The 115343-nt window shown below is 29.9% G+C and carries 107 protein-coding genes, 1 tRNA gene and 4 other annotated features (2 of these 112 cut by a window edge); of the genes, 18 read left to right on the top strand and 90 right to left on the bottom strand.

The window, feature by feature from the left end:
• On the bottom strand, positions 1-556 hold the 5' portion of the coding sequence (gene hflX / locus ACUSRV_RS08085; RefSeq protein ID WP_490141433.1) for a GTPase HflX. It extends 737 nt beyond the left edge of the window; the window shows 556 of its 1293 coding nt (coding positions 1-556); its start codon is at positions 554-556; its stop codon lies off the left edge, out of view.
• Between the two features lie 131 nt (positions 557-687).
• Between hflX and ACUSRV_RS08090 the strand changes: the two genes are divergently transcribed.
• Positions 688-948: a cysteine-rich small domain-containing protein gene (locus ACUSRV_RS08090; protein WP_490141434.1), complete on the top strand. Its 261-nt coding sequence runs from the start codon at positions 688-690 to the stop codon at positions 946-948.
• A gap of 27 nt (positions 949-975) precedes the next feature.
• On the opposite strand, the gene ACUSRV_RS08095 is transcribed toward ACUSRV_RS08090, so the two are convergent.
• The 5 genes from ACUSRV_RS08095 to ACUSRV_RS08115 form a co-directional block, all read right to left on the bottom strand.
• Positions 976-1638 carry a TIGR01906 family membrane protein gene (locus tag ACUSRV_RS08095; RefSeq protein ID WP_490141435.1) on the bottom strand — a complete coding sequence of 221 codons (663 nt, stop codon included), beginning with the start codon at positions 1636-1638 and terminating at the stop codon, positions 976-978.
• 19 nt (positions 1639-1657) lie between these two features.
• The gene (locus tag ACUSRV_RS08100; RefSeq protein WP_490141436.1) at positions 1658-3208 is read right to left on the bottom strand and encodes an ABC-F family ATP-binding cassette domain-containing protein; all 1551 of its coding nucleotides are present in this window, start codon (positions 3206-3208) and stop codon (positions 1658-1660) included.
• Positions 3209-3420: 212 nt separating this feature from the next.
• Positions 3421-4125 (bottom strand): zinc dependent phospholipase C family protein, encoded by a 705-nt coding sequence (locus ACUSRV_RS08105; RefSeq protein WP_490141437.1) that lies wholly within the window; start codon positions 4123-4125, stop codon positions 3421-3423.
• A gap of 29 nt (positions 4126-4154) precedes the next feature.
• On the bottom strand, positions 4155-5291 hold the full coding sequence (locus tag ACUSRV_RS08110) for a GIY-YIG nuclease family protein (protein ID WP_490141597.1): 1137 nt from the start codon (positions 5289-5291) through the stop codon (positions 4155-4157).
• Entirely contained in the window at positions 5248-6024 is a 777-nt protein-coding gene (locus tag ACUSRV_RS08115) for an N-acetylmuramoyl-L-alanine amidase family protein (protein ID WP_490141438.1), read from the bottom strand. Before ACUSRV_RS08115 ends, ACUSRV_RS08110 begins: the two co-directional genes overlap by 44 nt.
• A 109-nt stretch (positions 6025-6133) precedes the next feature.
• Between ACUSRV_RS08115 and ACUSRV_RS08120 the strand changes: the two genes are divergently transcribed.
• Positions 6134-7057: an SMR family transporter gene (locus ACUSRV_RS08120; RefSeq protein WP_490141439.1), complete on the top strand. Its 924-nt coding sequence runs from the start codon at positions 6134-6136 to the stop codon at positions 7055-7057.
• A 25-nt stretch (positions 7058-7082) separates the two neighbouring features.
• Here ACUSRV_RS08120 and ACUSRV_RS08125 read toward each other — a convergent pair whose 3' ends face one another.
• On the bottom strand, positions 7083-7736 hold the full coding sequence (locus ACUSRV_RS08125; RefSeq protein WP_490141440.1) for an SdpI family protein: 654 nt from the start codon (positions 7734-7736) through the stop codon (positions 7083-7085).
• Complete coding sequence (locus ACUSRV_RS08130) at positions 7723-8004, bottom strand: autorepressor SdpR family transcription factor (RefSeq protein ID WP_490141441.1); 282 nt, start codon at positions 8002-8004, stop codon at positions 7723-7725. The genes ACUSRV_RS08125 and ACUSRV_RS08130 overlap by 14 nt, the downstream gene beginning before the upstream one ends.
• Positions 8005-8181: 177 nt before the next feature.
• Between ACUSRV_RS08130 and ACUSRV_RS08135 the strand changes: the two genes are divergently transcribed.
• The gene (locus ACUSRV_RS08135; RefSeq protein WP_490141442.1) at positions 8182-9096 is read left to right on the top strand and encodes a ribonuclease Z; all 915 of its coding nucleotides are present in this window, start codon (positions 8182-8184) and stop codon (positions 9094-9096) included.
• 62 nt (positions 9097-9158) lie between these two features.
• Positions 9159-9485, top strand: a complete 327-nt coding sequence (locus tag ACUSRV_RS08140) for a hypothetical protein (RefSeq protein ID WP_490141443.1) — start codon at positions 9159-9161, stop codon at positions 9483-9485.
• A gap of 18 nt (positions 9486-9503) precedes the next feature.
• Here the strand turns inward: ACUSRV_RS08140 and ACUSRV_RS08145 are convergent, their stop codons facing one another.
• Both ACUSRV_RS08145 and ACUSRV_RS08150 read right to left on the bottom strand, forming a co-directional pair.
• Complete coding sequence (locus ACUSRV_RS08145) at positions 9504-10244, bottom strand: SDR family oxidoreductase (RefSeq protein WP_490141444.1); 741 nt, start codon at positions 10242-10244, stop codon at positions 9504-9506.
• A gap of 52 nt (positions 10245-10296) precedes the next feature.
• Positions 10297-10770, bottom strand: a complete 474-nt coding sequence (locus ACUSRV_RS08150) for a fascin domain-containing protein (RefSeq protein ID WP_490141445.1) — start codon at positions 10768-10770, stop codon at positions 10297-10299.
• Positions 10771-10962: 192 nt separating this feature from the next.
• Here ACUSRV_RS08150 and ACUSRV_RS08155 point away from each other — a divergent pair, with 192 nt between their 5' ends.
• Positions 10963-12132: a double-cubane-cluster-containing anaerobic reductase gene (locus ACUSRV_RS08155; protein ID WP_490141446.1), complete on the top strand. Its 1170-nt coding sequence runs from the start codon at positions 10963-10965 to the stop codon at positions 12130-12132.
• A 25-nt stretch (positions 12133-12157) separates the two neighbouring features.
• Here ACUSRV_RS08155 and ACUSRV_RS08160 read toward each other — a convergent pair whose 3' ends face one another.
• Positions 12158-13003 carry a uroporphyrinogen decarboxylase family protein gene (locus ACUSRV_RS08160; RefSeq protein WP_490141447.1) on the bottom strand — a complete coding sequence of 282 codons (846 nt, stop codon included), beginning with the start codon at positions 13001-13003 and terminating at the stop codon, positions 12158-12160.
• A gap of 143 nt (positions 13004-13146) precedes the next feature.
• On the opposite strand from ACUSRV_RS08160, the gene ACUSRV_RS08165 reads away from it, so the two are divergent.
• Positions 13147-14118 carry a SpoIVB peptidase S55 domain-containing protein gene (locus ACUSRV_RS08165; protein ID WP_490141448.1) on the top strand — a complete coding sequence of 324 codons (972 nt, stop codon included), beginning with the start codon at positions 13147-13149 and terminating at the stop codon, positions 14116-14118.
• A gap of 14 nt (positions 14119-14132) precedes the next feature.
• Here the strand turns inward: ACUSRV_RS08165 and yunB are convergent, their stop codons facing one another.
• Together yunB and tyrS are read right to left on the bottom strand one after the other, a co-directional pair.
• Positions 14133-14819 (bottom strand): sporulation protein YunB, encoded by a 687-nt coding sequence (yunB, locus tag ACUSRV_RS08170; protein WP_490141449.1) that lies wholly within the window; start codon positions 14817-14819, stop codon positions 14133-14135.
• 45 nt (positions 14820-14864) lie between these two features.
• Entirely contained in the window at positions 14865-16085 is a 1221-nt protein-coding gene (gene tyrS / locus ACUSRV_RS08175) for a tyrosine--tRNA ligase (protein ID WP_490141450.1), read from the bottom strand.
• Positions 16086-16289: 204 nt separating this feature from the next.
• On the opposite strand from tyrS, the gene ACUSRV_RS08180 reads away from it, so the two are divergent.
• Positions 16290-18953: a transglycosylase domain-containing protein gene (locus tag ACUSRV_RS08180; RefSeq protein WP_490141451.1), complete on the top strand. Its 2664-nt coding sequence runs from the start codon at positions 16290-16292 to the stop codon at positions 18951-18953.
• 36 nt (positions 18954-18989) lie between these two features.
• Here the strand turns inward: ACUSRV_RS08180 and ACUSRV_RS08185 are convergent, their stop codons facing one another.
• The 10 genes from ACUSRV_RS08185 to ACUSRV_RS08230 form a co-directional block, all read right to left on the bottom strand.
• A complete protein-coding gene (locus ACUSRV_RS08185; protein ID WP_490141452.1) occupies positions 18990-19418 on the bottom strand; it encodes a spore germination protein in 429 nt (142 codons plus the stop codon).
• 8 nt (positions 19419-19426) lie between these two features.
• On the bottom strand, positions 19427-19789 hold the full coding sequence (gene spoVAE, locus ACUSRV_RS08190; protein ID WP_490141453.1) for a stage V sporulation protein AE: 363 nt from the start codon (positions 19787-19789) through the stop codon (positions 19427-19429).
• An 11-nt stretch (positions 19790-19800) separates the two neighbouring features.
• The gene (gene spoVAD, locus ACUSRV_RS08195; RefSeq protein ID WP_490141454.1) at positions 19801-20823 is read right to left on the bottom strand and encodes a stage V sporulation protein AD; all 1023 of its coding nucleotides are present in this window, start codon (positions 20821-20823) and stop codon (positions 19801-19803) included.
• Between the two features lie 15 nt (positions 20824-20838).
• Positions 20839-21300: a stage V sporulation protein AC gene (gene spoVAC / locus ACUSRV_RS08200; RefSeq protein ID WP_490141455.1), complete on the bottom strand. Its 462-nt coding sequence runs from the start codon at positions 21298-21300 to the stop codon at positions 20839-20841.
• Positions 21301-21304: 4 nt separating this feature from the next.
• On the bottom strand, positions 21305-21721 hold the full coding sequence (locus ACUSRV_RS08205; protein ID WP_490141456.1) for a stage V sporulation protein AB: 417 nt from the start codon (positions 21719-21721) through the stop codon (positions 21305-21307).
• Positions 21721-22320, bottom strand: coding sequence for a stage V sporulation protein AA (locus tag ACUSRV_RS08210; protein ID WP_490141457.1), 600 nt, complete (start codon positions 22318-22320; stop codon positions 21721-21723). The genes ACUSRV_RS08205 and ACUSRV_RS08210 overlap by 1 nt, the downstream gene beginning before the upstream one ends.
• 72 nt (positions 22321-22392) lie before the next feature.
• A complete protein-coding gene (gene sigF, locus ACUSRV_RS08215) occupies positions 22393-23163 on the bottom strand; it encodes an RNA polymerase sporulation sigma factor SigF (RefSeq protein ID WP_490141458.1) in 771 nt (256 codons plus the stop codon).
• A gap of 11 nt (positions 23164-23174) precedes the next feature.
• Positions 23175-23609, bottom strand: a complete 435-nt coding sequence (spoIIAB, locus tag ACUSRV_RS08220; protein ID WP_490141459.1) for an anti-sigma F factor — start codon at positions 23607-23609, stop codon at positions 23175-23177.
• Between the two features lie 15 nt (positions 23610-23624).
• Positions 23625-23960: an anti-sigma F factor antagonist gene (gene spoIIAA / locus ACUSRV_RS08225; protein ID WP_490141460.1), complete on the bottom strand. Its 336-nt coding sequence runs from the start codon at positions 23958-23960 to the stop codon at positions 23625-23627.
• A gap of 94 nt (positions 23961-24054) precedes the next feature.
• Complete coding sequence (locus tag ACUSRV_RS08230; RefSeq protein WP_490141461.1) at positions 24055-26019, bottom strand: molybdopterin-dependent oxidoreductase; 1965 nt, start codon at positions 26017-26019, stop codon at positions 24055-24057.
• A 101-nt stretch (positions 26020-26120) separates the two neighbouring features.
• Here ACUSRV_RS08230 and ACUSRV_RS08235 point away from each other — a divergent pair, with 101 nt between their 5' ends.
• Complete coding sequence (locus ACUSRV_RS08235; RefSeq protein ID WP_490141462.1) at positions 26121-27353, top strand: LL-diaminopimelate aminotransferase; 1233 nt, start codon at positions 26121-26123, stop codon at positions 27351-27353.
• A 51-nt stretch (positions 27354-27404) separates the two neighbouring features.
• Here ACUSRV_RS08235 and ACUSRV_RS08240 read toward each other — a convergent pair whose 3' ends face one another.
• Complete coding sequence (locus ACUSRV_RS08240; RefSeq protein ID WP_490141463.1) at positions 27405-28997, bottom strand: DEAD/DEAH box helicase; 1593 nt, start codon at positions 28995-28997, stop codon at positions 27405-27407.
• A 634-nt stretch (positions 28998-29631) separates the two neighbouring features.
• Here ACUSRV_RS08240 and pflB point away from each other — a divergent pair.
• On the top strand, positions 29632-31857 hold the full coding sequence (gene pflB, locus ACUSRV_RS08245) for a formate C-acetyltransferase (RefSeq protein ID WP_490141598.1): 2226 nt from the start codon (positions 29632-29634) through the stop codon (positions 31855-31857).
• 209 nt (positions 31858-32066) lie between these two features.
• Entirely contained in the window at positions 32067-32810 is a 744-nt protein-coding gene (gene pflA / locus ACUSRV_RS08250) for a pyruvate formate-lyase-activating protein (RefSeq protein ID WP_490141464.1), read from the top strand.
• A gap of 10 nt (positions 32811-32820) precedes the next feature.
• Here the strand turns inward: pflA and thiI are convergent, their stop codons facing one another.
• The 4 genes from thiI to ACUSRV_RS08270 form a co-directional block, all read right to left on the bottom strand.
• Positions 32821-33993: a tRNA uracil 4-sulfurtransferase ThiI gene (gene thiI / locus ACUSRV_RS08255; protein WP_490141465.1), complete on the bottom strand. Its 1173-nt coding sequence runs from the start codon at positions 33991-33993 to the stop codon at positions 32821-32823.
• Positions 33994-34011: 18 nt separating this feature from the next.
• Positions 34012-35163 (bottom strand): cysteine desulfurase family protein, encoded by a 1152-nt coding sequence (locus tag ACUSRV_RS08260; protein WP_490141466.1) that lies wholly within the window; start codon positions 35161-35163, stop codon positions 34012-34014.
• A gap of 194 nt (positions 35164-35357) precedes the next feature.
• A complete protein-coding gene (locus tag ACUSRV_RS08265; protein WP_490141467.1) occupies positions 35358-35960 on the bottom strand; it encodes a lactate utilization protein in 603 nt (200 codons plus the stop codon).
• Between the two features lie 436 nt (positions 35961-36396).
• On the bottom strand, positions 36397-37506 hold the full coding sequence (locus ACUSRV_RS08270) for an ABC transporter ATP-binding protein (RefSeq protein WP_490141468.1): 1110 nt from the start codon (positions 37504-37506) through the stop codon (positions 36397-36399).
• A 369-nt stretch (positions 37507-37875) separates the two neighbouring features.
• Here ACUSRV_RS08270 and ACUSRV_RS08275 point away from each other — a divergent pair, with 369 nt between their 5' ends.
• On the top strand, positions 37876-38871 hold the full coding sequence (locus ACUSRV_RS08275; protein ID WP_490141469.1) for an asparaginase: 996 nt from the start codon (positions 37876-37878) through the stop codon (positions 38869-38871).
• 105 nt (positions 38872-38976) lie between these two features.
• Here ACUSRV_RS08275 and ACUSRV_RS08280 read toward each other — a convergent pair whose 3' ends face one another.
• The 4 genes from ACUSRV_RS08280 to ACUSRV_RS08295 all read right to left on the bottom strand — a co-directional run bounded on the left by ACUSRV_RS08280 (position 38977) and on the right by ACUSRV_RS08295 (position 43856).
• Positions 38977-39699, bottom strand: coding sequence for an amino acid ABC transporter ATP-binding protein (locus tag ACUSRV_RS08280; protein WP_490141470.1), 723 nt, complete (start codon positions 39697-39699; stop codon positions 38977-38979).
• 11 nt (positions 39700-39710) lie between these two features.
• Positions 39711-40385: an amino acid ABC transporter permease gene (locus tag ACUSRV_RS08285; RefSeq protein ID WP_490141471.1), complete on the bottom strand. Its 675-nt coding sequence runs from the start codon at positions 40383-40385 to the stop codon at positions 39711-39713.
• Positions 40386-40404: 19 nt separating this feature from the next.
• Positions 40405-41208, bottom strand: a complete 804-nt coding sequence (locus ACUSRV_RS08290) for a transporter substrate-binding domain-containing protein (protein ID WP_490141472.1) — start codon at positions 41206-41208, stop codon at positions 40405-40407.
• Between the two features lie 267 nt (positions 41209-41475).
• Positions 41476-41689: a binding site (T-box leader), on the bottom strand.
• 76 nt (positions 41690-41765) lie between these two features.
• On the bottom strand, positions 41766-43856 hold the full coding sequence (locus tag ACUSRV_RS08295) for an ATP-dependent helicase (RefSeq protein WP_490141473.1): 2091 nt from the start codon (positions 43854-43856) through the stop codon (positions 41766-41768).
• Between the two features lie 73 nt (positions 43857-43929).
• On the opposite strand from ACUSRV_RS08295, the gene ACUSRV_RS08300 reads away from it, so the two are divergent.
• On the top strand, positions 43930-44841 hold the full coding sequence (locus tag ACUSRV_RS08300; protein ID WP_490141474.1) for a ribonuclease H-like domain-containing protein: 912 nt from the start codon (positions 43930-43932) through the stop codon (positions 44839-44841).
• Between the two features lie 33 nt (positions 44842-44874).
• Here the strand turns inward: ACUSRV_RS08300 and ACUSRV_RS08305 are convergent.
• Positions 44875-44965 (bottom strand) — tRNA-Ser (locus tag ACUSRV_RS08305).
• Between the two features lie 139 nt (positions 44966-45104).
• Between ACUSRV_RS08305 and ACUSRV_RS08310 the strand changes: the two genes are divergently transcribed.
• Positions 45105-45782 (top strand): DUF3786 domain-containing protein, encoded by a 678-nt coding sequence (locus tag ACUSRV_RS08310; protein WP_490141475.1) that lies wholly within the window; start codon positions 45105-45107, stop codon positions 45780-45782.
• A gap of 31 nt (positions 45783-45813) precedes the next feature.
• Here the strand turns inward: ACUSRV_RS08310 and ACUSRV_RS08315 are convergent, their stop codons facing one another.
• The 24 genes from ACUSRV_RS08315 to ACUSRV_RS08430 form a co-directional block, all read right to left on the bottom strand.
• Positions 45814-46104, bottom strand: a complete 291-nt coding sequence (locus tag ACUSRV_RS08315) for a DUF8180 domain-containing protein (RefSeq protein WP_490141476.1) — start codon at positions 46102-46104, stop codon at positions 45814-45816.
• 14 nt (positions 46105-46118) lie between these two features.
• Complete coding sequence (locus ACUSRV_RS08320; RefSeq protein WP_490141477.1) at positions 46119-46535, bottom strand: DUF3842 family protein; 417 nt, start codon at positions 46533-46535, stop codon at positions 46119-46121.
• Between the two features lie 20 nt (positions 46536-46555).
• Complete coding sequence (locus ACUSRV_RS08325; RefSeq protein WP_490141478.1) at positions 46556-46747, bottom strand: CooT family nickel-binding protein; 192 nt, start codon at positions 46745-46747, stop codon at positions 46556-46558.
• Between the two features lie 173 nt (positions 46748-46920).
• The gene (locus ACUSRV_RS08330; protein ID WP_490141479.1) at positions 46921-47736 is read right to left on the bottom strand and encodes a lipoate--protein ligase family protein; all 816 of its coding nucleotides are present in this window, start codon (positions 47734-47736) and stop codon (positions 46921-46923) included.
• Complete coding sequence (gene lipS2, locus ACUSRV_RS08335) at positions 47715-48695, bottom strand: LipS2 family lipoyl synthase (protein WP_490141480.1); 981 nt, start codon at positions 48693-48695, stop codon at positions 47715-47717. Before lipS2 ends, ACUSRV_RS08330 begins: the two co-directional genes overlap by 22 nt.
• Positions 48692-49558, bottom strand: a complete 867-nt coding sequence (gene lipS1, locus ACUSRV_RS08340) for a LipS1 family lipoyl synthase (RefSeq protein ID WP_490141481.1) — start codon at positions 49556-49558, stop codon at positions 48692-48694. Before lipS1 ends, lipS2 begins: the two co-directional genes overlap by 4 nt.
• Positions 49559-49562: 4 nt before the next feature.
• Positions 49563-51488 (bottom strand): corrinoid activation/regeneration protein AcsV, encoded by a 1926-nt coding sequence (gene acsV / locus ACUSRV_RS08345; protein WP_490141482.1) that lies wholly within the window; start codon positions 51486-51488, stop codon positions 49563-49565.
• Positions 51489-51543: 55 nt separating this feature from the next.
• Positions 51544-51918 carry a glycine cleavage system protein GcvH gene (gene gcvH / locus ACUSRV_RS08350; protein WP_490141483.1) on the bottom strand — a complete coding sequence of 125 codons (375 nt, stop codon included), beginning with the start codon at positions 51916-51918 and terminating at the stop codon, positions 51544-51546.
• 24 nt (positions 51919-51942) lie between these two features.
• A complete protein-coding gene (gene acsB, locus ACUSRV_RS08355) occupies positions 51943-54069 on the bottom strand; it encodes an acetyl-CoA decarbonylase/synthase complex subunit alpha/beta (RefSeq protein ID WP_490141484.1) in 2127 nt (708 codons plus the stop codon).
• A 23-nt stretch (positions 54070-54092) separates the two neighbouring features.
• The gene (gene acsE / locus ACUSRV_RS08360) at positions 54093-54905 is read right to left on the bottom strand and encodes a carbon monoxide dehydrogenase/acetyl-CoA synthase methytransferase subunit (protein WP_490141485.1); all 813 of its coding nucleotides are present in this window, start codon (positions 54903-54905) and stop codon (positions 54093-54095) included.
• 93 nt (positions 54906-54998) lie between these two features.
• A complete protein-coding gene (gene acsC / locus ACUSRV_RS08365) occupies positions 54999-56375 on the bottom strand; it encodes an acetyl-CoA decarbonylase/synthase complex subunit gamma (protein ID WP_490141486.1) in 1377 nt (458 codons plus the stop codon).
• Positions 56376-56400: 25 nt separating this feature from the next.
• Positions 56401-57345 carry an acetyl-CoA decarbonylase/synthase complex subunit delta gene (gene acsD, locus ACUSRV_RS08370; protein WP_490141487.1) on the bottom strand — a complete coding sequence of 315 codons (945 nt, stop codon included), beginning with the start codon at positions 57343-57345 and terminating at the stop codon, positions 56401-56403.
• A 23-nt stretch (positions 57346-57368) separates the two neighbouring features.
• The gene (locus ACUSRV_RS08375; RefSeq protein WP_490141488.1) at positions 57369-58136 is read right to left on the bottom strand and encodes an ATP-binding protein; all 768 of its coding nucleotides are present in this window, start codon (positions 58134-58136) and stop codon (positions 57369-57371) included.
• 55 nt (positions 58137-58191) lie between these two features.
• A complete protein-coding gene (gene lpdA, locus ACUSRV_RS08380; RefSeq protein WP_490141489.1) occupies positions 58192-59586 on the bottom strand; it encodes a dihydrolipoyl dehydrogenase in 1395 nt (464 codons plus the stop codon).
• 171 nt (positions 59587-59757) lie between these two features.
• The gene (locus ACUSRV_RS08385; RefSeq protein ID WP_490141490.1) at positions 59758-60639 is read right to left on the bottom strand and encodes a methylenetetrahydrofolate reductase; all 882 of its coding nucleotides are present in this window, start codon (positions 60637-60639) and stop codon (positions 59758-59760) included.
• Positions 60640-60665: 26 nt separating this feature from the next.
• On the bottom strand, positions 60666-61334 hold the full coding sequence (locus tag ACUSRV_RS08390; protein ID WP_490141491.1) for a methylenetetrahydrofolate reductase C-terminal domain-containing protein: 669 nt from the start codon (positions 61332-61334) through the stop codon (positions 60666-60668).
• Between the two features lie 17 nt (positions 61335-61351).
• Positions 61352-62209, bottom strand: a complete 858-nt coding sequence (locus ACUSRV_RS08395) for a bifunctional 5,10-methylenetetrahydrofolate dehydrogenase/5,10-methenyltetrahydrofolate cyclohydrolase (RefSeq protein ID WP_490141599.1) — start codon at positions 62207-62209, stop codon at positions 61352-61354.
• 91 nt (positions 62210-62300) lie between these two features.
• Positions 62301-62933 carry a cyclodeaminase/cyclohydrolase family protein gene (locus ACUSRV_RS08400; protein WP_490141492.1) on the bottom strand — a complete coding sequence of 211 codons (633 nt, stop codon included), beginning with the start codon at positions 62931-62933 and terminating at the stop codon, positions 62301-62303.
• A 48-nt stretch (positions 62934-62981) separates the two neighbouring features.
• Positions 62982-64661 (bottom strand): formate--tetrahydrofolate ligase, encoded by a 1680-nt coding sequence (locus ACUSRV_RS08405; protein WP_490141493.1) that lies wholly within the window; start codon positions 64659-64661, stop codon positions 62982-62984.
• Between the two features lies 1 nt (position 64662).
• Positions 64663-65439, bottom strand: coding sequence for an ATP-binding protein (locus tag ACUSRV_RS08410; protein ID WP_490141494.1), 777 nt, complete (start codon positions 65437-65439; stop codon positions 64663-64665).
• A 34-nt stretch (positions 65440-65473) separates the two neighbouring features.
• The gene (gene cooS / locus ACUSRV_RS08415; protein ID WP_490141495.1) at positions 65474-67426 is read right to left on the bottom strand and encodes an anaerobic carbon-monoxide dehydrogenase catalytic subunit; all 1953 of its coding nucleotides are present in this window, start codon (positions 67424-67426) and stop codon (positions 65474-65476) included.
• A gap of 278 nt (positions 67427-67704) precedes the next feature.
• A complete protein-coding gene (locus ACUSRV_RS08420; RefSeq protein WP_490141496.1) occupies positions 67705-68304 on the bottom strand; it encodes an indolepyruvate oxidoreductase subunit beta in 600 nt (199 codons plus the stop codon).
• 2 nt (positions 68305-68306) lie between these two features.
• Positions 68307-70085 (bottom strand): indolepyruvate ferredoxin oxidoreductase subunit alpha, encoded by a 1779-nt coding sequence (iorA, locus tag ACUSRV_RS08425; protein ID WP_490141497.1) that lies wholly within the window; start codon positions 70083-70085, stop codon positions 68307-68309.
• 41 nt (positions 70086-70126) lie between these two features.
• Positions 70127-71044, bottom strand: coding sequence for a bifunctional enoyl-CoA hydratase/phosphate acetyltransferase (locus tag ACUSRV_RS08430; protein WP_490141498.1), 918 nt, complete (start codon positions 71042-71044; stop codon positions 70127-70129).
• 187 nt (positions 71045-71231) lie between these two features.
• Between ACUSRV_RS08430 and ACUSRV_RS08435 the strand changes: the two genes are divergently transcribed.
• Positions 71232-72041: a ZIP family metal transporter gene (locus tag ACUSRV_RS08435; RefSeq protein ID WP_490141499.1), complete on the top strand. Its 810-nt coding sequence runs from the start codon at positions 71232-71234 to the stop codon at positions 72039-72041.
• A gap of 91 nt (positions 72042-72132) precedes the next feature.
• On the opposite strand, the gene ACUSRV_RS08440 is transcribed toward ACUSRV_RS08435, so the two are convergent.
• Together ACUSRV_RS08440 and ACUSRV_RS08445 are read right to left on the bottom strand one after the other, a co-directional pair.
• The gene (locus ACUSRV_RS08440; RefSeq protein WP_490141500.1) at positions 72133-73269 is read right to left on the bottom strand and encodes a tetratricopeptide repeat protein; all 1137 of its coding nucleotides are present in this window, start codon (positions 73267-73269) and stop codon (positions 72133-72135) included.
• An 11-nt stretch (positions 73270-73280) separates the two neighbouring features.
• Positions 73281-75038 carry a B12-binding domain-containing radical SAM protein gene (locus ACUSRV_RS08445; protein ID WP_490141501.1) on the bottom strand — a complete coding sequence of 586 codons (1758 nt, stop codon included), beginning with the start codon at positions 75036-75038 and terminating at the stop codon, positions 73281-73283.
• A gap of 214 nt (positions 75039-75252) precedes the next feature.
• Here ACUSRV_RS08445 and ACUSRV_RS08450 point away from each other — a divergent pair, with 214 nt between their 5' ends.
• On the top strand, positions 75253-75453 hold the full coding sequence (locus ACUSRV_RS08450) for a hypothetical protein (protein WP_490141502.1): 201 nt from the start codon (positions 75253-75255) through the stop codon (positions 75451-75453).
• On the opposite strand, the gene ACUSRV_RS08455 is transcribed toward ACUSRV_RS08450, so the two are convergent.
• The 4 genes from ACUSRV_RS08455 to ACUSRV_RS08470 all read right to left on the bottom strand — a co-directional run bounded on the left by ACUSRV_RS08455 (position 75450) and on the right by ACUSRV_RS08470 (position 81424).
• The gene (locus ACUSRV_RS08455; protein ID WP_490141503.1) at positions 75450-76382 is read right to left on the bottom strand and encodes a hypothetical protein; all 933 of its coding nucleotides are present in this window, start codon (positions 76380-76382) and stop codon (positions 75450-75452) included. The two genes, ACUSRV_RS08450 and ACUSRV_RS08455, sit on opposite strands and share 4 nt — an antisense overlap.
• 251 nt (positions 76383-76633) lie before the next feature.
• Positions 76634-78334 (bottom strand): arginine--tRNA ligase, encoded by a 1701-nt coding sequence (argS, locus tag ACUSRV_RS08460; protein ID WP_490141504.1) that lies wholly within the window; start codon positions 78332-78334, stop codon positions 76634-76636.
• A 258-nt stretch (positions 78335-78592) separates the two neighbouring features.
• Positions 78593-79036 carry a 2-thiouracil desulfurase family protein gene (locus tag ACUSRV_RS08465; RefSeq protein ID WP_490141505.1) on the bottom strand — a complete coding sequence of 148 codons (444 nt, stop codon included), beginning with the start codon at positions 79034-79036 and terminating at the stop codon, positions 78593-78595.
• Between the two features lie 9 nt (positions 79037-79045).
• Positions 79046-81424 carry an endonuclease MutS2 gene (locus ACUSRV_RS08470; protein WP_490141506.1) on the bottom strand — a complete coding sequence of 793 codons (2379 nt, stop codon included), beginning with the start codon at positions 81422-81424 and terminating at the stop codon, positions 79046-79048.
• Between the two features lie 161 nt (positions 81425-81585).
• On the opposite strand from ACUSRV_RS08470, the gene ACUSRV_RS08475 reads away from it, so the two are divergent.
• Positions 81586-83049 (top strand): aminoacyl-histidine dipeptidase, encoded by a 1464-nt coding sequence (locus ACUSRV_RS08475; protein ID WP_490141507.1) that lies wholly within the window; start codon positions 81586-81588, stop codon positions 83047-83049.
• A gap of 38 nt (positions 83050-83087) precedes the next feature.
• Here the strand turns inward: ACUSRV_RS08475 and ACUSRV_RS08480 are convergent, their stop codons facing one another.
• The 8 genes from ACUSRV_RS08480 to ACUSRV_RS08515 form a co-directional block, all read right to left on the bottom strand.
• Positions 83088-83654: an HD domain-containing protein gene (locus tag ACUSRV_RS08480; RefSeq protein ID WP_490141508.1), complete on the bottom strand. Its 567-nt coding sequence runs from the start codon at positions 83652-83654 to the stop codon at positions 83088-83090.
• Positions 83655-83672: 18 nt separating this feature from the next.
• Positions 83673-86078: a U32 family peptidase gene (locus tag ACUSRV_RS08485; RefSeq protein ID WP_490141509.1), complete on the bottom strand. Its 2406-nt coding sequence runs from the start codon at positions 86076-86078 to the stop codon at positions 83673-83675.
• Positions 86079-86148: 70 nt separating this feature from the next.
• A complete protein-coding gene (locus ACUSRV_RS08490; protein WP_490141510.1) occupies positions 86149-86712 on the bottom strand; it encodes a cell division protein ZapA in 564 nt (187 codons plus the stop codon).
• Between the two features lie 25 nt (positions 86713-86737).
• Positions 86738-89128, bottom strand: coding sequence for a phenylalanine--tRNA ligase subunit beta (gene pheT / locus ACUSRV_RS08495; protein ID WP_490141511.1), 2391 nt, complete (start codon positions 89126-89128; stop codon positions 86738-86740).
• A 15-nt stretch (positions 89129-89143) separates the two neighbouring features.
• Positions 89144-90163 carry a phenylalanine--tRNA ligase subunit alpha gene (pheS, locus tag ACUSRV_RS08500; protein ID WP_490141512.1) on the bottom strand — a complete coding sequence of 340 codons (1020 nt, stop codon included), beginning with the start codon at positions 90161-90163 and terminating at the stop codon, positions 89144-89146.
• A gap of 73 nt (positions 90164-90236) precedes the next feature.
• Positions 90237-90458, bottom strand: a binding site (T-box leader).
• Between the two features lie 56 nt (positions 90459-90514).
• Complete coding sequence (locus ACUSRV_RS08505; RefSeq protein WP_490141513.1) at positions 90515-91309, bottom strand: TrmH family RNA methyltransferase; 795 nt, start codon at positions 91307-91309, stop codon at positions 90515-90517.
• A 4-nt stretch (positions 91310-91313) separates the two neighbouring features.
• On the bottom strand, positions 91314-91979 hold the full coding sequence (locus ACUSRV_RS08510) for a potassium channel family protein (protein ID WP_490141514.1): 666 nt from the start codon (positions 91977-91979) through the stop codon (positions 91314-91316).
• 16 nt (positions 91980-91995) lie between these two features.
• Complete coding sequence (locus tag ACUSRV_RS08515) at positions 91996-93378, bottom strand: TrkH family potassium uptake protein (protein WP_490141515.1); 1383 nt, start codon at positions 93376-93378, stop codon at positions 91996-91998.
• A gap of 224 nt (positions 93379-93602) precedes the next feature.
• Here ACUSRV_RS08515 and ACUSRV_RS08520 point away from each other — a divergent pair, with 224 nt between their 5' ends.
• Positions 93603-94481, top strand: a complete 879-nt coding sequence (locus tag ACUSRV_RS08520) for a cation diffusion facilitator family transporter (protein WP_490141516.1) — start codon at positions 93603-93605, stop codon at positions 94479-94481.
• Between the two features lie 26 nt (positions 94482-94507).
• Here the strand turns inward: ACUSRV_RS08520 and rplT are convergent, their stop codons facing one another.
• The 3 genes from rplT to infC all read right to left on the bottom strand — a co-directional run bounded on the left by rplT (position 94508) and on the right by infC (position 95665).
• Entirely contained in the window at positions 94508-94867 is a 360-nt protein-coding gene (rplT, locus tag ACUSRV_RS08525; RefSeq protein ID WP_490141517.1) for a 50S ribosomal protein L20, read from the bottom strand.
• A gap of 64 nt (positions 94868-94931) precedes the next feature.
• On the bottom strand, positions 94932-95129 hold the full coding sequence (gene rpmI / locus ACUSRV_RS08530; protein WP_490141518.1) for a 50S ribosomal protein L35: 198 nt from the start codon (positions 95127-95129) through the stop codon (positions 94932-94934).
• A gap of 26 nt (positions 95130-95155) precedes the next feature.
• Positions 95156-95665: a translation initiation factor IF-3 gene (infC, locus tag ACUSRV_RS08535; RefSeq protein ID WP_490141600.1), complete on the bottom strand. Its 510-nt coding sequence runs from the start codon at positions 95663-95665 to the stop codon at positions 95156-95158.
• A gap of 23 nt (positions 95666-95688) precedes the next feature.
• Positions 95689-95819, bottom strand: a sequence feature (ribosomal protein L20 leader region).
• 206 nt (positions 95820-96025) lie between these two features.
• Between infC and ACUSRV_RS08540 the strand changes: the two genes are divergently transcribed.
• Entirely contained in the window at positions 96026-97426 is a 1401-nt protein-coding gene (locus ACUSRV_RS08540) for an ATP-dependent metallopeptidase FtsH/Yme1/Tma family protein (protein ID WP_490141519.1), read from the top strand.
• A 38-nt stretch (positions 97427-97464) separates the two neighbouring features.
• On the opposite strand, the gene thrS is transcribed toward ACUSRV_RS08540, so the two are convergent.
• The 16 genes from thrS to trxB all read right to left on the bottom strand — a co-directional run.
• Positions 97465-99384 (bottom strand): threonine--tRNA ligase, encoded by a 1920-nt coding sequence (gene thrS / locus ACUSRV_RS08545; protein WP_490141520.1) that lies wholly within the window; start codon positions 99382-99384, stop codon positions 97465-97467.
• A gap of 54 nt (positions 99385-99438) precedes the next feature.
• Positions 99439-99650: a binding site (T-box leader), on the bottom strand.
• Positions 99651-99720: 70 nt separating this feature from the next.
• On the bottom strand, positions 99721-100326 hold the full coding sequence (locus ACUSRV_RS08550) for a DUF445 domain-containing protein (RefSeq protein ID WP_490141521.1): 606 nt from the start codon (positions 100324-100326) through the stop codon (positions 99721-99723).
• Between the two features lie 100 nt (positions 100327-100426).
• Positions 100427-101230 (bottom strand): sporulation protein YtxC, encoded by an 804-nt coding sequence (gene ytxC / locus ACUSRV_RS08555; protein WP_490141522.1) that lies wholly within the window; start codon positions 101228-101230, stop codon positions 100427-100429.
• 3 nt (positions 101231-101233) lie between these two features.
• Positions 101234-101995 (bottom strand): DUF6873 family GME fold protein, encoded by a 762-nt coding sequence (locus ACUSRV_RS08560; RefSeq protein ID WP_490141523.1) that lies wholly within the window; start codon positions 101993-101995, stop codon positions 101234-101236.
• Positions 101996-102113: 118 nt separating this feature from the next.
• The gene (locus tag ACUSRV_RS08565; protein ID WP_490141524.1) at positions 102114-103049 is read right to left on the bottom strand and encodes an ABC transporter permease; all 936 of its coding nucleotides are present in this window, start codon (positions 103047-103049) and stop codon (positions 102114-102116) included.
• Positions 103049-104152: an ABC transporter permease gene (locus ACUSRV_RS08570; protein ID WP_490141525.1), complete on the bottom strand. Its 1104-nt coding sequence runs from the start codon at positions 104150-104152 to the stop codon at positions 103049-103051. The genes ACUSRV_RS08565 and ACUSRV_RS08570 overlap by 1 nt, the downstream gene beginning before the upstream one ends.
• Positions 104145-105719 (bottom strand): ABC transporter ATP-binding protein, encoded by a 1575-nt coding sequence (locus ACUSRV_RS08575; RefSeq protein WP_490141526.1) that lies wholly within the window; start codon positions 105717-105719, stop codon positions 104145-104147. The genes ACUSRV_RS08570 and ACUSRV_RS08575 overlap by 8 nt, the downstream gene beginning before the upstream one ends.
• A gap of 375 nt (positions 105720-106094) precedes the next feature.
• The gene (locus ACUSRV_RS08580) at positions 106095-107147 is read right to left on the bottom strand and encodes a BMP family lipoprotein (protein ID WP_490141527.1); all 1053 of its coding nucleotides are present in this window, start codon (positions 107145-107147) and stop codon (positions 106095-106097) included.
• A 138-nt stretch (positions 107148-107285) separates the two neighbouring features.
• Positions 107286-108326 carry a BMP family lipoprotein gene (locus tag ACUSRV_RS08585; protein ID WP_490141528.1) on the bottom strand — a complete coding sequence of 347 codons (1041 nt, stop codon included), beginning with the start codon at positions 108324-108326 and terminating at the stop codon, positions 107286-107288.
• A 168-nt stretch (positions 108327-108494) separates the two neighbouring features.
• Entirely contained in the window at positions 108495-109676 is a 1182-nt protein-coding gene (gene grdD / locus ACUSRV_RS08590) for a glycine/sarcosine/betaine reductase complex component C subunit alpha (RefSeq protein ID WP_490141529.1), read from the bottom strand.
• 12 nt (positions 109677-109688) lie between these two features.
• On the bottom strand, positions 109689-111221 hold the full coding sequence (gene grdC, locus ACUSRV_RS08595; RefSeq protein WP_490141530.1) for a glycine/sarcosine/betaine reductase complex component C subunit beta: 1533 nt from the start codon (positions 111219-111221) through the stop codon (positions 109689-109691).
• Between the two features lie 68 nt (positions 111222-111289).
• Positions 111290-112603, bottom strand: a complete 1314-nt coding sequence (grdB, locus tag ACUSRV_RS08600; RefSeq protein ID WP_490141531.1) for a glycine reductase complex selenoprotein B — start codon at positions 112601-112603, stop codon at positions 111290-111292.
• A gap of 25 nt (positions 112604-112628) precedes the next feature.
• The gene (gene grdA / locus ACUSRV_RS08605) at positions 112629-113108 is read right to left on the bottom strand and encodes a glycine/sarcosine/betaine reductase complex selenoprotein A (RefSeq protein ID WP_490141532.1); all 480 of its coding nucleotides are present in this window, start codon (positions 113106-113108) and stop codon (positions 112629-112631) included.
• 40 nt (positions 113109-113148) lie between these two features.
• Complete coding sequence (locus ACUSRV_RS08610; RefSeq protein WP_490141533.1) at positions 113149-114435, bottom strand: glycine/sarcosine/betaine reductase component B subunit; 1287 nt, start codon at positions 114433-114435, stop codon at positions 113149-113151.
• Between the two features lie 70 nt (positions 114436-114505).
• On the bottom strand, positions 114506-114823 hold the full coding sequence (gene trxA / locus ACUSRV_RS08615; RefSeq protein WP_490141534.1) for a thioredoxin TrxA: 318 nt from the start codon (positions 114821-114823) through the stop codon (positions 114506-114508).
• A gap of 21 nt (positions 114824-114844) precedes the next feature.
• Positions 114845-115343, bottom strand: partial view of a thioredoxin-disulfide reductase gene (gene trxB, locus ACUSRV_RS08620; protein ID WP_490141601.1) — the 3' portion only. 449 nt of this gene lie beyond the right edge of the window; the window shows 499 of its 948 coding nt (coding positions 450-948); its start codon lies beyond the right edge, outside the window; it ends in the stop codon at positions 114845-114847.

A 115343-nucleotide genomic window follows, 5' to 3' on the forward strand; every position in this document is an offset into this window, starting at 1 on the left:
TAAGTTCTGCTCTTATATCTGAAACCCTACTTAATATATGTCTTTTGTCTACCTCTAATTTTTGTTCCCCTGGTCCTCTAGTTCCTATACCTGCCCCTGTTCTAGACATCTCTCCTCCAAAGCCTTGAAGCCTAGGAAGTCTATATCTAAGTTGTGCAAGTTCTACTTGTAATTTCCCTTCTTTGTTTAAAGCTCTTTGAGCAAATATGTCTAATATTAAGGCAGTTCTATCTAGAACCTTTACTCCAGTCATTTCTTCTATGTTTCTTATTTGAGCACCTGATAATTCATCATTAAATACAATTAAATTTGCATCTAATGATTCGCAATAATTTTTTATTTCTTCTACTTTTCCCTTACCTATATAGTAAGCTGCATCTCTTGCTAGTTTATTTTGAACTAGAGTTCCAGCAACTTCTGCACCAGCAGCTTTAACAAGTTCTCCTAATTCTTCCATAGAATCTTCTATGTCTATATCGTCTACCTGTTTTGACATAGTCGTTATATTCAATCCTACAAGTACTGCTTTTTCTAACTTTTCTATCTTTTTATCCATATAAACACCTCATTATATGTATTTTCTCATAATATATTATTATACCATTATTATGAAATTTAATAATACTTTCTAAATATAGTTATTGTATAATATTACCATATAAATTAAATTTTAGGAGGATTATAATTATGACTGAAAATTATAAATTTAATCAAAATAATAAATGCGAATATTTTCCCTGCCATGAGACAAAAAATAAAGATGAATTTAATTGTTTGTTTTGTTACTGTCCCCTTTATATGCTAAAAAGTAAGTGTGGTGGAAATTTTAAATATAAAAATGGAATTAAAGATTGTTCACATTGCTTAGTTCCTCACAGTGTAGGAGGGTATGAACATATAATGGCCAAAATGAAAGAAGTTATACAAATTGGAAGTGAAATAGATTAGATAAAAAGCTAAGGCTGTTTATGAGCCTTAGCTTTTTTTTATTAACTTCTTGTATATATATCTAAATATAAAGCTTGTTCCAAATATTATTGTCAGCATTAACATCGCCTCATGAAAAAAGAATTCCTGAGGGAGAATATTTATAACGGGATCTAAAATAGGATCAAATATCCAATAATTATTACTAAATGCTAGTTTATGAAACAATATAAAACTTGCATCAAAATTAAGTATAAAAGGAAGTCCTAATATTATAGGAATAGATATTAAACTAATATAGGTATACTTTAAAAAATTAAAGTTCCTATTTTTTAAGTCTATAATAACACCTAATATACTTATACCTATGCATATATAAAGTAATTTATCTAAAGTTTGAAATATATCCCTAACTTCTTCAAAATGTATTTTACCATAAGTTGAAGATGGAAGAGTTGGAAGCTCAAAATCTTTTTCTTCACTACTTAGGTTATATTCTATTAAATAATCGTAATTAGATTTTATATCTTCTTCAGTCATATTAGTTATTGATGGTATATTTAAATAATTTATATCAAAGTAATAAATTTCTTTAAATGACAATGTAAGTTTAACAGAACATAATATAACAACTAAACTTAGCGCTATAGAAAATAAAATATCCAATACTTTACTATGCATACTATTGTGTTTTTTAATATAGGAACTCATATTTTTCCTCCACTAACAACTATACTATTTTAGTTGTAAAATCCTCTATATTCAATACATCGTCTACTATATCTAAATAAAACTCTGGCTCATGTGATACTAATAATACAGTTCCTTTAAATTCCTTTATTGCTTTTTTAAGTTCTTCCTTGGCTTCTGTATCTAAGTGGTTAGTAGGCTCATCTAATACTAAGAAATTTATTTTCTTTAACATAAGTTTACATATCCTAACCTTTGCAGCTTCTCCACCACTTAAAACCTTCATCTGGCTAGTTATATGGTCATTGCTTAAACCACATTTAGCTAAATGTTGTCTTACTTCAAAGTTACTAAGTGATGGGTATTCTGCCCATATTTCATCCATTGGAGTATTAGAATTATCTCTTGCACTTTCTTGTTCAAAATAACCTACTTCTAGATAATCACCTACATCCACTTGTCCATTAAAGGGCTTAATTATGCCTAATAGCGTTTTAAGAAGAGTAGACTTTCCTATACCATTCATACCTTTTAAAGCTACCTTTTTTCCTCTTTCTAATTGGAAATTAAGAGGTTTAGTAAGTGGCTCATTATATCCTAAAATTAGATTTTCTGTTTCAAATACTATCTTACTAGGTACCCTTGCTTCAGTAAAATGAAAAGTAGGTTTTATTTTTTCCTTTGGTCTTTCTAATATTTCCATTTTATCTAATTGCTTTTGTCTACTGTTTGCCATACCTCTAGTTGCAACTCTTGCCTTATTTCTAGCTATGAAATCTTCAAGTTTTTTTCTCTCATCTACTTGTCTTTCATATGCTTGGTTTTCTTGTTTTTTCTTTATTTCATGTAATCTTACGAATTCATCATAATTTCCTTTATATCTATTAAGTTCTCCATTTTCCATATGGTATATAACATTACATGTATCATTTATAAAAGGTATATCATGTGATACTAGGACGAAACTATTTTCATATTCTTGAAGATATCTAGTCAACCAATTTATGTGCTCTTCATCTAAATAGTTAGTAGGCTCATCTAGTATTAATATAGTAGGATTTTCAAGAAGAAGTTTAGTTAGAAGGACTTTTGTTCTTTGTCCACCACTTAAATCGGTAACATCTTTATCTAATCCTAAATCTCCAACCCCTAATCCATTAGCAACTTCTTGTATTTTTGCATCTATTGTATAAAAACCACTATGTTCTAGTATTGTTTGTATTTCTGATGTTTCTTCCATAAGCTTTTGCATTTCATCTTCATTTGCTTCAGCCATTTTGTCGTACATAACTAACATCTCTTGTTCTAAATCAAACATTCCTTTAAATGCATCTCTTAATATATCTCTTATGCTTTTTCCCTTTTCAAGTAATGTATGCTGGTCTAAGTACCCTACACTTACTCTATTAGACCATTTTATCATTCCTGCATCTGGCATAAGTTTTTTAGTTATTATATTTAAAAAAGTAGATTTTCCTTCTCCATTAGGTCCCACTAAAGCTATATGCTCTCCTTTTCTAAGCCTAAATGAAACATTTTCAAGTATGATTCTAGATCCAAATCCATGGTTTACATTTTCTACTACTAGCAATATATACACCTCTATCATTAATATTTTTAGTCATCTATATTATATTATCTAGATTCCAACAAAAAAGTCAAATAAAAAAATTCGCTTCACTCATGTCGCCAACGACCTTAATAAAGCAGGACCTTGATCAAACTCATATCGGTAAATTATTTCAATTAAAAAAGTGCTTATTAATAAGCACTTTTTTAATTGAAATTTTTGTTTTTCTATCTTTAACTAAATAAATCATTATAAAACATTAGCATACATCCAGCTGTACTCTTTTGAGATAAAGCTAAGCTTTTCATAGCTATTTTATAAAATCTAAGCTTTTCTTGTTCTATATCTTCATATCTTTCGTCTATTTTTAATGCCATTTTAGAATTAAAATCAACATACTCTTTAATAGATTTTAATTTTATAGGTCCTCTTTCAACTCTAAAGTTAGCAGTCATATTATAGTGTTTTTTTACAAAAGTTTCAAATTGTCTATGTTTATCTAACAGCTTTCCTCTTGCATGTTGTGGTATAGTCAAATCTTGTATTATATGACATGCTGCTCCAAAGTAAAACATAGATTTTTTATATTTTTTCAAAGCATAAAATTTTATAGCTTTATTATAATATCTTCTAGCTAAAATCAATGCATTGTCTTCATATCCATATTTTCCTTTTTGAGTTATTGGATTATAAAAATGGCTATAACTTTTAAAGTCTTGGTCTGCCCATACTAATCCTTTATTTATATCCTCTATATAACTCATAAATAATATATACTCTTTCATATGACCTTCATTTTTTAATATTTGAAGGGAATGCTGTTGTATAAACTTATGAACAAGACAATGGGTATTTATTATCTTTTTCTTAACTGGATTTACTGCCTTTAAAGTGTTATATAGTGCATTTCCATAGGCCTTTTCTACATGTTTTCTCATTTAATCACCTAATATTCATATTTTTTTATCTAAAGTTTATTATTTATAAAATTATATATATATGTTTCTAGTTTATCTTCATTATCTTTATTAAGTAAATCTTTTTTGACTTCTACATATTCTATATTATTGTTTTTTGACTTTAAATAGGAATATATAATAATTGCCTCGTCTATATCTTCTTTGTCTAAAATTATTTCAATGTCTTTATTGAAATAACTAACTATATAATATTTTAATTTTGCGCTTAATACCTTCATGTTGTATTTACATTTGTCAATAACTTCACTATACAATATGCTATTACCTTTAATTAAAAATATTTTAACTTTATTATTTTCTATTTTCTCACATGCTACTATATTTTTACCTTTATATGTTTCATTTATTACCTTTTGATTTATTGATAAATATTTTAATGTAGATATATAGTCTTTATATATTTGAGCTTCTTCAAAATTTAAATCTATAGAACACTGAATCATCTTTTTTTCTAAATCATCTATGTTTTTTTGGATATTTCCTTTTAAAAGACATATTATTTCATCTATAATATTTTTATACTCTTTATTGTCTATGTTATTTACACATAGACCTATACATTTTTTAAGATGATAATCTAGACATGGACTACCTTTAGATATTTTATATTTTGTACATTTTCTTATTTTAAATTTAAAATTAATATAATTTAATATATCTTGTGCGTAGTTTTTACTTACATAAGGCCCAAAATACAAACTTTCCTTATCATCCTTTTCAAAAGACAACTCTAAATAGGGATATTCTTCTTTTATAGCAACTTTAATATATGGATATTTATTGTGATTTTTAAGCATGCTATTGTACATAGGTTTTATTTTTTTTATATAATTACACTCTAATACTAGGGCATCTAGTTCTGTATCTGTAACTATATAATCAAAATCTCCTATATTACCTATCATTTTCTCTATTTTAGATGATCTATTTTTTAATTCATAAAAATAAGAAGTAACCCTATTTTTAAGACTCTTAGATTTTCCAACATATATTACATAATTATTTTTATCTTTCATTAAGTATATACCAGGAAGCTCTGGTAACTCTTTAGCCTTATTTATTAATATACTTTTATTTGGGTTATTCACCTTCAACTTGTTTATTTGATACATTTGATTTAACATATTCTTCAATTCCATCCCCTATTGCTTGCATCATTTTTCTTTGGTAATTAGGATCTGACATCATCCTATCTTCATTATAATTACTCATAAATCCCATTTCAACTAATATAACTGGAACTGTAGACCAGTTAAAGCCTGTTAAGTCTCCTCTTTCAAATATTCCGTTAACTTTTATACCTGATTGAGTCATTTTATCTTTAACTATTTGGCCACATTTATAACTTAAGTCGTATATGCCAGTTGTATATTTGCTACTTTTAGATGGAACTAATATAGAAGCTCCTGTTTTTCCTGAATTAGCTAAACTATCTGCGTGTATTCTTACAGTCATATCTGCTTTTACCTTATTTGCAACCATAGCTCTTTCTGCATTGCTTATATTTACATCCTGAGTAGTTCTAGTCATTATAACATTATATCCCTTTTGCTCTAAAATCTCCTTTAATATCATAGATGCCTCTAGGTTTAATATATATTCTGGTTTTTTAGTTGCAACTCCTGATGTTCCTGATGATACCCTAGCTTTTGTCTGACCTGACCCTGGTGCTACAGGTTCTTGTTTTGGGTCTCCTTTTGATTGATGTCCAGGGTCTATGCATATTACAATATCTTTATTTTCCTTATTATTCATAAATTTTAAGCCTGCACTTAAATTCATCATAGGATCAGATGTAGATATTAAAAATACTCCTAAAATTATAAGTGCACTAACTAGAATTCTGTACTTTTTCATTTTATCACTCCTTCTTTAGCTTTATAACTATAATGTGAGTCAAATCTTAATTTTTTATGTATCACCTAATAATAATTTCATATATAATACATAAAGAAGGAGTGGTTTTATGATTTATTTAATAATTGCTATTTTATGTAGTTCAGCTATGGCCATAATATTTAAAATAAGTGAAAATAATAAATTAAATAGATATGCTGTAACAACTTTTAATTATATAACAGCAGTTTTTATAAGCTTAATATTAATGCTTAGAGAAAACAGTAGAATTCCCAATATTGAAGTATCTAACTTCTTAGGTGAAGTAAACAATGTTATATCTAATAACAATATATTTTCTATTGAATATACATTAACTTGGTGTTTATTTCTCGGGGGGATCACTGGAGTATTATATCTAACATCTCTGTTAATGTACCAATTATGTGTGCATAAACAAGGGATGTCCCTTACAGGAACCTTTTCTAAACTTGGTATATTAGTTCCAACATTGTTATCTATAAGTCTATGGGGTGAATTCCCTAATAAATTTCAATGGATAGGTATAGCTTTATCAATATTATCTATACTTATAATAAACCTAGATTTTTCTAGTAATAAATTTAATTATAAATCTATTAAATGGAGTTTAATTCTTTTGTTTTTTATAAATGGGTTTACAGAATTTACTTCCAAAATATTTGAAAAGTATACTTTAGCACAATATAAGTCTCTATTTTTATTCTTTGTATTTTTCACTGCATTTTTACTTAGTTTAATTTTATTATATATATCTGTTAAAAAAGGTAATTCAATAACTAAATCCGATATAATTACAGGTATATGTGTAGGCATACCTAATCTCTTTTCAACATTTTTCTTAATAAATTCGCTTAAATATATCCAAGCATCTATAGCTTTTCCTACCTATTCTGTAGGAACCATATTAGTTATAAACGTCTTTGGAATAGTGGTATTTAAAGAAATACTTTCTAGAAAAGAATTATTAGGTATATTAACTACATTAATAGCGATATTCTTTTTAAACATATAAAAAGACTACAAATAATGTAGTCTTTTTATATGTTTTTAGTGTGTAATTTTTTGTATAATACATATGAATATATATTTATACCTATTGTCCATATAATTGCAATTGATACAAATACTACAAAACTTATTTCCGGTTTGTATATAGATATTAATCCTGATAATATACATATAACCCCTAATAACATAAATGTATGTCCGCCAACTCTGTGTGTTTTCTTCCAAACAGTGCTATCACTTAATGTCCATGGGTTTTTTATTCCCATAAAATAATTATCTCTAAGCTGAGTCATATAATTTCCCATTATTATAAACATTATCCCTATAGATAGAGATACTACTACGTTTATCCTTAAATTATATCCTAAAGATATAAATATTATTGCCCAGTTCATTATTATAAGAAATATAGTTGTAGATAATTTAATAGCAGAGTATGCCTTTTCATGCTTTTTATAAGATTCTTTTTTAGGATCTATTTTTCTAGTTATGTCCATAAAAAAATAAATACCAATAGGCATAATTCCCATTATAAACACCATGTATCTAGGCCCATATCTATCTACTTCTCCATTAGATCCAAAATGCTGAGGTATTACATCTGGCAAACTTGGATAAATAATAGCTGTTAAAATTAGAGATATAACCGCTAGTATTAATGTCAATCTATTAATTTTCTTCATTATCATTTTCCCCTTTCTTAGATAAATTAAATAAAAATTGTATTATCTCTTGAAAGACAGTGGTGTTTAATGAATAATATACATACTGTCCCTTTTTATCCGACATTACTAAATCTGCGTTTTTTAGTATGTTTAAATGATTACTTATAGATGGCTTAGTCATATTAAAATTATCTGCTATTTCACCTGCAGTTAAATCCTTTTCTCTCAACATGTTTAAAATTTTTCTTCTTGTTGGATCTCCTAATGCTTTAAATATATCGTTCACATATTCACCTACTTTCATTATGCTTAATACTAATTTAATTATTTAGATAAATATCTAATTAACTTATTATACCTATATTTTATAATATGCACAATGTTTAAAAAGTGAATATTTATTAGAATATAAATTTCGTTTTTTCAAAAAATAAAATTACTATATATTTAGAAAGGTGATTTTATGATAGATATTACTTTGCTTGGATGTGGAGGAAGCATGCCTACTCCAGATAGATATTTGACATCTCTTCTTATAAATTATAATGGATCTAAAATACTTGTAGATTGCGGAGAAGGAACTCAAGTGTCTATGAAAATATTAGGGTGTGGCTTTAAGTCTATAGATGTGATTTGTATAACACATTTTCATGCAGACCATACTGTAGGTATACCCGGACTTCTCCTTACTATTGCTAACTCACAAAAGACTACTCCCCTTACAATAATAGGACCTTCTGGAATTAAAGATATAATAGATGGACTTAGTGTTTTATGTCCATATCTTCCATACGATATAAATATAATAGAATCTGACGGCTATAATAATAATTTATTTAATATAAATAATATATCAATATCATCACTATCAGTTCATCATAGAGCTAATTGCAATGCTTATTCATTTTATTTAAGAAGGTCTCCTAAGTTTAATAAGGATAAAGCAATTTTCAACAAAGTTCCACAAAAGTTATGGAATGTTTTGCAAAACAAAGGCAAAGTCGAATACGATGGTATAATATATAACTCAGATATGGTTCTTGGAAAACCTAGAAAGGGGATTAAAATAACTTATTGCACCGATTCTAGACCTTTAGATGAAATTGTAGATTTTGCAAAGGAAAGTAGCCTGTTTATATGCGAAGGTATGTATGGAGATGATTTATATATACCTAAAATGATAGATAAAAAGCATATGGTTTTCAGTGAAGCTGCAACAATGGCCAAAGAAGCTAATGTAGATGAACTATGGCTTACACATTTTAGTCCAGCTATGAACAATCCTGAAGATTTTTTAGAAAATACAAAGAATATATTTAAAAATACAATTCTAGGTAAAGATAGACTTACTAAAACATTTACATTTGACAAGTTGTAATATTGTACAAGCTAATGTCCATATACTTAACTATAAGTTTTTTATTTATGGAGGATATTAGTATGGCTAAATCTAAGTTATGTCGTTTTGCCCCTAGAGATTATATAGCTTTGTCTTCAGCCGCATCTCTTGCAATTGCTGATGAATTAGACGACGATGAATTACGTGTACTTGCTGCTTTTTTTGCAGTTATTGCAGAACAATTAGTTCTTATTGGTGCTGCTAAGGGTCTTTGTACACCTGGTGCTGCAGAAAGTACAGCTACTGATGTAAATGAACCAATAGATCCGCTTGCTCAAGAAGCTGAAGCTGAAATTGCTGCTGACAAAGCCAAAGATATGTACCGTAAAAAAACTAAAAAGAAAAAACCAAAAGCACCTACACTTTAAGTATAGGTGCTTTTGGTTTTATTCACTATATATCATCTTTTTAGTCATACCACCATCTATAATTATGTTTTCTCCATTTATAAAGTCATTTTTATCATTTGTTAAAAATAAACAGGCTCTAGCTATATCCTCAGGCTTACCTACTCTGTTAGATGGATGTTGTATGTGATCTTCTTTTGTCAGATTGTCATAATCTATATTTTGTATCCATCCTGGACTTATACAATTTACCTTAATATTATATTTAGAAAAACTTATTGCTAAAGAATGAGTAAGTGCAACTATACCACCTTTAGATGCACTATATGCTAAAGTTCCTTCCTCAGACATAAAAGCTCTAGTAGATGCTATATTTACTATATTACCACCTTTATTTTTCATATTTTTAGCCATTTCTCTAGACGTTATAAATACACTTCTAAGATTTACATTTAATATATAATCCCAATCATCTATGCTTAGTTCTAGGGGATCTTGGAACTTAGATACCCCAACGTTATTTATTAATATATCCAGATTCTTATATTTATTTATTATAAAGTTCATCATATTTAGTATACTATCACTCTTTGAAAAATCTGTTTTATAAAATAACACTTTTTTATTTAGGTTTGTCCATTTTTCCTGTAATAAAACTCCCCTTTCTTCATCAATATCAGCTACTACAACTATAGCATTATTTTTTGCATATTCTTCTACTATAGCTTTTCCTATCCCATTTGCGCCTCCAGTTACAAGGACTACTTTATTTTCAAACATATATTACCTCCACTTTTATGTATTCCGCATTAAAACACCCTACCTAGGGTGCTTAAGCTAGTTCTATTATTTTAAATATACCTGATAATAATATTCTATCTTTATCAGATATTAGCACTCTCTCTTCATCGTCATTTATTCCTATATATTTACCATTATGAACTCTTATTATTATTTTACCATCACCTATAGGAAGTATTGTAAATGTCTCCCAGTTTCCTATGACTTCTCTGTTAGCTATAAGTTCATATCCTCCTCCTTGTTCTGCACATACAAATTTTTTATTATATGCCAATAATGCTATTTTATTGTGTGCTACCTTTATAAGTTTAAATATCTCTTTTTCTTCTATAAGATCTTTATTTGCAACTAGTCTATTTTCTTCATTTACAGAAACATACTGACCATTATTTGATAATATTGCTATGTTTTTTTCTGTTAATATATTGTTTGCTAGTTGTGGCACTACGTACAAATCATATAATTGAGGATAGCAGTACATATTTCCTATAAAAAATCCTAACATATCTATCCCACCCCTAAGTCCTATATTTAATTTTATATATAATATGAAATTAATATGGTTAATGTGATTTTATATATTAATAGATATAATCTATTTATATAAGTACGTGTATAGAAATTACAAATTAGACTACTTATAAATATAATCGTATACTTTAATCTATATAGACTATTATCTAAAAGGGGGATATTTATGAATAATCAACTTCCAAAGCAATTTGATGAGTTTAATGAAGCTAGAAGACAAGGTTTTATAACAGTTAAGAATTTAAAAGATGCAGGGAAAAATATTGTAGGAACTTACTGTACATATGCTCCATGGGAGATAATGTTAGCAGCTGATGCTGTACCTATATCATTATGTGCTATGAGTGAAGAGCCAATACCAGCTGCTGAAAAAGATCTTCCTAGAAATCTATGTCCGCTTGTTAAGGCTAGTTATGGATTTGCAAAATCTGATACATGTCCATATTTTTACTTCTCAGATTTAATAGTAGGTGAAACTACTTGCGATGGTAAAAAGAAAATGTTCGAGTTAATGAATGAAATAAAACCTGTACATGTTATGCGACTTCCAAATACTTCTATAGGAGAAACTTCTCTTAGAACTTGGAAAGAAGAAATGATAGTTCTTAAGGAAAGATTAGAAAAAGAATTTAATGTTGAAATAACTGAAGATAAGTTAAAAGATGCAATTAAAATTAGAAATGAAGAAAGAAAAGCCTTAAGAGAATTTTATGAATTAGGTCAACTTGATCCAGCTCCTATAACAGGACTTCAAATGTTACAAGTTTTATATGGCTCTACTTTTAAAATGGATAAAAATGAAAGTATAAATAGCTTAAGAGAGCTTGCTCAGAATATAAAGGCTGAATACAAAGAAGGAAAAAATGCTGGTGAAGGTAAAAAGAGAATTCTTATAACAGGATGTCCTATGGGTGGAGCTACTGAAAAAATAGTTAAAATCATAGAAGAAAATGATGCTGTAGTTGTTGGTTTTGAAAACTGTACTGGTATAAAAGCTACTCACGAATTAGTAGATGAAAATATAGACCCAATAGATGCATTAGCAAAGAAATATCTTAATATACCATGTTCTTGTATGAGTCCAAATAATAAAAGATTAGAATTACTTTCAGAACTAATTGATGAATATCAAGTTGATGGAGTTATAGATGTTATATTACAAGCATGTCATACATACAATGTTGAAAGCTTTAATGTTAAAAGATCTATGAGCTCAAAAAATGTTCCTTATATGGCAATAGAAACTGATTATTCTCAAAGTGATGTAGGACAATTAAAAACTCGTATGTCAGCCTTTATAGAAATGTTAGACAGCGGACTTCAAACTTCAATATAATTTATATATTAAATAAAGGATGCATCTAAGCATCCTTTATTTTTTTATTGAAATAGTCACCTGCATCAAATAAAGCCTTTATGTTTATATCAGGAGTGTTTTGGGGTAATATACATCCTGTACTAAATATATAGTTATTTATATTTTTTAAGTTGATATTTAGCTCTAGAGCACTATTATAAATTTCTTCATAAGTTGAGTTCAAAATAAACATAGGATCTATATTTCCCATTATAACAGTGTCATTAGGTACTTTACTTATAACATCTACTAAATTCACATTTTGATCTAAACTAATACATTGTGCTTTTGTGTTTACCATATCATCTATTATATTTGTAGTATCGCCACATATATGTAAAAATCCAAAAGTCTCTGTGCTTTTAAATATTTTTTTAAGATAATTTCCACTAAATTCATTAAACTTTTCTTTTGGAAGTAAATATGCCATAGGCTCTGCTATCCACAAAATTTGTGAATCTAAATCTTGTATAAGCTTTGCATAATCTATCATAAAACTAGTAATATCATTTATTATCTTGTGTGCATAGTCTGGATTATTATTTAATATATTTTTAGATTTATTTATATCCATAAAAATACATGCACATGTGAAAGGCCCAAAAAATCCACTTCCAACTAGTACATTACTTTCTTGTTTTTGTCTTATAAAATTGTTTATATACTTATATACTATCTCATCTTTTAAATAATTTTTATTTCTTAATATACTACATATTTCATCAAAATGAATGCAATCGTATGCTATATCATGTCCAAGGCTTTTATTTCCTCCAAGTGGAGATATAAGTCTTTTGTCTTTAGACTTTATATGTTCTATTAACTTGATTTTGGAATTTAATATTTCCATATTATTCCCCCATTTAAATTTATCAATGAATACATCATCTTTCCAGACATTAAAAAATAATTATTGTAAACAATAAACTTAACACCAACTTTTAAAAGAAACTTAAAGACAACTTGTTAAATCTGAAGAAAGAAGGTGGTTTAATGTACTATAAATATAAAAAAATAATAAAATGTTTTGTATTTACTTTCTTACTATATTTTCTCTCGATAAATAATATTTATGCAAATTCTTCAAAAAATAATGAAGAAATTTACCTAACACCTATTGGTAATGTAATCCAATTAGATGCTGAATTAGAAAATATCATTGTTAGAAATTCTTATCCAGGGTGTCCATTTCAAGTTGGTGACTATGTACTTGATATAAATGGAATTCCTGTAAAAAATCAAACTACATTATCAGATGTAATAAACAATTTAAGCAAAAATCAATCTGTAGAAGTAAAGATAAAAAGAAATAATAGAGATTCTATAGTACGTACAGATAAATCAGTACTTGAAAATATTAATTTTAATAATTTATTATCTGGTTTTGCTACATTAACTTATTTAAATCCAAAAAATAAAGAATTCGGTGCAGTAGCACATCCTATAAGTTTAGGAAATGCTAGAAAAATCTCTATAAAAAGTGGGGAAATATATTCAACATCAAATGTATATGTAGAAAAATCTTTTAGAGGTAATGTAGGTTCTATAAGTGCACAAAAAGAGAATATAATCGGTAATTTTAATAACAATACTGAATTTGGTATAGTTGGTCAAATAAACAATAACAATTTTAGTAATTTGCCTTCTTATAAAGTGGCACATTTGAATGAAGTTAAATTAGATAAAGCTTATGCTCTACTACAAAATAAAGATAATAAAATTGAAAAATACGAGATAGAAATCGTTAATATAGACAATCAAGACCATCCTCAATCTAAAACATTTAAAATAAAAATAACTGATAAAAGATTATTAAATTATACTGGCGGAGTTGTTCAAGGTATGAGTGGAACTCCTATAATTCAAAATAATAAAATAATAGGTGCTATATCTCATGCTATAGAAAATGATCCGTCTTATGGATATGCTGTATATATTGGATGGATGTTAAAAGGGGATAAATAATTTATCCCCTTTTTTTAATTTTGATTATCTTGCAATATATCTGGTACATTTTCTTTAGGAATATTAACATAATTTTCTGGAACATCTCCAATTATTATAGTTTCACATACAGGTACTTGTGACTTAACTTCTTGGGTAGATGTTGTTAAAGGTATAACTACTCTAACTTGAGTTTTAACTATTAAATATATTCTATGTCGAGTTTGATTTATACCTGAAGACTCAAAATTAGTTCCAAAATTTACACCTACATTCCCTATAGGTTCTATTGATACTTTTATCTGAGGCCCATATTTAGCAAGTAACGGACTTCCCAAAGCTGTACCTATTGGTATATTTGCAGATCTAGTTTTTATTTGTCTTAATTCATTTTGTATTTCTAGTGCTACATCGGAAGATATTTTATTCATAAGTATAGTATTTGCTTGAACCATAGTTATATTTCCATTTTCATCTGTTTTTATATTCATAAGTTCTTCATACTTTATATCATCTTTTACTATATCTGCAACAGCTGAATTTATTGACCTATTTGCAAGTTCTAATGCTTTTGCTTCTGCTACAACCATTATTGTAGGTCTTAATTTTCTATCAATATATATAAATGTTGATACAAGAATGAGTCCTGCTAATACAAACAAAGAAGTACCTATCATTTTTCGAATTTGGTTTTGTCTTTTAATTCTCCCTAAATTTCTCAAAAAACAACCCCCCCTTGCTAGTTTATGCAGAGAGGGGTTATTATGTTACTTACTAAATATTAATTTTGCAAACTTTCTCTTTCCTACTTGTATAATGTCTCCATCATTAATTAATATATTTTCTTTACTTATTTTTTCTCCGTTTATTTTTATTCCACCTTGTTTTATAAGTCTCCTAGCTTCACTTGTAGATGGAGATAGCTTTAATGTGGTTACCAATTTAGGAATAAAAAACACTCCATCTTCTGAATCATTTAGACTAATTTCTAAATCTTGTATATCATCTGGCATATCCTTTTTTTGAAAAACAGATTTAAAATATTCTTCAGCTTCAACAGCTTTTTCTTCACCGTGATATAATCTTACAATTTCTTTTGCAAGCGCCATTTTTAAATCTCTTGGATTTATTTTATCTTCTTTCATATCATTTTTCATTTTTTCTATATTATCTGGATGCTCATCTGTAACTAATTCAAAATATCTTATTATAAGTTCATCTGGTATTGACATTGTCTTACCATACATATCTTTTGGTTCTTCATTTATTCCTATGTAATTTCCTAAAGACTTACTCATTTTCTTAACTCCATCTGTACCTTCAAGTATAGGCATAAGTAAAGCTATCTGAGTTTCTTGATTATATTCCTTTTGAAGAGTTCTTCCCATTAATATATTGAATTTTTGGTCAGTTCCTCCCATTTCTACATCACTTTGTATAGCTACAGAATCGTATCCTTGCATTAAAGGATAAAAGAATTCATGTATAGAAATAGCTTGATTAGTAGCAAATCTCTTTTTGAAATCATCTCTTTCTAACATTCTAGCAACTGTATAATTAGAAGCTAAATTCCCAACTTCCATAAAATTCATTTTAGAGAACCATTCTCCATTAAATCTAACTTCTGTTTTACTAGAATCTAATATTTTAAATATTTGTTCTTGATAGGTGTTAGCATTCTCTAAAACTTGTTCTTGAGTTAATTGCTTTCTAGTTTCAGATTTTCCTGTTGGATCTCCTATCATTCCTGTATAATCACCTATTATTATGACTACCTTATGACCTAAATCTTGAAATGCCTTCATTTTTCTTAATACAACAGTATGCCCTAAGTGAATATCAGGAGCTGATGGATCTAATCCTAATTTAATTCTAAGTGGCTTATTTTCTTTAATAGATTTTTCTAGCTTTTTTATTAATTCTTCTTCTGGCATTATTTCAGCTACACCTTTATTAATGATTTTTAACTGTTCTTTTATATCTACCATTAAATACACCTCACATCTAATTTATATTATGAAAAATAATCAATATTTTACCATATACATATATTTTGTTCAAATAATGTAATTCATATAATTCTATTATCACTCATATTCTATTAAGTGTAAATTATCTTTTTGCGATATGAAATTCCAAAATATAATTATATATGATATAATTATACATTAAGATAAGGAGGTTTTGTTTTAATGAATGATATGAATAATAATAACAATAAAATCCGACGAAAAAAAGTAAGCAATTCCAAGCAAAGCCCTGAAAACAGCTCAAATTCTTATCAGAGGCGCAGCAATTCTAATAAAAACAAGAAATATATAAAGGTTATATCAATTGTATTTCTAGCATTAATGGTTTTAGGTTCTTCAATTGCAACAGCAGTAACATTTGCTGCATTAAGAGATGTTGAACCTATAACAAAAAAGGTTATAGCTGACAAACTAGAAACTACATCTTATATTCTAGATAGCAACGGTGAGGTAAGAAAAGAAATAAGAGAAGGCGAAAAGAAAGAAATTGTACCTATAGATCAAATTCCAAAAGATTTACAAAACGCAATTGTGGCTATAGAAGATGAAAGGTTTTTTGAACATAAGGGTGTAGATTGGAAAGGTCTTATAAGATCTACTTTGATTACTATGTTTACTGATACTACACAAGGTGGAAGTACCCTCGATATGCAGTTATCTAAAAACTTATTGACTTCTACAGAACAAAGTATAATCAGAAAAATAAAAGATATATACTACGCTATTGAAATAGATAAAGCTATGTCAAAAGAAGACATTCTAGGTGCATATTTAAACGATATGTCCGTTGGTAGAGGCACAAAAGGCGTTCAAGCTGGTTCTAAAACCTTTTTTGGAAAAGATGTTAGCGAACTTACGCTTGCTGAATCAGCTATGTTAGCTGGCTCAACTAAAAATCCATCTAGGTATTCACCTTATATAATGGATAAATTAAATGGTACAGAAACAAAAGAAGATTTAATAGATAAAATTGGTGTATACACTAAAACTGATGGATTTGATGCTGCCACTGATGTTGAAAAAAGTATGTTTTCAACGTTACATGACTGGGGACTTATAGATAGTAAACAATATTCTGAGCTTCAAAATGGAACGAAGGTTGTTAGAAAGGCAGTTCCAAGTCCTCATGCTAAAAAAAGGCAGGAATTAGTTTTATATAAAATGCAAGAATTAGGATATATAACAGAACAAGAATATAACGAAGCTAAATCATCGCCTATTGAAATAAAAGTTTCTAAAGACAATACTAATAACGATACATCATATATATATGATTTAGTTATAAAAGATGTTGAAAAAAAATTAATAGAAGAAGGATATGAAGAAGAAGAAGCATTAAACCTTATATATGGTAGTGGTATTAAGATATACTCTACTATGGACTATGATATGCAAAAAGAACTTGAAAAAGAGTTTGAAGATAGCACTAATTTTCCAGGGAATAAAACTAATGCGGAGGGTACAATTCAACCACAGGGCGCTATGGTAATAATGGATTATACTACTGGTCAAATTAGAGCTTTAATAGGTGGAAGAGAAACTACAGGAAGTAAGTTGTTTAATAGAGCTACTAACCCAAGACAGCCTGGTTCTTCTATAAAGCCATTATCTGTATATACTGCTGCAATAGACAACGGTATGACTCAAGCAGATGTTATGAGCAATAGTACTTCAGGATATAAGTTCAAACAAAATCAAGATTGGGATCCTGCAAACTCTCATAGTATGTCAAGCCAAATGACATTAAGAGAAGCTTTAGCAGAATCATCAAATAAAATAGCTGTAAAAACTGGTGAAAAATTGGAAAGTACCCATGATGAAGCTGTAGATGTTATGAAGGATTATCTCAAAAATTTTGGTATAACTTCACTAAAAGAAAATGGCAATGAGACTGATAATAATTTCAGCGCTCTTACTTTAGGTGGTATGTCACAAGGTATATCTCCACTTGAAATGACAGCAGCTTATGGTGCTTTAGCAAATGGTGGAACTTATGTAGAACCTATTACATTTACAAAAGTTGAAACTTCTGATGGTCAAATTTTAATACAAAATGAACCTGAAAAGCATAAAGTTGTAGATCCAGAAGTTGCATATGTAGTAACAGATATGATGACAGCAGTCGTTAAAAATGGTACAGGTGGAAGAGCAAGACTTTCTCATGGCATACCTGTAGCTGGTAAAACAGGTACTACTAATGACAATAAAGATGCTTGGTTTGTAGGATATACACCTCATTATGTTGCTGCAACATGGATAGGTGATGATAAAAATAAATCTTTAAGTCATGGTAGTTCTATGGCAGCTGGTCTTTGGAAAAAAGTTATGAATGATGTTCATAAAAACTTAGGGGACGTTGACTTTAAGAGACCTTCTAATATAGAATTTGCTAAAATAAATTTATACGACGGCGGCTTATCTAGTTCTGGATATAATGCAGCTGATGCGGCATTTATAAAGGGTACAGTTCCTTCAAGAGCATCTACTGCTAAAAAACCTGAAGAAAAAACTAATCCTAATTATCCTCTAGATCCTATAACTGGTTGGCCATATGACCCTGCAACTGGATTGCCTTTACCTAAGGATCCTCTTACTGGTAAACCTATATATCCAAGTACTAATCCTGGTACTAACCCAGGTACTACTCCTGGTACTAACCCAGGCACTACTCCTGGTACTAACCCAGGCACTACTCCTGGCACTACTCCAGGTACTACTCCAGGTACTACTCCAGGTACTACTCCTGGTACTACTCCAGGTACTACTCCTGGTACTACTCCTGGTACTAAGCCTGGTACTAACCCAGGTACTACTCCAACACAATAAAAAAAATAAAAAGTAGAGGATTATCCTCTACTTTTTTTAATTATATATTCTTAAACTGTATACATCACTCAAAGGACTGTACATACCTTCTGCTAATGAATTATTTTTGTTGTGGTTTAACTTTACTAAAATCCCTTCATATTCTCCATCTATAATAACTGCTACTTCTCCATTTAGCATTCCTCTTTGTAGTTCATTTATATCATCAAAACACTCTGTATAAGTATAGTATACATTGTTTTGTATAAGTCTTTTTAAATAGAAACAATTTATATAACTATTATCTAGATTATTTAGCAACTCTACTATTTCGTAAATTATCTCATTTTGAATATAGTTATTTATATATACAATATAAATTTGCTTTCCTTTAACTAATATATCTTTTCCAGTTATATTTTTACCTATCCCCAAACTTTTTCTTATAATATACTTATTTATATTTATATCATTAGATAATTTCATAATATCACCTATGGTTTGGTTTTAGGAGTAAATATTACAGACATGAGATATCCAAAGAATGCAGCTCCAGCTATACCTCCTGCTGTTGCCATAGTCCCTCCTTTAAAAGCACCTAATATCCCTTCTTGTTTTACCCCTTCTATAACTCCTTTTCCTAGTGCATATCCAAATCCAGTAAGTGGTACAGTGGCACCAGCTCCACCAAATTGAACAATAGGTTCATATATTCCTATTGCTGTAAGTATAACGCCTATCGTTACAAAGCTAACTAATACGTATGGAGTTTGAAGCTTAAAGTAATCCATTAGTATTTGTCCTATTAGACATATAGTTCCTCCTACTAAGAATACTTTTAGGTAATCTAATAACATAATATCATCTCCTATTTATTTTCAATTATTACAGCATGTGCTACACATGGTATTGTTTGCTTTTGTAAAGTACTTGTTGGAGATAATAATGCTCCAGTAGCTACAAGCATAACCTTATTAAATTCTTTTTTAATTAATTTTTTATATATATATCCTGAAAATACAGTTGCTGAGCATCCACAACCACTTCCACCACAGTGTACGTCTTGATCTTTATCAAATATCTCTACTCCACAATCTGTGTATACTTTTGATATATCTATACCTTGTTCTTTTAGTAAATCCATAGTTATTTGCTTTCCTAATACACCTAAGTCTCCAGTTGCTATTATATCAAAGCTATTTGGATCATCATTTGTATCCTTAAAATAAGCAGCTATTGTATCTACTGCTGCTGGAGCCATAGCTGCACCCATATTATTGCCATCAGTTATTCCTTTATCTATAACCTTTCCTATAGTTGTTCTAGTTATTTTGGGGCCTTTTCCACTTGATGATATTAGTGCACAGCCTGATCCTGTAACTGTTCTTTGTGCGGTCATAGGCTTTTGATTTCCAAGTTCTAGAGGAAACCTAAATTGCCTTTCTGCTGTAGAAAAATGACTTGACGTAGCTCCTACAACTAAATTTGCAAATCCTCCATCTACTAACATAGCCCCTACCGCCATAGACTCTGACATATTAGAACATGCTCCATATATCCCTAGGAATGGCCTTCCTATATCCCTAGCTGCAAATGATGTTGAAAGTAATTGATTAAGCAAATCTCCAGCAATCATATAATCTACATTGCTTAATACATAATCAGTTTTTTCTACTGCAGATTTAACAACCTCTTTTACCATTTTACTTTCCGCAAGCTCCCAACTTTTTTCACCAAATAAATCGTCTTCTAGTATTGTATCAAAATAATCTCTAAGTGGACCTTGACCTTCCTTTGGACCAACTATAGATGCTGTAGCTATTATAACTGGCTCATTTACAAGTTGTACTGTTTGATTTCCTATTCTTTTAGACTTATTTTTTTTTGTCATATTATTACTCCTTTCTTAGTATAGGAAAAAATATATTAATCCAACTATTACAGATGTGCCTATACCATATACCAATACAGGACCTGCTATTTTAAACATATTTGCTCCAACACCTAGAACATATCCTTCTCTTTTATACTCCATTGCAGGAGATACTATTGAGTTTGCAAACCCTGTTATAGGAACTATAGATCCTGCACCAGCCTTTTTACCTAAAATATCATATATTCCTAGTCCTGTTAAAAATGCTCCAAGAAATACTAGTGTTATAGTTGTAGCATCTGCAGCTGGTTGTTTAGCTAATCCTAAAGAACCATAAAATTGATTTATAAGTTCACCTATAACACATATAAGACCTCCAACAACAAATGCCCATATATAATTCTTTTTAAAGGTTGGTTTAGGACTTATTTGGTCTACATAAGTTTTATAATTCTCATTTTTATGTTGCTTTAAGTCATCTTTTTTATTGCTCATAAAACTACCTCCTTATAAAAACAGTCCATCCTAAAAGGGACCCTAAAGTCTTCCCAATTAGTAAGGCGAATATTATGTATTTCGTATATTCTGCTGCTATTTTTAACCTTCTTGATACAACTGGTATATAATCTAATACCTCCGCTAATGAAGATGATAAAAATCCTATAAATATACCATAAGTAATTCCAGATATAATAACTGACGATGTATCAAGGTTAAGTCTTATTTTAAATAAAGAAAATATACTTCCAAGTACACATCCTATTATTAAAATTAATTCATAAAATTTAAAATACTTCAATGTATTGCTTACTTGACAAATCCTAGGTACTATTCCTAGTAATGTTAAAAGAGCTACTACTCCAGAACCTACTACTATTCCTCCTGAAAATCCAAATAAAATAATTAGTATTAGCACTATGAATCACCCTTGTTTTGCTTTTTAAGCTGATTTTCCATTTCTAATGTTAGAGACTGAACTTTTAAATCTAGTGGACTTGGCTCTTGTTTTGAATAGTTAGGTATAATTCTATTAAAAAACAATGCTACTCCAACTCCTATGCCAATCGAATAAAAGATTTGAAAATATACTAAATATTTGTTTGGATTTCCTGTTAAAACTTCAACTATAATTTTTTGGGAATCAGCCATATTCACATCTGAATGAAAATTCATGATAGCCATTATTGATCCCATAAACACTATAATAGTCACTATAATAACTCTTAAAAATTTTGTCTTATCCTTTTTTATACTTTCAAAGTTTATAACTATATCATCAACAACTAATAAATTTATATTCATATTTGGATAAATATCTTTTATTGATTGAATTACCTCACCTATATGCACAACATCATAGTCCATATCTATATTTTTATATTTTTTTAAAATAATATTCTCTGCATCTTTTCTTATTTCCTTCGGATATATGTCATATATGTCACCTAAGTAAATTTCACTTTTATTTCTAGAAAAGTTTATTTTTCCTTTAGGAATTAAATATATTTCTTTCATATTATAAACTCCTCCTTAATGTTATTATTTTACAAAAACAAAAAAATAAACCCTTTTAAAAGGGTTTATTTTTTATTCTATATACGCTTTTAATTTTGAAAGTACCTTTTTCTCAATTCTAGATACTTGTACTTGGGATATATTGAGCATTTCTCCTATTTCACTTTGAGTTTTATCTTCAAAATATCTAAGCATTATTATTTGTCTTTCTCTTTTATCTAATTTTCTTAACATTTCTTTTACAAGTAAATTATCTACTACCTTTTCTTCTTCAGACTCTCCACTTAAACTTATTTTATCAATTAACCTTATTGGAGATCCTTCTTCTTCATGAATAACTCCATGTAAATATTCAACAGAAGAATTAGATTCAAGTGCCATGAGCAAATCCTCTTTATCTACTCCTATAGCTTTCGATATTTCATCAATAGTAGGCTCTCTTCCTAATTTTTTTGAAAGTGATTCTCCTTCTATTTTTGCCTTTACTGCTATTTGTTTAAGAGATCTTGAAACCTTTATCATTCCATCATCTCTTAAATATCTTTTTATTTCTCCTAATATCATGGGAACTGCGTATGTAGAAAATTTTACATTAAACTGAGGATCAAATTTATATATAGACTTTATAAGCCCTATTGACCCTAATTGGAATAAATCATCTCTATCATATCCTATATTCATAAACTTTGATACAACACTTCTAACTAGTCCTAGATTGCATTCTATTAGTTTATTTTTAGAATATTCATCTCCCATTTGAGCTTTATTTATTAATTCTAAACTTTCTTCATGACTAAGCAACACTCTTTTCTCTTTTTCTTCTTTTACGGCTGTTATCCCCATACTTAAAACCTCTATTCTATATTAGATGATCTTATCTTCTTTTTCATAACTATTTTAGTTCCTTCTCCTGCTATAGAAGAAACTTTCATCTCATCCATAAAAGTCTCCATAACCGTAAAGCCCATTCCAGATCTTTCTAATTCAGGCTTTGATGTATAAAGTGGTTGCATAGCCATTTCAATATCTTCTATTCCGTTACCTCTGTCTTCTACTACTACTTTTATAATATCTTCTTTTATTTCACATCTTAAGTATACAAATTTACTTTCATCCTCATCATAACCATGAATTATGCAGTTTGTAACAGCTTCAGATACAGCAGTCTTTATATCTGCTAGTTCATCTATTGTCGGATCTAATTGTGATGCAAATGCTGAAACTATTACTCTAGCAAGTGATTCATTTTCAGATTTTGCTGCAAATTTAACTTCCATAAAATTATTCATATCTTTATTCCCCCTTTAAAAAGAACTAACTGCATCTTCATAAGTGTTGTAAACCCCAATTATTTTATTCATTCCTGATAAATCAAATATTTTCTTAACTTGTGTACTTACATTTATAACTCCTACTTTACCTCCATCTTTCGCTATCTTTTTATATCTACCGATAACTACCCCAATTCCAGAAGAATCCATAAATTTCATATTTTTAAAATCGAATATTATATTTTTTATATTGTGTTCTGTTATTATAGCATCTAATTCTTCTCTAACTTCTACTGATATGTGATGGTCTAACTCTGCATACAAAAACTCTACTCGCAAATTTCTATTATCTATGAAACAATTCATCATTTGTATCCCCCCCTAAAGCAAATTTAATAAAATATAAAAGTAATATTTAATAGGATTCTATAAATTCTACATAGTTTCCTTCAAAGAAATTTAACTATTTTTGTTTTATTATGTCTACAAAACTTTCATTATATGTAACCTGACCTCCCATATCAGAACTTCCATTATAAGTTACAAAGTTTGGATTTCCATGTTTGTGCCACCACCCTGTATACATATGAATTATATTATTAGGAATATCATCATTTATATACAACTCTACTTCTACCTCTCCAAATTGCGATTTAATAGTTACTTTTTCACCATCTTTAATATTGTATGTACTTGCCATATCTTTATTAATAGACCCCTTTGAATTTCCATCTACATCTAAGAAATGTTGACTAAAAAGAGAATTTCTTGGATGTGTAGTTATAAGTCTTATCTTGTTATCTTCTTTACTACTGATATATATTGGTATAGGACTTTGATTATCTTTCTTTGCTTTATTTGAATATATTTCGTACTTTTTAGATGGTGTTTTAAATGTTAAGTTTTCCCAAGCTATATCATTATGTATAGTTATGTAGTCTTCTTTTATCTTTTCTAGTGTTATAGAAGAATTTATGTTTTTTAACGGTTCAATCACCTTCTTTAAATATTCTTCTTTAGAAACATATGGATATTCTTTTATATCCATTTCTTTAGCTAATTCCATAAAAAGGTGATATTCATCCATAAGGTTATATCTAGGTTCTACAGCTTTTTCATTATATATTATATACGGGCTACCCATAGAACTGTATATTATATCTTCTGTTTCCAATGTATTTGTACAAGGTATAAATAAATCACATTGCTTTGCAGTATCTGTCATAAACATATCTATACATACTTTAAATTCAACATTCTTAAAGGCATCTATTGCTTCATTTAAGTTTGGCCATTGATTAAGTGGATTTGCCTTTGATACCATAATTAATTTAACAGGTATTTCTTTTTTCTTATTTATAAAGTTTGCAAAGTTGTGTACGTTAAAATATCTGTTATTTTCATATTGTGAACTATTATATGGATCTAAATTTAATACATCTGGATAAACTCTATTTGCATAGTTCACCCCTCCTCCAACTTTCCCTACTTCTCCTGTTATAGCGCACAATGCATCTATAGCCCTTATTGTGTTTCCCCCATTTTTATATTTTTGGAATCCATATCCTAAATATATTGTGTTGTATTTATCCTTTGAGTATATATATGCCATATCTTTTATTGTATCTATATCAACTCCACATTCATTTGATAAATACATAATATCTAAAGTATCTAAGTATGATTTATATTCATCAAATCCTAAGACGTACCTATCTACGAATTCCTTGTCATATAAGTTTTCTTCTATTATTATCTTGGTCATAGCCATAGCTAGTGCTCCATCTGTGGATGGATTTAACCTTATATACCTATCTGCGAATTTAGCACTATCAGTGTATATTGGATCTATAACTATAACATTTGCTCCACTTGATCTTGCCTTTTTTATCATCTGCATAGTATGCAAACATGTATTAGAAGGATTTCTTCCCCATACAAATATATTCTTAGAATTTATCATATCTTCTAATGAATGGCTTCTTATATCTCCAAAGTCATATCTTTGAGCCTGTATTCCTGCTCCCCAGCAAGTACTACCTTTTGATCTAGTGATACCACCATAAAAATTAAAAAATATATCTTGTATTCCCTTAAGTATTGACCCACTTCCTGACTCGTAGTAATGAAGTATAGATTGAGAACCATATTTTTCTTTATAATAAGTAAGCTTATTTGCCAATAATTTAATAGCATATTCAAAACTTATTTCTTCCCATTTACCATCTACTTTAAGGAGAGGTTTATATATTCTATCTTTATGATTTAACCTTTCTAAATGTTTTTTGCCTTTTATACATATAAATCCTTTTGTATATGGATGATTTTTATCTCCTTCTATTTTAATAATATTTTCATTATCTACATGAACATTAAATTTACAACAGTCCCAACAATCTAGTGTACATCCATGACTTATTACCTTCATTCAAATCACTCCTTTAAAAAGATTGTACCAAAAATCACTTTATTTAATATTATAATCATATACTCATATTTTAGCATAATTAATTTTACTGGAGGTATACTATGAGTTTTATAGACAACAAAGTTTCTGATCGAATGGGTGGGCAAGATTTTTTTAATAATACAAAAGCATATAAGTTTGAAAAAATAAAAAGGGCTAAGGAATTGGCAATTCTCAATAATCCAAATATACCATTAATAGATATGGGTATAGGAGAACCAGATAAAGCGGCTGACAAGAAAATGATAGATATACTATATGAAGAAGCAGGCAAACCTGAAAATAGATGGTACTCAGATAACGGCATATTAGAGTTTCAAGAAGCTGCTTGCCGATATCTAAAGTCAATATATGGACTAGACAATTTAGATCCACAAAAGAATATTGTACATGGCATAGGATCTAAACCAGCTCTTGCTATGATACCTATAGGATTTATAAATCCTGGTGATATAAGTTTAATGACAGTTCCTGGATATCCTGTTATGGGAACTTACACTAAGTTTATGGGTGGTGACGTTTATAACCTACCATTAATTCCACAAAATAACTATTATCCAGATCTAGATAATATACCTAAAGATATATTAAATAAAGCTAAACTCCTTTATATAAATTATCCTAATAATCCTACAGGACAAGTAGCAACAAAGGAATTTTATGAAAAGGTTGTAGATTTTGCATATAAAAACGGTATATTCGTAGTATCTGATTTGGCTTATGGCTCCCTAACCTACGATGGTTATAAACCTCTTAGTTTTCTATCTGTAGATGGAGCTATTGATGTAGGTATTGAACTACATTCTCTATCTAAATCATTTAATATGACAGGATGGAGGCTTGCATTTGTAGTTGGAAATGAAAAGGCTATTAAGTTATACAGTACTATAAAAGGTCATACTGATTCAGGACAATTTAGGGCTATACAAAAGTCTGGTATATATGCACTAGATACCCATGAATTATTTAATCAAAATTGCAGAAGGTATTCTAGAAGATTTGACTTGTTAGTTAAAATATTAAATGAAATTGGATTTGATGCATATAAGCCTAAGGGAGGATTTTATTGTTATGTTTCTATTCCTAAAGGAACTAAAGATGGGATTATATTTAAAAACGCAGAAGAAGCTTGTGAATATATACTAATAAATAGCTCGATATCTACTGTTCCTTGGGATGATGCAGGTAGCTTTTTAAGATTTTCTGTAACCTATGAAGCCAATGACTATGAAGAAGAAATAAAAATAATGAATAATTTAAAAGATAGACTTTTAAAATTAAACTTAGTATTTTAAAAAACAGCGACTTTACTGAAATTTAAAAAAGGTGCCATAGGCACCTTTTTATTATTTTCTTCTAGCACTTGCTGGTTCTATATTTATTTTATTTCCTTTAATCTTTATTTGCTTCATTTTATCAAGTACCTTTTTGGCATGTTGCTTAGGTACTTCTACAAATGTATACTTGTCATGTATATCTATAGTTCCTATTAATTTACCTGGCATTCCCGTTTCACCAGCTATAGATCCTACTATATCTTTTGGTTGTATTTTTTGACTTTTACCTATATTAATAAATAGTCTAGTCATTCCTGCTTCTGAACCATTATCAAATGTTTCTTCTTCTACTATTTCTTCTTTTGCATTATTATTACCTAAAGACATTTTAAGAAGTGCAGCAGTTATATCTAATAGATCAAATTCTTCTTCTTCATAGAAAGCTTCTATCCATTGTCTTTCTTTTGATATATGACCTTCTTCAATTGTTTCTTTTACCTTTTCAAAGAAAGAAGTTATTTTCTTTTCTTCAACATCTGCAACTGACGGTATATCATGTTTTTCAAGTTTAGATTTAGTATATCTTTCTATATCTTTTAACTTTCTCATTTCTTTTCCGAATATAAATGTGAATGATACACCTTCTCTACCTGCACGTCCTGTTCTACCTATTCTGTGTACATAGTATTCTTCATCTTGAGGTAAGTCATAGTTAAATACACATTCAACGTCATCTACATCTATTCCTCTAGCAGCAACATCTGTAGCAACTAATATATCTATTGTACTATTTCTGAACTTATCCATAACCATATCTCTTTGTGCTTGTTTTAAGTCTCCATGTAGTGCATCTGCAAAATATCCCCTAGCTTGTAAATCTCCTACTAGTTCATCAGCACCTCTTTTTGTGTTACAGAAAACCACAGATAACTTAGGATCATAAACGTCTATTAATCTACATAGAACTTCTAATTTGTTAGCTCTTTTAGTTTCTACATAGTATTGTTTTATATTAGGAACTGTAAGTTCTCTACGTACAACTTTTATATGTTCAGGATTTTTTTGATATAATTTAGTAAGTTCTAATATTTCTTTTGCCATAGTAGCTGAGAAGAATGTAGTTTGTCTACTCTCTGGAGTAGTTTCTAGTATCATTTCTATATCTTCTCTAAATCCCATATCAAGCATTTCATCAGCTTCATCTAATACAACTGTTTTTATATTATTCATCTTCAATGTTTTACGTTTAATATGGTCTATAACACGTCCTGGTGTTCCTATTACTATTTGTACTCCGCCCTTTAATGATCTTATCTGTCTATCTATAGGTTGTCCTCCATATATTGGAAGGATTTTTATCCCTTTCATATATGTGGCTAAATTACCTATTTCTTTTGATACCTGTATAGCTAGTTCTCTTGTCGGACAAAGGACTAAAGCCTGTAGGCTTTTATCTGATTGGTCCACCATCTCAAGTATAGGAATACCGAAAGCCGCTGTTTTTCCCGTTCCAGTTTGCGCTTGTCCTATTATATCTTTCCCTTGTAATATTTTAGGTATAGCTTGAGCTTGTATAGGAGAAGGTTCCTCAAATCCCATATCCGCTATTGATCTTTTTACTTCTTCACTTAAAGGTAATTCATCAAATCTAATTTTTTCCATATTTTAAATCCTCTCCGTTTCTATTTTATCTTAACTTAACAATTATATATTTAATTTTTATATTATGCAATTAATATTTTCTACCTTATTCCTTCTTTTTATACGTAGAAAAAGCCCTATTAAAGGACTTTTTTATTTAGTCATATACAATATATATAACATAGTTATCTATAATAGGTATAATTATAATTAAAATAATCAATATCATAACACGAAAATCTATAATTAAATTTAGATATACCGTAAACATTTTATAACTGTTTGTGGCATCTCTCTATAATAACCTATTTTAAATATATTGTCTATAGTAAATAATATAAGTAGATATATAAATGTAAATTTAGCTTCATTTATATATATCTATATTTATATTTGTCTATTCCCTTGAAGAATATATATAAAATCTATGTTTTATATATATTCTTCAAGGGTAAAATTAAAATATGTTATTAAAAAATAATTTAAAAATCTAAGATTCAGATAATTAAAATAATAAGTAAAATTTAATCTTTATTTATTGTTTTAAGGATTGTATACAAAATACTCTTTCTATGTTATTATTATTATGATAATACATACACAATACCTAATTGGGTATTATATTATATATATTTTAAGGAGGAAACCTATCATGATAAAAGCTTGGGACGGTTTTAAGACTGGGAAATGGGAAAATGAAGTAGACGTTAGAGACTTTATACAATTAAACTATACTCCATATGAAGGTGACGATTCTTTCTTAGTTAGTGCTACAGAAGGAACAAAAAAGTTATGGGATGAAGTTTCTCAATTAATGAAAAAAGAAATAGAAAATGGCGGAACATTAGACGTTGATACTAAGACAATATCTGGTATAGATGCTTATAATCCTGGCTATATAGATAAGGAATTAGAGCAAATAGTTGGTGTTCAAACTGATGCTCCACTTAAAAGAGCTGTTATACCATATGGTGGTATAAGAATGGTTGAATCTGCTTGTGAATCTTACGGATATGAATTAGATCCGACGATAAGCGAAATATTCTCTAAATATAGAAAAACTCATAATCAAGGTGTATTTGATGCTTATACTGATGAAATGAGAGCTGCTAGAAGTGCTGGTATAATAACTGGTTTACCAGATGCTTATGGTAGAGGTAGAATAATAGGTGACTACAGAAGAGTCGCTTTATATGGTGTTGATAAATTAATAGAAGATAAAATAGCTCAAAAGAAATCTTTAGAAGTTGCAATGACTGAAGATGTAATGAGATTAAGAGAAGAAATATCTGAGCAAATAAGATCATTACAAGCTTTAAAAACAATGGGATTAAGCTATGGATATGATATATCTAAACCAGCGGAAAATGCTAAAGAAGCTGTTCAATGGACATACTTTGGTTACTTAGCTGCTGTTAAAGAACAAAATGGTGCTGCGATGTCTATAGGTAGAGTTGCAACATTCCTAGATGTATATATGGAAAGAGATATAAAAAATGGAGTTATAACTGAAGATGAAGCTCAAGAAATAATGGATCACTTCGTTATGAAATTAAGAATGGTTAGATTCTTAAGAACTGCTGACTACAATGACTTATTCTCTGGAGATCCAACTTGGGTAACTGAATCTATAGGTGGTATGGGCGAAGATGGTAGAACTCTAGTTACTAAAAACTCATTTAGAGTATTAAATACTTTATATACATTAGGGCCTGCTCCAGAACCAAACTTAACTGTACTTTGGTCAAATAATTTACCAACAGGTTTTAAGAAGTTCTGTTCTAAAGTATCTATAGACACAAGTTCTATACAATACGAAAATGACGACTTAATGAGACCATACTGGGGAGACGATTATGGTATAGCTTGTTGTGTTTCTGCGATGAAGATAGGTAAGCAAATGCAATTCTTCGGCGCAAGAGTTAACTTAGCTAAAACTTTATTATACGCTATAAATGGTGGTATAGATGAGAAGAAAGGTAAGCAAGTAGCACCAAACTTTGGAGCTATAACTTCTGAATACTTAAATTATGATGAAGTTATGGAGAAATTCGAATTATATACTGATTGGTTAGCTTCTCTTTATGTAAACACATTGAATGTAATACACTACATGCATGATAAGTACTGCTACGAAGCAATAGAAATGGCATTACATGATAGAGATGTATTTAGAACTATGGCTTGTGGTATCGCCGGTTTATCAGTAACTGCTGACTCATTATCATCTATAAAACATGGTAAAGTTAAAGTTATAAGAAATGACCAAGGTTTAGCTGTTGATTATGTAATCGAAGGAGATTATCCAAAGTTCGGTAACAACGACGAAAGAGTTGATGAAATAGCTACTAGCTTAGTTGAAAGTTTTATGAATAAAATAAGAAATAATAAAACATACAGAGATTCATATCATACTCAATCTGTATTAACTATAACTTCTAATGTAGTATATGGTAAGAAAACTGGTAGCACTCCAGATGGTAGAAAAGCTGGTGAACCATTTGCTCCAGGTGCTAACCCAATGCATGGAAGAGATACTAATGGATGTTTAGCTTCATTATCATCAGTTGCTAAATTACCATATGAACATGCTCAAGATGGTATATCTTACACATTCTCAGTAGTACCTGGTGCTATTGGCAAAACTATGGAAGAAAGAATAAACAACTTAACAGCTCTAATGGATGGTTACTTTGCTCAAAATGGACATCATATAAATGTTAACGTATTTGACAAAGAAACATTATTAGATGCTATGGATCATCCAGAAAACTACCCTCAATTAACTATACGTGTATCTGGATATGCTGTTAACTTCATAAAATTAACAAGAGAACAACAATTAGATGTTATAAACAGAACATTCCACGAAAGAATATAGTAATTTAAAACAAACAATCATCAAAGTATTTAAGTGTGTAAACTCTACTACAGTTTACACACTTTTTTTTAATTATTTTTAATCTATGGACTTTGTATACAATATGTTTTATAATTAATATATAGAAATAAGTACATTGTATACAATTAAAATATAAGATAAAATTTTAATATAAATTGATTATAAAGTCATTAAAGGGGTGTATTTATATGAGTATAAAAGGAAGAGTTCATTCTATAGAAACCTTTGGTACAGTTGATGGACCAGGTATAAGATATATATTATTTATGCAAGGTTGCCCTTTAAGATGCAAGTACTGCCATAATAGAGATACATGGGATACTAAGGGTGGAAAAGAATATACTGTAAATGAAATAATAAATGATGTCAAAAAATATTCTACTTATATGAAGTTTTCTGGTGGTGGACTAACAGTATCTGGAGGAGAAGCTACTTTACAACCTGAATTTTTAAAGGAATTACTTGTACAAGCAAAGGCTAATGACATACACACTGCACTTGATACATCTGGCTTTGTAGATATCGATGTTGTAGATCCTATACTTGATTATACAGATTTAGTTTTACTTGATATAAAACATATGGATAGAGAAAAGGCTAAAGAATTGACAGGTGTAACTAACGATAAAACAATTGCTCTAGCAAAACATTTATATAATAGAAATATACCTGTTTGGATTAGATATGTGTTAATACCTGGCATAACAGATTCTCAAGATGACTTAGAAGCTTTAGGAGAATTTGTATCAAGCTTAAGTAACATAGAAAAGGTAGAAGTTCTTCCATATCATATTTTAGGAGTTCACAAGTGGGAATGCATGGGCCTTGAATACCCTTTGAAAGGTATTCCGGAAGCTACTAAGGAAGATATTGAAAAGGCTAATGAAATTTTATCAAAATATAAAATTGAAATAAAAAGCAGAGCTTCATAAGCTCTGCTTTTTAATATTCTATTTCCTCTACTTCCATATTATCTATTGCTTCTTTTATAAGTTCCTCTATATTTAATTTTGACTGTGATTCAACTATTTTTTCTAATCTAGGCTTAGTTACAGGTTTTTTAGGAGAGAAAACAGTACAACAATCTTCTTCTGCTATTATAGATGTCTCGTAAGTATCTATTTTTTTTGCCATATGAACTATTTCTGATTTATCCATAGCTATAAGAGGTCTAAATACAGGTATTGATACCGCTGCATCAGTACAAGTTAATCCTTGTATTGTTTGTGAAGCAACTTGTCCTATACTTTCACCTGTTATAAGAGCATTTGCATATCTTTTTTCTGCTATAACCTGAGCTATTTGCATCATAAATCTTCTAGATATTATAGTCATTTCTTCTTCTCTACAGTTTTTTGTTATTTCTTTTTGTATATTAAGTAGGTTTACTTTGTGAAGTCTTATTTTCCCACAGTATTTGGATAATATTTTAGCTAAATCTCTTACCTTTTCTTGAGATTGTTCATTAGTAAATGGATAACTATGAAAATGTACAGCTTCTACTTCTACTCCTCTTTTAGCGACCATCCACGTTGCAACAGGGCTATCTATTCCTCCTGATAAAAGAGCAATAGCTTTTCCATTAGTTCCAAGAGGTAACCCTCCATACCCTGCTATACCATCTGTATATGCAATAGCACAATCTTGTCTCAATTCTGTAATTACTCTTATTTCAGGTTTATGAACGTCTACGTTTATTTTATCTCCTAAATTCGATAGTAAATATCCACCTATATCTAAGTTCATCTCTTGAGAAGTTAATCTAAAACTTTTATCTCCTCTTCTACTTTCTACCTTAAACGTTTTTGCTCCATTATCTACTTTTTCTTTTAATAATTTAAGTGCAGCCTCTTTTAATTCTTCATAATCCTTTTCAGTTTTTATAACAGGGCTTACAGATACTATTCCAAATACCTTTCTAACCTCTTCTATTACTTCTTCATGATCATAATCCTCTAGGTTTATATATATTCTACCGTATTCCTTGTATACATCAAACTTTCCTAGTGGTTTTAATATGTTTCTTATATTTCTTATAAGCTTGTTTTCAAATATATACCTATTCTTACCTTTTATTCCTATTTCTCCGTATTTAGCTATAATTGCATTATACAAATTCATCACCTCATATTTTTATCTTTTTCTTATTATATCTCTTAAATCTTTTACTGATTCTTTTACTATTTTTACAGTATTTATTATATCTTCTTCACTATTCATATTAGATAAACTAAATCTTATTGCACCTTCTATTTCTTCAGATTTTAATCCCATAGCTAAAAGTACATGACTTCCTTTTTTCTTAGATGAACAAGCAGACCCAGTTGATACATATATGTTATGTTGTTCTAAATAATGTAGCAATATTTCTCCTTTTATTCCAATAAAAGATACATTTAAAACATGACATACTCCATCTTCCGGAGAGTTTATTTTTACATTATCTATATTATTTTGTAGTTCTTCTCTTAATATACTTTTAAGTCTGCTTATATTGGCTATGCTTTCTTTTAAGTTTGACATAGTTATTTTTACAGCTTCTCCAAGTCCATATATTCCAGGTACATTTTCAGTTCCAGACCTTATAGAGCTTTCTTGCCCTCCACCGGTTATAATAGGTTTTAATCTGTTATTTTCTTTTATATACATAAATCCTATTCCTTTTGGCCCATGTATCTTGTGTCCACTTACACTCATAAAATCTATGTTGTATTTATTAGGTCTGAATTCTATTTTACCAAATGACTGAACTGCATCTACATGAAAATACACCTTCTTTTCTAATGTAGACAAATAATTTCCTATTTTGTCTACAGGTTGTATGCTCCCGGACTCATTGTTTACATGCATTATACTTACTAATACAGTATCATCTCTTAAAGAATTTTTAAATTCATCAAAATCTATTATTCCTTTTTCATTTACTTTAAGATATGTAACTTCGAAACCTTCGCTTTCTAAATCTCTAAATGTATGAAGAACTGATGGATGCTCTATTTCTGTAGTTATAAGATGTTTTCCTCTTTTTTTATTTATATTTGCCACACCTCTTATTATTGCATTATTAGATTCTGTGCCTCCAGATGTGAAAAATACTTCCTTATCTTTAACTCCAATGGATCTTGCTATATCTTGTCTTATTTGTTTTATATTTTTTTCAACTATAATTCCTTTTTTATGCATAGATGATGGATTTCCATATTCTATAATTAAAGCTTCCATCATTTTATTTACAACTTCATCATAAGGTTTTGTAGTAGCACTATTATCTAAATATATCTCCATATATTAACACCAACTTTCTCTTTAGTTATTTAATATAAATTATTAATTTTATTTTTTGCATTTTTCATTTATATATTTCAAAAAGTCCCTATATTATTTTAAAACTTATATAAAGTAGTAAAATAACATGGGACCTTTTTTGTCACTATTATAATATATATTATTTATCTATTTTTGTAAATGAATGTAACCTATTAATATCCTATATTTTCATTTAATATGTAAACTTTAAAATCTATAAATGGAGGTTTTTGCTCTATAATAGTAGTTATAGTGCACATTCTATCAGGACTCTTGCAATCGCTGCAGTTTTCAGTTATTGCACAAGGAGTTTTTCTTTCTAATCTTCTTGCATTTTGAGGGCATGCCACTGTTTTTATTCTGCTCATAGCATCATCGTAATCTTTAGCTATTTTATTTAATCCACATATTATTCTAACCTTCTTAGGGCCAAAGAACATAGCCGCTACTCTATTTCCATTGCCATCTATATTTAATATTCTTCCATCTTCTATTAAAGCATTGCAACTAGTTAAATATACATCTGAGAATATGGCCTTTTTAAAAATATCCATTCTTTTTTCTGGCTCAACTTTCCAATGCCATAATACATCATTGCCTCTTTTACATAAGTTATCATATATACCTAAAGACTCTACTGTACTAGACCCCCCTATGGCTACTATTTCCTCAGTAGATATTTCTTTTAATAGTTCTTCAACTAGTTCTTCTCTACTTTCAAAATATTTACTTTCTATCTTTCTATCTGATAAATTTCTTATAATATCTTGAATCATTTAATTCACTCTCCTGTATTTTATATATTCTTAGCTAAATTATATATCATATTTTAGTAAATTTTAATATTTTTTAAAAAAACTATTGCAAAGTTTGTCGTATTTTGTTATTATTAATACATGGTTATCCCCCTGATAACCTTAATAAAATCTCTATTCCCAATACCCCTTTTGAATGGATAGATTTATCCATGGATGTACCTACTTCGCATCGGAAGCGAAGTAGGTTATTTTTTTATGTAATAATAATTAGTTTTATAATAGTATGTTTTATTTTATTTTACATATATTTAACAAAACTTTATTTTAAAAAATTATTGCAAAGTTTGTCGTATTTTGTTATTATTAATACATGGTTATCCCCCTGATAACCCTAATAAAAATCTCTATTCCCAATACCCCTTTTGAACGGAGATATATACATCCATGGATAAACTTACTTGGTTTCGGAGCCAAGTAAGTTTTTTTCTGTTTTTTTATCAAATATATGAATTTTATGTTTATCCATAAAAATTTTTAATTCATCATCAACATTAATATTATATCTTCCATCAAATTTAGCTGTTATTGAAATACCATTAGCATTTAAATATGCATATATTTCCGCCCCTGTAAGTTCACTTATTTTGACAGTTGCTCTAAAGGCTATATTCTCGTTATTTTCTACATGAATATCTTCCGGCCTTATTCCAAGCATTACTTCTTTACCTATATATCCTTTTTCTCTTAATATATCTGATTTTTCCTTACTTAAAACTACTTTAACTTCATCAAACTTTACATATACTTCTCCATCATATTCTATTAATTTTGAATCAATAAAGTTCATTTGAGGATCACCTATAAAACTTGCGACAAATATATTATCCGGGTTATTGTATAGTTCTTTAGGGGTACCTATTTGTTGGATTACTCCATCTCTCATTATTACGATTCTATCAGCCATAGTCATAGCTTCTACTTGATCATGTGTTACATATACAAATGTTGTTTCAAGTTTTTTATGTAATTTACTTATTTCCATTCTCATTTGAGTCCTTAGTTTAGTATCTAAATTTGATAAAGGCTCGTCCATTAAAAACACCTTAGGATTTCTAACTATAGCTCTTCCAAGTGCAACTCTTTGACTTTGACCTCCAGACAATTCTTTTGGTTTCCTATCTAATATATTTTCGATTTCTAATAATTTAGCCACTTCTTTAACTTTTCTATATATCTCATCTTTAGGGATTTTTTTTAAGTTTAATGAAAATGCCATATTTTCATATACGCTTAAATGAGGATATAAGGCATAATCTTGAAAAACCATAGCTATATCTCTATCCTTTGGTTTCACTTCATTCACTAGCTTATCTCCTATATATAATTCTCCTGAACTTATTTCTTCAAGACCTGCTATCATCCTAAGCGTAGTTGATTTCCCACATCCTGATGGTCCAACTAATACAATAAATTCTTTATCTTTTATATATAAGTTCAAATTTTTCACAGCATTATATCCATTTGAATATGTTTTACAAATATCTTTTAACTTTAATCCTGACATTTCGCTTTTCTCCTTTTGTAACTTTTGCAATTAGTATATATGATTTAACCGATTTTTTTATAAGCTTTAATCATAGAATATATAAGTAAGTATACAACACTCATCCTTGGGAAATTGTTTTCAAATTTATTTTATAAACTTATTGATATTTTTACCTTATTATTATATCATTAAGTTTATAATGTCTTTAATAACGATAGCATTTTATTAAGTTTCAATTATTTTCTAAAGATTCACCAAATTAACAGAGTAATTGTATTTTTTTGTTGAATTTTGTTATATAATGTAATAGAATATCAAGTTATAAATCACATATATAGAAATTAATATAAATAGTATATCATAAATGTAATTTAGGAGGTTTTAAAAATGAATAATAAAAAGAAAGTTGCTATAGTTTTCACTGGAGGTACTATATCAATGACTGTAGATGAGAAAATAGGTGCTGCAATACCATCTCTTTCTGGCGAACAAATAATGTCAATGGTTACTAATATAGATAAATTAGCAAATATAGAAGTTATAAATTTTGCTGAAATTCCTGGACCTCATATGACTCCAGAAAAAATGATGGAACTTAAACATGTGGTTAAAGGTTTATTAGATAGAGAAGACCTATGTGGAGTAATAGTTACTCACGGGACAGATAGCTTAGAAGAAACTGCATACTTCTTAGACCTAACTGTAAATACAGATAAAGTTTTAGTTATAACTGGAGCTATGAAAAGTAGCGATGAACTCGGTTATGATGGAGCTAGCAACTTAGCTGCAGCTGTTTGTACAGCTATATCTGATAAGGCAAAAGGTAAAGGTGGTTTATTAGTTATGAATAACGAAGTAAACCTAGCATCAGAAGCTACAAAAACAAATACTATGACTTTAGATACTTTTAAGTCATTGTCTTATGGACCTTTAGGTATAATTGATGGCAATGAACTTATACTTTCTAGAAATATAGTTTATAGACAAAATATAGAAACAGATAAAGTTGAATCTAATGTAGATTTAATAAAAGCTTGTGCTGGAATGGATGATAGACTTATAAAATTATCTGTTGATTCTGGTTCTAAAGGTCTAGTTATAGAAGCTATGGGTAGAGGAAATATACCTCCTAAAATGTATGAAGGTGTAAAATACGCTAGAGAAAAAGGAATCCCCGTTGTTATAGTTTCTAGATGTCATACAGGTAGAGTATTTGATAGCTATGGATATCTAGGTTCTGGTAGAGATTTAAGAAATATAGGTTGTATATTTGGCGGAGACCTTCCTGGCCAAAAAGCTAGGATAAAACTTATGTTATCTTTAGGAAAAACTAACGATTTAAAAGAAATAAAAGATTATTTTGAAGAAGGTATATACTACTAAAAATTCCCTACGGTCATGTCGCCAACGGCCTTGAAGAGCAGGCCCGTTGCTCAAAATTCGCTTTGCTCAAATACAAAAGCCTACTGAAATTCAGTAGGCCTTTTTTTATATAACTTTAGCTAAGAACTCTTGTGTTCTTATATGTTGTGGATTATAAAATAAATCCTTTGGCGATGCCTCTTCTACTATATATCCGTTATCCATAAATATAGCTCTAGTTGCAACTTCTCTTGCAAATCCTATTTCATGAGTAACAACAGCCATCGTCATACCTTCATTAGCTAATTCTTTCATAACATCTAGAACTTCTTTAACCATTTCAGGATCTAGAGCTGAAGTAGGTTCATCAAACAACATAACTTCAGGTTCCATAGCCAAAGCTCTTGCTATTGCTATTCTTTGTTTTTGTCCCCCTGATAATTCATTTGGATATGAATTTCTCTTATCTAACAATCCAACTCTATCTAATAGAGATTCTGCCTTCTTTATTGCTTCGTCCTTTGAAATACCTTTTACTTTTATAGGAGATAGTATTATATTATCTAGTACAGTCATATGAGGAAATAAATTAAAACCTTGAAAAACCATTCCTATTTTTTGTCTTGTTGTATTTATATTATTATTTTTATCAGTAATATTTTTATCTTTAAAGATTACTTCTCCACCACTAGGTTCTTCAAGTAAATTAATACATCTAAGTAATGTACTTTTTCCTGAACCACTAGGCCCTAGTATAGCTACTATTTCACCTTTATTTATATTTAAATCTATATCTTTTAATACTTCTAGATTTGCAAATTTCTTTTTTAAATTATTTATTTTTATCATATTAATACCTCCTATATAGTGCTACTTGCTAATTTCTTTTCAAACATAGCTACAAGCTTTGATAAGCTAAATGTAAGAACAAAGTATATAATAGAAGCTATTATAAGAGGTTCAAATGCTAAGTAAGTGTTCCCTCTTACAGTATCTGCATTGTACATAAGGTCATGTATACCTATTATTGAAACTATAGATGATTCCTTAACCAAAACAACAAATTCATTTACTAACGCAGGTAATACATTTTTTAAAGCTTGAGGTATTATTACATATCTCATAGCCATATTGTAATCCATTCCTAGAGATCTACTTGCTTCCATCTGACCTTTTTCTATAGATTGGATACCCGATCTTAATATTTCAGCTATATATGCACTAGAATTTAGAGATAATGCTAAAGTTCCTGCTATAAAATCAGACGATATAGGCCCTAAACTTGGGAATGTAATCCCAAGTGTAGGTAACCCATAGTATATAAGATATAATTGAACCAAAACAGGAGTACCTCTTAAAAACTCTATATATGATGATGATATTATTTTTAAAAACTTATTTTTTGATATTTTCATAAGGCATATGAATATCCCTAATATAAATCCTAGTATTACTGCTATTAGTGATATCATTATAGTTATTAGTGCGCCATTTATAAAAAACTTATAATACTCACTTAAGAAAGAAAAATCCATGTTGTCACCTCCATTAGGCTTATTGAGATAATTTTGTAGCCTCATCAACAAACTTCTCTATTTTACCTTCTTTCATTAACTTATCTAATGTTTTATTTACTTCATTTAAAAACTCTTTATCTTCAGACTTTTTAAAAGCCATTGCAGAACCTTCATCTCCACCGTTTAACTCAATATTAGATAATGTTAAATCTTCATAATTTTTAAGACGTGCATCAGCTGTATTACTGCTTAATATAACTGCATCTATATTTCCATTGTTAAGTTCTAAAATTAGGTCTTGAATTTTACTTAAAGATTTTATATTAGTTGCTTTTATTTCATCTTTAGCAAATTGTTCTTGTATACTAGATTTTTGAGCACCTATTTTTACATCTTTAAGATCTTCAATAGTTTTAAGTTTATCTAAGTTATTTTTGTTTATAATTACTACATTTTGACCAGTATAGTATATTTGTGAAAAATCAGCATTTTTTTGTCTTTCTTCAGTTGGAGTCATACCAGCTGCAATCATATCTATATTACCTGATGTAAGTGCTCCTAATAATCCATCAAATTTCATATCTTTTATTTCTAATTTTACTCCTAAATCATTAGCTATTTCTTGTGCTATAGCCATATCAAAGCCAACTATAGTATCTTTTCCATTTATTTCTTTGTGGAATTCATATGGCGGATAATCAGCAGATGTTCCAACTACCAATACACCTTTATCCTTTATTTCTTGTAACTTACTTACATCACTTTTAGAACTACATCCTACTAATGCCATTGCTAAAACTAATACAAATGTATATATTACTAAATTTTTTATCTTCTTCATGATAATACCTCCCAAAATATAATGATTTTTAAATGATAATAACCAAATAATGCTATATTGTTTTTTATTTTTTTTTATAATTAATTTTTATTTTTCATTAGCCTTTTTGTTTTCTACACCTCATTAATATCGCCTCCTTAAAATATACAATAAAAAAAGTCCCTTAGTCATATGACTAAGAGACGAATTAATATCCGTGGTACCACTCTTATTGATAAATACACTCATCAAGTTTAGTAACAATAAAAAAGTCTCTTGGTCCGAAGACCAAGAGACGAATTAACATCCGCGTTACCACTCTTGTTGATAAGTTATACTTATCCACTCTTATCTCTTAAGGCGAGACAATCCTATTACCCTACTATTAGTTCAGGTAATATCCTCAGAAGCTCTTTTCACCATAAATTTCATTACTAGGCTCACACCACCCCTAGTTCGCTGCAAAATCCATTTAAGTTACTCTCTTCGTCGTAGGATTTACAATATTTAATTTAATTTGATTATACAGACATATTTGGATATTGTCAACATAGTTTTTTGAAAATTATACTTGTAATTTATTTACTTATTTTCTTTATTATACCATTCTTTAAACAAGTTATATAATCAAGTAATTTTATACCGTCTTTAAATTCAACAGATATTTTCCCATCGTCTTTGTCTAGTATAAATCCTTCTTCAAACTTTTTATGGTATATTTCATCTCCAGTATTTATATCTATATTACTTATAGTTTCTTCTTGACTTACTTTCATTTTATTCGTAGTTTTCTTTTTTATTCCTTTTATTTCATCTATAAATCTAGATTTAAATACAGTTTTATTATATTTTTGTTTCGGTATACTTATATACAGACTATTCATAGCTCTTGTTATACCTACATACAACAATCTTCTTTCTTCTTCTATAGCCTCAAGTCTTTGTTTATCATCCTCTATATCGTATGATTTTTCATGAGGAATTGTTCCTTCTGTTGCTCCCACTATATAAACATTTTTAAATTCTAGCCCCTTTGCGCTATGCATAGTAGTAAAAACTACTCCATCTTTTATAACTTCTTTTTTCCCATATGACATCTCTTCTTTTACTTTTTGTATATGGTCTAGATAATCATTTATACTCTTAAAGTGTACAGCAGAACTTTCTATTTCATTTAATATTTCAAATAGCCCATTTGCCTTTAACTTTCTATTAGCGCAATATTCTACTATATACCTGTCATATTCTAAACTAGTTCTTATATACGATATTGCATTTTTAGGAGATAATCCACTTATATATCCTAAATCCATTTCTAAATCCTCTATAGTTTGAATTTGTTTATAGTGAAGATCACATTTTTCTTTTAAAGTATTTATAAAATTCGATTCTTCACTAGACATCTTTATGCTATCTTTTGATATATATCTAAATGGTCTATTTATAATTCTTACCCATTCATTTTTTAAATTATTATCTAGAGATAGTCTTAAATAAGATAGTACATCTTGACATACCCAATGATCATATATAGTCACTATAGTATCCCTTACTACAAATGGAATACTCATATCCATAAACACATCTATAAGCGCGCGAGATTGAATATTAGTTCTATATATAACTGCAAAATCAGAATACTGCAAATTATCTTCATTTATTTTGTGAGCTATATCTTTTCCTATTTTTGATGCTTCATCTTCAGAGTCTTCAGGATACATGTAATTGACATCGCTACTTATATCTTCTCTATTGTGTTTTATGATTTTATCATATCTATTACTGTTATTTTTTATAAGTTTATTTGCTGAAGATATTATATTTTTCGTTGATCTATAATTTACATCTAATACTATCTTAACTACATCTGGAAAGTACTCTTCAAATTGTAATAAAAAATCGGGTCTTGCCCCTCTAAATCCATATATACTTTGATCTTCATCTCCTACAACAAATATATTATTATTTGGGGATGTAATAAGTTTTAATATTTCAAATTGAACTTTATTTATATCCTGAAACTCATCGACTAATATATATTTATAACTATTTCTAACTATATTTAGAGCACTAACATTGTTATTTAACAAATGATATGTGTGTATTAGCATATCGTCAAAGTCTATTTTATTCATTTGTTCTTTATACTCTTCATACATTCTATATACATTATTAAATTCTTCACTTGACAATGTATTTGAATCAAAATCCACCACTTCCATAAGTTCATTTTTTAAATATGATATATCGTTTATAATGCCTGAAATGGTATCTTCTTCTTCACCATTTTCTATTTTTAATGTTTTTAATATATTCTTTATTATAATTTTCTTGTCTTTTTCATTTAGTATATAATCCAAGTTATATTTTTTGAAGTGTCTTAATATCCTAAAAAATACAGAATGAAAGGTTCCAAATGTAACCTTATTTACTCCATAATCAGAACTTAGTTTCAATGCTCTTTCTTTCATTTCATTGGCAGATGCCTTAGTAAACGTTATTGCTAATATATTTCCTGGTTTTATATTATTATTCTGTATCATATTAACTATTTTATATGTTATTACTCTTGTTTTTCCTGAACCTGGGCCTGCTAATACCATACAAGGTCCATTTATATGATTTATAGCTTTTTTTTGATTTTTGTTTAAATTTTCTATATTTAACATGACTTATCACCTTAAATTATTCTTTATTTGTAATATAATGTACTTAGGCAAATAAATGTACAGGAGTGAACTTATGCAAATTATAACAAATGTTATAGATGAACTGATAGATATTCCAAATAACCACTGTGTTTTTGATATAGAAACAACGGGCCTTAGCCCTAAGTATAGTAAAGTTATACTTATAGGTGTTCTATATATAAAAAATAATCAAACTATTGTACAACAGTTTTTCGCAGACAATTCTAAAGAGGAAAAAGAAATATTATTTTACTTCAAGGAAGTATTCAAAAATTTCGAATATCATATAACCTTTAATGGTATGCGCTTTGATATTCCATATTTAAACGAAAGATTTAAATCTAATGATATAAATTATACCATAGATAAGACCAAAGATATAGATATCCTAAATGTAGTTAGACCTTATCAAAAAAAATTATCACTTATAGATTGTAAACTAAAAACCGTTGAAAAATACTTAGGGATAGAAAGAAAAGATACAATATCAGGTAAAGATAGCGTTGAATTATATAAGAATTATGAAATAACCCAAAATGAAGAATTAAAAAAGAAAATACTTCTTCATAATTATGAAGATATATATTATCTTGGGAAAATATTTAAAATAAAAGAAGTAATAGAACAAAAGCTAGATTTCATAGAGATAGATATATACAATAGTATGTATAAAGTAATTATGAATAATTATAAGTTCAAAAAAAACTTTTTAACTATAGAGTATATATCTAATGCAGACTTCCCTATTGATATAGAAATTTATAAAGAAAACTATTCAATAAATGGACATAAGAATAAATTAAATATAACTTTAAATTTAAAAAGCGGAGTTGATAATAATAAAAATAATATAATTTACTACGAATTAAGTACTTTAATACCATTAATGGTAAATTTAGAACCTTTAGAAAACAACATACACTCATTATCAAAATATATTCTAATAAAAGAATTTAAAATATAAAAAAGTCGTTGAAAAATCAACGACCTTTTAAAATGGCGGAGAAGGAGGGATTTGAACCCTCGCGCCCCTTGCGAGACCTACTCCCTTAGCAGGGGAGCCTCTTCAGCCACTTGAGTACTTCTCCATATATTATCTTTTATTACATGGATAATAATATCATATATATTTACATATGTCAATATTTTGAATTATATTTTATATAAGGAATTATAGCTTAAATATAGAATATAAATACATATAAGTTTGTTCAAGGAGGAAAATAAATGATTGATGTAAAAGCGGTAAATGAGAAAAGGAATGTAAAAATACCCTATGAGCATTGTAAGGCAATGTTGCCTAATATACCTTGTGATATAATAAAGGCTACCACAAATTGCTATTATGATGAAGATAATAACTACTTTCACGTAAATATGATTAATAGATTATATAAAGTTCATTATCCTTCGGGAGAAATATTTAAAGAAAATTTAGATGAATTTTCTAACTATGAAATCAAAACTATAATAATTAGGTATCTATTAAACGCCAAAGGAGTTCCACCTTCTAATAAATATATAACCTTTAAGGAAATTCCTGGAGGGCCTGTGTATTATCCAAACTTTTTAAATAGAACTATTGGGGACTTTGTTAATACTTTTGGGTATAACTTGAATAACTTCTCAAAAGTATGTGAACTTTTAGGAGGAGAAAAGTTGAATCTTGGGGATATCTCTTATAAAATTCAATTTATGAACAATATCTATATGGTCTTTACTTTGTGGGCTGGGGATAACGATATTTCTCCATCTGGAAATATTCTATTTGATGCTAACACTCAATTTTATTTTGATGCTGAAGATTTATCTGTAATAGGAGATATAGCTGTAGGATTTTTAAAGAAGCTATTAAATAATAATTTTAATCCTGAAGATGGACAATTTCATTTTAGAGTATTTTAAAGGGTATGGTTTACACCATACCCTTTATATATTACATATTCTTTTTAGCTTCCATTAACATTTCATTGGCTTTTTTCATATATTCTATAGCTTTTTCTATATAGTTTGCTGTTTCTTCTTTATCTATAGCTCTAGCTTTATCTACCCATTCTCTAAATCCTTCTTCATGTGATTCATTATGATTTACCCAATGAACTAATAATATGTTTAAAGTTTTTTCATCCTTATTCTCACTTGACTCTCCATGAGAATGATGATGGTCATGATTGTGGTCATGGTCATGTCCATGATGATATCTTATCGCTTCTTTTGAAAACATCATTTTGTTCCCCCTTATTATTTTATATTAAATTCTTTTTTTATAAGTTTTATAGCATCCTTTATTAATAAAACTACAGGCTTATTTTCAATCCCTACTATTTCAATGTTTTCAGGCATTATAGGCAAAAATATTTTAAAAGCCTCACTATCTGATACTGCTTCACTCATTTTACATGTTACCTCGCCCATCATGGAATTTGGTATTATTATAGATATAGGCGAAACTATAATGTTTGCTTTTTTAGAAGATACAACTATAGCATTTTCTCCTGTTGCACCTTTATTAGCATGTGCCTTCATCATAGCACTTGTAGCTATAGAGTTCGTTCCAAGTGCATATATATCTATGTATGATGGTAGCTCTTCTCTTAAATAAGATACTATTTGAGAACCCAATCCTCCACCCATACCATCTATAACTGCTATAACCATAAGTTATCCCTCTATTATTTTTATTTTTTTTCTTCTATTATTATTTTATGATCCATAAGTCTTATTTCTTTTATTTCTCCATCTATTATTTTTTGCTCTCCTAGTAAATCCGTTAAATATACCTTACCATCTTCAGGTAACATATTAATAACATTTTCCATAACTTTTTCTAAACCTTCTTCTGTTATTATGTAAGCAGATGATTCGCACATACAAAAACCCCCTAATATTATTTTATATATATTTTAACATATATTGAAAAAACAAAAAAGATTCCCTTAAGGATATTTCAATATCCTCAAAGAAATCTTCATGACTTCATTTTAATATATATTATCTTATTTATTTTGAGTATATCATTATCGTTAATATATAGTCAATATATTTATCTTTTTTTATTATATTCATCGCTACTATATTTTTTATACAATTCATTGGCTAAATTAATTTCGTAATCAGTTAAATCATCTTCTATAAACTCTACACCAAAATGTTCTTGTAAGCCATTTATTAAGTTTTCTTGTAGTTCATTTATATCTACTTTTTTTCCTATTTCATTTTCAATTCCACTGGCTTTTCTAGATGTAAAGTTTATAAGTCTTTGTTTCGTTTTATTATCTTCAGTTTTTATTATAGAAAATAGCTTTTGCACATCAAAATCAAGTATTATAGATCCATGTTGCAGTATTATACCTTTTCGTCTATTTTGAGCACTTCCAACTACTTTTTTATTATTTATAGTTATTTCATAAAAAGAATGAGCATTAAAACATGCAGAAGATAGATTTTCTCTACCTATCTTTTCTCCTCTACTTAGTTCATCTATTGTTATCCCACTTAGTTTTAACCCTTTTGCTAATCCTTCACTTATAAACTTATATGATAAAGTTACGCTAGGGCTCATTAAAAAATTTTCCTCACTTACTACTATGCTATAAGTTAATTCATTATCGTGTAAAACAGCTCTTCCACCTGTAAGTCTCCTTACACAATCTATACCTAATTTCCTACACATATTTATATCTATCTCATCTTCTAATTTTTGGAAGCACCCTATGCTCATACATGCCGGTTCCCATGTATAAAATCTAAGCGTAGGCAAAGTTTTACCTTCTTTATATGAGATCATAATCGCTTCATCAATAGCCATATTCATAAATCCATTATGGGTTTTATTTTTTATAACCCTCCATTGTTGCAAGGTTGTCCCCCCTTTATTGGCATATTCAATTCCTTCAGGGCCCTATCTATTTCAATTTCGTTCAACACTTTTGAATAATTATATATAGTTTTCCCTGGTCGTTCATTATAATAAGGTCTATTACAATCTTTGCATCCCCTTATTTCAAAAGGTATCCCGCTCATAATTTCTTTATATATATATTCACTTACTTCATTTATATCTACTAAATATCCATCTTTAAAGGTAAGTAAATTTTTTGAGTGTCCCTTATTAATTAAATAAGTCATAAGCTGTACTCTTCTATAACTTTCTATACTTGGCTGTTTTAAATCTTGTAATTTAGTTCCTTTAACAGGTGTAAATGCAAATAGACTCACAGTTACATTATTATCTATTAGATTTTTATATAAATTGCATATATCTTCATGACTTTCCCCTAATCCTACTATTATATGAGTGCTTATTTTACCTGGAAATTCCTTTGATAAATCTGTAATAAAACCTACTTTTTCTTCGAAATTACTTCCTTTTACACTTTCATAAATTTCCTTATTAGCACCATCTATGGCTATCCCTATTTTTTGTACTCCTAAATCTAAGAATCTTTGTACATCATTTTCATTTTCTACCTTTGCAGATACAGATATTGGAAAGTTCACCTTATCCTTTATATATATAATAAAATCTTCAGCACATTTTAAGGCTTTATTATTTGATACAGTTTGAAGACATATTCTCTTTATATTATTTTTATTGTAACTAATTAAAGCTTCTACAATTTCTTCTTTACTGTATTCTGGCCACAACACCCTAGATAATGTATCTTTTCTTGAACTACTACTTATTGATTGAGAACAAAATGAACAATTATTATTGCACTCATTCCCTATCATTATATATGCAGTTTTAGGCGCTATATCACTTCTTCCGTTTGATAATCCTAATTCTATTGCAGTTCCAATAGATAATCTTATCATAATACACAACACTCCTTAGTATCTATTATGGTCATATTCATATCTATTGCCTTACTTACTGCATTTTTTGTTGGTAAAACTATTTTATTTATGCCACACATAATAGCTAATTCATCTAATTCATTTCTATAATTACCACGAGGTCTCATGCAACCTAAATTTATAGGTATATCAGGAAAACTAATTCTAGCTTCACATAATAAATCTATTACTCTATCTAGTTTAGGTGGTTTTACATCTTGATATTCTGTATTTTTAGTTGGTATTAAAACTATAAAAGTTAGTTGCTCTGGTTTGTTTTCTTTTAGATATTCTAGTATTTCATATTCGCCTTTTATCTCTCCACCTTTTAATCCTATACATATATGAGGTATTACTTTTGTGTACTTTCTAAGAGTTTCATATGCACTTATATAATCATGCCTATTTTTATCTATTTTATATACTTCTTTTATAGTTTCTTCATCTAATATTAAATCAAAGGATACAACATCTAAATACTTGCTCAATTGGGATAAATTTTCTTCATTCATAAGTCCTAGATGTGCATTCAATTTGTACCCTTTAGCTTTTAAATCTATTATTTTTTCTATGTGGCTATTTATAGGCACATCTCCCTCAAAACTACAACCTCCACTTAATAATAAACTCGTTATATCTCTTGTCTTTACTTTTTCTTCATAGAATTCTATTGGAGTCATATTCTTAAGATAATGCCCATTGCAATGTGCACATTTTAAACTACATTTATTTCCTGTAGTTGTAATTGCTAGTGTTTGATTAGGATATGAAAACTTTATGGAGTTTCCAAAATTATTATTTTTTGTTTCTAAAGCTTTCTGCATTTTTTCATTTAATAACATATCTTTACACCTCCAATATATCCTTTACTGTTGGAAATTCTTCAATATTAGTATGGGGTAAAAAACATGCTGAAATAAATTCATCCATGTATGTTGGATATACACTTAATTCTACATAAGTCATCTGATTTCCTATTTCCTCTAGCTTAGTTCTAGCATCTTCACTCATTAACGTTAAATAAGATCCTACAAGGGAGCTATTGCCTATATACATAAACTTTTCTCTATCTATATCTGGAAGTAATCCTATAAGAATAGATCTTTCTATATCTAAGCTATTTCCTATACCTCCAGCTATATATAGTTTATCTATAATACTAAAATCTAAGCCTAGACTCTTTATTAAAGTAGAAGCCCCAGAATAAACAGCTCCTTTCGCTCTTATAAAATTATCTATATCAACCTCAGTTATAGTTATATCTCCTTCTATATCATACTCATCTCTAAAAGCCAGTACATATTCTCCGATATCATGTTCGTCAAACCTAATCCTAGAATTATTTAGATTTTTATTTATTTTTCCTCTTCTATCTATTATTCCCTTTAACATCATCTCAGCTATTAAATCTATTATACCTGAACCACATATACCTATTGGCGCCACATTACCTATTACTTTTAATATAGGCTTTAAGTTTTCTTCTATAGTGATTTCTTCTATAGCACCTGTTGATGCTCTCATTCCACAACTTATTTCTCCACCCTCAAATGCAGGCCCTGCAGAACAAGCACATGTCATAAGATAATCCTTGTTTCCAAATACTATTTCCCCATTTGTTCCTAAATCTATAAACAATACATTTTCATCGCTTGTCCATATACCAGATGCCAGTACCCCTGCTGTTATATCTCCTCCAACATAACTTGCAACAGAAGGCGATAAATATATAAATGTATCTGGATTTACATTTAATCCTAATTCAGATGCTTTAACTATAGGAGACTTTAAAAAAGCTGGTATATACGGCTCTCTTCTCAAATAATCCGGATATATTCCTAAAAACAAATGAGTCATTGTTGTGTTTCCAGATGCAACAAAGGCCATTATTTCATCTTTTGTAACTTTAGTTTCAGAGTATATATTATCTAAAAGAGGGTTTATAGTCTCATCTATTATTGATTTATTTAAAATATCTAATCCATCTTTTTTTGTTGAATATATTATTCTATTTATAACATCGGCACCATATTTTATTTGTGCATTACCTGATGATGATTTAGCTATTATTTCACCATTATTTAAATCTACTAAGCACACAACTACAGATGTAGTTCCTATATCAACCGCTACACCATATAATCTATTAGTTGTATTTCCTATTTCTACGTTGACTATAGTCGTCTTATTTCCTCTAGGTATATGAGTTAAAGTTACTTTAAACTCCCCTTCCCTTAATATTTTAGGTAGTTTTCTAAGTAACTGTAATCTACAATTTACCTGTTCATATCCCAAGCTATTTCTTAAATGTCTTTTTATCCTATCGTAATCCGATATATTATCATCTAAAGTTGGATCATCAATTTGCACATAATCTTTTCTTATATATGACTTAAATTCCATATTATTTTCAATGATAAAGTTCTTAGCCCTCTTAAATATAGCTTTATCTTTTTCACTTGAAAGCCCTTCTATCTTCATTTCATGCATAGATGTAGATAACTGAGAAGGTATTTCTATTTCTATATCTTCCATTATCTTTGTATTACACGCTAATATATACCCATTTTTCCATTCATCATCTTTTATATGTAATGTTTTTTCAGTATTAGCATTTCCTTTTAATAGTTTAACCTTGCATTTTCCACAGGCAATACTACCATTACAAGGTGCATCTATAAATATATTTGCCTTACGTGCAACTTCTAATAAATTTTCACCTGTTTCACAAGAAACTACTATATTCTGTGGTATAAATTTAACTTTAGCCATTAGTCTCCCTCCAAAAAACAAATCCCCAGGTATAAATAGCCTGGGGAAGTGAGTATTACTCTAAATTACTCTCATAATTTTCAGCATCTAATAAATCATCTAATTCGCTTTCATTAGATAATTTAACTTTTAATATCCATGCGTCATATGCATCTTCATTTATAAACTCAGGTTCATCTTCTAATTTTTCATTTATTTCTATTACTTCCCCAGATATAGGAGCTATTAAGTCAGAAGCTACTTTTGAAGATTCCACTACACCAAATTCATCATCTTTAGTTATATCATCTCCAACTTCTGGCATTTCAACAAATAGAATTTCTCCTAATTGTTCTTGAGCATAGTCAGTTATTCCAATAACAGCTATATCTCCTTCAATCTTTACCCAAGTATGTTTGCTACTATACTTTAAGCTAGCTATTGTTTTCATATCTTTTCCTCCCCTTGTATACGATTACATTACAGCTTCTAAAGCTAATGCTGGGTGTCCTTTTTCTTCTAAGAACGCTAATACTTCTTCAGATTCAGTAGCTATAGTTTCATCACATATCATATCTACAAAGTTTTCTATTCCGTATATTTCCTTAACTGTAGCATTTAATTTGTCACCTACGTAATCTTTTAATTCTTTTGGCATCCACACTATTCTTTGTGGTCCACCTTCAGCATAAGCAAACTTTTTAGAAGATATAAAGTGTCTTCCATGACCCATGAATCCTGGAGTTTGAACTCCTCCACCTGTCATAGATGCAAGTTCACCAAATTTCATTCCAAGAGGAGTTATACCTGCATGTTCTCTATTAACTATAACGAATCCATTTGCTTCTGGCATTATACCACATATACATTCGAAGCATCCACAAGAAGTCATAGGATCTTCTAATATAGAATATAATGTAACTCTTTCAACAGCACCTTGAGATATAGCGCTTACAGTTTCATTAACGCTTTCCCATACACCTCTAAGATCATCTTCACAGTGTCCTTTTTCTATTGGTTGACATGGACCTGTTGGATCTAATTCTTTAGTAGCTTTAGCATCTAACCAGCTAACCGCACCACAAAGACCAAGTCTTTCTGGAGTTACTACACATACGTGAGCTGGAGCAAATGATTGGCATAGGTTACAAGAATAGAAAGTTTCTACACTTTCATCTGTTAAGTTAGCTAATCTTTCATCTCTTGAAGAGTATCTGCTCATAGCGTGTTTTTCTCTTAATTCTGTTACTAAAGCTGGATCAGTTATTATAGTAACTTGACACTTGTCAACTACTGAATCAAATTCATCTAACATCTTAGCATATAGTACTTCACCTATGTGGTTTAATCTAAACCCTTTTTCATAAGCATCTTTTCCTATTCTCACCCAAGTCATATCTCTTTGTCCAACGTGCATTACACCTTCTATGTAGTTTAAGAAGTAGTGAAGACGTCTTTCAAGAACTGGCTCGAAGTCATCTTGCATATTCTTACCAGCAACTTCAACCATAACAGCTAATGGCAATCTTCCTGGAACTTTCTCTATTGTATCTATATCTGGGCCTATAACTTCTATTTTATGGTCTTCTATTTCAGATAATTCTCTTTTTAATACTAACTCCCAAGCTTCTGTTTTTCCTCCACCAAATTCAGCGAACATATCGTCTTTTCTTATTCTTTCACCTTCAAATGCTGCAGCAAAAGAAACTGGTATTGGAAGTTCTGTAACTTTTATTTTTATTCCTCTAGCTTCAAGAGAAGTAGAAACGAATTTATCATAATCTCTTTGAGTTAATAATCTAGTTGGAACTTCAAATACTTCTTGATCAGTTATAACTGGGAATCCTAATGCTATAGCACCAGCTCCCGCAGATACTACTAATTCACTTAAAGGCCCAAATGCATTTACAAATGCAGGAACTCTTTTTTCTGTATATTCTAATAATCCAGCTAAGTTACCTGGCTCAAGTGCACCGAATATTAATGCAGCTCTTACCGCAACAGATACAACGTGAATTACAGAAGTAACATCGTATCCTAAAGGTATAACTCTTAGTTCTAGACCCATTTTAACATCAGCTTCTATAGCTTGATCTATAACGTTACCTACTAAGAATGTTAATAATCCCTTAGATTGATAGTCTTTTATAACTTTAGAAGCAGTGGCAGCATCTGGGCATTCTCCAAGTACAACTGCAACCCCTGGTATATCTCCAGTAACTAACGGTACTCCTAGAGCTCTTATTATTGGATCTGATATATGACCTGCACATGGAGCTTCATATGGAGCTTCCATTGTAGCATATTTTATAGCTTCTATAACTTCAGCTGCAACAGCTGTAGCTAATCCTGAATTTAAGGCATTTTCTAATTTATGTTCTTTTACTATTAGACTTTCAACTACACCTAGCGCGGCTTCTAAATCGCCTAATGTATTCATTTTATTTCCTGTAGCTGCATATATAACTGGAAGTGAATATGCAGTATCAGGGAAAGCAACTTTATGATCCCTACCATGTTTTTCTATTTCTTGATTTAAAAATCCCCTAGCAGCATCTAATGCTTGCTGTGATCCTGTGAATATTATATTAAATAAGTTCACTGTAATATCCCCCTTTAAATTTTTTATACGTTAAATGCAAATCCACCTTCGTTTAATTCTAAATAAGAATCCGCATATAAAGAAGATCCTCTTATAATGTCGCAAGATTTTATAGTATTCATTAATTCTACATCACATGGATTTATTATAGCTGAGCTAAATCCATTTGCCATAGCCATAGCTAAAAATGCACTATCTAGAACTGGTCTTACATTTTTAGGAGCACCATTTGATACATTTGATAATCCTCCTGTTGTTTTAAGACCCATTTCTGTCATCATTCTTATAGCTTCTAATACTTCCATTTGTTTTTCTTGCATTCCTTTTATAACTAAGCATAATGGATCAAATAACATATCTTCAGGTTCTAACCCTGCCATTAAACCTCTTTCTAACAATTCTTGACAGTAAGCCATACGCTCATCGTTATCTCTTGGTATACCTTCTTTAGCACATAAAGCTATAACCATAGCTCCATATTCTCCTGCTAAATCTATTAAATCTATTCTTTCACCTGCATCTGCAGAGTTTATTATTGCTTTACCATGCTCACTATTATAAACTTTAAGACCAGCTTCTATAGCTTTTCTGTTAGCTGTATCTAAAGCTATTGGAACATTGTTAAATTCTTTTTGAAGTAATTGAACTCCCCAAGCCATTACTTCTTCTCCATCTCTTTCAGCTGGCCCTATATTGAAATCTATATAGTGTGCTCCTGCTTCAAGTTGCTCTTTAGCTCTTTTAAGTATTGGTTGTGGGTCTCTTTCTGCTAGTGCTTTTCTTATTGCTGGTGATATACAGTGAATTCTTTCACCTATTATCATAAACTTTTCCATTATAATTTCCCCCTTGTTTAACTTTACCGTTATAGTAGTCTATTTATAAGGAAAGGCTTTTACCTTTCCTTATATAATTTTTTCCAATACAGATTAGGCCTGAGACATAGCAGCTTCTGCTTTTAAACTCATCTCTCTTAAGAACTTTGGTAATTCCATAGATTCTTCAGTACCTATAACAACATTCCACCCTGGTAAATTATCTTCTATATCCCCTTTAAGAACAGCAACCTTACCTGGTATTATTAAGTTTCTATTATTAGTCATGTCTGCAACTCCGCTTTCTTTTATAAACTTAGATATACTATTTCCTCCAAATTTACCTGCAGCCCATGCAGTAAGAACTGAATATCCACCTGCATCTGGTATAGCTAACCATACAGGCACTTTAGATCTTTCTATTTCACCAGCTATTATAAAGTAAGTTAATGCAAAGTCAACAGTTACTAAAACTGGAGAATTTTCATCTGGATTGTTTATTGGGTATATTTTAGGTTCAACTCTCATTGGTCTTTGTGGATCAGTGTATATATTTTGTCTTAGAGCAAATAACGGTAATGCTCTAGCAAAGTCTATATCATTTAATACAACTATAGAACCATATTTAACTGTAAATATAGAAGATAGTGCTATTTCCATCATCTTATCATTGTTAGATAATTGATTTGCAAATATTATAGAAGGATATCCAAATGTTCTATCTTGCTCTTTAAGTGATATTCTTCTCATTTGAACTGCATTGGCAAATGTATCTTTAATTGATTTACTTCCTGCATCTAATATTAATTCCTTATATCCTAACTTTTGTATATTTTCAACAGTAGAATATAAATCTTCTAAATTATCACCCTTAACACCTAATGCTATTTTATCCCCTTTAACTATTTCAACCATCTGAGCATAGTTATCTTTATTAGCACCATATAATATTGGATTAGTATCTTTTACTAATTCTAAAGATTCTTTAGCAACTTCCACATCTTCACATAGTAACATGTAAGCAATATCTAATTTGCTTTCCTTAATCTTATTTATTAAATTTAAGTAAGCATCTTTGTTTCCATTGTATTTTAAAGCTGCTATTTCTACTTTCATTTCTTCGCCTATTCTTATGTAATTAACAGCTTTTATATTTTCTAATTTATTGTTTATTTCTTCTTCACTCATATGATCACAGAATTTAACAGCAAATCTATTTCTGTTTACTAATGTTTTTTCATGTCTAAATAATACAGTTTCTCCACCTAACTCATATGCGCTTTCAGCATTTCCTACTTTAACAGCTTTCATAAGTGGAGCTGTTGCTGCTGATAATTGACCTAGCGCATCATCAGACATATGAGGACATTTAGAAACTTCTACAGCGCCAGATGCAACCTTCATACAAAATGCCATACAAGTTGGGAATCCACAATCCTTACAATTTTTCTTTGGTGTTAATTTAAATATATCTAAAGCTTTTAATGCCATATCTTTCTCCCCCTAACCTTATGTGTTATGCTAATTCACTTATTAAAGTTTTTATAGTTTCTACTGATTTTGGATGACGTAATACTATAGCATTAGCTCCACCTACTAATACACTAGCAGCAGTTGAAACTTCCATAGCTATTCCTCTTTCTTCTTGACAACCCCATTCTGGTGCATCTTCTGCCGACGCTACAGATTCCTTAACATTCCAAGTTTCAAAAGAAACTGGAGTTATTATAGGCATTTGTAAAGTTTTATCATTTTGAGAAAACGCTGCAAGTCTTATTCTATCCATAGTTGATGCAACATACTCATATCCATATCCTACTGCTGAACATCCAACGTTCATAACTATATTTTCAGATTTAACTCCTAATTGAGTTAATAATACGTTTAATTGTTTAGCTAAGTTTATATCAACTGAAGATTCTGCCCCAACCTTGTGGTCATACGCCATACCAGCAGCAGCCCCTACAGCTTTATAGTTTTCTTCTACAGCTGACATAAATAGGCAGTTATATCCATCTACAGCAGCAGTAACTTTTTCAAATAATTTAGAATCCTTATCAATATTACCTGAACCAGCTATAACAAGCGGTAAACTTATAGCTTCAGCTATAGATTTAGCTACGTTTGCACATTCTTCAGGAGTTTTATCTAATCCAGCTGGATCTGCTCCTTCTAACTTTAAGCATATAAAATCTGGTTTTATATTTTTTTCTATGTATTTAGCCCATTCTACTGGATTTTTAGCAACATCTTTATAAGTATTTTTTAAAGAATCAGTCCAGTTTTCTGGATAAACATCTAACATTTCTACCCCAACTTTTTGTGTATTACCAGTTGAACCATCAAAGCTATAGAATGGAAGAACTTCTTCTCCACCTAATTTTATAGCTTTTTCACCTTTACCTACTTCTACTTCTGATATCTTACCAGAGTATTTTTGAACAGACATTTTGAATGGCATTTCATTTCTCCCCCTTAAGTCTATTATATTTCTAGTTTTGATATTATTTCTTTTATAGCTATTTTTGCCTTTGATTCTTCAGGCATTTTAACTAACGGTATACCAGATGAATCATATTCATATATCATTTCATCTTGTGGAACTATTCCTATTAAATCTAAATTTTGTATACCTATCTCTTCTTTTATTCCATCGCTTAAAACACCATTTGGAACCTTATTTACTATTAAATGCATATTGCCTACGCTAAGCTTTAACTCATTAGCTAGATCTTTTATTCTTCCTACAGCTTGAATACTTCTTCTTGAACAATCGCTTACAAGTAAAAGAGTATCTATATGTTTTGTAGTTTTTCTACTTAAATGTTCCATACCTGCTTCATTATCTATAACTAGGTATTTATAACTATCTGAAAGAGAATCTGTTTGCTCCCTTAATATTCCATTTACGTAACAATAGCATCCTTCTCCTTCAGATCTTCCCATAACCATTAAATCAAATCCATTTCCTTCTACTAGAGAAGTATTTAATCTGTATTTGAGATATTGAGCCTTGGTCATACCACCCGGAAATGAATTTCCCTGTTTTTCTCTTTTACTTACTTCTTCCCTTATTTGACCTATAGTATTATCTACTTCTACACCTAATACTTCATTTATATTAGCATTTGCATCAGCATCTACTACCAATATAGGCCCTTCTTCTTTACTTGCTATTTGGTTAATTAAAAGCCCTGTTAAACTTGTTTTACCAGTACCACCTTTGCCTGCTACTGCTATTGTATATCCCATATGCGTTCCCCCTTGTAGTTATATCATCTAACAGAGCTTTTAATAAAACTCTGTTTTATGCGTTAGCTAATTTTGAATTAACTGAGTGTACACACTCTCCATGTACATCATGTAGAGCTTCCATTATACCTTCTGATAAAGTAGGATGTGCATGAATAACATCTCCTACCTGTTCTACTGTTAATCCTAAATGAACGGCTAAAGATAACTCTGTTAATAAATCTGTTGCATGAGGTCCTACTATAGAAGCTCCTATTATTCTATCTTCTTTGTCAGCTAATATTTTTATAAACCCTTGGAATTGTCCTATAGCTTGGGCTTTACCTAATCCTCTAAAATCAAATTGACCAATATTATATTCTCTACCCTCTGATTGTAGTTGCTTTTCAGTAACACCAACAGCTGCTACTTCTGGTTCAGTGTATACACATCTTGGGATAGAAGTATAATTTACAGATTTATCTTTTCCTGTAGCATTCTCAGCAGCTATCATACCTTCTTTTGAAGCGACATGTGCTAAAAATGGACTATTAACTATATCTCCTATAGCATAAATGCCTTCTACACTTGTTTCCATTTTTTCATTTACAACTATTTTTCCTCTTTCTGTTTCTATACCTAGTTCTTCTACTCCTAATTTATCAAGGAAAGGTTTTCTACCAACAGAAACCAAAGCCATTTCTGCTTCTACTTTTTTACCATTTGATAAACTAGCAATAACTTTTTTGTCAATTATTTCACAAGTTTCTATCTTGGTATCTGTTAATACTTTAATTTTATCTTTTTTAAACTGTCTTTGCAACTGTTTTGCAACATCTTTATCCTCAAATGGTAATATTTGGTCAAACATTTCTACAATTGTAACTTCAGTTCCTAATGATCTAAAGAATTGACCAAATTCACAACCTATAACTCCTCCACCTATTATAAGCAGTGATTTTGGAAGTTCTTCTAAATATAATGCTTCATCACTAGTTATAACACGTTTACCATCATATGGGAATATAGAAGGTATAACAGGAACTGAACCAGTAGCTAATATTATTTTATCAGCTTCTATTATTTCAGAAGTTCCATCTTCTTTTGTTACTTCTATTGTGTTTTTATTAACTAACTTACCAAATCCATTTATTAAATTAACGCCTTTTTTTTCGAATAAAAACTCTATCCCTTTAACTAGTTGGCCTACTACTTTATCTTTTCTAGACATAATAGCACTAAAATCAGGATTTATATCTCCTTCTATTTTTATTCCAAAGTCTTTTGCTTCTCTTATTCCCATTAATAATGAAGAAGAAGCAAGTAGTGCTTTAGTAGGTATACAACCAACATTTAAACACGTTCCACCTACTTTTTTCTTTTCTATAACGGTAACATCCGCTCCAAGCATAGCAGCCTTTATAGCAGCCACATATCCCCCTGGGCCTCCACCTATCACGGCTATTCTCATCCCTATTTCCCCCTGTCATTTTCATAAAGAGTGTTTACAAACGAATATATTGGATAAAATATAAATGTATAATATTTTTATAAAGAGCTAGAATCTAGAAGATCCTAGTCTCTTTAATATTTATTTTAAAAGCTACATAAAGTATTTCGACATTATTTTATTAATTCCTTCTTATAGTTGAGCCGCATCTAATATAGCCGGCACATTTTCTTCAGCCCCTATTGCCATTACATGCACTCCATCACACAATCCTTCTTCTTTTAATTGTTTTATGAATTCTCCTGCTATTTTTATACCTTCTTGTGCCCAGTTTTCTTTTCCTACAGATTTCATTCTTTCAATTACTTCATCTGGAACGTATATTCCTGGTACATTTGCATTCATAAACTTAGCCATTCCCGGAGATTTCAACGGAATTATACCTGCTAATACTTTAGCATCTAAGTGCTTAGTCTTATCTCTAAATTCTCTCATAGTATCCATATCAAATATAGCTTGTGTTTGGAAGAATTTTGCTCCAGCTTTCATTTTCTTTTCCATTTTTAATATTTGTATCTCAACTGGCGCATATCTTGGAGTAACCGATGCTCCTAAGTAAAACTCCGGAGATCCCTTTAATGAATTTCCAACCATATCTTTTCCATCCATCAATGTAGTTGCTGCCTGTAATATGCCTACACAATCTAAATCGAATACCGGTCTAGCTTGTGGATGATCTCCAACAGTTGTGTGATCTCCAGTTAGCGCTAACATATTATTTATTCCGAATACTCCAGCTGATATTAACTCACCTTGTATAGCTATTCTATTTCTATCTCTTCCCGTTACTTGAAGTACAGGCTCTAAACCTTCATCTTTTAATACCTTGCAAGTAGCAAGTGATGTAGCTCTCATTACCGCTGATTGGAAGTCGGTAACGTTTACCCCATGAACTCTTCCTTTTATAGCTCTTGCGCACTCTACTAAATGAGCAAAATCCGTCCCCTTAGGAGGTGCCATTTCAGCTGTTACTGCAAATTGTCCGTTTTCTAAAGCTTGTTTTAATAAGCTCATTTTTTAAATCCCCCTTTTACCTTTTATTAAGCATTAGCTAGCTCTTCTTTTTTCTTTAAGCTTAAGCTTCTTGGATTTATAGATTTTTGGAAGTTCTTAGGTTCTCTTATAGTTGTTAAATTTTCTAATTGACCTAATTCTTTTAATTTTTCATATATCATTATCCATGCACAGTCATTTTCTGAACTTACTTCACACTTGCCTTCTTTTGCTCCGCCACATGCTCCGTTTAATAATCCTTTAGCACACATAGTTACTGGACATATACCCCCTGTCCATCCTAATTCACATTCTCCACAAGCTCTACAAGCTTCTTCATATTCTCCAACTCTTTTAACTTCACCTATGAATAGAGTGTTGTTTGATGGATAAACTGGTACCTTAACATTTTTAACTACAGTTTGAGTTCCATCTCCACATGCTAAAGAAAGTATAGCATCAACATCTTTTAACTCTGACTTAAATTCTTTTAAATCTTTTTTTACTTTCAATAAATTACATGATGGTTCTAAAACCTTCATACCTAGAACTTGCTTTCCGTTAGCTTCTAGTAATTCTTTCATTTCTTCCAATTGCTCTTGTCCACCAACTTTACAAGTACTAGCACATTCTGAACAACCAGTTAATATCACTTTATTAGAATCTTTTAAATAACCTAATACTTCTTCTAAAGGTTTTTTTTCAGAAATTATCATCTCTATTCCCCCCTGAACTACTTTATATTGTTTTGTAATTTACATGCTTTAACTACATGTTTAGCTAGTATTGAAGTTGTAACTGATCCTACACCTGCTGGAACTGGAGTTATCATAGATACTTTATCAGATACATCATTTGTATCTACATCTCCACATAATTTTCCTTCTTCATCTACATTTATACCGACATCTATTACTATTGCACCTTCTTTAACATAGTCTTCTTTTACCATTTTAGCTCTACCTACTGCAGCAACTAACACATCTGCTTCACTAGTTACTTGTGGTAAATCTTTAGTTCTAGAATGGCATATAGTAACCGTTGCATTTTCATTTAATAGTAACATCGCAGCTGGTTTTCCAACTACCATTGATCTTCCTAGCACTGCAACCTTTTTTCCATTTAAATCAACATTATAGTGTTTTAGTATTTCAACTACTGCTGTTGGAGTACATGGAGGAAATCCTGTTTTATCTCCTTCCATAACCTTAGCTGCGTTAACTGGACTAAAACAATCCACATCTTTTTCTGGAGCTATAACATATTTTATAGATTCTTCATCTAATTGTTTTGGAAGAGGTCTAAAACATAATATTCCATGTACACTTTCATCTTCATTTATTCTTTTTAATTCACTTACATAGTCTTCTTGAGATATATTTTCATCTAACTCTATTACATTAGTTATTATTCCTACAGACTCACATCTCTTCAATGCTCCTCTTTCGTAAGCTAAATCGTCTCCTCTAGCTCCTACCCTAACTATTGCTAACTTTGGATTTATACCTTTTTCTTTTAATTCATTAATATCTTTTATTAAGTTTTCGCTTATTTGGTCTGCAACTGGTTTTCCTTTTATTATTTGGCCCATACTCGCTATCGCCTCCATATTTTTATTCCCCCTTGTTAAAGTTTTATCTATATAAAGCGAAAAAAATTATTTAATAATTTCTTTTGCGATTTTACTTACCTAATATCTTTTCTACTTCACAATATACTTCGTCTGCTATTTTTACACCTTCATTAACTAAATTGCTAATTTCAGTTTTTACTTTATGTACATATTCCTCATCTTTTATAGAATTTATATTTATTATTACATTTAACTCACCACTAAGCAGTGCAGCTCTTAAGCATTGAACACCTACGCCTACATCACTTATAGCAAGTTTAGATCCTTTATCTACTAAAGCTTCGTGTAGCTTTATAGAATCATAACATGTCCTTACTATCTTTATAGGTACTTCACAAGCTAATTTTAATGCAGTTTCCATAGTTTCTTCTTTTATTTTTTTCTCTTCATCTGTGCTAGATGGAAGTCCATAAGCCCTAGATAACGGAAGAAAACCTTCTGCGTCTTTATCTATCATATCTAGTAAATCTTTTTGTATTTTTTCAGCTTGAAACAATATTTCTTTTACATCATCTTCGTACTGAGCATATTTCTTTTTACCTATTGTTAAATTACATACCATACTCCCTAAAGCCATTCCCACCGCACCTACTAAAGCAGCTGCACCACCACCACCTGGTACAGGTGCTTTAGAGGCAAGGACATCAATAAATTCTATAGAATTTTTTTCTATTAATTTCATTGCCTTGACCCCCTAAAGCTTATTTAATTACATTTTATTTAATAAATACTAGAATAACCCTCTTATTAATCCATTTTCGTCTACATCTATTTTTTCAGCTGCAGGAACCTTTGGTAATCCTGGCATCTTCATTATTTCTCCTGTAAGAGCAACTATGAATCCTGCACCAGCAGATACTGTTAATTGTCTTACAGTTACTCTAAATCCAGTTGGTCTTCCTAATTTAGTTGGATCATCGCTTAAAGAATATTGAGTTTTTGCCATACATATTGGTAAATTACCAAACCCTAATTTCTCTAAGTTTTGAATTTCTTTTTCTGCCGATACAGTGAAATCAACTCCATCTGCACCATATATTTTAGTAGCTATAGCATTTATTTTTTCTTTTATACTCATATCTTCTTCATAGCAGAATCTAAAATCTTTGTTATCTTCTTCTATTAATCTTATTATCTCTTTAGCTACTAACTCTCCACCTTCTCCACCTTTAGCCCAAACTTCAGATAAAGCAACATTAACTCCTAATTCTTTGCATTTATCTTCTACTAACTTAAGTTCCGCTTCAGTATCAAGAGGGAATCTATTTATAGCAACAACAGCAGGTAATCCAAATACTTGTGTTATATTTTCAACATGTTTTAATAAGTTAGGAAGCCCATTTTCTAAAGCTTCTAAGTTTTCATCATTTAATTTATCTTTAGTAACTCCACCGTTGTATTTTAATGCTCTTATTGTAGCTACTATTATAACAGCATCTGGGCTTAAACCTGCTTTTCTACATTTTATATCTAGGAATTTTTCAGCACCTAGGTCAGCTCCAAATCCACCTTCTGTAACTACATAATCAGCAAAGTGCATTGCCATTTTAGTTGCTATAACTGAGTTACATCCATGAGCTATATTTGCAAATGGGCCACCATGAATAAACGCAGGTGTTCCTTCTAATGTTTGAACTAAGTTTGGTTTTAATGCATCTTTAAGTAATGCAGCCATAGCACCTTGAGCATTTAACTGCTTAGCCATTACTGGTTCACCACTATATGTATAACCTACTATTATATTTCCTAATTTTTCTTTTAAATCAGATATATCATTTGCTAAGCAAAATGCTGCCATTACTTCTGAAGCAACAGTTATATCAAAACCATCTTCTCTTGGCATTCCATGTGCTTTTCCGCCTAATCCATTAGTCACATTTCTTAATTGTCTGTCATTCATATCAACACATCTTCTCCAAGTTATTTTTCTTGGATCTATTCCTAAACTATTTCCTTGGTGAATATGGTTGTCTATCATAGCAGCTAATAGGTTGTTAGCTGCTCCTATAGCATGAAAATCTCCTGTAAAGTGTAAGTTTATATCTTCCATAGGAACAACTTGAGCATAACCTCCACCAGCTGCTCCACCTTTAACGCCAAATACAGGTCCTAAAGATGGTTCTCTAAGAGCAACTAATGTATTATTACCTAATCTTGATAATGCATCTGCAACTCCTATAGTTGTTGTTGTTTTACCTTCTCCAGCTGGAGTTGGGTTTATAGCTGTTACTAATATTAATTTAGATTTTTTGCCACCGTTATCTCTTTTTAATAAATTGTAATCTACTTTTGCTTTGTATTTTCCGTATAGCTCTATATTATCCTCAGTTAAATTTAATTTGCTTGCTATGTTTCTTATATCTTGTAACTTCGCCTCTTGAGCTATTTCTATATCGCTTTTGAATCCCATTCTAAAAATCCCCCTTTATTAATTTGTCCTTAATAATATGTATTTCCTCTATAGCTTTTATATTACTATCGTACGGAGATTTATTTGACCTATCAGAATCTACTATACCTTGATTGTAATGAATAAATCCTAACAATTCACTATTCTCAACGTTTTTGATTATAAATTTTTCATCTTCTTCATTTCGTATTTTATTACCAACAACTAAAACCTGTTTTACCCCTATATCGTCACCTAATTTTTTTACTTTTCTATATGTCTGTAAACTTCTTTCCCCTGGTTCTACTACTACTATAAAAGCATCTACTCCTTGAGCCGTACCTCTACCTAAATGTTCTATTCCCGCTTCCATATCCATTATTACAACATCCTTATTTTGTAATATTAAATGAGATGTAAGTCTTTTTAATAATACATGTTCCGGACAAACGCAACCTGATCCCCCTGAATCAACAGTTCCCATTGTAAGAAGTCTTACTTTGTTATATTCTCTACAATATTTTTCTGGTATATCATCTACCTTTGGATTCATTCTAAACATTTTGCCAAAACTTCCAGCATCAGCAGCAGTTCTTTCAGAAACCAAATTCTTCATTTCTGATATTGGAACTATAGAGTCAGAAACTTCTTTAGGAAATCCTAATGCTAACGCTAGGTTAGCATCAGGATCTGCATCAACAGCCACAACTCTATATCCATCATCAGCAAACAATCTTGATAACATAGACGAGAATGTAGTTTTACCTACTCCGCCTTTACCAGTTATAGCTATTTTCATTAGTATCACCCTTTGTCGTTATTATGTTTGAATATTAAGCTTTTGTTGTCGCAGCTTCTAAAGTTTCTTCTTGTGAAATTTCTTTATTATTCATTCTTTCTATAACTAAATTTTCAAAACGAACACGTTTTTCTTCTATTCTATCAATTATCATTTTAGCTAGCTCTTGTGGATTTTCATTTACAAAAACTCTAGCTCCAACTTTTTCTTCTGCACCAGTAGTTAAAGCATTTAATACCTTTTCAGATCCACTTATTGGAGGCATAACTCCTAAGAATGTATCTACTCCTGAAGATATAACATAAGTTGCTATACCAACAGCCTTTTCCGACATCCATTCTGGGGCAACTCCAGCAACTGGTAAGTCACACATATCCATATCTAAAAATTCAGCTGTAGCTCCAACTAATTCCAATATACGGCTTATATCAACACAAGATCCCATATGTAGTACCGGTGGTATGTCTACTAATTCACAAACTGTAGCTAGACCTTTACCTGCTAATTTCCTAGCTTCTTTGGTCATCAGACCAGCCTTTGCAGCAGCTTGTGCAGCACATCCTGTAGTTACAACTATTACGTCATTTTTGATTAATTCTTTCATTATCGCAATATGGCCTTCATCAGCTTTTGATTTAGGGTTGTTACATCCTACTATTCCCGCTGCACCTCTTAACACTCCTGCCTTTAAACAATCTGCTAATGGCTTAACTGTTCCTGGTACATCTGTTTGAGAATTAACTACTCTATCTAATTGATTTGTTATCGCTTCTATACTATATCCTAGTATAGCACTTGACTTCATTTCTGGTATCATCACCTTAGAGTTATCTCTATTTTTGAAGTTTAGTATAGCTTCTCTTACTATTTTCTTAGCATCTGCGTACGCAGTATGTTCATTAAATTCTATATGATTAGCTCCTTCTATTTTAGCTTTTGGAGAAGTTGTTATTAATTTAGTATGATAACAATCTTGTAATTTAGCTAATGCTGGGAATATACACTGTACGTCAACTATAACAGCCTCTACAGCACCTGTAAGTATTGCTAATTCTTGTTGATGGAAGTTACCAGCTATTTTAACCCCATGTCTCATTGTAACTTCATTACCTGTACAACACATACCAGCTAAGTTTATACCTTCAGCTCCAACTTCTTTTGCTAAGGCTACTAATTCTGGATCTTCTGAAGCTAATACTATCATCTCTGATAAAGTTGGTTCATGACCATGTAGCACTATATTAATTTTACTTTCTTCAAGTACTCCTAAGTTAGCTTCTGTTGCTCTAGGTATTGGAGTTCCAAATAAAATATCACTTATATGAGTACCCATCATAGATCCACCCCAGCCATTAGCCAAAGATGTTCTCATAGACATATGTATTAAACTTTCTACTTCAGATGTACATCCAATATGAGTAGAGTGCATTATTGTAGCTATTTCTCTATCTATAGCTCTTGGAAGTATATTATTTTTTTCCCAAACTTCTTGTCTTCTCTTAGGAGCTCTTTTAACCATATTTTGTATTCCAAAAGGCTTACCAAAGTCCTCTAATGCCATTCTTGCTACTTCTTTAGATAAATCATATGTTTCTTTTCCTTCTGTATCTATTCCCCAAGATTGAGCTAATTCTCTTAATTTAGCTTCATCTTTTACTTGATAATTACCTTCTGGACTTGCATCATACAAAGTATAAGCTAAATCTCTTGCATGATCAGAGTGAGCGGAAACCCCAGCTGCTACCATTCTTGCAAAGTTTCTAGCTACTATTGTATCTGCATCAGCTCCACATATACCTCTAGGAGTTTTTGGAGTTATTCTACAAGGTCCCATGTGACATATTCTACAACAAGTTCCTTGTAATCCAAATCCACAAGAAGCTTTCATAGCAGCTTTTCTGTCAAACATAGTTTCTATACCCTCATTTTGAGCTTTCACTAATAGCTCTTGGGTAGCTTTGTCAATTGACATTAATTTCTCATCCATTTTTTATCCCCCTTATGTAACTTTTTCTTTCCCTTAATTATATGAGGCAATAGTTAAAATTAAAACAATCTTTTTCTATTCCTCTTGGTAAATTTTGTATTCTCAATTTGATTATACCATATAAAAATATAAAAAAAAGGGTTTTTTAGTCATATAATATAAATTTTATGTTAAAAAACCCTTTAAATTTCGATTGTTAAATTTTATGAATATTCATATTTGTCAGTTAGCCTTTCTTGTCGAAGAATGTTTTAAAATAACTTTGTTAAAAGTTAAACCTAATTTTCTTCTAATGCTTTTCTTTCTATGTTCTTTCCTATTTCAAAAGCTTTAATATTTATATCTATGAACTTTTCCTTAACATTTTCCTGAATAGATTTGTACCAATCTACTTCTTCTATATTCAAGGCCTTAACTATAGTCCCTAGCATTATTATATTTTGAACTTTTATATTTCCTAATTTCATAGCTTCTTCAGCTGCATTTAAACTTATTACATTATCTATATTTTCTTCTAATTTTTCTATTACTCCTTCTGGGTATACTTCTTTCCCAGATAATACTGTTGCACCTGGTATTTTGAAATCATTTACTATTAATATACCATCAGGTTTTAAGTATTCTAAATATCTTAAAGCCTCAAGTCTTTCGAAAGCTATTATAACATCAGCTTGTCCCTTTCCTATTATAGGTGAATATACTTTTTGTCCATATCTCACTTGAGTAGTAACACTACCGCCTCTTTGTGCCATACCATGTACTTCTGACATTTTAACATCATATCCTGCATCTACTAATCCAGAAGATAATATCTTAGATGCAAGTATTATACCTTGTCCGCCCACACCTACTAATAATACATTTTTCACATTACTCATCATTATTCACCTACTCTTTCTATAGCATCAAATGGACATATTTGTTCACATACAGAACATCCTACACATGAATTTTGATCTATTTTACTCTTACCTTCAAAAGATATAGCTGGACATCCGCACTTTAAGCACATTTTACAACTCTTACACTTATCTTCAGTTACACTAAATCTCTTAGGAGCTAAATCAAATGATCTTTTATCATGTTCTGTCATTCTCTTAAGAACACAAGGCCATTGTGTTACTATAACACTTGGTTCTGATGATGATAATGCATTGTTTAAAGCTTCATCAGTTTCTTTTAAATTTAGTGGGTTTATAACTTGTACGTTTTTGATTCCTATAACTTCACAAAGTTTTGGAATGTCTATCATATTAGCATCTTCACCCATTAAAGTATATCCTGTTCCCGGGTTTTGTTGATGTCCTGTCATTCCTGTAATTCTATTGTCTAGTATAATACTTACAGAATTTCCTTTATTGTATGCTACATCTACTAAACTATTGATACCTGTATGGAAGAATGTAGAATCGCCTATAACCGATACAACTTTTTTATCCACGTTATTAACATTAAATGCCTTTTGAGCTCCATGTCCTGAACTTATAGATGCCCCCATACATATACATGTATCCATAGCATTTAACGGTTCAGCAGAACCTAACGTATAACAACCTATATCCCCCGTTACCATAACATTTTTCTTTTTAGATAATGCATAGAATAAGCCTCTATGAGGGCATCCTGCACATAAAGTAGGTGGCCTAGATATAACTTCTGATTTTAGCACATCTAGGTTTTCTATTGTTTTATTTTCTTTGCTTAATAAAGTTTTAGCAACTATATCTGGGTTTAGTTCACCTATATTAGGTATTTGGCTTTTACCTATACACTCTATACCTAAAGCTTTTAATTGATCTTCTATATATGGTTCTAGTTCTTCTATTACATATAATGTTTTAACTTTTGATGAGAAATCTTTTATTTTTTCAAATGGAAGTGGATGAGTAAATCCTAATTTTAAGTATGATACATCATCTCCGAAAACTTCTTTCGCATACTGGTAAGCTACACCTGATGATATAACACCTATTTCGCTATTATTTAATTCCATAGTATTCAACGGAGAATTGTTACTATATTCTTCCAATGCCTTTAATTTATCTTCAACTACTACATGAAGTTTTTTAGCATTTGCTGGAGTCGCTACAAACTTAGATATATTTTTAGAATATGATTTCATTTCTTTTTCTTCTCTATTTCCTAGTTTTACTATAGTTTTTGAATGACATATTCTTGTTGTAAGTCTATATAATACCGGAACATCGAACTTCTCAGATATATCATATGCTTCTTTAATAAAATCTTTTGCTTCTTGACTATCACTTGGCTCTATCATAGCTATTTTAGCAAACTTAGCATAGTATCTATTATCTTGTTCATTTTGAGATGAGTGTAGTCCTGGATCGTCAGCTGATATTAATACAAATCCTCCATTTACTCCTGTATAACCATAAGTCATAAGTGGATCTGCTGCAACGTTTACTCCTACATGTTTCATAGCAGCTAAAGATCTTGCACCTGCTATAGACGCTCCTATTGCTACTTCCATTGCTACCTTTTCATTTGGAGCCCATTCTGAATATACCACATCTTTATAGTCAACCATATTTTCTAGTATTTCAGTAGATGGAGTACCAGGATATGCGGCTGCTACAGTTCCCCCTGCTTCGTAAAATCCTCTGGCAACGGCCTCATTACCAGTCATAAGTAATTTCATAATGTTACCCCCTAATTTATAGTTAATTAATTATTAACATCTTAATTGTTATACATTCCATTAGCTACTAATGCCCCATAAGCTATTGAATATAACTTTGATTCATGACTATCAGCTCTTGATACTAGTACTACAGGTGCCTTTGCCCCCATAATTATTCCTGCAGACTTAGCATTAGCCATATATGTAAGTGCTTTTCCTATTCCATTTCCAACCTCTATTGTTGGAACTACTAATATGTCTACATCTCCACTAACGTTGCTTTCAAACTTTTTAACCTCTGCAGATTCTCTAGAAACTGCTAAATCAAATGCCAATGGCCCTTCTACGATAACGTTTTCCCCAAATATGCCTTGTTTTCCTGCTTGTGATAGCTTATCTGCATCTACAGTTGCTTCCATCTTAGGACTTACTTTTTCTTTAGCTGCTAAACATGCTACTTTTACAATATCTAGCTCTAAAGATCTTGCAGCTTGTATTGAATTCATAAGTATCTTTTCTTTTTGTTCATATGTTGGAGCTATATTCATACCTCCGTCTGTTAATATTAATAATTTATGGTATGCAGGTATTTCATATATCATAACGTGACTTAATAAACTATTAGTTCTTAATCCATAGTCTTTATCAAGTACTGATTTTAACAATATTGATGTATCTAATAAACCTTTCATAACAAAATCTGCCTTCTTATCTGCAACTAACTTCACAGCAGTTTTTGCACTTTCTTCTAGGCTACTTGTTGATATAACTTCTACATCATCTAGTGATATTCCTAGTTCTTCTGTTATTTTTTTTATTTTTTCTACATCCCCTACTAATATAGGCTCTATTATGTTTTCTTTTTTTGCATCAAATACTGCATGTAAAACTTCTTTATCTTCAGCTGCAGCTACTGCTAATCTCATTTTTGTGTCATTTTTTAACTTAATCATTATGTCATCTAGTTTTTTAATCATACATAATCCCCCTTAAAAGTCATTTTTAAAATTTGTAATATTTAAAATTTATTCGCAATACTATATTAACACTTTTTGTCCACATTTTGGTAACAAAATTTTTATAAGTTAATATATTATTTATAGAATAAATAATTTTGTTCATGAATATAATGTCAGTTTATAAATACCACGGAGGTAATATCATATGATTATAGATGTCTTTAAAGATCTAAACCCTATTATTCAAGCTCTATGTGCAACTCTATTTACCTGGGGGGTAACTGCTCTTGGAGCATCATTAGTTTTTTTCTTTAAATCTGTAAATAGAAAAGTATTAGATGGAATGATGGGATTTGCTGCAGGTATTATGATAGCTGCAAGCTTTTGGTCCCTTCTTGCTCCTGCTATAGAAATGTCTGAAAAAACTTCAATTACTCCATGGATTCCTCCTGCTATAGGATTTTTATCTGGTGGATTATTCCTTTGGGGAGTTGATAAGGTTATTCCTCATTTACACGTCGGGTTTGACAAGCCAGAAGGAGTTAAAACTGGATTTCATAGAAGTATATTATTAGTTTTAGCTATAACTCTACACAACATACCTGAAGGATTGGCTGTTGGAGTTGCCTTTGGAGCTGTAGCTGCAAATCTTCCAGCAGCTTCATTAACTGGTGCTATTGCACTTGCCATAGGTATCGGTCTTCAAAACTTCCCTGAAGGAGCCGCTGTTTCAATGCCACTAAGAAGAGAAGGATTTTCTAGAAGAAAAAGCTTTTTTTACGGTCAGGCTTCAGGAATGGTAGAACCTATTGCAGGTGTGCTAGGTGCATTTGCAGTTATATACATGCAAGCAATACTTCCTTACGCCTTAGCTTTTGCTGCAGGAGCTATGATATACGTAGTTGTAGAAGAACTTATACCAGAATCACAACTTGCCAAAAACACAGACTTAGCAACTATTTGGACTTTATTTGGTTTTACTATTATGATGATATTAGATGTTGCATTAGGATAAAATTCGCGATGCTCATGTCGCCAACGACCTTGAAAAGTAGGTCCGTTGCTCAAATTAAAAAGGTGTAGAATATATTCTACACCTTTTACTATTAGTGATTATCTAATTCTCTCATACAGGCTACAGTTATTTCATCTTCAGGGTTTAACTCATATGCTTTTTCTATGTAATCTCTAGCAATATCGACGTCGCCTCTATTTAAATATGCCATTCCTAAATTACATAATATTTCAGCATCTTCCTTTATATCTAATGCCTTATGGAAGTATTCTATAGTTTTATCTATATCAATCATAGAATAACACAATCCTAACTCCATTAATGTATCTACCTGTCTCGGTTTTAGTATAAGTATTTTTTCAAAATAACTTATAGCTTCTCCTAAATCTTGCATATCTTTATAAGCAAGGCCTATTATAAATAATAAATTCCACCATTCAGGGTATTCTTCAACTAGTGGAATGAGTTTTGTTAGTCCTTCATCACTTTTACCCTGAAATACTAAATTATAGCCTTCTTCATATTGAACTTTACTTTGTATTTTGCCAAGTTGTTCTTGTATTTCCATAGTACTTTCTTCATCTAGGCCTAACTTTAACCCTTGTTCCCAAGTTATTTTTGCCTTAATATACTGGCTTTGGTTATAGTAGTGATATCCTAATTGATAAAAAGCTGGAGCAAAACTAGGATCTATTTCTAATATAATTTCTAATTTATCTAATGCTTCTAATAAAAATTCATTCATCTCTTTTTCTTGACCATTTTTTTGATGATTTTTACCTAGTTCTTGACATACCAATGCATAATGATACAATCCATTTATATTACTCTTGTCTATAGTTATAAGAGATTTAAAATAAACAAGAGAATCTGTCATTTCTCCTTCTTCGAATTTTTTTCTTCCCATATATCCAATATATTCTTTAAAATTTACGTTTATTTTATCTTCTAACGCTTTCAAAAACTTTTTATATTCTTCATTATATTTAAATTTGTAATCTATTCCTATTATATATATCATTCCATCTGCTATAGACATTAAATTAAGGTTATTTTGGGCAGTACCTTCTTTTATACCTTTTACTAAAACTTCATTTTTAATAGGTACATCTAGTCCGCCATTTGGAACATTATATCCTTCTAAATTTAACTCTATATCTTCTTTAATTCTAATAAATGCTAACTCATCTGATTTTTTTAATATATGTTTTTCTATTTTAAACTTCATATGTCATCCTCCTACATTTGTACTACATATGATTTCGATTTTTCAAATACCTTTTTATCATTATCGTAAACAAATAATACAGTAGTAATCTCTTGTTCTAAGTCTTTATTTATTTCTTCCTTTAAATTTATTACATTATACTTAAACACCTCAAAGTGAACGTGTTTTATTATGTTTTTAGCTGCAGAATTTTTGAATTTAGGTATATATTTTTCTACGTTGTCTTCATTTTGTAAAAATAAGTGACATCTATTTTTAAAATCTTCTAATTCATACTTATCAATAAATTTCGGTATATTAGGCGACTTTCCTAGTGATACATAATCGTATTTTAAAATTTCCTTAAATAAATCAATATTTCTACTTATTTTGTATTCATAAAAATCTAACAGTATATTATATAATTGATTCTTACCTTGAGAAACCTTAAAATGTCCATTCTCATCATAGTAACTAGAAAACTCTTCAAAGAATCTAAAAGGATTCTCCTTATAATAGTTTGATATTAAGTATTTAATAGATAAACTAAAGTTCTTAGAGTTATAATAAACTTCTAATATTTCTTCTATATCCTTTAGTTTTAGAATCTCATTATAATTTATATAGTTATTATATAATATCTCATAAGGTGGATAGTCCTTGTACTTATAACCGTGTATATTAGCGTTAGCCCTTACTCCAGTTCCTTTTATCATTTTCAAGAAACCTAGTTGTACCTGTTCTATCCCTAAATTGAACACATCATTAAATGATCTCCCGAAACTTTTATAATCTTCATAGGGAAGTCCAGCTATTAAATCTAAATGTTGATGTATATTTCTAAAAGAAGATACCTTCCTAACTGCATAAGATAATTTGTCAAAATCATCCTTTCGTCCTACAGCTTCTAATGCCTCTTTGTTAGTAGATTGTACTCCTATTTCAAATTGGAATAGCCCTTCCTTGCATCCGCTTAAGAATTCTAACATTTCATCATCTATTAAATGTGCAGTAACTTCAAAGTGAAAAGTAGTATGTCCATTGTCATTTGCCATCAAGAAGTTCATTACATCCATTGCAAATTCTGTATTAGCATTAAATGTCCTATCTATAAACTTAACTTGTGATACCCTTGCATCCATAAGATTTTTTAAATCCTTTTTCACCCTATCTATACTAAAATATCTAAGTCCATTAATTGTAGACGATAGGCAATATTGACAGTTAAATGGACATCCTCTAGATGTTTCATAATAAACTATTTTATTTTCATATTCACTTTTGTCCATATTGTCGTAAGGGCTTGGTATTAAATCTAAGTTTTTAAGTAGATCACTAGGTTTGTTTTGTACTATCTCTTTTTCGTTTCTATATACTATCCCATTTATATCTTTTATGTCTTTTTTTCCAAGTAAGTATTCTATGAACTCTCTAAATATAACTTCTCCTTCTTCACATATTATATAGTCTATAAAGTCATATTTTTCCATTTTGTTCATGCTATCGAAAGACACCTCAGGCCCGCCCAAAAGTATCTTTATTTTAGGATTAATTTTTTTAATATTCTCGCAAAGCTTTAATGTATCATCAACATTCCATATGTATGTAGAAAAAGCTATTAAATCATATTCTTTCTTGTATATTTCTTTTAATATGTAATCTAAATTATTATTTATTGTATATTCTTCCATACTACAATTTATTAAATCCCTTGTGAACTCTTTTAAATACCTTATAGCCAAGTTCGTATGTATATATTTAGAATTTAAAGTTGTTAAAAGTATATTCAAAATATTTCACCTCTCTTAAAATCTATCATTATATATTACCACAATACTATTAATTTATCCATTTTTAACTTCTAATTCTATTAGATACTATATTATTTTTACAAATTTCATTAAATTTTTTATAAATTTTTTTATTTTTAAAAAGGTTTTTTTGTAGTTTTATAGAACTATTTGTATTACGTATAATTATAATTACAATAGAAAGGAGTCAGTCATGGAGAAATTTGACAAAGTATCTATAGATGAATTATCAAAGAGAGATTTGTTACTTATTATAAAATCTTTAGAATATACTTATGAAAATACTAATTTAAAAGAATTTGTTAATTTAAAAAATAATATAGTAAAGGAACTATGTTTCCTAACTAATACTAATGAAGAATCATTCCTTGAATACTTAGAATCTGAAAATTAAGATTTCCTAAATTTAAATATATAGTTACCACTTTTAGATTCTAGTTTCAGAATTAATATATTATTATCAAATTTTTTATCTAATACTTTTATGTTATTCAATATAGGGTCATATTTTGTATCTCCTATATTTAGATTTATTATTGTTCTTGGATCTATTTGTTCAGCAAAAACTTTTTTATTTACTTCATAATTTCTTAACTTTAATATGTAATTTGCCATTAAATTTATAAATTCTATATTGTCTATATTATCTTGATTTATGTCAAACTTTAATATAGATAATATAGAATTTTTTATGCTCTTAAGTCCTTCTATAACTTCATTTTGATCTTCAACATATATTTTATACAATAAACTCAAAAAATTACTAATAATATTTCCTTCATTATTTTCAAAATGATTATTATTTATATATCTATCTATAGTCTGTATATATTTAATTCTATTTTTTTCAAATAATATAATCTCACTTTTATCTATATCAATTTTAAATTCTATTATTCTTTGTTTTATTTGTTGAAGCAAGTCAAAGTATTCTATTTTGATATTATTTAAAATCATATGTAATGTGTAATTATAAACTACTGATGATAATATATAGTCGTATAGATAGTCATTTATTTTATTAAATAAAACATAATATCTTATATTCTTTATAACTTCATTTTCACTCTTATCTAAATTTGTATTAGCTATAATTATAGGTAGTAAAATATTTAAGTTATATAAAAAATTGATATTCTTTGAACCATAGAACTTATAATATGTAAGTTCGCTTTTTAACCTATTGTAATCAATATAAACGCATCTATTTATCTTATCATCTATTAAACATTTTGTATTTATTATAATCATATCTTTTAGATATTTATCTTCACATAAAAAAGCGCTAATATACCCATTTTTTAATCTACTATCTTTATCCATATAATCACTTCCTCATAAATAATACAACAATTTATATTTTTATCAATTTATATATCGATTATGTAGCTATAATTAAAAAAAATGACAGCTATATAGCTGTCACAAGTGTAGGGGGGGTAGTAGCATATATAAATTTATTAATTTGTAAATATGCTACATCCATATATATTTTTCTATATTCTAATTATACAATATGATATTTTTAGATGTAAAGTATTATTTTTCGACAAAACTTGTTAGTTGTTTTAAAATTACATTTTGTGAGGGGCTTTCATCCCTAATAAAGCTAATGCATTTTCTATTGTTTGTCTTGTAACTTCAACAAGTGCAAGTCTAGCGTTTCTCACGTTTATATCATCCACTAATATAGGATTATCATGATAAAACTTATTAAATGCCTGTGCTAAATCTAGGGCAAATCTTGTTATTATATGAGGTTCATCTTTTCTCATAGCTAACAGTATATTTTTATTAAACGAACCTATTAGTTTTATAACTTCTGCACTGTCTTCATCACTCAATAAACTATAATCTATATCCGATGTAATTTCTTGGTTTGCTTTTCTAAGTACTGAACACGACCTAGCATGGGTATATTGAACGTATGGACCTGTCTCTCCCTCAAAGTTTAATGTTCTATCCCAAGAGAATACATAATCTTTTATTCTGTTATTAGATAATTCTTGGAATATAACTGCTCCTACACCAACTTGTTTAGCTATTTCATCTAGATTTTCTATATTTGGATTTTTTTCTGTTATTATTTCTTTAGTTTTTTCTACAGCTTTAGTTAAGGCATCTTCTAAAAATACTACTCTACCTTTTCTTGTAGACATAGTTCCTTCTTCTAAACTAACCATTCCAAATGCAACATGTATACAATCTTTTGCCCATTCGTATCCCATAAGTTCAATTATTTTAAACCATTGTTGGAAATGAAGGTTTTGTTGAGATCCTACTACATATATACATTTTTCAAAATCATAAGTTTCTTTTCTATATATAGCTGCTGCTATATCTCTAGTTATGTATAAACTTGAACCATCACTTTTAGTTATAAGTGCCGGTGGCATGTTGTATTCTTCTAAATCTACTATTTGAGCACCTCTTGATTCTTTCATTATACCTTTTTCATTCATAAGGTCTATGACTCTTGGCATTTTATCTGAATAAAAACTTTCACCTGCATAAGAATCAAATTCTATATCTAACATATCATATACTCTGCTAAATTCCTTTAAACTTTCATCTCTAAACCACTTCCACAATTTAACCGCTTCTTCATCTTCATCTTCTAACTTTTTAAACCATAATCTCGCTTCATCATCTAATGATGCATCTTTTTCTACTTCTTCATGGAATTGAACATATAACTTAAGTAAAGCAGATATAGGACTTTCTTTTACTTCATCTTCATTACCCCATTTTTTAAATGCAACAATAAGCTTTCCAAATTGAGTTCCGTAATCTCCTAAATGATTTATTCTAATTGTATTATATCCTTGTGATTCATATATTTTATATAATGAATTTCCTATAACTGTAGTTCTAACATGTCCTATATGAAATGGTTTAGCTATATTAGGAGATGAGAATTCTACTATCGTTGTTTTTCCCTCTCCTATATTGCTATGTCCATATTTATCTTTTTTTGATAATACATCATTTATAACATTCCTAGCTAATATTGTCTTATCAACAAAGAAGTTTACATAACCTCCAGCTACTTCTATATTCGATATGTACTCAGTCTTTTGTGTTTTATTACATATGTCTTGTGCTATCATAGTTGGTGATTTTCTATATACTTTTGCTAACTTAAAACAAGGGAATGCATAATCACCCATGTCTTTATTTGGAGGTATTTCTATTGATTCCATTATTTCTTCTAAAGTCATTTCATTAATTTGCTGTGATAAAATTTTGGCAACTTCTAATTTAAAATCCTGCATATTATTTCTCCTTCCTAAATTTTTACATATTTATTATTTCCAATTGGCAGTATTAACAAACAAAAACTCTCGTCTCTTAAAAATTTTAAGAGACGAGAGCAAAATCTCGTGTTACCACTCTTATTAGTATAAACTATACCTACTTTATGTTCGTAACATGAACTATAGTAACTTATTGTTTTTTAAGTGTACTCCTAAAATATAATAAATTAAACTATAAACTTTTTCAAGTATTTACCTGTATTATTATACTTTATTTTATATTTCATTCTCATTTACTACTTTAATTCCTTCTTTAGTTAAAATTGCAGCCGTAACTCCCATGCCATTTTTAAGACTACCTTTAAAATTTCCATCATATATTTGCTTATTTCCACAAGACGGACTTTTCGCCTTTAATATTGCTTCTCTACAACCATATAATTTTGCTATTTTTAAAGTTTCATAGGCTCCATCTATAAAATTTAAACTTACATCGCTTCCTTCTTTATTCATTACTATAGCTTTTTTATTTATTACATCTTTTCCTTCTCCATTAACTATTTCTGATGGTATCCTTGGAGTAGGAAGTCCTCCTAGTTGTTCAGGACATACCAATATATACTTTTTATCTTTTATATATTCTAAAACCTTGCTGTTGTTATTGTTTCCCCCATTATATTTACAATCTACACCCACCAAGCAAGCTGAAACTAATATCAATACTATCACCTACCTAAGCTCTACTATTGTAACTCCTGCTCCACCTTCCCCGTATGCACCTTCTCTATAAGTTTTCACATGTTTATGTTTTTTAAGAATCTCTCTTATACCTGATTTAATTACCCCTGTACCCACTCCATGTATAATAGTTACCCTCTCAAGACCTGCAACATAAGCATCATCTAAATACTTGTCTATTTCCTCCATCGCTTCTTCAAATCTCATTCCTCTTAAATCTACTTCAGATTTTATGCTATTAGACTTAGACTTTATTATCTTTCTAGTGCTTTGTGTAACAGTAGATTTAGGATCTTTTTTTGTTTTTTCAAGAGATGCAAAAGGAAGATTCATCTTCATTATACCTATTTGGATTAGAGCTTCTTTTTTAGTATTATCAACCGATAGTACACTTCCTTGTTGATTTAATGTTACAACTTTTACATCATCTCCAGGTTTTAAGTCTTTTATTTCTTTTTTAGCCAATTTAGGAACTATCATACTCTGTACACTAGGTTGTAAACCTTCCATGGATTTTGATATTTCTCTTCTTAAATCTTCTACTTTTTTATTTTTTTCTCTTGAAGCCATTTCTTTTTCTAGTTCTCTTAGCTCTTTTATTATTTCATCACTTTTTTCCTTTGCTTCTTTAGTTACTTTATATGCTTCTTTTTTAGCATTTTCTATTATTTTCTCTTTTTGTTGTTCTATCTTAAATATTTTTTCATCATATGCTTCTTTTAATCTTTGTATTTCTTCTCTCAACCTCTGAGCTTCTTCTCTTTCCTCTATTGATTTAAGCCTATTTTTTTCTATATTTTGCAGTAAATCTTCTAATTGTATATTCTCAGTATTTATGAATCCCTTAGCCCTTTGTATTACATATTCACTAAGGCCTAAACGACTTGATATTTCAAATGCGTTTGATTTTCCTGGAACTCCTATTAAAAGTCTATATGTTGGGCTTAATGTTTCAAGACTAAATTCAACAGCCGCATTTTCTACTCCCTCTTTAGTTAAAGCATAACTTTTTATTTCACTATAGTGAGTAGTTGCTATACACCTAGCCCCAGACATTTGCACATCTTCTAGTATCGATATAGCAAGTGCAGCTCCTTCTATAGGATCAGTTCCTGCACCTAATTCATCAAATAACACCAATGAATTTTCTGTAATATCACTTAGTATAGATACTATATTTGTCATATGTGATGAAAATGTAGACAAACTTTGTTCTATACTTTGTTCATCTCCTATGTCTGCAAAAACATTATCAAATACGCACATACTAGTTCCATAATCAGCAGGTATATGAAGGCCACTTTGAACCATAAGTGTAAACAATCCTACAGTTTTTAAAGTAACAGTTTTACCCCCTGTATTAGGTCCTGTTATAACTAATGTATGAAATTCTTTTCCAATCCATATAGTATTTGGTACTACTTCATTTATATTAAGTAATGGATGTTTACCATTTTTTATATTTAAATATTTATCTTCATTAAGTACAGGCTCTATACCCTTCATCTTAATAGACAGCTTTCCTTTTGCAAATATAAAGTCTAACTTTCCTAATATCTCTTGATTTGATATTATTTCATTGCTTATTTCTCCTATATATCCAGATAGTTCTTTTAGTATTCTTTCTATTTCTTCATTTTCTTTAAGTCTTAGCTCTCTTAGCTCATTGTTCATCTCTACTATAGAAATAGGCTCTATAAATAATGTAGCTCCAGATGATGACTGATCATGAACTATACCTGGTACTTGACCTCTATATTCTAATTTAACTGGTACTACAAACCTATCTCCTCTAATCGATATTATTGCATCTTGTAAGTATTTTTGATATGTAGTAGAAGTTATTATAGAATTTAACCTTGAACGTATAGATTGATTTTTTTGAATTATTCTCCTTCTTAAATCCCTTAAAGTTGATGATGCATTATCTGATACTTCTACTTCACTCACTATAGCATTGTATATTTTTTCTTCTATATCTCTATAGGTATACAATGAATTGGCTAGTCCTTGTATTATAGGATAGTTATAATTTTCCTCATTAGTATTTGAAAGTGTATTTTTTAATACTCTTGCAGCTCTTAAGGTATCTGCAACCATAAGTAATTGTCCAGGGTCAAGTGATGAACCTATATTTGCTTTTTTTACCTGGAGTTCTACATCGTAGATTCCACCTAGGCTTAATCCACCCCTTTTTATTAGTATTGCTTGTGCCTCACTAGTTTCTTGTAATATTTGACTTACTTCATTATAATTTGAACTAGGTTTTAGCTTTTCTATATATTTCAAACCCAAAGAAGACGATGTTTTGTCTTTTAACATGTCTATAACTTTGTAGTATTCTAAAATTTTTAATGACTTTATATTCATGATTCCTCCTTGATTATTTTGTCATATTATGGATATAATAATTAACAGATAAAGTTATATATATTTTGTCTATATTGGAGTTATACTATTTATATATTATACATAATATAGTTTATTTTGTACTAATGAAATTTAACTTAAATAAAAAGGAGATATCTTTTATGAGTAATGTAATTTGTAATTTAGAACCAAAGTTAGTTTTTAAGTATTTTGAGGAAATATCTCAAATACCTAGAGGATCAAAAGATGAAAAGGCTATAAGTGATTATCTATATAACTTTGGAAAGAACTTAGGTCTTGAAACAATTCAAGATGATGCTTTAAATATAATAATAAAAAAACCTGCGACTCCTGGCTATGAAAATGCCCCTGGTGTTATTTTACAAGGCCATATGGATATGGTTTGTGAAAAAAACAAAGGAACTGCACATGATTTTTCAAAAGATCCTATAGAATTAAAAATAGATAACGATATGCTATATGCTAACAATACTACTTTAGGTGCAGATAATGGTATTGCAGTGGCAATGTCTATGGCTGTACTTGCATCTAATGATATTGAACATCCAGCAATAGAAGTTTTAATAACTACAGACGAAGAAACTGGAATGAGTGGTGCTATGGCAGTAGATGGAAATCTATTTAAAGGTAAATATCTACTAAACTTAGATTCTGAAGAAGAAGGTTATCTACTTGTAAGTTGTGCCGGTGGAGTTACTTCACTAGTTACTTTGCCTATTACTCACAAAGATGTAGATAAATCTTTAAATGCATATTCAATTGAGATACAAGGCCTTCAAGGTGGTCACTCTGGCATGGATATAATAAAGCAAAAAGGAAATTCTAATAAGTTAATAGGAAGAGCTTTAAATTTAATTCAAAAACTTCAAGGTTTAAGTTTTGATTTAGTAGAGGTTCATGGAGGCTCTAAAAACAATGCTATACCTCGTGAATCTGAAGCTATAGTACTGTTAAGCAAAAATGATGAAGTTAAACTAAGAAACGCTATTGATGAGATTCAAAGTATATATTCAAATGAATTTAAAACTTCTGATTCTGGTGTAAGATTAACATTTAAAGAAGTTGAAAATAGCTATACTAAATCATATTCTGATGATTCTAAGGAAAAAGTACTTCAGATGCTAAATATAATTCCTAATGGAGTTCAAACTATGAGTATGGACATAAAAGATTTAGTAGAAAGCTCTACAAACTTAGGGGTTGTTAGAAGTTTAGATAATCATGTTGAATTTGAAAGCGCTACAAGAAGTTCTGTTAAAACATTAAAAAATGAAATAACTAATACAATAGAACTATTATCACAAACTCTAGGTGCAAAGCAAGATTTAATAAGCGATTATCCAGCTTGGGAATACAACAAAAACTCTCAATTAAAAGAAATATGTATAGATGTTTACAAAAACATGACAGGAAAAGAGCCTGTAGTTATGGCGCTTCACGCAGGTCTTGAATGTGGATTATTACTTGAAAAAATGCCAAATGTAGATGCAATATCATTAGGCCCTGATATGTATGATGTTCATACTCCAAATGAACATTTAAGTATATCTTCAACTGAAAAAACTTGGAAATATCTAGTGCAAATACTTAAAAATATAAGATAAATTAAAGGAAGGTCTATGACCTTCCTTTTGTTTTTCCCCTATAATCCTAGTTCATCACTTATATTTTGCATAGCTTCAAGAGATAATTTTGCAAACTCATCAAAAGATATTCCTACTTCTTCTATGCTTTTCATGGCATCTCTATTAGCTCCTGCTGCAAACCTTAATTCTTTCATTCTTTTCGTTATAGATTTTACCTTAACGCTAGATAGTTTCTTATCTGGATAAACTAAAGTTATGGCATTTATAAAGCCAGTTATAGGATCTGCTGCATATATAGCCTTATCTATGGTATTATCTCTACTTACTCCAGTAGCTTCATTATGGGCACATATAGCATGATACATAAATTCATTACCAAATCCCTCTTGTTTTAATATATCTATAGCTTTTATTCCATGTATTTTTGCACCTTCTTCAGACATATAATCCATTAAATCTGCATCTAAATCGTGTAATAATCCAGCTATAGCCCATTCTTCTTCTCTTTGAGGATCTAATCTTTTTCCTAACTCTCTCATAACAGCTTCAACTGCATATGAATGTTTAACTAAATGTTCTGTACTAAGGTATTTGTTTAGTATTTCTAAAGCTTTTTCTCTCATTCTTACCCCTCCTGTTTTTTACTCCACTCCCCTATAGTAGTGGCCTGTATTTTCACCATTTTTATTTAGATTTTCATAAACTTCTTTATATTCCATACATATTTTAAAATTATTATTTAAAGTTAATGTAAATGCCTTTAATGTATTGTCAACTTCATCATAATTTTCAAATGTAAAATCTAATCTAAATATATCTATTCCTATATCATGTAGTGTTTTTAAGTCGTCTAACATACATAATGGTGTTGTATTATATATTGTTGTTCTGCAAAACATATCCTGTGATAGTCTGTATTCTTCTTCTTTTATGTCTCTTAGTGAATACAAGCTTTCATTACATGTATCACATCTTTTGTCTTTTTTGCAGTCTCTTACTAAAACTCCCATTGGACAATACTCAGTTACCATAAGAGGAACATACCCATATACTAAAGTCTCTATTTCTGCATTTGTATATAATAAAGTTTCCTCTATCTCACTCATATTTAATTCGGCAGATAGACATACAGTATTAGCATTTTGAGATGCAAAGTAATTTATAGATTCACTATTAAAAGAGTTTAAATAGTAATCAATATATAAGTTTTTATTTTTTAGATAACCTATACTACCTAGATTTCCTACTTGTATATTTTCTATATTATCTAATTTTTTTAACATATTGTAGTCGTTATTCCTAAGTATTCTAGGTACACTGTATATTATTTTTATATTGTGTTTTTTCCCTAATTCTATTGCCTCTTCTAAAGTTTTTATATCTTCATAGTATATTGCATCTATAGAATATTTTAAAGATGCCTTCAACTGTTCAATAGTTTTTACTTTCACTCTTATTTTATTTTCTATAACCCTATTTACTTTATTAGGCTTGTACTCTACATTAGTTTCTTTGTACTTTCTTATATTTAAAATAGCTCTTTTGTTATTTAACTTCTCTATTGCGCTTCTTCTCAATTGATTTAGCACACTTATAGGGATACTTATATTTTCGTCTATATTCATATTAATATTTGTTAATTCATATGGTGTATTTCCTAATTTGGATAGTTGAGATATAACTTTATCTTCACTTAAAGATACTTTCATAGCTTGTTCTATTATTTTGTCTACAGTAACATCTACTGAATTACCCCTATTATCCTTAAGTATAAGTCTTGGATAATCATTTAATTTCAATATAATATCTGCTTTTATTTTTATCTTTTTATTTTCTGCTTCATTTTCATAGCTTTTTTGAGCTTTATTTATAAGTTCACTATCAGACGTCTTATATACTTCTTGATTGAGCTTTGCATCTCCTATAAAATCTATTTCTATAATATCTCCTTTATTTCCTACTTCTAATATTTCATTATTTTTTATTATTCTACCTATAGTTCCTCCGCCTAAATTTATCCCATCTCCTTTTTTAAGGGGGTTCTCTAATTTTATTTTTAATTTATTACTTTTTTTATTATAATCTATTACCTTTCCTACATATAAACCTACATTATTAGGTTTTTGAGGATTCATTATATCTGCACCAACTTGATTTAGTACATACCCTTTTGTAAAATCTCTATTAAATATAGTATATAAATCATTAATATTTTCACTTGATATGTTTATTTTATTACTATTATTATATTGCTCTATAGCTTCTCTATAATTTCTTATAACTGTGGCAACATACTCTGGTCTTTTCATTCTTCCTTCGATTTTTAGTGAATGTACACCACATTTCATTATTTTATCTATATCTTCTATTGTATTTAAATCCCTTGGGCTTAATAAATATTCTCCACCTGTATTTATAATTTCATCATTTGATAGATCTACTAATTCATATTTTTGTCTGCAAGGTTGAGCACACCTTCCACGATTTCCAGATCTACTTCCTATCATACTACTCATAAGGCATTGGCCTGAATAACATACACAAAGCGCTCCATGCACAAAAACTTCTATATCTGTATTTGTATTATCACATATATACTTTATTTCATCTACATTTAGTTCTCTTGCCAATACAACTCTATTAAATCCCATATTTTCAAGATACTTAACATCTTCTATAGAGTGTGCTACCATTTGAGTACTAGCATGTAGTTCAAAATCAGGAAGTATTTTTTTTATTAATTTCGCCATTCCTATATCCTGAAGTATTATTGCATCTACATCTACATCATATAGATATTTTATATAATTTATAAAATCTTCTATTTCATTTTGTTTTATCAATGTATTTACTGTTACAAATACAGATACATCCCTTATATGGGCGTATTCTACGGCTTCTTTAAGTTCACTTCTATCGAAATTATTTGCCGACGCCCTAGCGCTAAATTCCATACCGCCTAGGTATACAGCATTCGCCCCATTTTGTACTGCTGCTCTTAGTGATTCAAAACTACCAACTGGAGCTAATAATTCTAATTTATTCATTTTGTACCTCCTTATGTAAATACAGTAAAAAATTAACCTTCAGGTTATTTTTCCCTGAAGGTTAACTACATTATTCTGCATTCTTTGCCTTATATGACTTTAATTCTTGTTCTAGTTCTATAACTTTTAATTGCAAATCATATAACTTATTTTGAAAACTAGAAGCTAAATCTTCGGCCACTTTTATTCTGTTTTCTGACTCTTCATATTCATTTTTATGCTTATTACACTCTTCACTAGCTTTTATAGCTATTTCTCTTTGACTTTCTATTTCTTTTTTTAACATGTCTACTTCACTATCTTTTTTAACTATTTCTACTTTAGATTGTTCTAATTCGATTTTTATTTTTTCTAACTCTACTTGAATTTCTTGATTCGGCTTTTTATTTTCTTCCATAAGTTTTGCATATTTTTTGCTAAGTTCTTCATTTTCAGATGAACATTCAAATAATATGTCTGTTATATTTAAAGCTGTTAATATAGCTGTCATACTAGTGCTTAATCTAGGATTAGCCTTAGTTATCTTTTCCATTTCTTCATCTACATAATGAGCAACTGCTCTCATGTGTTCCTTAGTCTTTTCTCCAACCATTGGATATTCAATGCCATTTATTTTGACAATAACTTTATTCATCCTAACACCCCCATGCTAGCGTGTATTAATTTGATCTTAAGTTAGCATTTAGTTTCTCACTTAGCTCACTTACTATCTTATCATGTACTTTGGAAACATCTTCATCAGTTAAAGTTCTATCTTGGCTTCTATATACTATAGAATAAGCAACGGACTTATATCCTTCTTGTATCTGAGTACCTTTATATACATCAAATAAATCATAACTTTCTAATAATCCTTGAGAATTTTCCTTTATTATATCTTCTATTTCCTTAACAAACACCTCATCTTTAACTAATAATGCTATGTCTCTAGTTATAGTAGGATATTTTGGCAACGCTTTATAACGTTTTTCAGGATTAGAGTTTGCAAAGATTAAATCTAAGTCTATTTCAGCCATATAAATTCTATTATTTAAGTTATAATTATCTAAAACATCAGGATGAAGTTCACCAAATGTTCCTATACATATATTATTATACACTATATTTGCACATCTTCCAGGGTGGAATGTTAAATTTTCTTTTTCTGGGATTATTTCATAATCTAAAAATCCTGTATTGTATAATATCTCTTCTAATACCCCTTTTAAATAGAAGAAATCTGTATTATTACCATATATACCTATACATAACTTTCTAGTTTGACTTGGAAATTCTGAGTCTGGTACAAATATATTTCCAGCTTCGAACCCAGCAAATGAATTTACCTTACGAGAATAATTAGTATACATAACATCTAACATATTATGTAATAAAGTAGTTCTCATTACAGAAGTTTCTTCTCCAAGAGGATTTATTATTTTAACAAAATCTCTCTTATTATCATCTTGAGATAAATTTATTTTATCTACTCCTCGTGGACTTACAAATGAATAAGTTAATATTTCATTTATTCCCATAGATACTAAGCTATCTTTAATTTTATCTTCAAATTTTTGATTATCAGTTTTTACTCCAACAGTAGTATTTCCATACAATGAAGCTGAAGGTATATTTTCATATCCATATATTCTAGCTATTTCTTCTAATATATCAGCCTCTTGTTCTATATCTAGTCTAAAGCTTGGAATTTCTATTTCTAAATTATTATTTTCTATTAAGTTGCATTTGAACTCTAAACTTTCTAATATCCCAATAAATTCATTTAAAGGAACATTAACTCCTAATAAAGAATTTATTCTTTGAGGTCTTACAACTATTTTTTGTTTTTCTACTTTATTTTCATAGTTATCAACTATACCTTTTAATACTCTACCAGCTCCTAGCTCTTCTATTAATTGAGCTGCTCTATTTATTGCTGTCTCCACTAAATTTATATCTATACCCTTTTCATATCTTGCAGATGCCTCTGTTCTTAAACCTAATTTTTTTGATGTAGCTCTTATACTTTCTGATTTGAAGTTAGCACTTTCTATTAATATTTCTGTAGTATCATCTTTAATTTCAGAATTAGCTCCACCCATTACACCAGCTAAGCCTAAAGTTTTTTCACCATTAGTTATAACTATTGTATTACAATCTAAGCTTCTTTCTTGTTCATCTAAAGTTACAAACTTCTCTCCATCTTGAGCAGTTTTAACTACTATTTCATTTGTACCTATTTCTCTTAAATCAAATGCATGAAGAGGTTGACCTAACTCTAACATAACATAATTTGTTATATCGACTATATTGTTTATAGGTCTTAATCCTGCTTCTATAAGTCTTCTTTGCATCCAATATGGCGAGGGTGCTATTTTAATATCCTTAACTATCCTAGCACTATATCTTGGGCATAAATCATTATTTTCTATTTTAATATTAAAGCTTATATTTTCATCACTTTCTTTAACATTTATAATAGGATACTTCATATCTTTACTTAAAGTAACCGCCGCTTCTCTAGCTATACCTATTATAGATCTACAATCTGGTCTATTTGAAGTTATCTCAAATTCTATTAATGAATCATTTATACCTAATACTTCCTTTATGTCTTTACCCAACTCGTAATTATCTTCATGATCTAATATGTATATTCCATCTTTTTTGTAATCTTCAACATATTGAGATGGTATTCCTAGTTCATCACCAGAGCACATCATACCTTCAGATGTTTCTCCTCTTAATTTTCCTTTTTTTATCTTAACACCTTCAGGAAGTTTAGCCCCTACTAAAGCTACTGGTATATAATCATCTTTAGATATATTTTTAGCTCCAGTTACTACTTGTATAGTTTCATTTCCTATATCAATTTTTGTAACTACTAATTTATCTGCATTTGGATGTTGTTCTATTTCTAATATCTTACCTACTACAACTTTTTCTATTTCTTCTCCAAATGATTCTACTCTTTCTACTTTTGATCCTGTCATTGTCATTTTATCAGCAAAATCCTTACTATCTATATCTATATCTACATAGTCTCTTAGCCATTTTAAAGGAACTAACATATTTATCCCTCCTACTTAAAATTGATTTAAAAATCTCATATCATTTTCAAATAATAATCTAATATCATCTATTTCATATTTAAGCATTGTAATTCTATCAGCACCCATACCAAATGCAAATCCGCTGTACTTTTCCGGGTCTATTCCACAGTTTCTTAAAACATTAGGATGAACCATACCCGCGCCTAATATTTCTATCCAACCTTCTCCCTTGCACATAGGACATCCATCCCCACCACATTTAAAACAAGTAACATCTACTTCTGCACTTGGCTCTGTAAATGGGAAGTTATGTGGTCTAAATTTGGTTTTAGTTTTTTCTCCAAATAACTTCTTAACAAATGTATCTAGTGTACCCTTAAGTTCTGCCATAGTTACCTTCTCAGCTACAACTAGACCTTCTATTTGGTGAAACATTGGAGAATGAGTAGCATCTGGAGAGTCTGACCTAAAACATCTTCCTGGAGATATTACTCTTATAGGCAAATCCATACTTTTCATTGTTCTTACTTGAACTGGAGATGTTTGAGTTCTAAGTACTAATTCATCATTTATGTAAAATGTATCTGACATATCTCTAGATGGATGGTCTTTAGGCGCATTTAAAGCATCAAAGTTATTAAATACAGTTTCTATTTCTGGACCTTGTGCTATGCTAAATCCCATACCCATAAATATTTCACTTACTTCATCTATTACTTGAGATATAGGATGCTTTTTCCCTATTGTAAATTTTTTTCCTGGCATAGTTACATCTAGTACTTCAGTTTGTAACTTCTTATTTTTTTCTATAGATTTTAATTCTTCTTTTCTTGAAGCTATAGAATTTTCTATTGCTTCTCTTACCTCATTTGCAACCTTACCTATAATAGGTCTTTCTTCAGCTGATAATTTACCCATTTCCTTTAGTATAGATGTTATTTCTCCCTTTTTTCCTAGGTACTTTACCCTTAGAGTTTCTACTTCGTCTATACCTTGTGCAGTTTTTATTTCATCTAAGGCACTTTGTTGTAAAGTATGTAGTTTTTCCTTCACATTATTCACCCTTTCTATATAATAAATAGATATTAAATATATTTATTGAAACAAAAAAAGCCCTTCATCCCAAAGTAGGGACGAAAGGCTATATTTTCCGCGGTACCACCCTAATAGTCTAATAAATTAGACCACTTATAAGAACTTAACGCGTTCATACGTCAAAGCCTACTTAAATTTCAACTTTGAAACTCCAGAGCGAACTTCCATTGATTTCTTAGAAAGTGCTTCCAGCCTAGTCACTTTTCTCTGTACCAAGTTTAATCAAAGTACTTTTCTCTTTCATTGTCTTTTTTATATTAGTATTTATGCTATAAAATTATATCACAGTAAATTACTACTTACAATGTATTATACTAAATATTTTTTAATTTCATACATTAATATTCCTGCACTTATAGCAGCATTTAAAGACTCTGCATTTCCATATATAGGTATTTTAACTAGGATATCAGACTTTTCTATTATTTCATCATTTATCCCATTAGCTTCATTTCCAATAACTAAAGCCACTTTATTTCCATAATCTACATTATTATAATAATTCTCAGTATCTAAATAACTAGATACTATGTTAAATCCATTATCTTTTAGAGCTTTCATGGCATCTTCTTCATTTAAGCTAATAGTTTTCATATTAAATATAGATCCCATTGTAGACCTTATAACCTTAGGATTGTATATATCTACACTTCCTTTTAAAGTTATTATTAAATCAACTCCAGATGCGTCTGCTGTTCTTATTATAGTTCCCATATTACCTGGGTCTTGTATTCTATCTAATATAACTACAAATTTTGTTTCATCCTTTATTAAATCTTGTAATTTATCTTCTTTTGCATTTATAACTGCTAGAATTCCCTGAGTATTTTCTGTATCTATTAAATCTTTAAATAACTTATTAGTAGTTTTATAAATAGGTATATTTCTAGATTTTAATGTGTCTATAATAATAAATTCTTTTTTAGTTACAAAATCATCATTAAATACAACATAATCTATACTAGCATTGCAATCTATAGCTTGGGTAATTATCCTATATCCCTCTATTATATATTTATTTTCTGAGTATCTAGTTTTTGATTTTAATAATGACTTAGTATATTTTATTTTTTCATTTTCTTTACTACTTATTTCTATTATCATTTAGTTATCTCCTAAAACTATTATCATCTGGTGTAATATGACTTATCTTATTGTTACTTCCTATAACTACTAATATGTCACCAAGTCTTAATTGTTCATCAGGGGATGGCGTAACATTTATATCTTTCCCATGTTTAATAGCCAAAACTGTAACTTCAAATTTAGCTCTTAAATCTAACTCCTTTATAGTGTTACCTACCCATTCATTTGGAGCTACTATTTCAACTATAGAATACTCTGGGTCTAATTCTATATGGTCTAGTATATTATTCGATACTAAGTTATGTGCAACTCTAACTCCCATATCTCTTTCTGGGAATACAACTCTATCTGCTCCTATTTTATACAATACTTTAGCTTGTAATTCATCCATAGCTTTACATACTACTTGTGGTACTCCCATTTCTTTAGCTATTAACGTAGCCATTATTGATGCCCTTGTATCCGACCCTATTGCCACTATAGCTACATCAAAATTACCAAGTCCAATAGATCTTAAGGCATTTTCGTCTGTAACATCTACTATTGCGGCATGAGTAACTTTATCAGCTATATTTTGTATTGTATCTTCATTTTTATCTATAGCCATAACTTGATGTCCAAGTAAATTCATAGTAGTAGCTACAGAAGACCCAAACCTTCCACATCCTATAACAATATATTGTCTCATAATATATCTCCCTTCATTATCCAACTATTATTTTTCCCTCAGGATATTTTATAATTTGTTTATTTCCTCTAGCTGCTATAGCTATAAGTATCGTAAGAGATCCAACCCTTCCAGCAAACATACAAAGCATTATGACTATCTTTCCTACAGTATTTAAATTAAAGCTACCTCCAATAGTAAGCCCTACTGTAGCAAAAGCTGATACTACTTCATATAAGGATTCAACTACATCAAATTCCGGCTCAAATATAGTCAATATCAATGTAGCTGTAACTACTATTGTAATAGCTATGAAAAATATTCCTATAGCCTTATTTACTACTGAATAAGAAATTCTTCTATTATATACCTCTACATCTTCTTTACCTACTATGAAAGCTTTAACTGTTAATATTAAGGTAGCTAGTGTAGTTGTCTTTATACCTCCACCAGTTGATGCTGGAGATGCACCTATAAACATAAGTATTATCATTATAAATGTTGATGCTTGGTTTAACTTTGTCAAATCTAAAGTATTAAATCCAGCTGTTCTAGTAGTTACAGATTGAAATAAGGAACCAAGTAACTTACCTTTTATAGATAAGTTTCCTATAGTATCTGGATTATTATATTCTATGGCAAATATTAATATAGTTCCTAGTATTATCAATATAGCGGTTGTAGTTAATACTATCTTAGAATGTATTGAAAGTTTAGAAAGTCTTCTGTTCTTCAATATATCTAATATAACAGGAAATCCTAAACCGCCCAAAATTATAAGTCCGCATATAGTTAAACTTATAGTTGCATTATTTACATAAGAAATTAAAGAACTATACTTGCCACTTACTCCTCCCATTAAATCAAATCCTGCATTACAAAATCCAGATATAGCATGGAATATACTGTACCATATTCCCTTTGTTATCCCAAATTGAGGAATAAATACAGTCGATAAAAGCAAGGCTCCAAAACCTTCTATAGTAAATGTTATAAGAAATACATATCTGCTTAATTTTACTAATCCGGATAAATCAAAATGATTTAGTGCTTCCTGTATTAAAAGCCTCTCTTTTAAGTGTATCTTCTTTTTAATTATAAGTGCAAGCATAGTTGTAACAGTCATAAATCCCAATCCACCAACTTGAATTAATGATATTATAACTATTTGTCCAAATAAAGTCCAATGGGTTGCTGTGTCTGCAACAATTAGCCCTGTAACACAAACCGCAGATGTTGCTGTAAATAAGGCATTTAAAAAACCTATGCTATTCCCGTCTTGGGACGCCATAGGTAGTGTTAAAAGTATTCCACCTAAAATAATTACACCTGCAAAACCTAAAACCATAACTTGAGCAGGAGATAAACGATCAAATATTTTTGTATATATCCCTACTTTATCTCCTATAGGGTTTTTCATATCTTTTTCACTCCTTTTATTTATATCTACGTAATAAGAATAGATTATATATTATAAAAATTTTAATGTAAAGTATCAAAAAGGTATATTCTCAGCTATATTTAATCTTTATTGGTATTATTCGCAGTTTTTTAATAATAATGCTATTTATTCCTCTTTTAATCTCACATTTTATATTTCTTAAAATATAATAATACTATCAAATTAATAAAGGGGTTTTTATAATGAGACAAGGATACTATACTCAAACAATAAATATATTAATTATTATATTTATATTTAATTTCATAGTTGCATTAGCTAAGGTTATATACGGATACACCCATAGTATAAGTAGTATGACTGCAGATGGGTTTCATTCTATATCTGATGCTGTATCTAATATAATAGGTATATTTGCTATAACGTGGGCATCTAAACCTGCTGATGACTGCCATCCATATGGTCATGATAAGTATGAAACCTTAGCCTCTCTAATTATAAGCATTTTATTATTTTTTATGTCTTTCGAAATAATATCTCAATGTATAAATAGAGTCCTTAATCCCACTTCCATTCATATAGATAAATATAGTTTTATAGTTATGATAGTATCTACTATAGTTAATTACTTTGTATATAAGTATGAATATGCTAAGGGCAAAGATTTAAAAAGCGATATACTTATATCAGATTCTATGCATACTAGAAGTGATATAGCTGTTTCAATTTCTGTTTTTATAGGTTTATTTGCTATAAAGTCAGGTTTTACATTCATAGATATATTTATATCAATAATTATATCTATAATGATATTAAAATCAGGATTCGATGTTTTACTTTATTCTTTAAAAGTATTTTTAGATCAAGCTATGCTAAATAAAAATGATATTTATAATTTTGTTATGAGTATTCCAAACGTTGTGTTTTGTCATAAGATAAGATCTAGAGGTAAGGAAAATAATATAATAGTAGACCTTCATATAGGAGTCAATCCTGACATGAGTATTAAGGATGCTCATGATTTATCTCATATTGTGGAGGGTATGATAGTAAGTAAATTTACAGGAGTATCTGAAGTTATAATTCATTTAGAACCTGGAAAAACAAAGAAAAGTACCTGAGTATAACTCAGGTACTTTTCTTATTATTAAGCAGCTAATTTTTCTTTAGCAACAGATACTAATTGAGCAAAACCTTCTGCATCATGTATAGCCATTTCAGCTAACATTTTTCTGTTTACTTCTATTCCTGCTAGTTTTAATCCATTCATGAATTTTGAATAAGATAATCCATTTAATCTAGCACCAGCATTTATTCTTTGTATCCATAATTTTCTAAAGTCTCTTTTTCTTAACTTTCTACCTACATAAGCATTTCTTAATGCCTTCATTACGAATTGATTAGCAGGTCTGAATAATTTACTTCTTGCTCCTATGAAACCTTTTGCAAGCTTTAATACTTTTTTATGCTTTTTACGAGCATTCATTGCCTTTTTTACTCTAGCCATGGTTACGCCTCCTTTGTTTTCTACTTTAGTTCCTAAGTTTTATAATATAAACTTCCATCCGGATTTATATATATGGTAATAATTGAGCTATTCTTCTTGCATCGCCCTCAGTAACTATACCTGATTTTCTTAATTGCATTTTAGTTTTAGCACTCTTCTTAGTTAATATGTGTCTTCTAAACGCCTTAGATCTTTTTAATTTTCCACTTCCTGTTGCTTTAAATCTCTTAGCAGCGCCTCTATGAGTTTTCATTTTTGGCATAGTGGTTCCTCCTCTCAAGTTTTAGTCTATTTTTTTGGTTCTATTATTACAACCATATTATTGCCTTCAAATGCTGGAGCTTTACTTGGTGTTCCAAACTCTTCTATTAATGCTATAAAGTTAGTCATAACTACTTTACCTATATCTTTGTGTCCTAATTGTCTTCCTCTAAATCTTAATTCCACTTTAACCTTATCGCCTTTTTGTAAGAACTTTATAGCGTGGTTAGCTTTAGTGTTTAAGTCATTTTCTTCTATACCTGGTCTTAGTCTTATTTCTTTAAGACTTACAGTTTTTTGTTTCTTTTTAGATTCTTTTTCTTTTCTAGATTGTTCATATTTAAACTTGCCATAATCCATTATTCTACATACTGGCGGATTAGCATTTGGTGATATTTTTACTAGATCTAAGTTTTTGCTATTAGCTATTTCTTGAGCTTCTTGAGACGACATTATCCCTAGTTGCTCTCCTGTATCTGATAGCACTCTGACTTCTTTATCTCTTATTTCATCGTTTAATGGCAGTTCTTTACTAATGGTAGGACACCTCCAACTATAATTTTATATAAAAAAAGCGAATGACAGAGTCATCCGCATAAGTTACATAGCAATTCCATAAGTAATAGTAACTATTATTAACCTTACTAACTTTTGTTGTAAGGTGAGAAGCGGATAACTTCTTCTTGTTCACATCAACTACCTTATAAAATATATCATTATATAAAAGTTTTGTCAACTTTTTTTAAAAAATACGTTATATTTTCTCTTTATGGCAATACTTTTTATTATATTATTACTATTTTAGTGTAATTTGGAAAATATTTAAATAATATTATTTGGCAATAAAGGCAACAATAAGTTTAAACAAAAATACCATATTATTTGAGGTGCATGATTATGAAAACAATAAAAGAAATCTTAAAGAAAATCAACGTACCTGTTCCAGCATTTGCTCAAACAAAAATGGAAAAAGAAACTCAACCTGATGACTCTAGCTACACAAAACCTAAAACCACATTTAAAGATGTAGCTGGTCTAGAAGAAGTAAAAGAAGAACTATTTGAACTAGTGGACTTTATAAAAAACCCTGAGAAATATAAGAAAATGGGAGCTAAGATTCCCAAGGGTGTTTTATTTTATGGTCCTCCTGGAACAGGTAAAACATTACTAGCATCCGCTGTAGCTGGAGAAACTAATTCTGCTTTTTTCAATGTTACAGGTTCAGAATTCGTTGAAAAATACGTAGGAGTTGGTGCAAAAAGAGTTAGAACTTTATTTGAAAAGGCTAGGAAAGAATCTCCTAGTATAATATTTATCGATGAAATTGATGCCGTTGGTGCAAAAAGACATCTTGAAAGCAACAACGAAAAAGATCAAACTCTTAATCAATTACTTGTAGAAATGGATGGCTTTAATAAAGATACAAATGTAATAATAGTAGGTGCAACTAACCGTCTTGACTTATTAGATGAAGCATTATTAAGACCCGGAAGATTTGATAGACATGTACACATAGGGAATCCTAACTATTTTACAAGACATGAAATACTAAAAGTTCATACTCAAGATAAACCTATAGACCCAACTGTTAATTTAGACATGTTAGCTAAAAAAACACATGGATTTAATGGTGCGCATCTCGCAAATATAGCTAATGAAGCAGCAATCCTTGCGGTTAGAGATAATAGCACTATTATAACTCAACTTCACTTTGATAAGGCTATAGAAAGAGTTATAGCTGGTCTTGAATCAAAAAATGCTAAATTAATAGAGAAAGAAAAGAAAATAGTATCTTATCACGAGTCAGGGCATGCTTTAGTTAGTAATGCACTAGGACTAAATCCTATACAAAAGGTATCTATAATACCAAGAGGTCAGGCATTAGGATACGTTTTACAACTTCCTGATGAAGACAGATTTATATATACAAAAGAAGAATTATTGGGTAGAATGAAAATATTATTAGCTGGAAAAGCAGCAGAAGAGTTAATATTTAATCATCAATCTACAGGGGCAAAAGACGATTTAAAGAAGGTTACTGACATTGCAACTCAAATGGTGTGTGAATATGGTATGAGCAGCTTCGGATATGTGACATTAGATGGAAACCAAAAAACACTATTATCAGAAAAAATACAAAAAGAGGCAAATAATATAATAGACGGATGTTATAAGGAAACTCTAGATTTGTTAAGTAAAAGTATGCAAGATCTTCATATTGTATCGCAACATTTATTCGAGAAGGAAACTATGACTCATGAAGAGTTAAAATCTTTAATAACTAAAGTAAGTATATAAGAAAAGAGGTGTTAGATTTCTAACACCTCTTTTTTATATTAAGCTTGAATTATATTAGATCTTTCTTCAATTTCTTTTAATATATCATTTAAGAAACTTTCTATGTTTACAGAACCTAACTCACCTTTATCTCTTGAACGAACTGAAATTTCATTATTTTCTGCTTCTTTTTCCCCTACTACTAACATATAAGGTATCTTTTCCATTTGAGCTTCTCTTATTTTGTAACCTATTTTTTCTGCTCTATCATCTATTTCTACCTTTATACCCTTTTCAAATAATTTAGCTCTTACTTCTTTTGCATAATCATTGTATTTATCTGATATAGGTAATATTTTTACTTGTACCGGTGCTATCCATGTTGGGAATTTACCAGCATAATGCTCTATTAATATACCTATAAATCTTTCTATACTTCCAAATGCAACTCTGTGTATCATTACTGGTACATGTTTTTCTCCATCTTTTCCTACATAGCTTATATCAAATCTTTGCGGAAGTTGCATATCTAATTGTATAGTACCACATTGCCATGTTCTTCCTAAGCAGTCTCTTAAATGGAAGTCTATCTTAGGTCCATAGAAAGCCCCATCACCTTCATTTAATTTATATTCAACGCCTAAATCTTCTAAAGCTTCTCTTAAACCATTTTCAGCTGCTTCCCACTCTTCATCTGTACCCATAGATTTTTCTGGTCTAGTAGATAATTCTAAGTGATATTCGAATCCAAAAGTTTTATAAACTCTATCTATTAAATCTACAACACCTTTTATCTCATCTTTTATTTGCTCTGGTAACATAAATATATGTGCATCATCTTGAGTAAATGCTCTAACTCTCATAAGTCCGTGTAATGCTCCAGATAATTCATGTCTATGAACCCTACCTACTTCTCCAACTCTCATTGGAAAATCTCTATATGAGTGTGGTTTAGATTTATAATATATAAGTCCTCCTGGACAGTTCATTGGCTTTATAGCAAAGTCTTGCTCATCTATTTGTACAGTATACATATTTTCTTTGTAGTTATACCAGTGTCCTGAAGTTTCCCATAATGCTCTGTTTAATATTATTGGAGTTTCTATTTCAACATATCCATCTTTTTTGTGTATTTCTCTCCAGAATTTTAATAGTTCATTCTTAAGTTCCATACCTCTTGGTAAGAATAATGGGAATCCTGGTCCCTCATCAGGTATTGTAAATAATTCTAATTCTTTTCCTAATTTTCTATGGTCTCTTTTCTTAGCTTCTTCTAATAAATGTAGATATTCATCTAAGTCCTTAGACTTTTCAAAAGATACTCCATATATTCTTTGTAGCATCTTATTTTTTTCATCTCCACGCCAGTATGCACCAGCTATATTTAGAAGTTTTACAGCTTTTACTTTTTTAGTAGATGGTAGATGTGGTCCTCTACATAAATCAGTAAAATCTCCTTGTTTATAAAAAGATAGTGTTTCTCCTTCTGGAAGATCATTTATTAACTCAACTTTGTAATCTTCTCCCTGTTCTTTCATTAACTTTAAAGCTTCTTCTTTTGAAATTTCAAATCTCTCTAAAGTTAAATCTTCTTTAGCTATTTTTTTCATTTCTGCTTCTAGTTTTTCTAAATCTTGTGGAGTAAGTCTGTGCTCTAGATCTATATCATAGTAAAATCCATTTTCTATAGCAGGCCCTATAGCAAGTTTAGCCTCAGGATATACCCTTTTTATTGCTTGAGCTAAAATATGTGCACTTGTATGTCTAAATATTTCTTTACCCTCTACATCGTCAAATTTGTATAAACTTAAGTCAGCATCCTCATTTAATTTATAATCAAGTCCTACTACTTTTTCATTTACAGATGCCCCTACTATACTTCTAGCTAATCCTTCACTTATAGATTTAGCTACATCCATTATTGATGTTCCTTTTTCATATTCCTTTACTGAACCATCTTTTAAAGTAACTTTTATCATTTAATTCTACCTCCTTTTGAATAATTACAAAAACAAAAAACTCGCCCCATGAAATCATGGGACGAGTATATCGCGGTTCCACCCAAGTTGGCATAAGCCCTCTTGTAAGACTATAAGGTCGTCACCCGAATACTTTCACTGTGCACAGTTACTAAATTCAGCTCCAAGGTAGTTTTCAAATATCCATATTTAGATGAGCTTTCAGCCGGTGACTCATCGTCTCTGTAAACTGGGTTTATTTTACTTTTCCTCTTCATAGCAAATTATTCGAAATATTTTAATAACATACTACCATATATAGTATTATTAATCAAGTACAATTTTTATATACATAATTTATATGTACATAGCTATTAATCCTTGAATTATTCCTATTAAAAATCCTAAAACAAGACCTAATACTTCAATATGCTTTAATTCTTGTTTAGCTATACTTAATATCATATCCTCAAGCTTTTCTAAATCGAGCTCATTTATTTTATCTTCTATCATTTTTTGTATATTTACTCTATCCGTAGCTCTGTGCACTAATTCTTCACTTAAATCTGTAACTGTAGCACTTACTTCTTGTTCTACTATGTCATCTAAATAACCCTGTATTAATTCTTTAAATGTACTCGGGATAAATACAGGCATTTTATCGCTTATGACATTGTTTATTTTAAGTTTTATATACTTAACTATTCTATCTCTATCTTCTTCTTTTAGTACCTCATCTACTATTTCATCTAAAGATATTAATTCATTTTGTACTATCTCACCTATATTTTGTGCTATTTCCCCTCTTCTCTTAGGTATAAGTCCTAATATTTCTATATTCAGTATAGGTATTCTTATTGGATTTATAGGTCTGAATATTAGTTTTATAGCCAATACATTGGTTATCCAACCTATTATCCCTCCTATTACAGCCAAGAAAAGTATAGTTGCTATATTTCCCATATTATCATCTCCTTATTTGAGATTAATTCTTTTAGATGATAATATATATTTTATATATTAAACTAATTTTTTTCAATATAAAAATAAAAAACAAAGAGCATTATGCTCTTTGTTGAATTATGACCTTATCCCCAAATATGGATTTTACAGTTTCTACAATCTCCTTGGATACATTATTTTCCAAGTTATCATATATTACTATTTGTTTAGGACACAACGTCAGCAATGTGCTTATTAAAAAATCTTCATAGTTTAAATTTTCTTTTAAAACCATATTTATTATATCTTCATTATTTTTATTCTCTAAAATATTATCGTCTCTATCACATAATATAAATGATCCATCTTTCAATATATGTACTTTTAGTATATCTATTTTTTCTTCTTGCATCTCTACAAAATACTTGAGTACATTTATAAACTCATCTTGATCTTTCTTTATTAAATATTCTTCTAGTCCTCTATCACTAAGCTTAGATATGTAATTTAAAAAATCCTTCATCCTAAATTTAACAAATCCATCTATGTTTATATGGTTGTTTTTAGATATGTAATCATATACCCTATTAAATATACTTTCTTTTATAAAAGTCTCCTTTTTATTAAAAAGATCTAGCGAATGTCTATAAATACCTTCTATTTCTTCATCATAAATTTCACTATATATTTTTTGTATGTTTTCTTTTAATAGCTCTTTTTTTACTATATGTATAAGTGTGTTTGTTATTTCTGATGCTATTCTTATTTTTGTTGTCTCTTTCTTATTCTCATCAATATATACATTTACTTCCACAAAACCATTATCATACTTAACATCTTTATTAAATGTACCCGACTCAATAAAATTTTGAAGAGCACCTTTGTGTTCACTTAATATCCTAAGATGTATGTCTCTATATGGCAAAATTCACCACTCCCTTCTGGTCATAAGAGGAATTATAGATCCCAAGTCCAATAGAGTATTATTACTTAAACATTTAATCTTTTTATTTCTTGTGCTTAAAAACTCCTTTATTTCCATATAGTTAGGATGTTTTGTTATATCTCCAGAAAAGCATATAGCATCCTTAGATATTAAACCACTACAACCTCCTATAAATCCATAGTTCATATCAAATAGATCTATACTACCTTCTTCTATTAGTAAGCAGTTAATATCGTGTTTTATAACTTCTGAATATATACCTTCATCTGATGTTATTATAGAATTTTCATCTACTATACATATAGAGCATTTAGAGTATCCTTGCCTTACATTTATTCTTATCATTTTATTATTATTTATGTAATCTAATATATTTTTTTCTGTATACTGGAAATTGTGGATTGCATACTTCCCTAAAATTGCTACATTATACTGAATATTATAAGGATATTTACTTCTAATATATTCTGTACCTTTTATTATATGAAAGTTATATTCTTTTAAAGCTTCTACATAATAATTATATACATTAGGGGCTACTACTATATTTCCTTTTCCTAAATAACAAACACAAATATCTGGATGATACTTTATAGCTTCATAAGTTTCTCTACATTCACAAGTTTTTATTATATCTATATTTCTGTTTTGTAATTGGTATTCCATATCTTTAGGAATTCTTTTATCTACTAACATTAGACTTACATTATTTTGAGGAATAAATGGAGTATCGCTATAATGCATAATCTCACTTCCTTATCTTAATTTTGGAAAATATCCCATGTTTTTATACATATAAAATTAATATATTATATGTATAAAAAAAGATGATAGATAAAATCTACCATCTTTTTTTATATTGTTATCTCTCACCTTTTTTATATGGTATCCCTAAAGCTGATGGAGAATTAGAATTTTTAACAAATATTATAAGTATTATAAGTGTTATTATATATGGAGTCATAGATAATAGGTTTTCATTTATATGGAATGGTAATTGTGGATTTCCAAGATAAACTGCAAGTCCTGTTGAGAATCCAAATAATAAACATGCCCACATCGCGCCTTGTGGTTTCCATTTACCAAATATAACAGCTGCCATAGCTATATATCCTTGACCAGATATTAATGTAGGCCTAAATGATGAAACTATAGCTAGACTCATAGCAGCACCGCCAAATCCTGCTAATACACCTGATAATATAACAGCAAAATATCTTACTTTAGTAACATTTATACCTAATGTATCTGCTGCTCTTGGATGTTCTCCAACAGCTCTTATTCTTAAACCTAACTTTGTTTTATATAAAATAAACCAAACTAAAATTACGAATGCAAAGGCTAAATAAACAGTAGCGTAAGTGTTAAAAATTGTATCTAGTGGGCTACCTTGTGGAAATACACCATTTAGTGGTCTTGGTATTTTTTGATCTATATCTATAGCTGGTGTCATAGTTGAACCATCAAATAACATCTTAGATGTAAATAAAGCAACACCGGGAGCTAATAAGTTTATAGCGACACCTGATATAGTATGATCTGCATCTAAACTAATTGTAGCTATAGCATGAATTAAAGCAAATAATCCACCTGCTAATCCACCTATTAAAAATGCCAACCACGGATTTCCAAATAAATAACCTGCAGCAGCGCCTGCAAAGGCACCTATAACCATCATACCTTCAAGCCCTATATTAACAATTCCTGAGTTTTCAGAGAATATTCCTCCTAAAGCTGTAAATATAAGGGGTGTAGAATACATAAGGGTTGTACTAAGTATAATTGCTAAATCTTGCATTATTTATTACCCCCTTGCGTTTTTTTCTTTTTAAATTTATTATAAGCAATTCTTAATGCACTACTTATAGCAATAAAGTAAACTATAGAACCTGTAACTATGTTTATTACTTCTGAAGGAGCTCCTATAGTTTGCATTTTAGTTCCTCCATATCTAAGGGCTCCAAATAATAATCCTGAGAATATTGTCCCCACTGGATTACTATTTGCTATAAGAGCAACGGCTATTCCGTCAAATCCAGTGCCTTCAGGAGCAGCTAATACTGTTATATTATGAGAGACACCCATAACCTGTATTGCTCCTGCAGCTCCGGCAAGCAAACCTGCTATTGCCATAGATTTAAATATAGATTTTTTTACATCTATACCTGCATATTCTGCACCAAACTTGTTATAACCAACACCTCTTAATTCAAATCCTAATGTAGTTTTAAATAATATATATGCTATTATTATTACTAGTATTATTGCTATTACAATACCCCAGTTTACCTTTGTAGCTGGACCTACTAATCCTTTTAACCAATTTATATCTATTTGTGCAGTTTCCAATATATCTTTAGATGCTTCACTATCACCTTTTCTAAACCACGGCTTCATTACTATATAGTTACTATAATAAAAAGCTATCCAGTTAAGCATTATTGTTGCTATAACCTCATTAACTCCAAATCTAGCTTTTAACCATCCAGCAAAACCGCCCCATATAGCACCTGCTAAACATCCAACTATAAGAGCTAAAGGTATATGGATTATTAAAGGAAGCGATACAGAATATCCTACTACTCCCGCTGCTAATGCGCCTATTATATACTGACCTTCTGCTCCTATATTAAATAATCCGGTTCTAAATGCAAATGCTATAGATAAACCCGTTAATATAAGAGGAGTAGACCTTATTATAGTCCAAGCCATATACTTAGGTCTGCCAAATATACCATCAAGCATAGCAATATAAGCTTCTATAGGGTTAAATCCTGCTATAGCAAGTACTATTGCTCCTACAATTAATCCTAGTATTATAGATATTAAAGAATAAACTATAGTATCATTTCTCAAAAATAACTTTTTATTTTTACCTAGAGTCCCACTATTATTACTCATGGCCTTCACCTCCTGCCATCATAAATCCTAATGTATTTTCATCAGCATCTTTAGCATCTACTATACCTACTATTTGACCTTCATATATAACTGCTATTTTATCTGATACATTCATTACTTCATCGAGTTCAAACGAAACCAATAATACTGCATTTCCAGCATCTCTTTGCTGAATTAGTGATTTATGAACAAACTCTATAGCTCCAACATCAAGACCTCTTGTCGGTTGAGTAGCTATAAGAAGTTGAGGTTTATTAGTAGCTTTTCTCGACGTCTCTATATTGTCAACTTCCCTAGCAATTATTATTTTTTGTTGATTACCCCCAGATAAAGATCTAGCCTTTAAACTAGAGTCAGTTGGTCTTACATCAAATCTTTCTATAAGATGGTTAGCATGTTCTCTTATAGCATCATTTTTTAATGTTCCATTTTTAGAAAATCTGTCTTTTTTGTAATTTTGAAGTACCATATTTTCTTCTACGGTAAAATCTAATATTAATCCTCTTTTTTGTCTATCTTCAGGTATATTCTTTACTCCATTTTCGAATATTTCTATAGGAGTCTTATTAATTAATTCTTGGCCATTAATCTTTATACTTCCATTATCAGCTTTTCTAAGCCCAGTTAAAACTTCTACTAGTTCTGACTGACCATTTCCATCAACTCCAGCTATACCTAAGATTTCTCCTGCTTTTACTTCTAAAGAGAAATTTCTTAAAGCCGGAACTTGTCTATTGTCCATAGCATTTAAGTTTTCTATTTTTAATACTATATCTTCTGGTTTTGATTCTTCTTTAGCAACCTTAAAAGTAACTTCTCTACCAACCATCATTGCGGCTAAATCATCTTCTGTTGTATCACTTACGTTTACTGTATCTATGTATTTACCTCTTCTTATTATAGTACAGTGATCCGCTGCAGCTTTTATTTCTTTTAACTTATGAGTTATAATTATTACTGATTTTCCTTCTTTTGTTAAGTTTCTTATTATTTGCATTAATTCGTTTATTTCTTGTGGAGTTAATACAGCTGTGGGCTCATCTAGTATAAGTATTTCAGCCCCCCTATAAAGTGCTTTAAGTATTTCAACTCTCTGTTGCATTCCAACGGATATATCTTCAACCTTAGCCATTGGATCAACATGAAGACCATATCTCTTAGATATATCCCTAACGTCTCCTATTGCCTTATCCATATTTAAGGCTCCCAGTCCCTTAGTTGGCTCCATACCTAATACTATATTTTGTGCAACTGTAAATGTATGAATTAACATGAAATGTTGATGAACCATTCCTATACCATTTTGTATAGCTACATTTGGGTTATCTATTTCAACCTTTTTACCTTTTATGTATACTTCTCCTGATGTTTGTTGGTATAAGCCATATAATATATTCATAAGAGTAGATTTACCTGCCCCATTTTCTCCTAAAAGGGCATGTACTTCTCCTTTGTGCACAGTCAAATCTATACTATCATTAGCTGTGAAATTACCGAATTTTTTAGTTATATTTTTCATTTCAACAACCTTTTGACTGTAATCTATATTTCTATTAATCGAAGTCATCACCTTACCTCCTTCTATATAATGAGTATTTTATATTATACTAAAATTTAATAACTATAACAAACTATTTAATTTAAAATTCTAGAAATTAACATTTTCAAAAAAACATTTTCCTATTTTAAATTCAATTTTGTAGATATTTATTATAATATATTTTTTTGCATTTTTAAATATCTTGTCGAAATTTCTGCATTTATTTTATTAAGTTACATTTCTAAATTATTATTTCCAATAAATATAAAAAATAAAGCCTATGTAATCACGGAATCTATTAGATTAATTTTATATATAGTTTAAAAAGAAAAATGTATAAATAATTAATGGCCTCCTTGTAAAGATTTTTGTAAGGAGGCCATTAATTATTTAATATCTTATTTATTTAGCGTTATCATATTCTGCTTTTGTTCCAGGTACTTTAACTTCTCCATTTCTAACTTTATCTGCTTCTTTATTTACATAATCTAATATATCTTTTGGTACATTTTTATCTGAAGTTGGAGCTAGTCCAACACCCTCTTCTTTCAATCCATATATAGTAGCCTTACCACCATTGAAGTTTCCTTCTTTTAAATCCTTAACAACATTATATACTGCTACGTCAACTCTCTTCATAGCTGAAGTTATAACATTATTTGGAGCTAAATCATTTTGATCTCTATCTACGCCTATTGCATATTTATTAGTTTCTTTTGCTGCTTCTATAGCTCCTGTTCCTACATTACCAGCTGCTGTAAATATGACATCGGCTCCATTTCCATACATTTGGTTAGCTATAGATTTGCCTTTTGCTGCATCTGTAAATGAGTTTGCAAATTGAACTAGTGATTTTGAATTTGGATTTGCAGTTTTTACACCATATTCATATCCATATCTAAATTTTTGTATAAGAGGGACATCCATTCCTCCTATAAATCCTACATTGTTTGTTTTTGTCATTTTACCAGCTATTAATCCAACTAAATATGATGCTTCTTGTTCATTAAATACTACGCAATTTACGTTTTCAGGTGTTTCTTGTCCTTCAGCTTCATAATTGTAGTCAATTATAGCAAATTCATTATCAGGATAATTTTCAGCAGCTTCTTTTACAGCTTCTGCCATTTTAAATCCAACACCTATTATTAAATCGTATTCTTCGTCTACTAAAGTCTCTAAGTTTGGAGCATAATCCGCATCTTGATTTGATTCTAGATATCTAACCTCTACAGCTAATTCCTTTTCTGCCCTTTGTAGTCCCTCCCAAGAAGATTGGTTAAATGATTGATCATTTACTCCACCAACGTCCGTAACCATACCTACTCTTAATATTTCTCCTGCTTTTTCATCTGCATTTCCCTTATTGTCTTTTCCACCATTTTGACATCCAGCCATTAGAGATGCAGATAAAACAAAAGCTGTCCCCAATGATAATATTTTTTTGAGTCTCATTAAGATACCTCCTCAAATATGTAATTTTTATATACGAATATATGGTTTGCATTATATGTTTTTTTATTCATATTTGTATTATCTTGGTTCTAAAGCAAACAAAAAAATCCTGGCATTATATGCTAGGATTTTTTATTATTATTTCATATTTTTATATTCTTCTTCATTAGTAGGAACCTTTATTTCCCCACTCTTTATCTTTGCTTCTTCACCTTTAACAAAGTCTAATACATCTGGAGCTACATTTTTATTTGTAGTTGGAGCTATACCAACACCATTTTCTTTTAATCCATAAATACTAGATTTACCGCCACTAAAATTATCATCTTTTAAATCTTTAACTGTGTCATATACTGCAGTATCAACTCTCTTCATTGCTGAAGTTATAACACTATCTGGGGCTAAATCATTTTGATCTCTATCAACACCTATTGCATATTTTTTTTGTTCTTTAGCTGCCTCTATAGCTCCTGTTCCTACGTTACCTGCTGCTGAGAATATTATATCAGAATCTTGAGAATACATTTGATTAGCTATAGATTTACCTTTTGCTGCATCTGTAAATGAATTTGCATATTGTATTGATACTTGTGTTTCAGGATTAGCAGCTTCTACTCCTGCCATATAACCATATTGGAATCTTTCTATAACTGGAGATTTCATTCCACCTATAAATCCAACATTATTAGTTTGACTCATTTTTCCAGCTATCAATCCAACTAAGTACGATGCTTCTTGCTCATTAAACAATATACAATTTATATTTGCTGGTATTTTTTTACCCTCTGCAGAATAATCATGATCTATTATAGCAAATTTTTGATCTGGATAATTTTCAGCAGCTTCAAGTATAGCATCTGCCATTTTGTATCCAACACCTATTATTAAATCATTTTCTCCATCTACTAAAGTTTCTATATTTGGAGCATAATCTGCATCTTGACTTGATTCTAAGTATTTAACGTCTACACCTAATTCTTTTTTGGCTTGTTGTAATCCTTCCCATGCTGATTGGTTAAATGATTGGTCATTTACTCCACCTACATCTGTAACCATAGCAACTTTTAAAGTTTCTTCTGTACCAGCAGTATTTTCTTCTGTTTTAGTACTACATCCAACTAATAAAGAACCTGCTACAATTGCAGATAAACCTACTGACAATAATTTTTTGAATTTCATATGTACCTCCCCATTTCTTATTTTCCAAAATATTCTATTAATATTTTACAGTAATATACTATTTTTAGCTATATATTTTCGAATTTTTTCTATTCAAAAACAACTCTTTCATCTTTAACACTTACATAAAATTAGGATGCCTTATAAATCAAGGCATCCTTTAAAAACCTAGCATCCAGTTTTTTCTTGAGATGCATATCCAGCTTTTCTTAATATATCAATTGCTATTTCAGATTTAGATTCATTTACTAAAACTATAGGTCCTGTGCATCCCATTCCACTTTCTGCGTATACTCCATTTTTCCATAAAACTCTAACAGCATCTTCTAAGTCCATTATATCTATACCAGATATTGAATATATAACTACTTCCTTTTCTGGGGGGCTAACATCCTCATTATCTTGAGCTTGTTTACTTTCCTTTTTAGTTATAGAGTTTATAATATCATTTAATTTTGCTTTTTTGGCATTGTCAAATTCAAACTTAGAAACACTAGTTATATCACCTTTAACTATGTCATAAGCATATTTAATTGCATTTGCCACAACTGGAGTACCCGATGCCCTCGATAATATAAGTATATTTCTATTATAATTTTCTCCTATACCAGGACCATATCCATATCCCATGGCTTCATAATCTCCACCTGTATTAAAAGAAGAAAACACTTTCATAAATATATTACCACTTAATGTATCTGTAACCATAACGTCAGCAGCGCCTGCTAATAAGTCATTTCCTCTCATTACACATCCGCCATCTGCTCTTATAGACTCCGCAAAACTTATATCATATCCATTTTCTTTTAGTTGTTTTAGTGCTCTTTCAACTTGTCTTGCACCATCTACATTTAATATACCTACCTTAGGATTTTGTATTCCTATAGATTTAGCAGCTATTATTCCATATATAGAGTTTTTTAACATAGCTTCTATTCTGTTAGTTCCTGAAGTTCCTGTGGTAGTTGCAAGTATCATTTCAGTTCCTCTAGACGGTGTTACAACTCTACCTACCGTAGACACTCCTATAGGAAAATTGTAATGCATCGTTACACAAGCATCTAGATATCCTGAATCCAATAGCTCTTCCATCTTCTTATGCATTTCTTCTTCGTTTTGAACCTCAACTACTTCTAATTCAGTTTCTACCTTTGGTCCTATTAAAACTATGTCAAATTGAGAAGATTTAGCTAAATGTGCTCCATTTACTAAATTTGAAACTCCATGTTCACTCCCCAAAGTAGTTAATCCGATTCTTACCTTTTTTCCAAATTCACCACTTTCAATGGCATTAGCTATTTCCAAGAAGGTATCTGCAATTGCTCTATTTGCAGCATTATTTTTAGTCATACAACTCACCCCTTACTCTTCTAACATATCTAATGCTAATTTCTTCATTGCTTGTGCTATCATTTTCTTTATTTCATCTTTAGATGCTCCACCTTCATTTTCAGCTAATCCATTATTTCTTTCAACTACAAAAGATACCCCATCAAATAAGTTAGTCATACGTCCTAAGAATAAACTTCCTTTTCCTACTATCATAGCTCTATTATCTTTTCCACTAGTTAAATCTTCTATAGCAAATCCTGCATATGGAACTCCTGATGGGATATGACCTTGTGTAGGGGCCCATCCTGGAAGACCATGTTTCTCAACAAAATTAGATAATTCAGACCTTTGTAAATCTCCTCTTTTAACTGCTAAAGCCCCTATCATCTTATAGTTAGCTTCAGGTACATCTCCAGCTCCTGCAGGTTTAGTTATGTCTGGATTTTGCATTTCTACAGAATATTTATCTACATCAGTTATTTTAAGTCCAGCTCTATCTATTCCATTTGTTATTAAAGCTGTCATTACAGCTTGTGGAGAAGACCCTGTACCAACAGTATGTCTTCCTACTAGATCTGTTCTTATTACAGGATTTACTCCATCATTTTTAGATACTAATACAGCAAATCCCCCTAATACATCTTCAAGAACTGGCATACCTTTCTTAATGTGGTCCCTTGCATTCATCCCTAATTTAGCTGTAGCTCCACCAGCAACTACCATTACATTTTCATATATTCCTGATTGCACAAGTGCTGCAGCTTGTATTAATGCATGAGTAGGCGCTGCACAGAAACCTCTTGTATCTGAGCCTGTTGCATTATTTAGTCCTACCATTTCAGCTATAGATTTTGCAAAATTTCCTCCACCTCTTTGATTGATATCTCCGCAGGCTTCTTCTGAACACTCTATTACATATTCTATACTTAATGGATCTACACCAGCTTTTTTTACTAGATGCATAGCAGATAAAACTCCAGATGCTTTTACTACTAAATTTTCAAACATAGTATGTGCATTTAAGTTAATGTCTATATCATGGGCTCTTTTTACACAACCTACCAGTTGCTTATTGTGGTATAGTCCCTCTGCTATATGTTCATCAACTAACTTTGCTATTTCGTCTATACTATCTCCCTTTAATTTTGTATAGTACGGAGCAAATACATCATAATTTGATTCCATTTTAGGTTTTACTTCATTTATAAAGTTCTCAGATAACTTAACTAAATCAAATGCATCTGACATTTGCATAAGTGCTATAAATTCATCTTGAGGCATTATTTCTCCAAATTTTCCGTCTCTTGATCCTTCTATCTTCTTATCAAACCAAGGCATTTGATGTTTTCTTAATTCCTCTGGCTTTATATTTCCTATGTATACCTGATTTGGTAAATAATTAACTACTTCTTCATAGCTTCTTATGTGATTTTCAACTTCTTTTAATAGTTCTGAATTAGGATTAGTCATTTTCTCCATACTACAAGTACTTCCATTATGTACTATCATGTCTGGAGTATGTACTAATATGTAGCTAGCTCCCTTTAAAACTGGATAAGTCATACTCTGCACCCCCAATAAGTTTTTAAAAGTGTTATATATTATAATAGATGGGCAAAAGCCCATCTATTTTATTGATTTTCAAATACTGTTTGACCATCCACTTCAGTAGTTAAAGCTTTTAATGCATTTTCTACTAATTTTCTTCTCAATGATTTTTCTTCCTTAGCATCTACTGATGGGTTTCCTAATGGATGAGGTATAGCTATTGTTGGAACTATTCTATTAGCCCCAACTGTTAATGATATTGGAACTACAGTACACATGTGAACCACAGGTATACCAACTCTTTCTATCTCTTTTACCATCGTTGCACCGCAACGCGTACAAGTGCCTCATGTAGAAGTTAATATAACTGCATCTACACCAGCTTCTTTTAATTCTTTACCTATTTCAGCCGCATACTTTTTAGCACTTGCAACAGCTGTACCGTTACCAACAGTTGCATAGTAGAATTCATGTAATTTTGCTATCTTACCTTCCTTCTCCATATCTCTTAATACATCAACAGGTAATACCCTGTCAGCATCTAGGTTTGCATAAACTGGGTCATATCCACCATGAGCTGTTTCATGAGTTTCTTCTGTTAAATCCTCAAAACCAGCTAAGCTATACTTTCCATATTTTGAAGCTGATGAAGACTCTATTCTATCTGGATTTCCTTTTGGAACTATTCCTCCAGAAGTAACTAAAGCTATTTTAGCTTTTGATAGATCTATAACAGCTGGGTTTGGTTCAACTCTATCAAAATCTGGCATTGGATATTCAGTAACAAAATTTTCACCCTTTATTTTCTTTACTAGCATATCAACAGCTCTTTGAGAACCTCTCTTGTCTGAGAAGAAGTTCTTTCTTATTCCTCTAGCCATGTACCCTTCTTCTTCAGGTGATCCTATTTCTTCATTTTTAGTTAATTTCAATGCAAATTTAGCTACTGCTGGAAGAGCTTTTCTCATCCCAGCTGCAGAGTCCGATGTTTGCACTATATATATGTCTTTCTTAAACATATCTGCCCCTGGATTTTCTATATACATTCCAGTTAATACAGGTATATTTAATTCATCTTTAACAGCTTTAGTTATAGTACCAGCTGCAACTCCGTATCTACCTGCATTAAAGGCTGGTCCTGCTATAAATAATTCAGGATTAAACTGTTTTATCATCGCTAATACTTCTTCAGTAGCGCTTTCTAAGTTTTCATTAAAATATGTGTCACCACATACTATTGCAGCTACTACTTCAGCATTATCCCCTAATAATTGATTTAATTGTTTACTTATTGGAGGTAGCTCATTAGCTACATGTGGCTTAGTATCAGCCTTTTCTTCTCCACCTATCCCAGCAAAAAACTGATTTATATAGTGAACTACTCTTAACTTCTCCATAAAATTCCCCCCTTTCGACTTTCCATTAGTCGTTGAACTTACAGAATTGGCCTCTTATATTTCTCATTTCATCTAATATAGCATCAACATCTAATACCATTTCCATCATACCGATTTGCTCATCATATACACCTGGATCAAATATATCTTTCATTTCAGGTTCTACAACATGGAACACTCTTAATCCTAATTCTACTCCAGCTAACGGTCCTGCAAAAGTTGGATCTCCTGCAGTAACTGTTTCAGCTGCTAGACCAGCAGCTTCAGCTTCAGATGCACCTAGAATAACCACTAAGTTTTCTGCACTAAATTTGTCAGTAAACTCTTTAACTCTTTTTTGGTTTTCTAAGTCCATAGCCCCTGCAGCAGTTCAGACAAAGCATTCTGTTGAAGAAAAAACTACTTCAGCTCCATCTACAGTTTTTATACATTCTTCTATTGCAGGTCCCGGAATACCGTCACGGTCCCCAATTATTATGATCTTTTTATTCTCTAATAAGCTCATAACTATATCCTCCTCTTAAAATTTTTATATGTTTGTTGAATTAGAATCCTTTAGTAGTTAAATATCCGAATCCTGTTTCATTTGTAGCGCCAGTTATAGCTTGTATTTCTACTTCTATACTTCCATCTTCTCTTAAACTTCCAGCAAATCCCCCAGCTATAACATCTACTACACCTATATGTCCTATGATTTTATCCATTTTTGGAAGAACTACTACTTCATTTGCATTACCGCCTGTAACAACAGCGTCTGCTCTAAGATCGGCATCTGCTAATGATTGAGAAGCCCCATCTCTACCAGCATATTCATCTGTAACTATAACAGTTTTTATATCTTCCATTTCTATTTTTTTGCAGTTCATTATAAGGTCAGTATCTGGATTACCAAAACCTTCTTGAGAAATTATAACTGCATCTAATCCTAAATACTTACATAACTTAGCAGTCCAGTTAGAAGATCTTTCCTTATCAGCTAAGTAAACATTTTCATTAGTTATAATAACACCAACGAAATTATAATCTTTTCCATGTCCTTCATATAAATCTTCTACTACAGAGTTGTTTAAATGAACATATGTTGGGTTTTTATCACAAGCAGAAACACAGTTGCCGCTTACTATTGCACCATCCATTAATTCACTTGGATATAATAAAGTTGGAACTATTTGCTTAGCATCTACTCCATAAACATATGTATCATGTAATAGCCCTTGAGTTTGTAACATATAAACATATCCAACTTTAGGAAGCTCTGGATATTCTTTTATAGATTCCATTAAAGGCTTAGTTTCATAAACTTTAATTTCATCTGGATTAACATTTCTACCAGCTTCTCCTAGATATCTAGCAGCTTTAAATCCTACCATTCTAACAGCTTTTTCATGTTCATGTTGTTTTAATTCATCAAGTGGCTCAGCTATTACCACTACATTATGTAGTTTAGAAAATGGAGTATAGTCAGCACCTGGTCCAGTCATATCTACTATACCTTCTTGGAAACCAACTATTTTACCAGTAGTTACAACAGCCATTCCTTTTAATGCATGAGTTCTACCTTCTCCTACTGTATCAACCTTAGAAAGTATTCCTGGGAATATTCCCCCCTTACCTTCTACTTTTACTCTTGGTTCTACAACGTCTTTAACAGGAGTTATTCTTATACTTTCTCCTGGATGAGCTAATTCTATATCTATTGACTTTATACGCTCATCTCCACCAATCTCCCTTATCATTTCTTCTTTATTGATATATAAAACGCCACTTTCAATTTTAGTCACATCAGCGAATTGTACATCATTTATGAAGATCTTACCTAATTCAAGACGCATGTGGTGCACCCCCTAATATTTATTTAAAAGTTAAGAATCAAATAATCCTCAACTCTTACAACTTAAATGACTATATGTGTTTCTTTATCATTTCTTCTACTCTAGATTTACTAGCATCTTCTTTAGTTACTTCATCTATTTTTTGGCCTTCTTTATATATAGCTATTGTAGGTAATCCCAAAACCTTTTGTTGTATAGCTAATCTTCTAGCTTTAGTTGTATCTAATTTACAGAATTTAAGTTTATCACCATATTCGCCTTCTAATTGTTCTATATCTGGCATTAAAGCCTTACATGGTTCACAACCTTCACTCCAAAAGTCAACTAAAACTACTCCATCAGCTTTTAATACTTCACCTTCAAAAATTTCTTTATCAAGTATTACCATATTAAAATACCCCCTTTAATATTAATGTTCAAATTTAGAATCTATATATCTTTCTGCTGCTATAACGGCTATTGCACCGTCAGCAGTAGCAGTAACTACCTGTCTTAAAGATTTTTCTCTACAATCCCCCGCTGCAAATACTCCTGGTATATTTGTTCTCATTTCTGAATCAGTTATTATATATCCTTGTTTATTTACAGTTAATTTATCCTTAAATAAATCAGTTTGTGGTAAGTATCCTACAAATACGAATAACCCCATTGTTCCATCATTTTCATCAGCTTGATACTCAAAGATTTCGCCTGTCTTAGTATTTTCAAATACTATAGACTCAAGTATTCCATCTCCCTTTATTTCTTTAACACCTGTATCAAACCAAATATCTATTTTAGGATTTTTTCTAGCTTTTTCTTCTATAGACTTAGCGCATCTTAATTCATCTCTTCTATGTACTATTGTTACCTTTCTGGCAAACTTAGTTAAAAACATACCTTCTTCAACTGCAGTGTCTCCACCACCT

The organism is Sporacetigenium sp. TC11 (assembly GCF_058146105.1).

Bases quoted from the DNA above. Each gene is read 5' to 3' on its own strand.
- spoIIAA (WP_490141460.1), bottom strand. From the start codon at position 23,960: ATGATGAATTGTTTCATAGATAATAGAAATTTGCGAGTAGAGTTTTTG.
- ACUSRV_RS08285 (WP_490141471.1), bottom strand. From the start codon at position 40,385: ATGGATTTTTCTTTCTTAAGTGAGTATTATAAGTTTTTTATAAATGGC.
- ACUSRV_RS08185 (WP_490141452.1), bottom strand. From the start codon at position 19,418: ATGAAATTATCTAATGATATAAATATAAATAAGTATATTATAAGAAAA.
- ACUSRV_RS08375 (WP_490141488.1), bottom strand. From the start codon at position 58,136: ATGGGATATACAATAGCAGTAGCAGGCAAAGGTGGTACTGGTAAAACA.
- ACUSRV_RS08540 (WP_490141519.1), top strand. From the start codon at position 96,026: ATGAAAACAATAAAAGAAATCTTAAAGAAAATCAACGTACCTGTTCCA.
- rpmI (WP_490141518.1), bottom strand. From the start codon at position 95,129: ATGCCAAAAATGAAAACTCATAGAGGCGCTGCTAAGAGATTTAAAGCA.
- ACUSRV_RS08270 (WP_490141468.1), bottom strand. From the start codon at position 37,506: ATGTCAGGATTAAAGTTAAAAGATATTTGTAAAACATATTCAAATGGA.
- ACUSRV_RS08430 (WP_490141498.1), bottom strand. From the start codon at position 71,044: ATGATTAAAAAACTAGATGACATAATGATTAAGTTAAAAAATGACACA.
- ACUSRV_RS08295 (WP_490141473.1), bottom strand. From the start codon at position 43,856: ATGTTAAATATAGAAAATTTAAACAAAAATCAAAAAAAAGCTATAAAT.
- spoIIAB (WP_490141459.1), bottom strand. From the start codon at position 23,609: ATGAATAATTTTATGGAAGTTAAATTTGCAGCAAAATCTGAAAATGAA.
- ACUSRV_RS08455 (WP_490141503.1), bottom strand. From the start codon at position 76,382: ATGGATAAAGATAGTAGATTAAAAAATGGGTATATTAGCGCTTTTTTA.
- ACUSRV_RS08405 (WP_490141493.1), bottom strand. From the start codon at position 64,661: ATGGGATTCAAAAGCGATATAGAAATAGCTCAAGAGGCGAAGTTACAA.
- ACUSRV_RS08165 (WP_490141448.1), top strand. From the start codon at position 13,147: ATGTACTATAAATATAAAAAAATAATAAAATGTTTTGTATTTACTTTC.
- iorA (WP_490141497.1), bottom strand. From the start codon at position 70,085: ATGAAATTACTTATGACTGGTAATGAGGCCGTTGCCAGAGGATTTTAC.
- ACUSRV_RS08560 (WP_490141523.1), bottom strand. From the start codon at position 101,995: ATGCATTATAGCGATACTCCATTTATTCCTCAAAATAATGTAAGTCTA.
- grdD (WP_490141529.1), bottom strand. From the start codon at position 109,676: ATGACTAAAAATAATGCTGCAAATAGAGCAATTGCAGATACCTTCTTG.
- ACUSRV_RS08575 (WP_490141526.1), bottom strand. From the start codon at position 105,719: ATGACTTCGATTAATAGAAATATAGATTACAGTCAAAAGGTTGTTGAA.
- ACUSRV_RS08275 (WP_490141469.1), top strand. From the start codon at position 37,876: ATGAATAATAAAAAGAAAGTTGCTATAGTTTTCACTGGAGGTACTATA.
- ACUSRV_RS08160 (WP_490141447.1), bottom strand. From the start codon at position 13,003: ATGGAAATATTAAATTCCAAAATCAAGTTAATAGAACATATAAAGTCT.
- ACUSRV_RS08550 (WP_490141521.1), bottom strand. From the start codon at position 100,326: ATGGGAAATATAGCAACTATACTTTTCTTGGCTGTAATAGGAGGGATA.
- ACUSRV_RS08320 (WP_490141477.1), bottom strand. From the start codon at position 46,535: ATGGTTATAGCAGTTATAGATGGTATGGGTGGAGGATTGGGTTCTCAA.
- ACUSRV_RS08090 (WP_490141434.1), top strand. From the start codon at position 688: ATGACTGAAAATTATAAATTTAATCAAAATAATAAATGCGAATATTTT.
- ACUSRV_RS08120 (WP_490141439.1), top strand. From the start codon at position 6,134: ATGATTTATTTAATAATTGCTATTTTATGTAGTTCAGCTATGGCCATA.
- ACUSRV_RS08115 (WP_490141438.1), bottom strand. From the start codon at position 6,024: ATGAAAAAGTACAGAATTCTAGTTAGTGCACTTATAATTTTAGGAGTA.
- ACUSRV_RS08385 (WP_490141490.1), bottom strand. From the start codon at position 60,639: ATGAGCTTATTAAAACAAGCTTTAGAAAACGGACAATTTGCAGTAACA.
- ACUSRV_RS08280 (WP_490141470.1), bottom strand. From the start codon at position 39,699: ATGATAAAAATAAATAATTTAAAAAAGAAATTTGCAAATCTAGAAGTA.
- ACUSRV_RS08390 (WP_490141491.1), bottom strand. From the start codon at position 61,334: ATGATAATTTCTGAAAAAAAACCTTTAGAAGAAGTATTAGGTTATTTA.
- ACUSRV_RS08395 (WP_490141599.1), bottom strand. From the start codon at position 62,209: ATGGGCCAAATAATAAAAGGAAAACCAGTTGCAGACCAAATAAGCGAA.
- ACUSRV_RS08110 (WP_490141597.1), bottom strand. From the start codon at position 5,291: ATGTTAAATCAAATGTATCAAATAAACAAGTTGAAGGTGAATAACCCA.
- ACUSRV_RS08505 (WP_490141513.1), bottom strand. From the start codon at position 91,309: ATGATAATAGAAATAAGTAGTAAAGAAAATGAAAAAATAAAATATACT.
- acsE (WP_490141485.1), bottom strand. From the start codon at position 54,905: ATGGAAAAGTTTATGATAATAGGTGAAAGAATTCACTGTATATCACCA.
- lipS2 (WP_490141480.1), bottom strand. From the start codon at position 48,695: ATGATAAGATTATCTATTGGAACTGCAATAGAATTAGGATTATCAAAC.
- spoVAD (WP_490141454.1), bottom strand. From the start codon at position 20,823: ATGACAAAAAAAAATAAGTCTAAAAGAATAGGAAATCAAACAGTACAA.
- ACUSRV_RS08260 (WP_490141466.1), bottom strand. From the start codon at position 35,163: ATGGAGATATATTTAGATAATAGTGCTACTACAAAACCTTATGATGAA.
- ACUSRV_RS08440 (WP_490141500.1), bottom strand. From the start codon at position 73,269: ATGAAGTTTAAAATAGAAAAACATATATTAAAAAAATCAGATGAGTTA.
- ACUSRV_RS08480 (WP_490141508.1), bottom strand. From the start codon at position 83,654: ATGAGAGAAAAAGCTTTAGAAATACTAAACAAATACCTTAGTACAGAA.
- ACUSRV_RS08585 (WP_490141528.1), bottom strand. From the start codon at position 108,326: ATGAAATTCAAAAAATTATTGTCAGTAGGTTTATCTGCAATTGTAGCA.
- ACUSRV_RS08125 (WP_490141440.1), bottom strand. From the start codon at position 7,736: ATGAAGAAAATTAATAGATTGACATTAATACTAGCGGTTATATCTCTA.
- tyrS (WP_490141450.1), bottom strand. From the start codon at position 16,085: ATGGTAGATATAAAAGAACAGTTAAAAATCATTAATAAAGGTGTAGCT.
- gcvH (WP_490141483.1), bottom strand. From the start codon at position 51,918: ATGAAAACAATAGCTAGCTTAAAGTATAGTAGCAAACATACTTGGGTA.
- trxA (WP_490141534.1), bottom strand. From the start codon at position 114,823: ATGGTAATACTTGATAAAGAAATTTTTGAAGGTGAAGTATTAAAAGCT.
- pflA (WP_490141464.1), top strand. From the start codon at position 32,067: ATGAGTATAAAAGGAAGAGTTCATTCTATAGAAACCTTTGGTACAGTT.
- ACUSRV_RS08300 (WP_490141474.1), top strand. From the start codon at position 43,930: ATGCAAATTATAACAAATGTTATAGATGAACTGATAGATATTCCAAAT.
- lipS1 (WP_490141481.1), bottom strand. From the start codon at position 49,558: ATGTTATTAAATGAAAAAATGCAGAAAGCTTTAGAAACAAAAAATAAT.
- ACUSRV_RS08475 (WP_490141507.1), top strand. From the start codon at position 81,586: ATGAGTAATGTAATTTGTAATTTAGAACCAAAGTTAGTTTTTAAGTAT.
- acsD (WP_490141487.1), bottom strand. From the start codon at position 57,345: ATGCCATTCAAAATGTCTGTTCAAAAATACTCTGGTAAGATATCAGAA.
- ACUSRV_RS08265 (WP_490141467.1), bottom strand. From the start codon at position 35,960: ATGATTCAAGATATTATAAGAAATTTATCAGATAGAAAGATAGAAAGT.
- ACUSRV_RS08210 (WP_490141457.1), bottom strand. From the start codon at position 22,320: ATGAAAGAAATATATTTAATTCCTAAAGGAAAAATAAACTTTTCTAGA.
- pheT (WP_490141511.1), bottom strand. From the start codon at position 89,128: ATGTTAGTTCCTTTAAAATGGCTAAGAGACTATGTAGATATAGATATA.
- acsC (WP_490141486.1), bottom strand. From the start codon at position 56,375: ATGGCATTAAAAGCTTTAGATATATTTAAATTAACACCAAAGAAAAAT.
- rplT (WP_490141517.1), bottom strand. From the start codon at position 94,867: ATGGCTAGAGTAAAAAAGGCAATGAATGCTCGTAAAAAGCATAAAAAA.
- ACUSRV_RS08325 (WP_490141478.1), bottom strand. From the start codon at position 46,747: ATGTGCGAATCATCTGCTTACATAATAACAGAAGAAGGTTTAGAAAAA.
- ACUSRV_RS08180 (WP_490141451.1), top strand. From the start codon at position 16,290: ATGAATGATATGAATAATAATAACAATAAAATCCGACGAAAAAAAGTA.
- ACUSRV_RS08315 (WP_490141476.1), bottom strand. From the start codon at position 46,104: ATGATGTTTTCAAAAGAAGCGATAAGATATCATCATGGACATGACCAT.
- ACUSRV_RS08230 (WP_490141461.1), bottom strand. From the start codon at position 26,019: ATGAAGGTAATAAGTCATGGATGTACACTAGATTGTTGGGACTGTTGT.
- ACUSRV_RS08105 (WP_490141437.1), bottom strand. From the start codon at position 4,125: ATGAGAAAACATGTAGAAAAGGCCTATGGAAATGCACTATATAACACT.
- acsV (WP_490141482.1), bottom strand. From the start codon at position 51,488: ATGGCTAAAGTTAAATTTATACCACAGAATATAGTAGTTTCTTGTGAA.
- ACUSRV_RS08470 (WP_490141506.1), bottom strand. From the start codon at position 81,424: ATGAATATAAAGTCATTAAAAATTTTAGAATACTACAAAGTTATAGAC.
- ACUSRV_RS08140 (WP_490141443.1), top strand. From the start codon at position 9,159: ATGGCTAAATCTAAGTTATGTCGTTTTGCCCCTAGAGATTATATAGCT.
- ACUSRV_RS08155 (WP_490141446.1), top strand. From the start codon at position 10,963: ATGAATAATCAACTTCCAAAGCAATTTGATGAGTTTAATGAAGCTAGA.
- ACUSRV_RS08400 (WP_490141492.1), bottom strand. From the start codon at position 62,933: ATGAAATTAATAGAAAAAAATTCTATAGAATTTATTGATGTCCTTGCC.
- ACUSRV_RS08290 (WP_490141472.1), bottom strand. From the start codon at position 41,208: ATGAAGAAGATAAAAAATTTAGTAATATATACATTTGTATTAGTTTTA.
- ACUSRV_RS08235 (WP_490141462.1), top strand. From the start codon at position 26,121: ATGAGTTTTATAGACAACAAAGTTTCTGATCGAATGGGTGGGCAAGAT.
- ACUSRV_RS08520 (WP_490141516.1), top strand. From the start codon at position 93,603: ATGAGACAAGGATACTATACTCAAACAATAAATATATTAATTATTATA.
- ACUSRV_RS08410 (WP_490141494.1), bottom strand. From the start codon at position 65,439: ATGAAAATAGCTATAACTGGTAAAGGCGGAGTAGGTAAAACTACATTC.
- ACUSRV_RS08310 (WP_490141475.1), top strand. From the start codon at position 45,105: ATGATTGATGTAAAAGCGGTAAATGAGAAAAGGAATGTAAAAATACCC.
- lpdA (WP_490141489.1), bottom strand. From the start codon at position 59,586: ATGAGAATAGCCGTGATAGGTGGAGGCCCAGGGGGATATGTGGCTGCT.
- ACUSRV_RS08510 (WP_490141514.1), bottom strand. From the start codon at position 91,979: ATGAGACAATATATTGTTATAGGATGTGGAAGGTTTGGGTCTTCTGTA.
- sigF (WP_490141458.1), bottom strand. From the start codon at position 23,163: ATGGGGATAACAGCCGTAAAAGAAGAAAAAGAGAAAAGAGTGTTGCTT.
- ACUSRV_RS08145 (WP_490141444.1), bottom strand. From the start codon at position 10,244: ATGTTTGAAAATAAAGTAGTCCTTGTAACTGGAGGCGCAAATGGGATA.
- grdC (WP_490141530.1), bottom strand. From the start codon at position 111,221: ATGACTTATCCAGTTTTAAAGGGAGCTAGCTACATATTAGTACATACT.
- ACUSRV_RS08135 (WP_490141442.1), top strand. From the start codon at position 8,182: ATGATAGATATTACTTTGCTTGGATGTGGAGGAAGCATGCCTACTCCA.
- cooS (WP_490141495.1), bottom strand. From the start codon at position 67,426: ATGGATGAGAAATTAATGTCAATTGACAAAGCTACCCAAGAGCTATTA.
- spoVAC (WP_490141455.1), bottom strand. From the start codon at position 21,300: ATGAGCAATAAAAAAGATGACTTAAAGCAACATAAAAATGAGAATTAT.
- ACUSRV_RS08095 (WP_490141435.1), bottom strand. From the start codon at position 1,638: ATGAGTTCCTATATTAAAAAACACAATAGTATGCATAGTAAAGTATTG.
- ACUSRV_RS08610 (WP_490141533.1), bottom strand. From the start codon at position 114,435: ATGCGTCTTGAATTAGGTAAGATCTTCATAAATGATGTACAATTCGCT.
- ACUSRV_RS08420 (WP_490141496.1), bottom strand. From the start codon at position 68,304: ATGAGTAATGTGAAAAATGTATTATTAGTAGGTGTGGGCGGACAAGGT.
- ACUSRV_RS08515 (WP_490141515.1), bottom strand. From the start codon at position 93,378: ATGAAAAACCCTATAGGAGATAAAGTAGGGATATATACAAAAATATTT.
- ACUSRV_RS08450 (WP_490141502.1), top strand. From the start codon at position 75,253: ATGGAGAAATTTGACAAAGTATCTATAGATGAATTATCAAAGAGAGAT.
- ACUSRV_RS08565 (WP_490141524.1), bottom strand. From the start codon at position 103,049: ATGCAAGATTTAGCAATTATACTTAGTACAACCCTTATGTATTCTACA.
- ACUSRV_RS08580 (WP_490141527.1), bottom strand. From the start codon at position 107,147: ATGAGACTCAAAAAAATATTATCATTGGGGACAGCTTTTGTTTTATCT.
- ACUSRV_RS08570 (WP_490141525.1), bottom strand. From the start codon at position 104,152: ATGAGTAATAATAGTGGGACTCTAGGTAAAAATAAAAAGTTATTTTTG.
- ACUSRV_RS08150 (WP_490141445.1), bottom strand. From the start codon at position 10,770: ATGTTAGGATTTTTTATAGGAAATATGTACTGCTATCCTCAATTATAT.
- ACUSRV_RS08435 (WP_490141499.1), top strand. From the start codon at position 71,232: ATGATTATAGATGTCTTTAAAGATCTAAACCCTATTATTCAAGCTCTA.
- ACUSRV_RS08240 (WP_490141463.1), bottom strand. From the start codon at position 28,997: ATGGAAAAAATTAGATTTGATGAATTACCTTTAAGTGAAGAAGTAAAA.
- spoVAE (WP_490141453.1), bottom strand. From the start codon at position 19,789: ATGTTATTAGATTACCTAAAAGTATTCTTAGTAGGAGGAACTATATGT.
- thrS (WP_490141520.1), bottom strand. From the start codon at position 99,384: ATGATAAAAGTTACTTTAAAAGATGGTTCAGTAAAGGAATATGAAAAA.
- ACUSRV_RS08485 (WP_490141509.1), bottom strand. From the start codon at position 86,078: ATGAATAAATTAGAATTATTAGCTCCAGTTGGTAGTTTTGAATCACTA.
- ACUSRV_RS08490 (WP_490141510.1), bottom strand. From the start codon at position 86,712: ATGAATAAAGTTATTGTCAAAATAAATGGCATTGAATATCCAATGGTT.
- argS (WP_490141504.1), bottom strand. From the start codon at position 78,334: ATGCAGGATTTTAAATTAGAAGTTGCCAAAATTTTATCACAGCAAATT.